Here is a 108,527-nt window from a genome sequence, read left to right as displayed (position 1 = left end):
CTGGTTCGAGACCGGTATCGCCCACCACTTTTCTAAAGTGTTCTTTCCGCTCAAACTTTCCCATTATTTAAACGCTTTTCTTATGTGGGCGATTAGCTCAGTTGGGAGAGCACCTCCCTTACAAGGAGGGGGTCACTGGTTCGAGACCGGTATCGCCCACCACTTTTCTTAAAGTCTTTTTTTAAATCAGTCAAATTAGCATTAGTTCTGTTTTATCTCATAAATAAAAACGGCCACAAAACGTTTCGTTTTATGACCGCACTTTCATGAAATTTTTAGATTAAACCGGCTCTAAACCTAACACTTTACGTCCGTTGATACTCGCAATATCAACCATTGCATCAAGATGTGGGAAACGGCAGCCCGCAGCCAGCAAGCTTAGTTCTTGCCATAAATCCCCTTCACAAAGTGGCACCATGTAATCACAGATATTATCGGTACCTAACGCGACTGTAATCCCTTCTGGAATCATTTCATCTGCCGGGGTCAACGCATTGTGGAAAGGCATCAAATCTTCTTTTCGATTACTATCAATCCATGCCATTGGACAAGCAATCATCATCATTTTTGCCTGACGCATTTTTTCATAAAGTTTATAACGATATTCTCTGCTATGTGCACCAATGGAAATACCATGGATAGCCACCACTCGACCTTCCATACCATGTTCAATGGTTTTATCGCAAAGCTGTTCGGTTTCTTTTTCTTTTGGAGAGTTGAATTGGTCCACATGCACATGACACATAATACCGCGAGATTTAGCCGCATCAAGTAAAATATCCATTGCTTCAAGGCCTCGGCCATAGTCAAGCTCATCGCGATAAGGCAAACCACCAATCATATCCACCATATCAGAGCCAATATCAAACCATTTGCGTGCTTCTGGCTCAATCACCCCTTTTAAGGTTTGATTCGCAAATTTTAAAATAATGTCATGCTTATAGACTTCGCGCGCTTTATGCGCAGCAATAATGGCTCGGTCTTCACAAATCGGGTCGATATCCACAAAAGTCCCAAATGCCGTCACCCCTTGGGAAATCATCAGCTCAATCGACTGACAGAAACGGGCGTAATAATCATCAACACTTGATGTACGTTTAACTTCGTCCACTAAATCCCATTTTTGTTGAAGATTACTATTGTGATAAATGCCAATTTTTTCAGGTGTCATTGTAAAAGCACGATCTGCGTGAGCGTGAGCATTGACCCAGCCACCTTTTTTAATGATTTCGTCTCGAATAAACGTTTTAAAGCTACGAACGTGATTTCTCATAATAACTCCGCCAAAAAAGAAAAGAAAAGAGAGACGAGAAGTGTATTAATTGAAAAGCAAGCCCAATAAGGATCTGCTCTATTGTGAATTGTTTGCAATGTTATGAAAAATTCGCAGATTTTAATTAATAACATCTTTTCAGTCTTTCAACTGAGTGCAAAGTATAAGATTTTAAGCACAAAAAAGCTATCTATTTATTGACAAAAGAACGCTCTTGTTTAAAGACATCTAAGAACAAGCCGAGCGGTGGACGGCTTGAAGATTGCTCAGTATAAGTGCGGTCAAATTTCTTATAGTTTCCTTTGCGATCAATATGATACTGTGTGCCATCCGGCTGAATAATGACATTCCAACGGAAATTCGACGCCAACACCCAAGGATCGCCATTAAGCTCAAATAAATTACGGCCTTGTGCATAATCCGAAACTGGATTTTTCACTTTAAAGATCGATGACATCAATGCTGGCAATAAATCGGTATGGCTTGTTAATTTTGTCACTTCTTGTACCGGCAAATCCTTCCAGTAAACAATAAATGGCACTTGGATTTCATCACGACCGAAATAGTTTTCTCGTGCTTTTTCATCCAGCTTATTAAACGTTGTACCATGCTCTGCCGTAATAATAACAATCGTATTATCTAAAGAGACTGATGCTAAAGTGTCATCAATTTGTTGATCAATCTCCGCAAGCGATTTGATGTAATTTTCTTCCGCTTGATCCGCAATATCTAAATCCACATAAGCAAACCAAGGTTTATCCTCTTTTAAGAGAGATAAAACACCATTTATCGCTTCTTTTGGCGAAGAATCTTTCACTTTAGGTAATTTCACATTACGGAACAAGGCTTGTTTAAATAAGCTATCTTTAAATGCCGTAGATGAATAAGCGACAAATTGATATTTCTCGTCTTGTAACTTTTTGATTAACACTGACGGCGTATGATTACTCAAAATACTGTCCGTATAATTTGCATTCAGCCCATAGAATAAGCCTACTAAGCCGGCATTATTCGTATTGCCGCTGCTGTAATGATTCGTAAATTGAGTAGAACTTGTGGCAAACTCAAACAATTTAGGCATTTTCTCGCTTGTTAGTGCATCATAACGTAAGCCTGAAACGGTAATCACAAGAATATTTGGTTTGTTTTCAACTTGCTCAAACTGAAGATCTTTTTTCGGATAATCAATTTTTAATGCATCCAAACGCCCTTCTTGCTCTAAACGCTGTGAGTATGTTTCCGCATTAATAAACCCTTGTTTTTCCAAAAAGGTTCTTGCGGTCATTGGATAAGAAAGTGGGAAGTTTGAACGCTGCATAGTAATCGGACGATATAAAAATGCATCCGCCCAAGCGTAAATTAAGTGTGTCGCGACAAACGTGGAAGTCAGCACTAATCCCACTTTCTTCAGCCATTTCTGACGTTCTAAGCTACGTAATTTTTCCCAACTCCAACGGGAGAAAAGCATTTGGATTAGCAAAATAATCGGCATTGGCGCAAAGAAAATTTGCCAATCCCGTGAGAGATCGCCCTTTTCAGGGTTCACTAACAAATTCCAAACAATAGAAGAAAGGTGGATATTAAAGCGGTTAAAAACTTCTGTATCAAACAGCAGTAAAGTGGTGCAAATCGTGGCAATAATTACCGTTAGTCCACGGAAAGTGCGGTGATTTTTGATGATGAAACTCAGCGGAAATATAACCAGCAAATACAAGGCAAAAACACAAAAACTGAAATGCCCTAATAAGCTGATAAAGAAATAAATTTTGCCGAGTAAGGTGTCTGGCCAGTCAATGAGAAAGGCATAACGACTACCAATAAGAATTGCGATAATAATGTTAAAAAAAGCAAACCAGTGTCCCCACGAAATTTTTCGTGAGGTTTCTTCACGGTATTCACGTCCGTTAAATTTGCTCTTTTTAAACCAAAACATTTTATTTTATTTTTACCGAATTCATTAGAGAGTTGGCAAAGGCTTGTGCTAATGCTTCACGCTGTGCGGCTGGCACGCTAGTGGTCAATAAATTACTGGCCATATTGCCTAAAGCGATAAGAGAAAGATCAACGGGTGCTTTGTGAGTTTCAAGTACGCTAATCATGTCGTTAATGATGGCATTAACTTGCCCATCGGAATACTTTGAATGTTGAGCCATTTGGAATGTTTAAGCCTGTTCTAAATACAAAAAAACTTCTCATATCATACCCGATAATTTGTCCAATCTGAATAATTTCTTTTTTCTTGCTTAAAAAGTGCGGTTATAATTTAAGGTAAATTTTACGAAGGAAAAAATTATGAGCATTACGGTTAATCAAATCGTGCTACATCAATTAGTTAAGCACGCTGAAAATGAAACGACTACCATGGAAAGCGTGTTGCGTGATGAACTTCTCACCATTACGCCGGAAGTCGAACAAATGATGTTGCAATTACATCAAGGTTACCAAAATAAAGGCAAAGCATTTGGTGTCTTCCAAGAGAATTCCATTTTTGCACAAGATCTAAATCGTTTATTAGAAAATGAAATCAACTTTTTAAATTTCAGCCAACAATCCACAAAATTATTAGCGCAAGAGCTAGGTAAATATAATTTTGCAGACAGCGGTACGCTTATCCTATGCCAATATAACTTTTTAGCGACGGATTACCTATTCATCGCACTATTAGATAGTCGTATCAGCATGTTAGTTGACGAAAATCTTGAAATTCGTCGTACGGAATATCTAGATATCACACAATTTGATATTGCTGCGCGAATTAACTTAACGGATTTACAAGTAAACGCAAACTCAAACCGTTATCTCACCTTCATTAAAGGTCGTGTTGGCCGTAAAATTAGTGACTTCTTTATGGATTTCTTAGGTGCAGAAGAAGGTTTAAATCCGCAAGTTCAAAACCAATACCTATTACAAGCAGTCAGTGACTACTGTGAACAAGGTGAATTGAACAAAGAACAAACTCAAGCAGTGAAAAAACAGGTATTTGAATACTGTAAAGGTCAATTAGCAAACGGCGATGAAATTGCCTTAACTGAACTTTCAGCGAATTTGCCGACTCTAAACGAACGCCCTTTTGTCACCTTTACAGAAGAGCAAGATTACGGCTTGGAGGAAACCATTCCACCAGTACGTTCAGCCTTAAAAACATTAACGAAATTTTCGGGTTCTGGTAAAGGTGTGACATTAAGTTTTGATGCGGATTTATTGAATAACCGTATTGAATGGGATCCACTCACAGATACTTTAACAATCAAAGGGATACCACCAAATCTGAAAGATCAACTTCAAAAAGCATTAAAGTGCGATAATTAATTTGGCAAGATCATAAAGTTTCGGTATCATTCGACATAACTTTGCAGTAAAAGGTAAAAAATATGCAATTAAGAACATTTTTAGGTGCAGTTGTTTTAGCATTAAGTTTAACTTCTTGTTCAACAGTGCAAAAAGTCGTTTATCGTATTGATGTTCCACAAGGTAACTATTTAGAAGCAGCGACTGTGGCGCAAGTTAAACCAGGCATGACCACACAACAAGTACAATATCTGCTTGGCACACCAGTTTTAATCGATCCTTATAGTAACCTAACTTGGTATTACGTGTTCTTACAACAACACTCTTACCAAAAACCTGAACAGCACACATTTACAGTGAAATTCGATCAAAACGGTTTAGTGAGCAGTGCAGAATTAGATAAGCCATTACCTGAAGTGGCAAAACAAGACGAAAATAATACTATTATCAGCACACCTGAAAATGCAGGTAAGAAAAGCTGGTGGAAATTCTGGTAATCATTAAAAAATAACACCTGCTTGTCATATCAAGCAGGTTCTTTGTATTACAAGGGAATGAAAATGTCAAAAATTCTATTAGTTGATGATGATATTGAACTAACAGATTTACTTGCGGAAGTTTTACGACTGACTGGTTTTGAAGTTGAAGTTGCCAATAATGGTCAAGAAGCGTTAGATAAACTGAATGCAAGCCACCAGTTAGTTTTATTAGATATTATGATGCCTGTATTAAACGGCATTGAAACACTCAAGAAAATTCGCCAAACATCAAATGTCCCTGTGATGATGCTTACCGCACGTGGTGAAGAGATCGATCGTGTTCTTGGATTAGAACTCGGCGCCGATGACTATTTACCAAAACCATTTAACGATCGTGAACTGGTTGCTCGTATTAAAGCCATTTTACGTCGTGCTACACCAGCAGAAAAAGAAAATACACAAAATTCGACCGCACTTTCATCAGAAGAAAATACATTAGAATTCTGTGGTTTAGTGCTTCATTCTGGTCTTCAACAAGCTTCTTATAACGGTCAAGATCTTGGTCTAACCGGCTCTGAATTTGCTCTACTTCATAAACTGGTACTTCGCCCTGGACAAATTGTCTCTCGCGAAGAATTAAGCATGAATGTACTTGGCAAACACCTTTCTCCTTTTGATCGCTCGATTGATATGCATATGTCAAACTTGCGCAAAAAACTCCCAGAAAGAGACAATGGCTTACCATGGCTGAAAACGCTACGTGGTCGTGGTTACTTGTTGGTTTGTGAATAATGCTTATCAAAAAATTTAGCTTAAATCAGCTCACGATACGCACATTTACTGTTTTTTGGTTGGCATTCTTTGCCATGACCGCACTTTTGGTCGCACTCCCTTATTTTGATAGCCGCTTATATTCTGACTTGAATCAAAATGAAATATCGAGCTACCAAAAGAAACTCGTTGAATCCATTCGTAATAATAGAATCACCGGTATTCTCGCTGGCGTACCTGTTCTTCCAACCGATAAATTTGACTCGGCTCGCCCTGTCATCATGACGCCGGAAAAAGAGATTTTTGGTGCTTTAGGCGAAGAAAGAATGCATATTGCTCAGTTTGCCCAAGAGTCCAGTAACTTTGCCCAACCACAACGTAAAACCTTTAAAGATATTCAAATTGCAGGCCCTTTTAAAGTCTATATTGGGGATGCTGAACAATCCTCCGAATTATTCTTTGTGTCTCGAGCAAATGGCCAACAAGAAATTTTACGGTATATGCTTGACCACCCTTGGGTCTTATTGCTCTTGACCTTAATTATTACAACGCCTTTACTTTGGTGGTTTACGCATACCATCGTCAAACCTATTACCAATTTACAAAAGGCGGCTAATAGCGTGGCGTTAGGAAACTTTAAGGTTGATAATGAATTAGCAAATCATGGTCCAGAAGAATTACGAGAAGTAGGACAAAGCTTTAACAAGATGTCGATTGCGATTGATAATCTGATTTCAAACCAACACAATCTGCTTTCATCTATTTCTCATGAATTAAAAACACCGTTGACGCGTTTGCAACTTTCCACTGCCCTGGTTCGTCATCAAACAGGGGATATTGAACCAGTTAAACGCATTGAGAAAGAAATACAACGAATGGATAAAATGATCAGCGAGTTGTTACTCATTTCTCGCCAACAAATGCATTCTCAAATGGAGCATAATTTATTTCCTATTAATCAGCTTTGGGATGATGTGATCAAAGATGCCTTATTTGAAGCTGAGCAGCGCAAGATCGCCTGCGATGTCAATATTTCTATTTTACATCCTGAAAAACATATGATTTACGGCAACCTAAGCTTGCTTACCAGTGCGATTGAAAACATTATTCGAAATGCACTGAAATATACGAAAGATCGTATTTTCTTAACCATTGATTTACATAAAAATGAGCAGGATGATAATTGCCTACAAATTCGAGTAGATGATAATGGCTTAGGCCTACCACCAGAAGAGTTTGATAAAATCTTTAAGCCATTCTATCGAGTCGATGAAACTAGAACTCGAGCCACTGGCGGAACGGGATTAGGTTTAACGATTGTCTATAATGTTGTAAATGAACACAATGGAAAAGTATGGGCTGAATCCAGCAATTTAGGTGGGCTTGCCGTCACGATTCAACTCCCATTGTGGAAACAACATTAATCTAAAATAAAAGGCGATATATTCATATCGCCTTTTTTCTTATTTAATTTTCACTCGTTTTAATCGCAATGCATTGGATAGCACCGAAAGTGAACTCATCGCCATGGCTGCCCCCGCCAAAACAGGGCTTAAGTAGCCTAATGCTGCAAGTGGAATACCTAACACATTATAAATCAAAGCAAAGAATAAATTTTGTTTGATATTCTTTAATGTTGCTCGGGAAATCATTAATCCATCAACTAACTGATCAACCGAATGTTGCATAAGCGTCGCCGATGCAGTTTGTTCTGCAACATCAGAACCCGATTTCATCGCAAAACTTACGTTAGCCATCGCTAATGCAGGTGCATCATTCACACCATCACCAACCATTGCCACCACTTTACCTTGCTGACGTAATGTTTCAATATAGGCAGCTTTATCACGTGGACTACAATTACCTCGTGCGGTTTTCACACCGACTTGTTGAGCAACATAATCAACAACAGATTGCTGATCGCCACTCATTATCACCACATCAATATTATGTTGGTGTAAGCGTTGAATCGCTTGCAAACTATCCTCTTTTAGACTGTCTGCTAGCGCAAATGCACCGATTGGACTGTTATCTACAGATACCGCAACAACACTCGCGATTTGCCAAATTTGAGGCATATTATCTGGTAAGGTTAATTCACAATAAGTCAGTTTACCGACTTTAACCAAACCAACTCCTTCAATGTGAGCAGATATACCCTGCCCCACTTCTGAATGAACCGAAAGTGCGGTCGGAATTTCAAGTGATTTTTCCTGTGCAGCCAGGACTATCGCTTTAGCTAAAGGATGATTGGCATTTTGCTCAACGGAAGCCGCAATGCGATATAAATCTTCCTCAGAATAGACCGCACTTTGTGGTTGCCAAACAGCGGCAATTTTGAGTTCTCCTTGAGTTATCGTTCCTGTTTTATCTAATACCACCGTATCCACATGCGCTGCCTCTTCCATGGATGCTGCATCTTTAAACCAAATCCCTGCATTGACTGCTTTCCCCATTCCCACCATTATGGCAGCAGGTGTAGCAAGTCCTAACGCACAAGGACAAGCGATAACTAACACGGCAACCGCATGAATTAAAGCGGTAACCCAATCACCTTTTATCCACCAGGTTAATCCAAATGTCATTACGGAAATCAATAACACGGTAGGCACAAATACAGCTGAAACTTTGTCAGCAAAACGAGCAATCGGTGCTTTTGTACCTTGCGCCTCTGAGAGCGCTTTCATCATATCGCCCAATAGCGTTTGCTGTCCGAGTTGATTAGCTCGATAAATAAGACTACCTTGTGTCACCATTGCCCCTGCAAGCACAGGGCTTTGAGACATTTTTTCTAATGGGTGAGATTCACCGGTTAAATGACTCTCATCGCACCAACCACTCCCCTGTTCAACTACGCCATCAGCTGCAATACGTTCACCTTGATTAGCTCGTAAAATATCGCCTATTTTTACTTGATCGAGAGGAATCGTTTCCCAACGATTTTCACGTTGAACACTGACTTGTTTTGGGGTGAGTTGTAATAATAGCCCTAAACTGTTTAAGCTTTGTTTCTTCGTTCTTTCCTCAAGAAATTTCCCAAGGCTGACGAAACCGATGACCATCACCGATACTTCAAAATAGACATGAGATGCGCCATCATGCCCGATTGACTGATAATAAAACAGCATAAAGACCGAATAGAGATAAATCACCAACGTACCAGTACTTACCAGTACATCCATATTGGCCAAACCACCTCGAATACTACCAATCGCACCTTTATAAAAAGGAATGGCTAACCAAAGTTGCACAATGCTCGCAAGAACAAATTGCCACATTGGTGGCATCATCCAAGAATGATGATTAAACATCATCCCGATCATTCCGATTAAAAAAGGAATGTTAATGAACAAAAGCAACCATAAACGCGGACTAATCTTCGTTTCATTAGGTGCGCTAGGCAGCACATTTTGCTTTAGAATGCCATTAAATCCCGCTTTTTGAATAATTGTCAAAATATCTTGTTCTGAAGCCTGAGATGAATCAAATACTACGTGCGCTTCCTCTGCCGCAAAATTCACGCCCGCGTCAGAGACAAAATCATTTCGATTCAACACCTTTTCAATCCGGTTAGCACAGGATTGACAGGTCATTCCCTCGATTTGAATGGCTATTTTTTTATTCTGTTGCATCAAAACCTGCTTCTTCAATTGTTTCAATTAATTGTGGAATACTAACCGCACTTTCATCAAAGGTAACCACTGCTTTACCATCATCAAGTGTTACTACGGCTTTTTCTACGCCATTAAGTTCTTCTAACACTCTTGTGACGCTTTTCACACAACCACCACAAGTCATTCCTGTTACATGTAATGTAATTGATTTCATATTTACTCCTTAATTATTGATATAGATTGAAATTGAGTTTACTATAAACCTTAACATAAGGTTAAGGTCAAGGATTTTTTATGAACATCAGTGAAGTGGCAAAATTAGTCGGTTTATCAAGTAAACAAATTCGGGATTATGAAAAGTCCGGCTTATTAAAACCAGCACAGCGAAGCCTTTCCGGTTATCGCCATTATGAAGAAAAGGATTTAGAACGACTACGTTTTATTCGTCACTCTCGAGATGTTGGGTTTCCACTCCAACAAATTCACCAACTTTTGCAATTACAGGATAATCCCAATCGTAGTAGCCGAGAAGTTAAAGCACTTACGACGCAGCATATTAAAACATTGAATGAGCAAATTCATCACTTGCAAAAAATGGTAGAGGAATTGGAACGATGGCATAACGCTTGTCAGGGCAATGATTACCCTGAATGCAGTATTTTGGAAGGATTAAAAGGATAAAATTAATATTCCCAGCTTTCAGGATCGATGCCTAAATCACGCATGATCTCTTTGGCATTTTCAGGAATCTCATCATGGCGTTCCTTCATTAAATCTGCATCAGTCGGTAATGGCTGCCCCGTAAAAGCATGCAAAAATGCCTCACAAAGCAATTCACTATTTGTTGCATGGCGCAAACTTTTCAGCTGACGACGCGTGCGCTCATTCGTCAAAATTTCCAATACTTTAATTGGAATAGACACTGTAATTTTTTTGACTTGCTCGCTCTTTTTGCCATGCTCTGCATAAGGGCTAATATATTTGCCATCCCAGTTTGCCATAATGCACCTTAAATAACCTGATAATTTATCCGTATTTTAATGAAAAATAAGCAAAATGACAATCTAGACGGCTAAAAGTATAGCATGCTATTTCCCTTACATTCACTTACAAACATTTACAATAATTTGCAGAACTAAAAACCATTACCTTTGACTAAATGCCTGTTGCATTCGCAATACATTATTGTTATTTGAAGATAACGACATGTTTAATATTGAGGTCTATTATGTCAAAAAAACTTTTTGCTGAATTCTTCGGCACATTTTGGTTAGTGTTTGGTGGTTGTGGTAGTGCAATCTTTGCCGCTTCCGTCAACCTAGGTATCGGTTATGTAGGCGTTGCATTTGCGTTTGGTTTAACCGTATTAACCATGGCTTATGCTGTAGGTCACATTTCTGGTGGTCACTTTAACCCAGCTGTAACACTTGGTTTAGTGGCAGGCGGTCGTTTCTCTGCGAAAGATGCTCTTCCATACATCGTTTCTCAAGTAGTTGGTGGTTTAGTAGCGGGTGCTGCACTTTATCTTATCGCATCAGGTAAAGCGAGCTTTGATGTGACTGCAGGTTTTGCATCTAATGGCTACGGCGAACACTCTCCTGAAGGTTATTCTTTAGAAGCGGTATTCGTAGCAGAAGTATTATTGACTGCATTCTTCTTATTAATCATCATGGGTTCAACTCATAAAAATGCAGCTGCAGGTTTTGCGCCAATCGCAATTGGTTTAGGTTTAACGTTAATCCACTTAATCAGCATTCCTGTATCAAATACCTCAGTAAACCCGGCGCGTAGTACTGCAGTTGCGGTATTCCAAGGTTCTTGGGCAATCGACCAATTATGGTTATTCTGGGTTGCGCCAATTATCGGTGGTATTTTAGGTGGTATTATCTACCGCACTTTATTAGCGAAAAATAACTAAGATTTCGTTTCATAGAAAAAGAAGAAGGCATCACCACAATGCCTTCTTTTTCATCTTTTATATTGTGTAATCCAAATATATAAATAAAAACCACCTTTCGGTGGTTTCAGTCAATTATAAGGTTTTTGCAAGATCTTTTAGGAAAGCTTTAAACTCTTTCCCTAATTTATCATGACGAAGACCATATTCTACAAAAGCTTCCATATAGCCAATCTTGTCACCACAGTCAAAGCTTCTGCCTGTCATATGGAACGCTTCAACGGTCTCTTTCTCAATAAGCATATCGATCGCATCCGTTAATTGGATTTCATCACCCACGCCAACAGGTGTTTTTTCTAATAAATCCCAAATCGCAGCAGAGAACACATAACGACCTACAACGGCAAGATTTGATGGAGCCTCTTCCACAGATGGTTTTTCAACAATGCTGTTAATTTTAACGCTATCGCCACCTTTCAATTCTATGCCACCACAATCCGCAATACCATAACTACTCACTTCATCAGCAGCAACAGGCGCTACCATAATTTGGCTTGCTTGTGTTTCTTTAAAACGTTTGATCATCGCGGAAAGATTTTCTTTCTTTTGATTTGCCGTAAAATCCGCTAAAAGCACATCAGGCAACACCACTGCAAACGGCTCGTTTCCAACGACAGGACGACCACATAACACCGCATGCCCCAAGCCTTTCGCATTCCCTTGACGAACATGCATGATCGTTACATCTTTAGGACAAATAGAACGAACCTCTTCCAAAAGTTGACGTTTAACACGTTTCTCAAGCATTGTTTCCAACTCAAAAGACGTATCAAAGTGGTTTTCAATCGCATTTTTAGAAGAATGTGTAACTAACACGATTTCTTTAATTCCTGCTGCAACACACTCATTCACAACATATTGAATAAGTGGTTTATCCACAAGCGTTAACATTTCTTTTGGAATCGCTTTTGTTGCTGGCAACATACGGGTGCCTAGACCAGCTACGGGAATAATTGCTTTCATTGATTTTCCTTTTTGTTTAAATATCCAATGACCACACTTCTGTAACACAAAAGTGCGGTCATTATTTATTAAATTTTGATAGATTTAAGTTGGAAAAGTTCCTTCTCTACCTTTATAACTCAAATTCCGTTATTTTTAAAATCTTGCAAACCAATGGGTTTAATTTTTTGAAAAACGTTAATTAAATTATAAATAGAATGTAAAACATTCATAAAACTCGTTGGTCTAAGATGCCCCATCTATATGTTCATCTTTTGACTGCAGAATTCGTTGGTAAATTTCCTCTCGGTGAACGGATACTTCTTTAGGCGCTTGCACACCGAGTTTGACTTGGTTTCCACGTACACTCAAAACCGTGATAGAAATATCGTCTCCAATGAGAACACTTTCGCCAACTTTTCGAGTTAAGATTAACATCTTTTATCTCCTTAGTTTGCATTTATTAGATATCCCTATCAATCAAGTAAAGATCGGCATCCCACCGACCTGCTTGTACTACAGATTATTGCTTAACCAGTTTTGTGCGACAGTTAATGCTAGATTCACATTTTCTGGTTGGGAGCCTCCTGCCATTGCCATATCAGGGCGACCACCGCCTTTCCCACCAACTTGCTGAGCCATTAAATTCACTAGCTCACCAGCCTTCACTTTAGTAGTTAAATCGCTTGTTACGCCAACGACGAGGTTGACTTTATCATCTAAAATAGATGCAAATACAATTACGCCTGAACCAAGTTGATTTTTTAAATCATCAACCATCACACGTAACGATTTAGTTTCAATTCCGTCTAGTTGATGTACGATTACAGAAACATTATTAATTTTAACCGCACTTTTCACTAAATCGGACCCTGCTTGCATTGCGGCTTTTTCTTTTAATCCTTGTAATTCTTTTTCCGCTTTCTTCGCTTTATCTTGAAGTTGCTGAATTTTCTCAACAAGGGTATTAACGTCAGATTTAAATAAATCTGCACTTTGAGTAAGAATACGTTGTTGGTTATGTAACCAATTAATTGCATTTTCACCCGTTACCGCTTCAATACGACGAATACCTGCTGCAACTGCAGTTTCCGCCACAATTTTAAATAAACCGATATCACCGGTACGTTTAGCATGAATGCCACCACAAAGTTCAACAGAGAAATCTCCCATTGTTAAAACACGTACCACATCAGCATATTTTTCACCGAATAACGCCATTGCACCTTTCGCTTTTGCCGCTTCGATATCCATTACGTCCGTTTGAACTACAAAATTCTCACGCACTTTTTGGTTTACCAACGTTTCAATTTCATTAAGCTGTGCTTTGGTAATCGCTTCCGGATGAGCAAAGTCAAAACGTAATGCAGTATCAGACACTAACGATCCTTTTTGCACTACATGGTGACCTAAAACTTGACGCAATGCGGCGTGTAATAAGTGTGTTGCAGAATGGTTAAGTGACGTTTGATGACGTCTTGCTGCATCCACAACCGCATTGACTGTTTGTCCGACTTTTAAACTGCCTTGTTCTAACTCACCAATATGACCGAATACTTGACCATATTTTTGAGTATCTTTTACATTAAACTGAATACCTGGAGAGGTTAAATAACCACTGTCACCAATTTGGCCACCCGATTCCGCATAGAATGGCGTGTTTTCTAAAATGACGACAGCACTCTGGCCTACAGTAATACTGTCTACTGATTTCCCATCATGGAAAAGTGCGGTCACTTTGGATAAAGATTCTGATTCAGTATAACCTTCAAATTTCGTTTCACCTTCTACACGAATAACATTGTTGTAATCCATGCCGAATTGGCTTGCAGATTGTGCGCGTAAACGTTGTGCTTCCATTTCACGCTCAAAACCTGCTTCATCAATTGCGATATCACGCTCACGACATACGTCTGCAGTTAAATCAAGTGGGAAGCCATAAGTATCATAAAGTTTAAAGGCAACTTCACCTGATAACACACCATCTTTCACTTGAGCAAGCGCATCGTCTAATAAGCTTAATCCGCGCTCTAATGTGCGAGCAAATTGTTCTTCTTCTAAACGAAGTAATTTTTCAACATTGGCTTGTTTTTCTTTAACTTCTTTGCCTGCTTCCGCCATAACTTCAATTAAAGTCGGCACAAGTTTATAGAAGAAGGCTTCTTTTGCCCCTAACAAGTGGCCATGACGTACTGCACGACGAATAATACGACGCAATACATAACCGCGACCTTCATTTGATGGAATCACGCCATCTGCAATTAAATATGCACAAGAACGAATGTGGTCTGCAATTACGCGTAATGATTTATTGGTTAAATCTGTTGTTCCTACGATTTCTGCTGTTTTTGCAATTAATTTTTGGAAAATATCGATCTCATAGTTAGAGTTTACATGCTGTAATACAGCAGAAATACGCTCTAAACCCATCCCCGTATCAACCGATGGACGTGGTAATTTTTCCATTGTGCCGTCTGCTTGACGGTTAAATTGCATGAACACCACGTTCCAAATTTCGATATAGCGATCGCCATCTTCTTCTGGAGAGCCTGGAGGACCTCCCCAAATGTGATCACCGTGATCGTAGAAAATTTCAGTACATGGGCCACAAGGACCGGTATCACCCATTGCCCAGAAGTTATCTGATGCATAAGGCGCACCTTTGTTATCACCGATACGAATAATACGCTCTGCTGGCACACCAACTTCTTTATGCCAAATATCATAAGCTTCATTATCGGTTTCATATACGGTTACCCATAATTTTTCTTTTGGTAAACCGAGCCATTGTGGAGAGGTTAAGAACTCCCACGCAAAATTAATCGCATCATGTTTGAAATAGTCACCAAAGCTGAAGTTACCGAGCATTTCAAAGAAAGTATGGTGACGCGCCGTATAACCGACATTTTCTAAGTCATTATGCTTACCACCTGCGCGCACACAACGTTGTGCAGTTGTCGCACGTGAGTAAGGACGTTTGTCCATACCAAGGAACACGTCTTTAAATTGGTTCATACCGGCATTGGTAAAAAGCAATGTCGGATCATTTTCAGGTACAAGTGAACTACTTGCGACAACCTGATGCCCCTTGCTATGGAAAAAATCAAGGAATGACTGTCTAATTTCTGCTGTTGTTTTCATTGATAAAACCTTGTGTCTCTATCTCGATCACGATTTGTAAAATAAGCTCACTATTCTTGCATATTTTGACCTAGAGAAAAAGGCTTTTTCACTGATCTTAAAAAAGAAAACCGCACTCTACTGCATTGATTGAGAAGTGCGGTTAAAATTTACGTTATTTTAATAGGACTAAAATAATTTTTGCTCACTATTCGTCGCGAAGTGGCACAACCAACATATCAATTTTAATGGTATTCATCACTTGACGTGTTGAAGACATTAATTTACTCCAAAAATCTTGGTGATGACCTGTCACTAGTAGATCTACATCATACTGATCAATAGCATCTGTCAAAACTTGACCTAAATCACCGCTACCGCTCAATTTTTCTTTTATTGGATAACCCGCATGTTCCGCTAAATTAATTAGCGCTTTTTGGGTTTCGCTCGAGATTCTATCTTGCATTGATGACATATTGACATCAATTAAACCAGTATAGAGATCCGAGAAGTTTACATCTACATGAATAATGGAAAGTTGCGCATCATTACGTTTTGCAATTCCCACGGCTTTTTTGAGTAGAAATTCACTTTCGTCAGAAAGATCTACCGCAACTAAAACGTGTTTGTACATAATCGACTCCTTACTGATTTGATCGGTCTTTTTTATCTAACAGTATATTAGCACCTTAACTGCACAAAAAACTTGCACTAGATCACAATTTTGAGAATTCTTCTCAATTTTTCATTAAATTTTCAATGTCATCGATTTCTTTTGGAGCCGCCGCTGTCAGATCTTTGTTGCCATATTCAGTCATCAACAAGTTATCTTCAATACGCACACCAATGCCTTTATATTGAGCTGGCACATCCGCCTCTTCTGAAATATAAATACCTGGCTCAACAGTAATGATCATTCCCACTTCAAGCGTGCGACTACGATCATCGTCATAGCGACCAACATCGTGCACATCTAAACCAAGCCAATGACCTAAACCATGCATATAAAATTGGCGATAAGCTTTTTCTTCGATCAACTTATCCACATCCCCTTTCAGAATGCCTAAATCCACCAAGCCTTGAGTTTTAATACGAATTACTTCGTCATTTGCCAGTTTAATTGAATTACCAGGCACTAATAGCTCAATCGCACGTTTTTGCGCTTTTAAGACTAATTCATAAATCTCACGTTGTGGCTGGGTAAATTTACCATTTACAGGGAACGTACGCGTGATATCGCCTGCATACATAGCAAACTCACAGCCTGCATCAATTAATACAAGATCGCCATCTTTTAATGGTTGATCATTTTCGGTGTAATGCAAAATACAGGCATTATCGCCCCCGGCAATAATGGAATTGTAAGACGGGAATCTTGCTCCGTGACGATTAAATTCATGCAGAATTTCGCTTTCAATTTCATATTCAAAACGATTTGGACGAGTCACTTGCATCGCTTTAATATGCCCGAACGCAGTAATCTGTCCCGCTTGCTGCATTAAGCGAATTTCATTCGGTGATTTGATTAAGCGCATTTCACTTAACATCGGCTGCCAATCAAAAACAGCGTAAAATTTCACTGCACTTTCGGCTAATAATTTATCCCCCCAAGGATGGCGATCTGCCACATGATAAAGTGCGGTCAATTTTTCCGTTAATTTTGGAAATTTGGCTTTAAAATCATCGATAGAATAGGCTTCATCGACATTGAGTTTTTGCGGTGCGCGTTCAACACCTAATCGGCGACCATTCCACGTTTCAAGCAAAGGATCTCGCGGACGAAGAAATACAACCGCCTTTTCTGCATCTTCCGTTTTAATCAATAACAATGCAGCATTTGGCTCATTAAAACCTGTTAAATACCAGAAGTAACTGTCTTGACGGAAAGGAAAATCGCAGTCGTTATTACGACGTTTTTCAATTTCGGAAAATAGCAACAAGGCAGAATTTGGCTGCATTTGTGCGAACACTTTTTGACGACGTTCAGTAAATTCCTCTTGCGGTAATGCCGCCATATATGCGAGATCCATGTTTCGCTCCTTTTAATGTAATATCGGTTTTATTTCTTGCGCATCATCGTTGAAATGGGTGTAAAACAGCATTGCAATGGTGCGAACATATTCAATGATTTCTTCTAGGGCTTCAGCAAGTTCTTCTTCGTCATCATTTTCCTCATAACCAAGCTGACAAATATCTTGTAAATCATCTACCGCTTCGCCAATTTCACCTTTTTCTTTATCCAACTCTGCTTGAACAAGACCTAAGCCCAGTAAAAATTGGTTTGCCCAGTCAGATAAACTGTCTGCACGGGCAAACACGCTCTCATCTTCTGTTAAGCCCAATTCAAAATCAAACCCTTCTACGTCCCCTAAGGTTTTACCTATCTGTTCATAGATTTCGGTAATTGGCTGAATTAATGCGGTTGGATAGGCGTGGTTATCGTTACTGAATTGATATAAAAGTGGTAACCAGCTTTGATCTTTCAGTCCACCACAAATTAAGCCACTCAAAAAACCATGTAATTCAGTTGCATTAATACCGATACCGGCAGATTTGAGTTGTTGATTAAGTTCAGTTTGGGAAATTGTCATTGTTATACCTATAAAATCATCGAAAACCATTAAAGTGTAGCACCACACAAATAAAAATGCGATCGCATTTCTATAAAGAAAAACGATCGCACTTTCTTTCGCAAAGGGGAATTACATCATTCCACCCATGCCTCCCATACCGCCCATTCCTGCAGCACCTAAATCGGCTTTATCATCTTTTGGAAGATCGGTCACCATACATTCTGTGGTAATCATTAAGCCCGCTACAGAAGCGGCGAATTGTAACGCAGAACGAGTGACTTTAGTTGGATCTAAAATACCCATTTCGATCATATCACCGTACTGTTCGGTTCCTGCGTTATAACCGAAGTTACCTTCTCCATTTTTAACCGCACTTGCTACAACAGATGCTTCTTCACCTGCGTTAGTGACGATTTGACGAAGTGGCGCTTCCATTGCACGTAATGCAAGTTTGATACCGACATCTTGTTCTTCGTTATCACCTTTTAAGGTTGCCGCTACTTTGGTTGCAGCACGAACTAATGCAACACCACCACCCGCAACGATACCTTCTTCAACCGCAGCACGTGTTGCGTGTAATGCATCATCCACACGATCTTTTTTCTCTTTCATTTCAACTTCAGTTGCTGCACCGACTTTGATTACAGCCACACCACCGGCAAGTTTAGCTACGCGCTCTTGAAGTTTTTCTTTGTCATAATCAGAAGTTGATTCTTCGATTTGCTGACGAATTTGAGCCACACGACCTTTAATTTGTGCATCATCCCCCACACCATCGATAATCGTGGTATTGTCTTTGTTGATGACAACACGTTTCGCTTGGCCTAAATCTTCTAATGTCGCTTTTTCAAGTTCCATACCGATTTCTTCAGAAATCACAGTACCAGCAGTTAAGATCGCAATATCTTGTAACATTGCTTTACGGCGATCACCAAAGCCTGGCGCTTTCACTGCTGCCACTTTTACGATACCGCGCATGGTGTTCACAACTAAAGTTGCAAGCGCTTCACCTTCAATATCTTCAGCGATAATTAATAATGGTTTACCCGCTTTTGCGACACCTTCTAATACTGGAAGTAATTCGCGAATGTTTGATACTTTTTTATCTACTAAAAGAATGTATGGGTTATCTAATTCAACAGTTGCCGTTTCTGGTTTGTTGATGAAATAAGGTGATAAGTAACCACGATCGAACTGCATCCCTTCTACAACCGCTAATTCATCGTCAAGACCTGTACCGTCTTCTACGGTGATCACGCCTTCTTTACCTACTTTTTCCATTGCTTGAGCAATTAATTGACCTACAATGCTGTCAGAGTTAGCAGAAATTGTACCAACTTGTTCAATCTCTTTAGAGGTTTCACAAGGTTTAGATAAATTTTTAAGCTCAGAAACAACCGCACTTACCGCTTTATCGATACCGCGTTTTAAATCCATTGGGTTCATGCCCGCAGCTACCGCTTTTAAGCCTTCATTTACGATAGCTTGAGCTAGAACTGTCGCAGTCGTTGTACCGTCACCTGCTGCATCATTGGCTTTAGAGGCAACCTCTTTCACCATTTGCGCACCCATATTTTCAAATTTATCTTCTAATTCAATTTCACGTGCGACAGATACACCATCTTTAGTGATGGTTGGTGCACCAAATGATTTATCTAAAATGACATTACGACCTTTAGGGCCAAGGGTCACCTTTACTGCATCTGCTAATACATTCACGCCTTTTAGCATTTTTACGCGTGCATCATTACCAAATTTTACGTCTTTTGCTGCCATTTTCTTTTTTCCTTAATTTAAATTATTCCACAATCGCCAAAATATCGTTTTCAGAAATGATTAACACTTCTTCACCATCGATTTTTTCACTTTTCACGCCATAACCATCATTGAAAATGACTGTATCGCCAACTTTTACATCTAAAGGCTGAACGGTACCATTTTCCAAAATACGACCTTTACCCACTGCCAATACTTTCGCACGGGTTGATTTAGTCGCCGCTGAACCGGTTAATACGATACCGCCAGCTGAACGAGTTTCTACTTCTTCACGTTTAATGATTACACGATCGTGTAAAGGACGAATATTCATGATTAATTTCCTTCTTATTAAAATAAAGTGTTTTAAATGTGGGGATAACTTTTTCGGTTTCAAGGGGATAAATAAAAAAATTTCACCCTAAAAAAATTTATGCGAGAAATGAAAATATCTCTTATACGTCTTATTTGAAATGTGATCCATGTCAAATTTATTTTCTATGTAAATTCCTATAATTACCTCAAATTAATTAACAACCAAAAAAGGTGATTAAAATGACTCAATACAGAAAAGAAGTGGATTTATTAGGTGAACGTGATGTGCCAGCTGATGCATACTGGGGTATCCATACCTTAAGAGCGGTTGAAAACTTCAATATTTCTAATGTAACCATTTCTGATGTACCGGAATTTGTTCGCGGCATGGTAATGGTTAAAAAAGCGACTGCCCTAGCGAATGGTGAATTAGGTGCTATTCCAAGTGATATTGCAAAAGCGATTGTAGCTGCTTGTGATGAAATTCTTACCACGGGGAAATGCTTAGATCAATTCCCATCTGATGTATATCAAGGTGGTGCGGGTACTTCTGTCAATATGAATACCAACGAAGTAGTTGCTAACCTCGCGCTTGAAAAAATTGGTCATAAAAAAGGTGAATATGATGTTATTAACCCAATGGACCACGTGAACGCTAGCCAATCTACCAACGATGCATATCCTACCGGTTTCCGTATTGCGGTATATAACAGCATTTTAAAACTTATCGACAAAATCCAATACTTACATGATGGTTTCGATAATAAAGCAAAAGAATTTGCTAAAATTTTAAAAATGGGTCGTACTCAATTACAAGATGCTGTACCTATGACGGTTGGTCAAGAGTTTAAAGCCTTTGCTGTATTACTTGAAGAAGAAGTACGTAACTTAAAACGCACCGCTGAGTTACTCCTTGAAGTCAACCTTGGTGCAACAGCAATCGGTACTGGTTTAAATACACCAAAAGGTTATACAGAATTAGTAGTAAAACACCTTGCTGAGGTAACTGGATTACCTTGCGTTCCTGCTGAAAACTTAATTGAAGCAACATCTGACTGTGGTGCTTATGTCATGGTTCATGGTGCATTAAAACGTACCGCAGTAAAACTATCTAAAGTATGTAACGACTTACGTTTACTCTCTTCTGGTCCACGTGCAGGTATTAAAGAAATTAACTTACCTGAATTACAAGCAGGTTCTTCTATCATGCCTGCAAAAGTAAACCCAGTTATTCCAGAAGTGGTGAACCAAGTATGCTTTAAAGTAATTGGTAACGATACTACCGTTACTTTCGCATCTGAAGCGGGTCAATTACAATTAAACGTAATGGAACCAGTGATTGGTCAAGCGATGTTTGAATCTATCGACATCTTAACCAATGCTTGCGTGAACTTACGCGATAAATGTGTAGACGGTATTACGGTAAACAAAGAAATTTGTGAAAACTATGTATTTAACTCAATCGGTATCGTGACTTACTTGAATCCATTTATCGGTCACCATAATGGCGACTTAGTGGGTAAAATCTGTGCTCAAACCGGTAAAGGCGTACGTGAAGTGGTATTAGAAAAAGGTTTATTAACAGCAGAACAATTGGATGACATTCTTTCTGTAGAAAACTTAATGAACCCAACTTACAAAGCAAAATTAAATAAATAATCTCGCTGAGGTATAAAAAGAGCGGTCAATTTTGACCGCTCTTTTGTTTAATCTAAAACTAAATCTATTATTTATATCCATAGATTCGAGCAAAATTATCTACACTAGGATCTTTTTGCCAATGATATTCGGTGTGGTTAGCGATGTCTTGAGCCAAGTCATTGCCGTAATAATCAGCAATAAACCCAAGCGCCATATCCATACCAGCAGAAACGCCTGATGAAGTGTAAAACTTGCCCTCTTTCACCCATCTTGCAACAGGTTCCCATTTTACAGCTTGACAACATTGTTTTACCCATTCAAAAGATTTTTTATTAGAAGTCGCTTTTAAACTATCTAATCTCCCCGTACAAGCCAATAATACTGAACCTGTACAAACACTGAGACAAACCTCTGACTCATCAATCCATTTACCAAGCTGATTAATAAATTGTTCATCGTTTACTAACTGACGAGTTCCCTGTCCTCCAACAACCAATAACACACTATGAGGTAATAAATGTTCTAGCTTTTCTGTTTCAATATAAAATCCTTGCTTACTACGAATTAATCCACCAACTTGGGATACATAGTGAAGCTTACCATTAGGGACTCTTGCTAAAAACTCAACAGGTCCCATTAAATCTAACGTTTCATAATCATCAAAGATAAGGCAATAAATATCCATTTTATATTATTCAATCTTAAAAATCTTTCAAGGTCACTACTCTTCTATGCCTAGCGCCTTCTTCACAGGTGAAAAACTTCGACGATACTCCGGTAAAGGCCCCAGTTCCGCTAACTTTTCTAAGTGTAATTTGGTCGGATATCCTTTATGTTGAGCAAAAGCATAGTCAGGATGTTTTTTATCTAACGCTTCCATTTCCTGATCGCGCGCGACTTTTGCCAAAATAGAGGCGGCGCTAATTTCAGCCACTAGTGAATCCCCTTTCACTACCGCTTGAGCAGGTAAATTAAGGTTAGGCGGAACACGATTGCCATCAACCAACACAAAGTGCGGTTGAATTTTTAAGGCTTTTACTGCTCGTTCCATAGCTAACATAGAGGCATGAAGAATATTTAGTTCATCGATCTCAGCTGGCTCTGCTCGTCCCATTGCCCAAGCTAAGGCTTTCTCTTTAATTTCTGCAGCCAGTGCAAGACGTTTTTTCTCGCTGAGCTTTTTAGAATCTGCCAGTCCAGTAATCGGATTATTCGGATCTAAGATCACTGCAGCCGTTACAACTGCTCCTACTAAAGGGCCACGTCCAACCTCATCCACCCCTGCAAATAATTGATAACCTTCAGGATAAACAAAATCAGTCATGTTTTTGCTCCAATAAATCAACCACAGCTTGTGCTGCTTGGCTATCCGCATCACATTGAATTAATTTATGCAGCTCTGTAAAACGTTGAATTAAAATACTGCGAGATTTGACCGCGCTTTCATCATCACCCAAATACTGAGCAAGTTGTTCTGCTAATTTTTGCGGTACGCAATCTTCCTGAATCATTTCTGGTACAAGCATTTCATTCGCTAATAAATTAGGTAATGAAATATATTTTGTTTTGACTAATCGTTTTGCCAAGAAATACGTGAACGGTTTCATTCGATAGCCCACCACCATTGGCGATTTACACAACATCGCCTCAAGTGCTGCGGTACCTGAAGCAAGTAAAGTTGCTTCGGCAGCAATCATCACTTGGCGAGCTTTACCATCAATTAAATGTATATCAAGATCAGGAGCAATCTGAGCCTTTATTTCCTCAAATTGCTGGCGACGTTTTTCATTCACCAAAGGAACTAAAAACTGCAAGTCTGGATATTTTTCTTTTAATAACAAAGCGGTCTTTAGAAATGGCTCTGTCAGAAACCCAACTTCACTACCTCGACTCCCCACTAAAATGGCAAGATAACGTCCTTTTTCATCAATACCTAAGGTCTGACAAGCTTCCGTTCTATTTGGTTTTAATGGAATCGCATCTGCCATAGTATGACCAATAAAACGGCAAGGCACATTGAAACGATCATAAAAGGCTTTTTCAAAAGGAAGAAAAGCTAATACTTGATGGGTTGCTTTAGCAATTTTATAAATACGATTTTGACGCCAAGCCCATACAGATGGGCTCACGTAATGAATGGTTTTAATCCCTTTTTCTTTTAATTTCAGTTCAACGGTAAGATTAAAATCCGGTGCATCAATACCGATAAATACATCCGGTTTAATAGTAGAAAGTTGCTCGATAATACTGCGACGAATTTTTAGCAATCGAGGCAAATGCTTGAGAACTTCTACTAGCCCCATGACAGAGAGCTCTTCCATATCAAAAAAGCTTTCAAAGCCTTGAGCAATCATTCGCTCTCCACCAATCCCGACAAATTTAGCTTGCGGATAGTGGCGTTTAAGCGCCTGAATGAGACCTGCGCCAAGAATATCACCAGAGACTTCGCCGGCAATGATCGCAATAGTCGGATTTTCTTTAATCATTAAATTTATCCTAAAAAACGACCGCACTTTGAACAAATCATAGTGCGGTCTCTTTGTTATTCATCATTTTCTCTTAACGAGAAAAAACGTTAATTAACGAATAATGCCACGAGTAGAACGTTTGAAGAACTCCACAAAGAAACTAATTGCAGATTCAGTTTGTGCAATTTGTTCAATTTCAGGCAATACTTCTTCAAGGGTTTTACCACTGCGGTAAATCATTTTATATACGTTACGAATCGCGTGCATGGTTGGTTTATCAAAACCACGACGTTTTAATCCTTCAAGGTTAACACCAAAAGGTTGTGCATGGTTACCTTGAGCCATTACATAAGGCGGCACATCTTGGCTAACCATAGAACCACCACCTAGCATAACGTGTGCTCCTACAATCACAAATTGGTGAATCGCAGACATCCCACCAACAATCACAAAATCATCTAATTCAACATGACCAGCAAGTGTTGCGTTATTTGCTAAGATACAGTTATTCTTGATTTGGCAATCATGCGCAACATGTACGTTTACCATGAGTAAATTGTTATTACCAATACGGGTGACACCACCACCTTGGATAGTGCCACGATGAATTGTCACATGCTCACGAATACGGTTTCCATTACCAATAATGGTTTTTGTTGCTTCGCCCTTATATTTTAAATCTTGGTTGACTTCACCAATGCTAGCGAATTGATAAATCTGGTTATCTTCACCAATCACGGTGTCACCTTTCACAACAATGTGAGAATTTAAAACAGTACGTGCTTTAATCTCAACACTTCCTTCAATAATACAAAAAGGACCGATAACAACGTCTTCGCCAATAACTGCGCCATCAGCAACAAGCGCGGTCGGGTGAATTTTTGCACTTGGGTGGATCATACTTACCCCTTAATTTTCTTTAATTATCGACGAGCACACATTAATTTGGCTTCACAAGCTACTTCACCGTTTACGGTTGCAATACCCGTGAATGCTGTAATACCACGACGTTCTTTAATCACTTGAACGTTCAATTCCATTTGATCTCCAGGTAATACTGGGCGTTTGAAACGCGCTTCATCAATACCGGCGAAATAGAATAATTCGCCACCTTTTAATTTATGGGTTTTAAATGCAAGTAATCCCATTGCTTGTGCCAAAGCTTCAAGAATTAACACACCAGGTAAAATCGGCTCACTCGGGAAATGACCAGTAAAGCAAGGTTCGTTTACACTGATATTTTTAATTGCTTTTAACCACTCACCTTCTTTGTAGTCCAACACGCGATCCACTAATAAAAATGGATAACGATGTGGCAATAAGGTCATAATTTCTTTTGCTTCAATTACTTTACTTACTTGATTCTCTGACACGTCTAATACCTTTAAAATAAATAATAATAAAACATTGGAATTATACGATATTTCTGTATAAAAATAAAACGCACCCTAGGGTACGTTTTAAAAATCTTAGCCAAGTTTTTTCTCAAGGGCTTTCAGTCGTTTATTCATACCATCAATCCCCAGGGTAAGTGTGGCTGTTTTTCGCCACTCTTTATTGGTTTGTAATGGGATACCCGATGAGTAAACGCCTGGTTCAGTAATTGGGCGCATTACCATCCCCATGCCTGTTACTGTGACTTTATCGCAGATTTCCATGTGGCCATTGATCACACTTGCTCCGCCAATTAAACAATAACGCCCCACTTTTAGGCTACCGGCCATAATGACACCGCCAGCTACTGCTGTACCTGTGCCGATATGAACGTTATGCGCAATTTGACAAAGGTTATCAATGATGACGTTATCTTCAATGACTGTCGCGTCTAAGGCGCCACGGTCAATACAAGTGCAAGCACCAATTTCGACATTATTACCAATGATCACTTGACCAACTTGTGGAATTTTCACCCAGCGACCACGATCATTTGCATAACCAAAACCATCACTACCAATCACAGCACCTGATTGAATTAAGCAATTTTGTCCAATTTCTACTTCATGATAAACGCTTACATTTGCCCAAAGCTGTGTACCTGCACCAATTTTGGTGAATTTACCTACAAAACAACCGGCGCCAATAATCACGTTATCGCCTAATACAACACCTTCTTCAATAACGGCATTTGCACCAATTGATACATTTTCACCAATTGAAGCTTTTTCAGAAATAACCGCACTTGGGTGGATATTTTGAGCCGCTTTCGGGGTAGTATCCATATATTGAGCTAATACTGCATAAGCAACATAAGGATCTTTAACGATAAGTAAATTACTTTCAGGTGAGCAAAATTCCACATCCGCTTCAGACACCACAAGAATACCTGCTTTAGATTCTGCTAATAAAGGGCGAAATTTTGCATTAGAAATGAACGTAAGCTGATTTGCTTCAGCTTTTGAAAGAGCAGCAATACCATTAACGACAACGTCGGCGTTACCGCGAAGGGTGCCGCCGACTTTTGTTGCTAATTCCTGTAAAGAATAGGATTTTTGCATTATGAGAACCTATTATTTTTTCTCTTCAGTTTTTGCTGGAGCGGCTTTCTCAGTTGCAGGAATAGATTTCAATACTTCTTCAGTAATATCTTTACCATCTACCGCAAATACGACAGAGTTTGCATCTAAAACATAAGTATAACCTTTAGCTTTAGCTAAATTATTAGTTGCAACTTGAATGCTTTCCAATAATTTTCCACGCTCTTCAGTTTGACGTTTTTCATTTAACTCTTGGAACTCAGCAACTTTTTTATCTTGCTCTTCCATTAATTTATTTAATGCTGCTTCTTCATCTGAACCAAATTTAGTGATTTCGTCTTGGCGTTTTTGAATTTCAGCTTGACGTAAACGAGGTGCATCTTTTTGTAAAGCGGCAATTTTTGCTTCTACTTTTTTACGAGATGCTACGATTTTATCATCAATTTCTTTTTTGCTTGCAGCAAGTTTATCTGCCATTGGTTTGAATTCTGCATCTAACTTATCTGCTACAGCTTGACGATCCGGGTGGTTTTGGAATAAGTAACCCGCGTTGATGAATGCGATATTTTCATCTGCAGCAGCAAAACCTGATGCAAGTGCAAGACCTAAAGAAAGTGCGGTAACTTTTACTACGTTTTTCATATTTGAATTTCCTTAAATTAGTTTAGTAAATTTATCTGTGTCAGCTAACTCACTGACACAGAACGAAGATTTTGACTTAAATAGAACGTAAAAGTTCAATTTATTAGAAAGAACCACCAATACTAAATTGGAATTGTTCTACATCATCATTTTCATATTTTTTGATTGGTTTCGCGTAAGAGAATACCAATGGTCCAATTGGTGATTGCCATTGGAAAGCAACACCAGTTGAAGCACGGACTCGACCTGCTTTGCTGTAATCAGGTAATGTTGCATAAATCGGAGATGATTTTAAGCCTTCTTTATCTGATTTCCATTTTGTATTCCAAACACTCGCAGCATCAACAAAAAGTGAGGTTCTTACGCTATTTTGGCTTTTATCTCCAACAAATGGGGTTGGAACAATAAGTTCCACGCTTGCTGTAGCCATCGCGTTACCACCAACGACATCTGTACTTTGATACCATTGGCCATATTTGTCTTGATAAATCGCATTAGGGCCTACCGCACCATAAGCAAAACCACGTAATGAACCGATACCACCAGCCGTATAAAGTTGATAGAACGGTACACGTTTACCGCCTAAACCATTTGCATAAGAAGCGGTTGCTTTTCCAGATAATACCCAACGATGATCACGATCTAATGGGTAGAAGCCTTGAAGCTCAGCACTTAATTTATAATATTTATTGTCGGATCCAGGAATGGTGACACGACCACCTAAACTTGCTTTTACCCCTTTAGTTGGGAAATAGCCACGGTTTAGGCTGTTGTAGTTCCAACCAAATGAGAAATCAAAATCATTAGTTTTGATTGAGTTTCCAGTTAAATTCATTGACTTCATATATAAATCACGGTTGTATTCATACGCGAAGTTACTGATTTTATTATAAGTATAACCTAATCCCACATAATATGAGTTGTTCTCATTAACAGGGAATCCTAATGTGACATTACCACCGTAAGTTGTACGTTTATAGGTTGATGAAGTATCACTTTTCGAGTTATCGTAAGTTTCATAGAATACGTTTCCACCTAAACTTACCCCATCTTTAGTAAAGTATGGTTCTGTATAACCCAAGTTTACACTTGTACCATAGTCATTACGTGTACCGGCTAAACTTACCGCTGCACCTGTTCCCAAGAAGTTGTCTTGTTTCACGCTTGCTTGATAGCTGATACCACTCTCTGTACCATAACCGATACCAAAGTTAATACTACCAGTATTACGTTCTCTTACTTTATATACGACATCGACTTCATCATTAGAACCTTGAATTGGTTCAACACGATTTTCTACACTCTCAAAGAAACCCGTTCTATCTAAACGTACTTTACCTAACTCAACTAATTGTGAGTTATACCAAGTCCCTTCTTGCTGACGCATTTCTTGACGTAATGTACTATCTGCAGAAACCGTATTACCTTCAAAGCGAACTTGACGAACAGATAAACGACGTCCCGCATCAACCACAAAGGTTAATGCTAATGTTTTATTCGCGTCATCAAAAGTTGGTACAGTATTCACTGTTGCACTACCGTAACCACGTTCACCTAATTTATCTTTAATTAAGCTTTCAACATTTTGCACATCCGCACGACTGAATGTATCATTTAAGTGAAGTTCACCTAATAATGGTTGTAATTCATCAGCCATACCACCTAAGTTACCGACGATACGAGCAGAACTTAAATTGTATTTTTCACCTTCACTTACATCAATAGTGACATCTGCTTTTGTATGCTCTTCATTTAACTGAACATCTGTTTTTGTCACTCTGGCTTTGGCATAACCATTATTTTGGTAGTAGTCTTGGATAGCTTGAATATCTTTGTCAAACTGAGAACCATCAAACTTATTACCCCAAAGTTTCCACCAAGAATCTGGTTGAAGCTCCATTTGTTCTTGTAACTTACTGCTAGAAATCGCTTCATTTCCATTAAAAGTAACAGAACGAAGTTTTGCCGTATCATCTTCATCAATTTGAAGTGTAATTTCTGCGCGGTTATTTGGTAAAGTTGTCACGATCGGATCAACTTTTGCATTATAACGACCTATACTCTTATAATGTTCTCTTAAGGTTTTCGCAAACTCTTCTAATTTCGCACGATTTAAGACATCACCACTTTTGAAACCATTTGCATCAAGGTTTTGTTTTAATGCTTCTGTTGGAATAACTGAGTTACCTTTAATATTCACTTCAGAAATGATTGGTTTCGCAATAACGCTCACAACTAATGCGTCGCCATCTTGGAAAGCTTTAACATCATCAAACTGTCCACTTACGAATAATGAACGTACAATATTGGCTACATCTTTATCCGTTACACGCTGACCACTACGAACAGGAAGGCTTGCTAGAATTTGCTGTTCTAAGTCTCCTTGAGCACCGTCAACACGAATGTCTTTTGCTACAAATGGTGCCGCAAATACACTCGTTGTAGTACCGAATAATAAACTTGCGATTAGAAGTTTTTTCATCGACTTTATCCTATAAAAAACAATAGTTATAAACGTAAGAAATCATTAAAAAGCACAAAAATTGTTTGAATTAACAAGATTGTGAGCCCTATACGATAACTTAAATTTTGTACCCGTTCTGAAACAGGTTTTCCTTTGATAGCTTCCGCCGCCAAAAATACGAGATGTCCACCATCTAAAACTGGCAACGGAAATAAATTCATTATGCCTAAATTAACACTGATTAACGCGAGAAAACTTAAGAAATAAATCACGCCAGCGTTAGAAGATGCGCCTGCACCTTGAGCAATTGAAATTGGCCCAGCCAAACTGGAAAATGAAAGCTCTCCACTAAACAATTTTCCGATTGCCTTCACAATAAACCACGAAATTTGGCCTGTCTTTTCCACACCTTTTTGTAGGGCATCAAGAATACCATATTTTAATTCAGTTCGATACTGTTCGCCAACTTTTAAGAACGTCGGACTTAACCCAACAAACCATTTACCATCTCGATTTTTCTCAGGTTGCAAGGTTTTGTCAAAAATTTCTTGATTACGTTCGACCTTGATAGTAAAAGGTTGACCTTGTTGTACCAGTGCAACAAAAGCTTTCCAGTCAAGTGCAGTCGAATTTTCTGCTAAAATTTTATCGCCGATCAACAAGCCAGCTTTTTCTGCTGGTGAGTTTTCCACTACTTTTGATAATGTCATCTCCACTTTACTTGAAACGGGATTGATCCCTAATGTTTCAAATGATGTTTCTTTATCTGGTTCAAATGTCCAATTTTGCAGATTAATGGTTCGTTGATAAGGTTGGTCTTCACCAAAAGGTGTTAATGTGAGTTCAACCGAATCAGAACCTAACTTATCAGTGAGCAATAAATTAATGGTTTCCCAATCGGGTGCATTCTTTCCATCAATTGCTAAAATCTGGCTATTCGGTTCAATTTGAGCCATCGCAGCGGGAGAATTTGGCGTGACATTTTCAATGACCGGTTTAACACTCGGAATCCCAACAGAATAAATCACCCAATATGCCAAAATCGCAAAAATAAAATTAGCAAGGGGACCTGCAGCAATAACAAAAGCACGTTGAGCTACCGATTTGCTTTCAAATGCCTGCGATTTTAATTCTGCGGGAACGTCTTCATTTCGTCCATCAAGCATTTTGACATAGCCACCAAGCGGAATGGCTGAAATAGCAAATTCGGTGCCTAATTTATCTGTGCGTCGCCAAATCACTTTACCAAAACCAATCGAAAAACGATGAACTTTAATACCGCACTTTCTTGCTGCCCAAAAGTGACCGTATTCGTGTACGGCAACCAGTACGGCAATTGCAACAATAAATGAGCCAAGCGACCACAAAAATGACATGTTCTTTCCCTATAACACAAAGAAATAGAAGTATGTGAAGAATGGTACTGCCGCCGTTAAGCTATCAATACGATCTAAAATACCGCCATGGCCTGGAATTAATTGACTACTGTCTTTAATGCCTGATTCACGTTTAAACATACTTTCTGCTAAATCACCTAATACAGAAATAACTACAGTTGCCACTGAAAGCACAACAAAACCGCTCATTGCACGGCTACCTAATAAGGTTTCACCTGAGAAGTGAATAAACACAAATGCCAATACCGCTGCGGTGATCATGCCACCAAATACGCCTTGCCATGTTTTCCCCGGTGATACTTTCGGTGCAAGTTTGTGCTTACCAAAAGCTCGTCCTGCAAAATAAGCACCTGAGTCAGCAGCCCATACTAATACAAATACATAGAGCAATAAGAACAAACCATGATGTGGATCAGCAGTATAATTATCTAAACGTAAACGTAAGACAGCGGCAACAAAAGGAATCAACGTAGAAAACGCAAATAGGAGTTGTAAAGGAATATTTTTACCCCAAAACTTCGCTGAGCTTGGATAAGTCACTACTAACACTAATGCAAGTACCCACCAACCGACAGAGTTTAGCAATAATAATGGTAAGTAGTTCTCAAACACTCGACCCGCATCTAAATAATTACCTTCGTTATAAAGCCAAAGGAAAATAAATGCGCCTAAAAACGCCGCAATACAAAGGCGTGCTAAAGGATTTTTAAAACGAGCAAATTGAGCCCACTCCCAAATACCAAGCGTCGCCACAAAGCCTAAGGCTAGGGCAAAATAAAATGGGGTAAATAAGAACAAGGCACATAATACCAAAGCAATCAGCACAATGGCTGATAATACACGTTCTTTAAGCATAAGTTCTCCGCTTATTCTGTCCCGCCAAAACGGCGATGACGTTGTTGATAGCAGGCAATTGCCTGATTAAAATCTTTTTCACTAAAATCTGGCCAAAGCACATCTAAAAAACACAATTCCGCATATGCAATTTGCCAAAGCAAGAAATTACTAATGCGTTGCTCACCGCTTGTGCGAATTAGTAAATCGACAGGCGGTTCATCTTGTGTCACTAAATGTTGCTGGAAAAGTGATTCATTAATATCACTCACCGAAATCTCATTATTTTTTACTTTTTCAGCGAGTTGTTGAGTCGCTTGAACAATATCCCAACAACCACCGTAATTCGCCGCAATATTTAAAGTCAGTGCGGTATTATTTTCTGTTAAATTTTCTGCTTTTGCGATCTTCTCTTGCAAATTATCACTAAAACGAGAAACATCACCGATAATCTTTAGACGAATATTATTTTTGTGTAATTTTTTAACTTCTCGATCAAGTGCTTGTATAAAAAGCGTCATTAATGCGCTTACTTCTTGCTCGGGACGATTCCAGTTTTCACTGCTAAACGCATATAACGTCAAAAATTTAATACCTGTTTGTCGTGCATAACTCACCGCACGACGCACAGCTGCCACACCGTTTGTATGGCCAAAAATACGCAGCTTATTTTGTTGTTTCGCCCAACGTCCATTGCCATCCATAATAATAGCAACATGTTCGGGAATGTTATTGTTATCAAGTTCTTTCATTCTAAAATATTCGGATTTTATGACCGCACTTTTGCGTATTCTACATCAACTTTTTAATCAGCGAATCGGCTAATTCACGAGCTTGCTTATCTACCGCTAATACATCATCAATGCTTGAAATGGTTGAAGATGGTATTTGTTCAACCGATGCTTGGTTAATTTTCGCAATATCCGTAAATTTAATATAGCCATCTAAAAAGGCTTGTACGGCAATTTCATTTGCCGCATTCATTGCAGTTGTCGCATACTGCCCTTCTGCAAAAGCATCGATCGCTAATTTTAAATTTGGATAACGATTAAAATCAGGTTCGATAAATGTCAATTCTTTGATTTTAAAGAAGTCTAATGGTTCCACACCACTGACTGTACGATTTGGATAAGCCATGGTTTCCGCAATGGGCGTGCGCATATCCGGGTTACCCATTTGAGCAATGACCGAGCCATCGACATAACGCACCATAGAATGAATAATAGATTGAGGATGAATAATCACTTCCATTTCATCTGCTGATGCATTAAATAACCAGCGCGCCTCAATGTACTCTAAACCTTTATTCATCATTGTGGCAGAATCCACAGAGATTTTTTTACCCATTGACCAGTTTGGATGAGCAACAGCTTGTGCGGGAGTTATATGTTCAAACTCGTTTAATGGTGTATAACGGAAAGGTCCACCAGAACCGGTTAAGACAATTTTACTGACCCCTAATTCTTTCAAAGGACAAAATCCAACCTTTTCTTGTGCCTCAGGCGGTAAGGATTGAAAAATCGCGTTATGTTCGCTATCGACTGGCAATAATTTTGCTTTTGACTGCTTCACTGCATCAATAAAGATCTGGCCACAAGTTACTAACGATTCTTTATTTGCAAGCAAGACTTTCTTACTTGCTTTTACTGCTGAAAGAGTCGGTAGTAATCCCGCCGCACCAACAATGGCTGCCATAACTTGATCTGCATCTGGATGTGCTGCCAACTCACAAATGCCTTTCTGCCCAGCTAAAACTTCCGTTTTAATGTGGTGTGAGGCTAGTTTTTCTCGCAATACCTTTGCTGCATTTTCATCATCTAATGCAGCAAAGTGCGGTTGAAATTTCACGCATTGTTCAAATATCGTCTCAACATTTTTACCCCCTACTAACGCAAAGGCATGGTATTTGTCAGGATTATGTTCGATAACAGAAAGGGTGCTATGACCAATAGAACCGGTTGATCCTAAAATAACAAGATTTTGTTTTTGCATAAAATTTCGACCGCACTTTGTGCTTTTATTTTTTTATCAGAATAGAACAAGGGCAGACACTTGGTCTGCCCCAAAACATGGTTCGACAATTAGAAATCCATTAATTCTTTTTCTTTATCTGCTAAGATCTCATCCACTTTTTTGATATAGCTATCAGTGACTTTTTGAATGATTTCTTCCGCTTTATGTTGATCGTTTTCGCTGATTTCTTTGTCTTTTAATAATGCTTTGATTTTATCATTTGCATCACGACGTACGTTACGAATCGCGACTTTACCTTGCTCACCTTCGCTTTTTACGATTTTGATTAAATCACGACGGCGTTCTTCAGTTAATGGAGGAAGAGGCACGCGAATTGTTGTACCTGCTGAAGATGGGTTTAAACCTAAATCAGAAGTTAAAATTGCTTTTTCTACTGCACTGATTAAAGAACGGTCAAATACTGTTACCGCTAAAGTACGTGCATCTTCTGCAACAACGTTAGCTAATTGACGAAGTGGTGTCGCTGCACCATAGTATTCTACTTGGATTGCGTCTAATAAGCTTGGTTGTGCACGGCCTGTACGGATTTTTGCAATATGCCCACGCAACGCTTCTAGGCTTTTTTCCATGCGAGCTTCAGCATCTTGTTTGATTTCATTAATCATTCATCTGTCCTTTTTAATAAATAAAGATAAAACACAGTGATTTTACTGGATTTTTAGGGAGTTTTGAATAAATTTATTCATAAAAAAGGCGAGATTGTCTCTCGCCATTTTATTCTTGAAAAAATTAACTAATCGTTGTGCCTTCTTCTGTACCGAGTACCACTTTGCGTAACGCACCTGGTTTACACATATTAAATACACGAATTGGCATACCGTGGTCACGAGCGAGTGTGAACGCAGCTAAATCCATTACTTGTAATTCTTTATCAATCACTTCTGCATAAGATAATTTATGGTATAGCTTCGCATTAGGATTTTTTGCTGGGTCGCAATCATATACACCATCAACTTTGGTCGCTTTTAACACGATATCCGCTTCAATTTCGATACCTCGTAAGCATGCCGCAGAATCTGTAGTAAAGAACGGGCTACCCGTACCTGCTGAGAAAATGACTACACGTTTTTCACGCAACATTTTGATGGCTTCAGACCAGTTATAGGTATCGCAAATCCCATTTAATTGGAAAGCAGACATTAATTTTGCATTCACATCTGCACGGTGAAGCGCATCACGCATTGCCAAGCCATTCATCACGGTTGCAAGCATCCCCATATGATCGCCCACCACGCGATTCATGCCGGCTTTAGCTAATTTTGCGCCACGGAATAAGTTACCACCGCCGAGCACAACACCAACTTCCACGCCCATTTCAATTAATTCTTTAATCTCTAACGCCATACGATCAAGGATTGAAGGATCGATACCGAAGCCCTCGTCTCCTTGTAATGCTTCACCACTTAATTTCAATAAAATACGTTTGTAAATTGGTTGGCTCATTTGTCTTTTCCTTTGTCGGTTACAAAATTTGGCTTATTCTAGCAAAAGAGCGAAAAAGTTAAAAATGGAAATTGGTCAGAAAAGTGCGATAAAATATCGCTGTTTTGATTTTATAGGTAAACTTTATGAAGATTTCAAAAACCTCACAAATTTTAACCGCACTTTTTTCTTTGGCTTGTGCCATTGCTGCCGGTTATTTGATTTTACGAGGTTCAGGGATGTTTCCTGAGCCATCTATTAGTCTGATTTTACTCACGGCTATTTTCATTATTTTATTAAGTAGTAGCCGAAAATCTTTCTATTTTATTTTATTACCCTTAGTTTGCTTACACGCAATTTATACGCCAACAGGCTTAAATTTTGGTGCACCAAGCTACCAATATATTGCATCGGTTCTCGCGACAGATATGTTAGAGACCAAAGAGTTTCTCATGCAAATCCCTGTGAGCAGCTATTTAGCAGCATTAGCTATTCCAGTTTTAGTCTTTTTACATTACAAAAGTGCGGTCAAATTTGGGGTGAAATTTTATCGCAATAAAACATTCATTGCCCTCGCTACCTTGTTGATTGGCTACAACTTACCGATTGCTGCCCCATTAAAAGAAACGATAGATTCCAGCGTACAGATCGTTAATGAATGGCAAAAATTGAAAAAAATGTCACAGGAAAGCAGCTGGGGACAATCCACATTAGAAAATTCTAAATACCAAGATTATGTGATGATTTTGGGTGAAAGTGCGAGAAAAGATTACTTGCATGCGTATGGATACCCCGTCAATGACACACCATTTATGTCATCTGCAAATGGTACACTGATTGATGGCATGACATCCGCCGGAACCAACACTGTCGCCTCATTGCGCTTAATGTTAACGTTACCTGATAAAGAAAAATGGGAACCAAACTATGATTTAAGCTTAGTGGATCTCATTAAGTCTGCTGGTCTGAAAACCTACTGGCTGTCTAATCAAGGTTTCTTAGGTGAATACGACACGCCGGTCGCGTCTCTAGCTTCAAAATCTGATGAAACCATTTTCTTGAAAAAAGGCGGGAGCTTTAATTCTACAAACTACAGCGATTTTGATTTAATCCCTAAATTTGCCCAAGTTTTAGAAGATCCAACGCAAGGTAAACGCTTTATTGTATTACACATTTATGGCTCACATCCGCTTGCTTGCGATCGCGTTGAAGATTACCCGAAAATTTTCAATGACAATGATATTGAGAAAAAGAACGAATACTTAAATTGCTATATTACATCCATTAAGAAAACCGATGATTTTATTAAGAAAGTGTATGAAACGCTCAAAGAAAACGAGCAAAAAACACACCGCACTTTCTCCATGATTTATTTTTCAGATCATGGTTTATGTCATCAGGAAGATGATAAACATGGCGTCACCTTGTTTAACCAAAACTGTCACAGCCAATTGCATCATAATATTCCGCTCTTTAAGATTTCATCTGATGATACGGCACGTAAAGAATACAAAGCCTTTAAATCTGGTTTGAATTTCTTAGAAGGTATTGCTAATTGGATAGGCATTAAAAATCCGAAGCTGACATTAGAAGAAGATTTATTCTCTGAACAAGCTGACAAAGATGATTATGGTCTGAAAAAACTGATTGAAGAAAAATATCGTAAAGATGCAGATCCTGCCATCGATATTCGTCCAAAGAAATAGAAAATCTCAAATTTCAGACAACAAAAAAGCCGATATTCAATATCGGCTTTTTTATATCTCAATGGAGAAAATTAAGCGTTACCGCCAGTGATTTTTGCAACTTCAGCTGCGAAATCTTCTTCTTTTTTCTCGATACCTTCACCCACTTCTAAACGGATGAAGTTAGACACTGAAGTGTTTACTGATTTTAAGAAGTCACCTACAGATACAGAAGGATCCATGACGAATGGTTGACCTGTTAATGAAACTTCACCAGTGAATTTCTTCATACGGCCTTCAACCATTTTCTCTGCGATTTCTTTTGGTTTACCAGAGTTGATTGCGATGTCGATTTGGATTTGACGTTCGTGTTCAACCACTTCAGCAGATACATCTTCTGGGTTCACGAATTCAGGTTTAGATGCCGCAACGTGCATTGCCACTTTTTTAAGTTCATCAACAGAACCTTCACCTGCAACTAATACACCGATTTTTGCACCGTGTAAGTATTGAGCAATAACTTGACCTTCTAAGTAAGCAACACGACGGATGTTCATGTTCTCACCAATTTTAGCCACTAATGCAGCACGTTTTTCTTCAAATTGTGCTTGTAATGCTTCGATAGTGGTGCCTTTGTGTGCTGCTGCGAAATCAGCCACTTCGTTTGCTAAACCTAAGAAGCCTGCATCTTTTGCTACGAAGTCAGTTTCACAGTTCATTTCAACTAATACACCGAAACCATTTTGTACACGAGCAAGGATAACACCTTCAGCTGCAACACGGCCTGCTTTTTTAGCAGCTTTAGCTTGACCAGATTTACGCATATTGTCGATTGCTAACTCGATATCACCGTTTGCTTCAACTAATGCTTTTTTACATTCCATCATACCGGCACCGGTACGTTCACGAAGTTCTTTTACTAATGATGCTGTGATTTCAGCCATTTTAAAAATCCTCTGTCGAAAGTACGATTCATTTTGACCGCACTTTTAGATAAAAATATAGGGGCTAAATTTTAGCCCCTATGCCAATTAATCGTTTGATTATTAAGGGCTTCGCCTTATTGCAAAACTTAAATTATTCTGCGTCAGCTGCTAATTCTTCAGCAACTTGAGCTTCGTTACCACGACCTTCTTTAACCGCTGCTGCAGCTGCAGAAACGTAAAGTTGGATAGCACGAGTCGCATCATCGTTACCAGGGATAACGAAATCTACGCCAGCTGGAGTTGAGTTAGTATCAACGATAGCAAACACAGGAATACCTAGGTTGTTTGCTTCTTTAACAGCGATATGTTCGTGGTCTGCACCGATAACGAATAACGCATCTGGTAAGCCACCCATATCTTTGATACCACCAAGGCTTAATTCAAGTTTTTCCATCTCACGGGTACGCATTAACGCTTCTTTTTTGGTTAATTTGTCAAAAGTACCGTCTTGAGATTGAGTTTCTAAATCTTTTAAACGTTTAATTGATTGACGAACGGTTTTCCAGTTAGTCAACATACCACCTAACCAACGGTGGTTTACATAATATTGTTGACAGTCTAATGCTGCAGCTTGTACTGCTTCTTGAGCCGCGCGTTTAGTACCAACGAATAATACTTTACCGTTGTTGCTAGCAATACGGGTTAATTCCGCTAAAGCTTCGTTGAATAAAGGTAAAGTTTTTTCTAAGTTGATGATATGAACACCGTTACGAGCACCAAAAATGAAAGGTTTCATTTGTGGATTCCAGTAACGAGTTTGGTGTCCGAAGTGTACGCCCGCGTTGATCATGTCGCGCATTGAAACTTGTGCCATAATATTTTCCTTTTGTTGGGGTTGAGCCTCCACATATCAGCTAATCGACCGTTTGGCACCCCGATTAAGCCTTAATGATATGTGTGTGTTGTTAATAATTAAAAACGCTGCTTTTGAAACCCAAAAACAGCGGTGCGATTTATACCATAAAGTGCGGTCAAAAACCAGCTTATTTTGTTAAATTCATCACTTTTCTTGCTTTAATAAACAATAAAGGGGGACGATGCCGCAAATCTTTAAATTCATCATGCCATTGTGGCTGCTCGGCTAACATGGGTTCAGCCATTTGTTCAATTTGAAAACCTGCAGCAATTAAATCATTAATAATCGTTGCCGTCGTGCGGTGATAGGTTTTAAAAGGTTGTTGAAACCAATTCCGCTCTCTCAATCCTTCATCACGGTAATGATTTAAACGATAAGCGACTTGCTGTTTTTTCTCATTTTTTTCCCAGCGCTCCCCTTCTTTATGGCAAGTTGTAATCGGATGCTCTTGGGAAAAAACCAGTGTGCCGTTAGGCTTAAGTTTGTTGGCAATGGAAGCTAATAAAGCTGGAAAATCTTCAATATAATGAAAAGCAAAAGAGCTAGTAATGACATCAAAATCACGTTCTGGCAATTCTGACAATTTTTCCATCGGTAGCTGATATAACGAAAAACGACCTGAAAACTGACCGCACTTTTGCAGATCTTTTTCAGCTTGTTCGAGCATTTTTTCGGAAAGATCGGTTCCAATCACTTTATCCGCACCTCGTTCTAGATAAAGTTGTAAATGCCCGCCAGTGCCACAACCTAGATCGAGCAATTTCTTCCCTTGCAAATCAGGTAACAGGAAAAGCATCGTTGGCTTTTCCACTATTTCATTGAGACTGATGGGATTAGATCGAAGTTTTTGATAAAGCTCAAAGAAGTTTTCTTTATCGTAAACACTCGTTTTGTTATTCATTTTGTTTCCTATGCAAAATTAAAAAGGGCGTATTTGATACGCCCCTGCTATATTAACGTGAAAACTTATCCTGCGAAACTTGCAAACCATCCTAAGTTTGCGCCTACTTGTGCCACAATATTTAACACACCGAATAAGATCACAAAGCCAATCATAAAATTACCGCCATACACTTTATAAGTTGCATTTGGGAATTTTTGACGACTGGCTTTAGCAAGTAGTGCTGGCACGATTGCTGCCCAAATGGTTGCGGCTAATCCGGCATAACCAATAGCGATCACAAAGCCATAAGGGAATTGTAAACTTAACAATAGTGGCGGTAAGAATGTCACCAATGTGGTTTTTGTTCTGCCTAATAAGCTGTCATCAAATTTAAATAAGTCGGCAATATAATCAAATAAACCTAACGTTACCCCTAAGAATGAGGTTGCAATAGCCATATAAGCAAAGAAATTCAACACAACGGCAATGTATTCCACTTCAATGTATTTATGTAACGCTTCCAATAATGCTGATACATCGCCACCTTTTGCAATCACCGGAGCAAACTCGGTACGCGGTAAATTACCTTGCACCGCAAGCTGCCATAAAATGTAAATCACTAAGGCTAAACCTGTACCAATAAAGATCGATTTCATCACGCGACGACCATCACGATCGTAATATTTGACGAGACTCGGTACATTTCCGTGGAAACCAAAAGACACTAAGCAAACTGGAAGTGCGGTCAATAAATAAGGCAAATAGCTTTGTTCACCCTCCGCAATCGTATTAAATAACACCTCTGTTTTTACGGAACTCAATAAGCCTGCGGTAGAAAGGAAGAACGCCACCACCATTCCAACGATCAAAATGGTTGTGAAACGGTCCACAGCTTTAGTAGAAAGCCAGACGAAAGCTGCAAGAATAAAACAGAAAATCAAGGAACCAGAAGTACGTCCAATATCGACCGCACTTTCAGCGGAACCCAAGGCTTGATTGAGCAAGTTTTGTGTAATACCGCCGCCAGAGGTGATATAGGCATAGGTTAAAATATACAACACGAAAGCAACGGAAAGACCATTGATAATATTCCAACCTTTTCCTAACAAATCTTTCACGATGGTGTCAAAGCTTGAGCCGGTAGGATAATGTAAGTTGGCTTCTAAGATCATCAAACCTGATGTGGTCATACAAAACCAGGTGTAAACCAAAGCCAGAATAGAGCCGATAAACCATACGCCTGCCGTCGAAGTTGGATTAGCGAGCATGCCTGCACCAATCGCGGTACCCGCAATAATCATGGCGCCACCTAATAAAGAAGGAGATTTTTTTATTGTCATCGTTAAGTCCTAAAATAAAAATTTGCACTATTATAGTAGTACAAATTTAAAAGACAATCTTTTTGTATCGACAAAATGCAATAAATTCATATAATCAGCCATCTCAACAAAAGGATAATTTATGAAAAAACAACTCAAAAGTTTTGCTTTTGCTGTATTAGCAGGGACGGTTATCACGTCTTGTGCGGATTCTGCCTCAATCAATCAAGAAGCAGCAAGCAGCTATACACAAGAAATGGGGAAAATTCGCTCACAAGGTGCGATTGATACCACATCAAATACCGCAAGACGTATTCATCATGTCTTTAATAAAATGGTGCCTTATGCAAACCAAGAGAATGAAACCGGCTTAAAGTTTAATTGGCAAATCAATGTTATTAAATCTAAAGAGCTCAATGCTTGGGCTATGCCGGGCGGGAAAATGGCTTTCTACACAGGATTAGTGGATACCTTACAACTAAGCGATAATGAAATCGCCGTTGTAATGGGCCATGAAATGGCGCATGCTCTAAAAGAACACGGTAAAGCCAAAGCTAACTTCGGCACAATAAGTGCTATTGCTGGTGCAGTTGGTGGAACAGCATTATCTGCCGTAGTAGGTGCGGATATGACTGATTTAGTTGCACTGACCAAAGATTTTGCTTTAGATAAACCGTACTCTCGTAGTGCAGAAACTGAAGCGGATGAAGTTGGATTAATGCTAATGGCTCGCTCAGGTTACAATCCTCAAGTCGCACCAGGTTTATGGCAAAAAATGGCTAAAGCCTCAGGTGGTTCTAAAGGGGCACTTGATGTGTTAGCTTCTACTCACCCAAGTGATGAATCCCGCCAAGAAAACTTACAACGCTTATTACCTGAAGCGATGGAACTTTATAAAGCGGCAAAAAATAAAAATGGTTAAATAAAAACGGTTAAAAATTTGACCGCACTTTCATAAATAAAAAGCGAACATCATGTTCGCTTTTTTAATCTCTAAAAGAAAACCGCACTTGAAAAATCAACGTGCGGTTTGTTTTTATAGTATTTTCAATTAATGTTGTTCGTTAATGTGACCTCCAATTGGTTTTACATTTTCATCAAACACTGGTAACGGTTTGTGTTCGCTTGCAATGTAAGAATAAATCACTGGCAACACGAACAAGGTAAACAATGTACCGATTGCCAAACCTGCCACGATAACGATACCAATACTGAAACGAGATACCGCACCTGCACCTGTTGCATAAAGCAACGGTACAAGACCTGCAACCATCGCTGCGGTTGTCATCAGAATTGGACGTAAACGTACTTTAGCCGCTTCGGTAATCGCTTCAACACGCGTTTTACCATGATTTAACTGCTCTTCTTTCGCTACTTCACACATTAAAATACCGTGTTTTGTGATAAGACCAACTAGAGTAATCAAACCAACCTCTGAGTAGATATTTAGCGTTGTCCCTGCAATACCAATAAATCCGAAAGCATTTAAGGCTAACAATGCGCCACTCACGGCTAACGGTACGGAAATCATAATCACGATTGGATCGCGAATTGATTCAAACTGAATCGCCAAGACTAAGAAAATAATCACTACCGCAAGTAAGAACGTTACAGCAAGTGCATTACCTTCTTGTACTAACTGACGCGCTTCACCTTTAAAGTCATAGTTGTAACCCTGTGGCAAGGTATTTTTTGCATTGTCTTGTAACCATTGGACTGCATCACCAATTGAAGTCCCTGGCATTGGTACTGCACTGATTACCGCTGAGTTTAACTGGCTAAAACGAGGTAATGAGCTTGGTTGCGGCTCTAATGTGGCAGTCACTAAGCTGCTTAACGGTACAGAGGTACCATCTGCTGCTGTCACATAATACTTATTAAAACTTTCCGGTGATAAACGATTGTCACGTTTTACTTGGGAAATAATTTTATAAGCACGGCCGTCAATATCTACACGTTCAATGGTTGCGGCAGATAAGAAACTACCTAAAGTACGGCTGATTTGTTGCATCGTAATGCCGTAAGTCCCCGCTTTTTCACGGTCAATCTTAATCCGCATTTGAGCGGTATCAAATTTAAGATCGAGATTAGTATAAACGAACTTACTGGATTTCTGCATATCCTCTAAGAATTTACCTGCCACATTCGCTAAATCGCCATAGTCTTGTGAAGTACTAATCACAAAACCGATTGGAGGACCTTGCTCCCCGGTATCAATTTCTGGGAACGCGAAGCCTTGCACTGACACTTCAGGAATCGCTTTCGCCTTTGCATTTAATTCATTCATGATAGCCGTTTGGCTTTTTGAGCGTTCTTTCCAATCTTTTAAAGTCACAACGTTTAAAGATTGGTTAGAACTTGGAGCCCCTGCAATCGTCATCGCAAACTGTACTTCTGGCGTATTGGTTAAAATCTCTTGATAAGGTGCCATCGCATTTTGCACATAATCCACGTTCACGTTAGACGGTGCTGAACCAATCGCCAAAAATGCCCCTTTATCTTCTGGGGGGGTTAATTCACTTGAAAGTGATTTAAACAATACCGGTAAGGTCGCAAAGATAATCGCCGCAAACATCAACATACATTTACGGTTTACCATCACCAAATCAAGTACATACGCATAAGCTGCATTCACTTTACTAAGGGTATGCTCTACTCGTTGTTCCAATTTACTTGGAGCCTCATTGGATTTTAGCAATTTACTGGTCATCATTGGTGAAAGCGTTAATGCTACGATACCGGAAATAAATACTGCTCCAGCAAGGGTTAAAGCAAACTCTTTAAACAACGTACCCGTAATACCGCCCATTAACGCCATTGGAGAATATACCGCAATCAAGGCAATGGTCATGGAAATAACCGGAACGGCAATTTCACGCGTACCGATAATCGCCGCACGGAATGGCGTTTCACCTAACTTAATGTGGCGGTCTACGTTTTCCAATACCACAATCGCATCATCCACCACCAAACCGATGGCTAGAATCAATGCTAGCAAAGTCATCAAGTTAATGGAGAAATCAAATGATTGAAGCAACATGATTACCCCAATTAATGAAATCGGAATAGTGATAACCGGGATTAAAATCGCGCGGAATGAACCAATAAACATGGTAATCACCACCAACACGATTATCGTTGCCTCAACAATCGTTTTGATTACTTCATTAATTGAGTTATTAATCGCAATTGTACGGTCATATAAGATGTCAGATTCAATAGCATCCGGTAGATTATTTTTAATACTGTCATATAGCGGACGTACTTTCGCCGCTACCGTTAATGGGTTTGCTGACGAGGTTGGGTTAATCGCTAATACAACAGAATCTGCGCCATTGGCTACCGCACGTGAGTTATCGCTTGATTTATTTAACTCAATATCAGCGATATCGCGTAAACGTACTAACTTATCACCGTTAGACGTCACAATTAAGTTACCTAATTCTTCAACTGATTTTGTCGTGGTTTCTACTTTGTTTTTATAGGTCACAAAATAGCCGTTATCATTACCCGCCGCTGTTTGAACGTTATTCGCTGATAATGCGGACATCACTTGTGTAGCAGAAAGGTTTTGAGCCGCCATTTTTTCTGGGTCTAACCAAACACGAAGTGCGTACTCCGAAGCACCAAAGATCTGTACGCTTGCTACACCTTCTACGGTAAAGAATTGTGGTTTCACCACGCGTTGAATGTAGTCAGTTACTTGGCTTGCATCAAGTTTGTTAGAACGGAAACTAATATACATAATCCCCGAACCACCCGTTGATGAAGAAATCGTTGGATCTTCAATACCACTTGGCAATTCAGAACGAACCGAATTAACTTTGGCTAACACGTCTGCCAAGGCCGCATTCGGATCCGTATTTAATTTCATTTTTACGGTGACAGTTGACGTACTTGGGCTAGAGCTTGAAGACATATAGTCCACATTGTCTGCTTGTGCTACCGCTTCTTCAATTTTCGAGGTCACAAATGCCTGAATTAAGTTTGCATCTGCACCTGGATATGCGGTGGTCACCGTAATTACCGTTGTGGTCATTTTCGGATATTCGCGCACAGCCAATTTCGAGATCGCTTGTAAACCTAAAATAATGATTAACAAGCTAATCGAAACCGCCAAAACAGGGCGACGAATAAATATATCGGTAAATCTCATTCGCTTTTCCTAACTAAAGATTCGTTTTATTCGCAGGTTGTTCAGTACCCACGCCCGCTTTATCTGCAACAGAGACTAATGCACCGTTACTTAAGTTTTGCTGACCGCCGGTCACAATTTTATCGCCAACTTTGACTTCATCGCCTTTTAATTGTGCATAAATGCCTTGACGATCTTTTGTAAACACGGTGATTGATTTTGCACGGTACATATTCGCCGCTTTCTCTGCGCCGCCTAATTTCTCAATATCTTCATCAGAAAGTGCGGTCAAAATATAAAGCGATTCGCCATACATGTTGTAACTCACCGCCACTTGTGGCACCACAATTTGATTATGTTCTGTTGGCAAAGCCACATGTAAGCGAGTAAACATACCGGACAATAATTTTGCCCCATCTTCTGGTTCAAATGTTGCTTGAACATCCACTAAACCGGTTGAAGAATTAATTGCCGGCTCAATGGCAGTAACTTTTGCTGCAAAGGTTTCACCTTTACGCGCATCTGCCGTAGCCGTTACTTTTTGACCAATATGCAATTTATCTAATAGGTTTTGCGCAATCGCAAAATCCACTTTCATAGAAGAACGATCTTCAACACGCACAATTTCAGTACCGTTTGAAACGTATTGACCAACATTCACTTTCACGATACCGGCTTTACCATCAAATGGCGCGACGATTTGGCGACGCTCAATGGTTGCTTTTAATGACTCAATATTTGCCGCTTGTGCTTCATAAGCTGATTTTGCGTTATCTAATTCTTGACGAGAAACGGCACCGCTGCCAGCAAGGTTTGCATAACGTTGATAAGTTTGACGTAATGACACCACTTGAGCTTGAGCCGCTTGTAAGCTTGCACGCTCAACGGAACTATCTAACTCAACTAACAAATCACCCTTTTTCACGCTTTGGCCATTTTGCACGAGCACTTTAGACACGGTTCCAGCGCTTTGTGCACTTAACATCGCCCCTTGATTTGGACGAACAAGACCTGTTGTTTCAATGATCGGCGTCCATTCTGAAGCCTTAACTGTCATTGCGGTAACAGGAGAAGCTGTTTCAGGTTTATTTGCTAAGAAATCAGCAATACCTTTTGCTTTCATATGATTAAGAAAAATCATTGCAGCAAAAATTAACACAAATACGCCTAACGCTAATTTCAAAAAGAAAACGTGTGAGCGCTTTGGTCTATTAGTTTGAGTTATACTCATTTGGAAAACTCCATTAAGACAATAAAATGACTACTTCTGAATTGCACGCCAAGAGCGTTCAATGACAGATTCTAACATCGCATCGGTTACTACCGTACCGAGATATTTAATATCTGAGGCTAAAACCATTGCGGTTTTAAGACTCAGCAAAAATAACAGATGAGGATCTAAATCAGCTAACACATTTGCTGCTTGTCCCTTTATACAAAACTGATCCCAACACGAATGCTCCATTTCTTTGCAGGTTTCAATAAACTCTGGCAAAGATCGATATTGGTTCATGTTTAACAGAATCGTTGGATTTTCTTGAAGAAAATGCCAAATATTCCACCACATTTTTCTGTATTGCTCGAAAAAAGATTGGCTTTCATCAAAACCTTCTTCAATCGCCACAGCAAACTTATTGAACACTCGACGAGCAAATTGTGCTAATAACTCGTCTTTACTCTTAAAATAAAGATAAATCGTACCCGCTGCGATGCCAGCTTCCTTGGCTAACTTATGCATAGAAAGATAATGTAATCCTTCTTTTGCCATAAGACGATCTGTTGCATCAAAGATCTGCTCGCTGACATCAAGCTTCGTTTTAGAGGCTTTTACTTGTCGCATAATAAAAAATTAAATTCTTAGAGTTATATATGAGAAAGGTCATTTAAGATGAATATCAAAAATGAATGAACGTTCATTTTATTGATTTTTCATTTTTTGGCAAGTGAAAATATAAAAAAAGTGCGGTTATTTTTAACCGCACTTTTAAATTCTGAATTACATTCCAATCACAACGCAACTCGCCACTGATTTTGCTTTATCTTGTGCTGCTGTTGCTGCATCTCGGCTACCAAATGGTCCTACACGTACGCGGTTCCATTCTTCACTTGTCGCAATTTGTGCATTTACGCCAGCCATCGCTAGACGACCTTGTAAGCTTTCTGCTTGTGCACGATTTTTAAATGCACCACATTGTAAACCAAATTTTTTGCCGCCAGCCTGTACTTGTTGTTCAGCTGGTTTCGGTTCTGCTTTTTTCGGTTGCTCAGCTTTAGCAGGCTCCGTTTTAGCTGGTTCCGCCTTCACTACTTCTACTTTTTTCGGAGGTTCAGGCTTTTTAACTGGCTCTGTTTTTTTAACTAGCTCAGGCTTTTTCGCTTCTGGTTTTACTGTTTGCTGAGCAGGCTGAGTTTGAGCTGTCTGTGCTGATTGAGCTTGTTGTGCTTGAGCCGCGGCTTTTTCTGCATTCGCCGCTTCTTGCTCTTTACGCTGAGCTTCTAATTTTTTCGCTTCTTCTGCCGCCTTTTGCTCTTTTTCCATTTGGATAAGCACTTGACGTTGTTCTTCCGTCAAACGCATATTTTTTTCAACAGAAGAAGGATTATTATCCACCGGCACCGTACGGGTTTCTAATTCTTTAATATAGTGCCATACTTCTTCTGGACGATTCGGCAACACACTTTTTGGTTGCGGTTTTTCTGGTTGAACCGTTGTTGTCACGACAGGTTCAGGTGTTTTACTTTTTAAGAAGTAAAGCCCTAAACCAAAACCTAATACTGCTACCAACGCAAGACCAATTAAAGTATTACGATTAAAACGTTTCTTTGCTTTCTTTTTATTATTTTTTGAGCCGCTTCGACCGGCAAAATCTCGATGAGCCACGATAAAATCCTAAAATATTCGATAAATTAAACTTAGAGTATAAAAAACGCTTAATTCTACTGAAAAACTGTGCATTTTTCTAGGGAATTTTTGCTAACTCAAATCCAAAGGATCCACGTCTAAAATCAACCGCACTTGAGAAGACTTTATCAACTCTGGGGAATATCGACTCAATGCAGCCTGTAATTGTTTTCGAGAGGCGTGTTGTAATAGTAACTGCCAACGATACTGTCCCGCTTTTTTGCTGAACGGTGCAGGAATTGGTCCCAACACTTGCAAGCCTTCAATTTTTTGCTCATAGAAGAAAGACGCCAATTGCGACAATGCATTTTCCGCCTCTTCAGAATGACGACATTGAGTTTTAAACAAGGCTTGGAAACTAAATGGAGGCAAGCCCATATTATGACGTAGCTTCAAGGTTTCTTCTGCAAAGGCTTGATAGCCCTTTTCAAGCAAGGTGGTTAATAACGGATGATCCGGATAATGTGTCTGCAAAACCACTTCGCCCTGTTTTTCGGCTCTGCCTGAGCGCCCCGCAACTTGCACATAAAGCTGCGCCAAACGTTCTTCGGCTCTGAAATCAAGGGAAAACAAGGCATTATCCACATTCACTAAAGCAACCAAAGTGACATTCGGGAAATGGTGTCCTTTGGCTAACATTTGTGTGCCAATTAAAATCTGACTTTTACCTTGCTGAATATCCTCTAAATAACCTTCAAGCTTACCTTTTCGCGCAGTGCTATCACGATCGATACGAGCAATATTATATTGAGGAAAACGTGCTTTTAAGGTTTCTTCTAGCTGCTCTGTACCTAATCCCGTGGTCACTAAATGCGTTGAACCGCAATGGCCACACTGCATCGGCACTGTTTTTTGAGCACCACAATGATGGCAGCGTAAAACGCGCTGATGTTGGTGATAAGTATAAGGTTTTTCGCAATGATGACATTCATCAATCCAACCACATTCATGGCATAACAACACGGGAGCGAATCCACGTCGATTAAGGAACAAAAATACTTGGTTGCCTTTTTCTAAGTGTTCTTGCATACGTTGCAATAGCGGTTCGGATAATCCGTTTTGAATTCGTTGATGTTTTAAATCAATCACAAACTGGCGAAGTGCGGTCGAATTTCCGGCTCTTTTTGATAAGACCAAATGATGATATTTACCATTTTGTACGTTATTCACACTTTCCAAACTTGGTGTGGCAGAACCTAATAAGATAGGGATATTGAGCTTTTGCGCTAAAACAATGCCTAAATCTCTTGCATGATAACGCCAACCATCTTGCTGTTTAAACGAGCCGTCATGCTCTTCATCTAAAATGATTAAGCCGAGATCTGAAAACTGGGTGAAGAGCGCTGATCTCGTACCAATCACGATTGCACTTTGTCCTGTTCTTGCTCGCTCCCAAACATTTAAGCGCTGTGTATCATTCAAGTTGGAATGCAATACATCAATTTCCACATTAAAGCGAGCTTGGAACCGTCTCACGGTCTGAGGGGTAAGTCCAATTTCAGGAACAAGCACTAAAACCTGTTTGTCTTTCTTTAAGACTTCTTCAATGTATTGCAGGTAAATTTCAGTTTTACCTGAACCAGTCACGCCCTCTAACAACCACACATTAAAGCCTTCTTGGAAAAGCAACTGGCTAAATGCAAGGGCTTGTTGCTTGTTTAAGGTCAATCGGTTATCAAGATTAACTAAAGGATTATCCCCTAGAGCTTGCTGCCAACTTTTTTGTTCAGTAGGCACAATAATCTCTTCCACATAATCTTTGCCTTTAAGGGCTGACCAAATTGCCGAACCAATTTCATTGTTACCTTTTTCTAGATCTTGCGTTAGCAACAAATTTAAGGCTTCAATTTGTTTTTTGGCGCGTTTTAACTCGCCTGATTCAAACGCTTGTTTCCCTAGTTCCGTAATACGCCAAAAAGTGCGATCATTTTTAACCGCACTTTCTCCATTACGAAGTTTGACTGGCAACGCTTGAAACAACACATCGCCTAAGGCTGCGCGATAATAATTAGCGGACCAAGCTAACCAATCCCAAGTTATGGAATTAAAAAGTGATTCAGCATCAAGTACATCAATAATCGGTTTTAACTTCTCTTTTGCTACATCCGAAGAAGCGGGCAAATCCACCACGATCCCGACTCGTTTTTGCGAACCAAAAGGCACCAACACTCGTCCACCAACGATTGGCGTCAAGTCGGGCGAATAGAGATAATCAAAAAATCGGGGGAGCGGTACGGCTAATGCAACTCGGACAATATTCATAACAAAAAACAATTAAAAATTTTCGCTATTATACGGGAATTAGGTGGAAAAATCCCACAACCTTGCCTTTTAGTGTATAATCGCCGCCAATTTTAATTAAGCGAATAAAAACCATGACAGAAGAGCAAAAAACCTTTGCTGATCAAAAACGTAAAACCGTTGAAACGGCTGAATTTACAGAAGATGGTCGTTATAAACGTAAAGTTCGTAGCTTTGTGTTGCGGACAGGTCGCTTAAGTGATTTTCAAAAAAATATGATGAATGATCACTGGGCTGATCTTGGATTAGATTATCAAAACACCCCTTTTGATTTTGCTGCGATTTATGGCAATACGAATCCCGTTATATTAGAAATTGGCTTCGGGATGGGTAAATCTTTAGTTGATATGGCTGAAGCGAATCCTGATAAAAATTATCTCGGTATTGAAGTGCACACACCAGGTGTAGGTGCGTGCATTGCTTATGCGGTAGAAAAAGGCGTAAAAAACCTTCGCGTGATTTGCCATGATGCCACTGAAATTTTACGTGATTGTGTAAAAGACGGCGAATTGGGCGGCTTACAACTTTTCTTCCCTGACCCTTGGCATAAAGCGAAACATCATAAACGCCGCATTGTTCAACCACACTTTGTAGAGCAAGTCGTCCAAAAATTACAACCAAATGGTTTTATTCATATGGCAACGGATTGGGAAAACTATGCAGAACAAATGCTCGAAGTCCTTTCAGCCAATGAAAACTTAATCAATACTGCCGAACAAGATTATATTCCACGTCCTGATTTCCGTCCTCTCACAAAATTTGAGGCGCGCGGTCATCGCTTAGGCCACGGCGTGTGGGATTTATACTTTAAGAAAAAATAATCATCGAGATGATGACGATACCCATTACCTTAACATAGGAGAACATTGAAATGACAACTCGTAATCAACGTCAACGTAAAAAACTTCACTTAGCAGAATTCCAAGAATTAGGCTTTTTAGTGAATTGGCAATTTGCTGAAGGTACCAGCATCGAAACTATCGATGAAACCGTTGATCGTTTTATTGCTGAAGTGATTCAACCAAACGGCTTAGCTTATGAAGGTAGCGGCTATTTACATTGGGAAGGCTTAGTTTGCTTAGAGAAAATCGGTAAATGTGATGAAAGCCATCGCCAATTAGTGAAAAAATGGTTAGAAGAAAATAAATTACAACAAATTGAAATCAGTGAATTATTCGATATTTGGTGGGATTACCCAACCCAAAACGCATAATATTTTAAACTCACTTCAGGGCGGATCTTCCGCCCTATTTAATAATCATTTTCACTTATATTTTAACAATTTATTTACACTAATAACATTTCTTCAAAATATCATTGATCTATCTCAACAAAAGTGTATATTTCTTAAAAACTACTCCTTTTAGGTAGTTACTATTTTTTTATTAGCACTAGATAATGCATCCCTTGAAAATACCGAACTTTAAAGAAAAATATGGCGATTGAAAATCCTTCTCGCAGACAATTATTACGTGGGCAATTTTTACAATCGTTACATTCTGAAAACGCGAAAATTCAAGGTATTAATGCTATCCGCCCACCTTGGTCGATAAACGAGAGCAACTTTACAGATAAATGTACGCGGTGCGGTGATTGCATACTGGTATGTGAAACCCAAATTATCGTAAAAGGCGATGGCGGTTTTCCTGAAATACAATTTGACAAGGGCGAATGCACGTTCTGCCAAAAATGTGTTTTAGTCTGTGAACAACCGATTTTTCGTTCATTAGAAGAAGAGCCTTGGGCACATAAAGTTGAAATTACAACGCAATGTCTCACAGAAAATCGAGTGGAATGTCGAAGTTGCCAAGATAGCTGTCCGATGAATGCCATCCGTTTTCGATTACAACTAGGTGGCGTAGCAAAACCCATATTGGATTTAGAAAGCTGTAATGGTTGTGGTGCTTGCCTAAGTGTTTGCCCAACAAAAGCAATAAAAATTTTTAATATTGAAACAAATATCGATGAGTCAATTTAGCGAAAATGAGAACTGGTATGTATGCAGTATTGTTGTGCAAACCAGACCAGAAAAACTTAACCAAGTCAAAGAAGCCATTTTAGCGATTCCAACCGCTGAGATTCATGGCGAAAAATCTGATGAAGGCAAATTGGTGGTCACCCTTGAAAGTAACCGTCAATTAGCATTAGCGGATCTTATGGATGAAATTAAAGATATCCCAGGAGTAATTGTCGTTTCTTTAATTTCGAATTACTTAGATGAAAAATAAATAATTTAGGAATACATACTCTTTTGTATATTCTAAAACATTCAACAACGAGTGGGGAAAACTATGGAACTTAATCGTAGAGATTTTATGAAAGCCAATGCTGCACTTGCAGCAGCAGCGGCTGCCGGTATGACCATCCCTGTTAAACAGGTTAATGCGACCGAAGATATGGGCATCAAATGGGATAAAGCCCCATGCCGTTTCTGTGGTACAGGATGTAGCGTATTGGTAGGAACCAAAGATGGTCGAGTTGTCGCAACTCAAGGTGACCCGGATGCAGAAGTAAACCGCGGTTTAAACTGTATCAAAGGTTACTTCCTTTCTAAAATCATGTACGGTGCAGACCGTGTACAAACTCCGTTATTACGTATGAAAGATGGTAAATTCCATAAAGAAGGTGACTTTACACCAGTTTCTTGGGATCAAGCTTTCACTATCATGGCGGAAAAAATCAAAGATATCTTGAAGAAAAAAGAACCAAATGCTGTTGGGATGTTCTCTTCCGGTCAAACAACCATCTATGAAGGCTATGCAAAAGTAAAACTTTGGAAAGCTGGTCTTCGTTCAAATACTATCGATCCTAATGCTCGTCACTGTATGGCATCTGCAGCGGTTGCGTTTATGCGTACATTCGGTATGGATGAACCAATGGGTTGCTATAACGATATCGAGAAAACCGATGCATTTGTGCTTTGGGGTTCAAACATGGCGGAAATGCACCCAATTTTATGGTCTCGTATTTCTGACCGTCGTCTTTCTTCTGATAACGTGAAAGTTGTAGTTATGTCAACATTCGAACACCGTTCGTTTGAATTAGCTGATGTGCCTATCGTATTTAATCCACATGCAGACCTTGCAATCCTTAACTACATTGCAAACTATATTATCCAAAACGATAAAGTAAACTGGGACTTCGTTAATAAACATACTAAATTCAAACGTGGTGAAACTGATATCGGTTATGGTCTACGTCCAGAACACCCACTTGAAGTTGCAGCGAAAAACCGTAAAACTGCAGGTAAAATGTATGACTCTGACTTCGAAGAATTCAAGAAAATCGTTGCACCTTATACATTAGACGAAGCACACCGTATTTCTGGTGTACCAAAAGATCAGCTTGAAACCCTCGCGAAAATGTACGCGGATCCAGAACAGAACTTAGTTTCTTACTGGACAATGGGCTTTAACCAACACACTCGTGGTGTATGGGTTAACCACATGATCTATAACGTACACTTATTAACCGGTAAAATTTCTAAACCAGGTTGTGGTCCGTTCTCATTAACTGGTCAACCTTCAGCTTGTGGTACAGCGCGTGAAGTGGGTACTTTCGTTCACCGTTTACCAGCGGACATGGTAGTAACCAATCCTAAACACGTTGAAATCGCTGAGAAAAAATGGAAATTACCAAAAGGTACCATTCCAACTGTACCTGGATACGCAGCTGTACAACAAAGCCGTGCATTAAAAGATGGTAAATTAAACTTCTTATGGCAACTTTGTACCAACAACATGCAAGGTGGTCCAAACATTAACGACGAAATTTTCCCTGGTTGGCGTAACCCTGAAAACTTCATCGTTGTTTCAGACCCTTACCCATCCGTTTCTGCAGTTGCAGCAGACCTAATTCTCCCTACTTGTATGTGGGTAGAAAAAGAAGGGGGCTATGGTAACGCAGAACGTCGTACCCAATTATGGCGTCAACAAGTGAAAGGTCCTGGTGAGTCTCGTTCTGACTTATGGCAAATTGTGGAATTCTCTAAATACTTCAAAACAGATGAAGTATGGGGCGAAGAATTATTAGCTCAAATGCCAGAATATCGTGGTAAGACTTTATATGAAGTACTTTACGAGAATGGTGAAGTAAACAAATATAAAGTACCAACGGATGTTCCAGGATACATCAATGATGAAGCAGATCACTTTGGTTACTACCTACAAAAAGGCTTATTCGAAGAATACGCAAGCTTTGGTCGTGGTCATGGCCATGACTTAGCACCATTTGATACTTACCACCAAGTACGTGGTTTACGTTGGCCGGTTGTTGACGGTAAAGAAACCTTATGGCGTTACCGTGAAGGCTTTGACCCGTACGTTAAAGCAGGCGAAGATGTTGCGTTCTACGGTTATCCGGATAAAAAAGCAATTATCTTAGGTGTGCCTTATGAAGACCCTGCAGAATCACCGGATGAAGAATATCCATTATGGTTATGTACTGGTCGTGTACTTGAACACTGGCATACCGGTACCATGACTCGTCGTGTACCTGAATTACACCGTGCGTTCCCGAATAACTTAGTTTGGATGCACCCAGCGGATGCGAAAAAATATGGCTTACGTCATGGGGATAAAGTGAAATTAATTACACGTCGTGGTGAAATGGTTTCTTACTTAGATACCCGTGGTCGTAACAAATGTCCTCAGGGCTTAATTTACACCACCTTCTTTGATGCGGGTCAGCTTGCTAACAAATTAACATTGGATGCAACCGATCCAATTTCAGGTGAAACCGACTTCAAAAAATGTGCGGTAAAAGTGGAAAAAGCGTAGGATTTTCCTTTTGTTTCTAGTCGCTCCTCTCTTTAAAGAGAAGGGAATTTAAAATAAGAGCGGTCAAATTTTGCAATATTTTTACAAAATCAGGCCGCTTATAAAAGGAAACGCAGATGAGACTTGATCCTAACCGTCGTCAGTTTTTAAAAAATGTGACAAGAACGGCTGCCGGAGTATGTGGGGTTGGTATTATTCTTGGCTTACAGCAACAACAAGCTAAAGCTAAAGAAGGGATCGCCTTGCGTCCACCTGGTGCTTTACCGGAAAAGGATTTCTTGGCAGCTTGTACCCGTTGCGGACAATGCGTCCAAGCCTGTCCATATGATATGTTGCATTTAGCTTCGCTGATTTCACCAATGGAGGCTGGCACACCTTATTTTATCGCTCGGGATAAACCTTGCGAAATGTGTCCGGATATTCCATGCATGAATGCCTGTCCAAGTGGTGCATTAAGTAAAGAACTCAAAGATATCAATGATGCGAGAATGGGGTTAGCAGTATTGCTAGACCATGAAACTTGTCTTAACTGGCAGGGGTTGCGTTGTGATGTGTGTTACCGCGTTTGTCCATTAGTAGATAAAGCGATTACACTTGAACGTATCCACAATGATCGTACGGGAATTCATGCAAAGCTTATTCCAACTGTTCACTCTGATGCTTGCACCGGATGCGGTAAATGCGAACAAGCTTGTGTATTAGAAGAAGCGGCAATTAAAGTCTTGCCGATGGATATCGCCAAAGGACTACTCGGTCGCCACTATCGCTTAGGCTGGAAAGAAAAACAAAACGCCGGAAAATCCTTAATTGAGGAGCAACATCCAGATGGCTTACGTCCAGCAATGGATGCTCGTATGCCGGAAGGCTCACATGAGCCGGTTTATCAGCCAATGCAAGTTCAACCGAACCAAAAAGTTGCAACACCAAACCGTGCAACAATGGATTATGTACCAAATCCAACAACAGTTCCGGAAGCAGAGCAATTCCCAAATCTGGACTTAAACATTAAGGGGGTTAAATAATGGCTGAAAAATATACCCCGAATAAGCCTAAAGATGCAGGCTTAGAAGCTCGCCAAAAACTCGGTTGGTGGCATGCTTATCGCTTTTTAATTCTACGTCGAATCAGTCAATTAAGTATTATTTTAATGTTCTTAAGCGGTCCGATTTGGCAAGTTTGGATTCTAAAAGGCAATTACAGCTCAAGCATGCTTTTGGATACTGTGCCATTGACAGATCCATTGATTACCGCTGAAAGTTTAGCGACAGGTTATTTACCTGAAATTACAACGATTATTGGCGCCTTGGTTATTGTTATATTCTACGCTATCGTTGCGAGTAAAGCCTTTTGTAGTTGGGTTTGTCCAATGAACATTGTGACTGATGCAGCTGCTTGGTTACGTAGAAAATTAGGTATTCGACAATCATTAAAAATTTCACGTCAACTTCGCTATGTGATTTTAGCCGTGATTTTAGTTGGTAGTGCAATAACGGGGACGCTTTTATGGGAGTGGATAAACCCTGTTGCGGCACTTGGACGTATCTTTGTCTTTGGTACAGGTGCAACCCTTTGGTTGGTCTCAGTCATCTTTTTATTTGACTTACTTGTTGCCGAGCATGGCTGGTGTGGTCACCTTTGTCCAATTGGTGCGATATATGGCGTCATTGGTGCTAAAAGCCTGATTAAAATTAATGTAGTCGATCGCGATCGCTGTGACCGTTGTATGGACTGTTATAATGTTTGCCCAGAACCGCAAGTATTAAGACTTCCTTTACACGGTGGACCGGAAGATAGCCAAATTATATTGGCAAAAGATTGTATTACTTGTGGACGCTGTATTGATGTCTGCGCAGAAAATGTATTTACATTTGGCTCTCGCTTTGAGAAACAAATAAAAATTAAAAATATTTAATTATTTAATGGAGTGGATTTCATGAAAAAATCATTTATTTTCATGCTAGCTTTATGTAGTGGATTGGCATTTGCCGATGCGCCGCAAGTTGCAAACAGCATTGATAAAACAGCAGAAAGTGTTGCACCAGCATTTACGAATCCTTATAAAGATGTTGGTAATATTCCTGTAACTTTCCCTAACCAACCACCACTTGTTCCACACAGCATTCGTGGGTTACAAGTGACGAAAAATGTTAACCAATGTTTAGGCTGTCACTCTCCGGAGGTTGCCCCAACAACGGGTGCACCTCGCGTACCTGAAAGCCATTTTTTAACACGTGACGGACAAAAAACAGAAGGCACTTCGCCTCGTCGTTATTTCTGTTTACAATGCCACGTTCAACAAACTGACGTGAATCCAATTATTCAAAATAAATTTGAAACCATTCGTCAAATGCAAGGTAAATAAGGAGCTAAACCATGATTAAATCAAGCATTCAGAAAGTTTGCCGTTGGTTACGCTCTCCGAGCAAAATGGCAATTGGTGGGGTTATTTTATTAACTATCATTGGTACTATCGTTGGCACTAACCTGTTTAATGCTGGAATGGCGACAACTAATACAGAGCAATTCTGTTCAGACTGTCACACTAATGACGTTGTACCTGAGTACCAAGATTCAGTTCACTTTAGCAACCGTTCAGGTGTGAAAGCGATTTGTTCTGACTGTCACGTTCCACATGAATTCATTCCAAAAATGGTTCGTAAAATGCAAGCATCTCAAGAAGTTTATGCATACTTTACGGGTAAAGTAGATACTAAAGAAAAATTCGAAAAACATCGTTTAGAAATGGCAGAACGCGAATGGGCGCGTATGAAAGCGAATAACTCACAAGAGTGCCGTAACTGCCATAACTTCAATGATATGGACTTTACTCAACAAAAAACTGTGGCACAACAAATGCACGCACTTGCACAGGAACAAAACAAAACCTGTATCGATTGTCACAAAGGTATTGCGCATAACCTTCCACACATGGAAAAAGTACAACAAAGCTTTATTCCAGCGGATATGTTAAAAGCAAATGAAAAACCTGCTGATAACAAAGATGCTAAATAATTTTGTAGCGAAATAATAAATCGGCACTCATTTTGAGTGCCGATTTTATTTTTATTTCTTAAGGAAATCTTTATCAGATAATACCCTTAACGGTTGCATATCGCTATTTCCCATAATGACCAAACTCGGGTCTGAACGTAAACAGCTACCACCATAATGCCCACCAACAGTGAAAGTACAGACCTGAACATATTGGTCTTCCACTTTTGGTAAACACCAAAGCTGTTGATAAATACTTTCCTGCTTATCAAAACGACCATCTGTGCTATCGAGTACAGATTTACACTCGCCAATGAGTTTCACATTATCACCTCGACGACCCGCAATTGGTTTTTGCGCATAACCATTTTTAACCAACTCTGGTGTCAATTCAAATCCTGCTTCAAGTAAATAACGATGATTTGGGAATAATGACCATAAGACAGGTAAGATCGCTTTATTACTTGGGATGGCAGTCCAAAGTGGCTCATAAACTAAGACTTCTGGACGAAGTAACACGTCAATTAACCGCACTTTATCTTCAGGATACCCCGTACGAATTGGTGGAGCCACTTCCATGCCTGTCGCATCCTCACGAAGTTGCTCTAACATGGTTTCCCAAGCCCATGTTTTCCACACCGTTTTTATCTGGTTATCTTCATCATCAATCAAACGACCACGACTATCCCAATGTAGCCCCTCTGTACCATGAATAATTTTGGCTTGAAATCCTGCTTGAACCAGTGCATTACGCATAAACAATGAGTGGTAATCTTCTTCATCATCATGATCTTGCATAATATGAACAAGCGGCGTCGCTTCACTGTGTTTCCAACAATCCGCTAATGCATTACGTAAACCATCAGCAGGATTTTCACCAATATTCAATCCGCCTTGAATCGCCCATCGATTCATAAACTCACCGGCTTCCGCATGGCAAGAGGCTGAATCTGCGTTGTATTCATACACTTTCAATCCACGACTATCCATACAGAAATCTAAACGCCCCGTAATGGTTTGATAACGGCGATTTTGCCAAGATAAACGTAAGCGAGGCCATAATAATTTTGGAATATTAAAATATTCTAATAACTTATCGTCTTTTAAAACTTTATCTGTGGCATGCAAATACATTAAATGTAATTCATTAGTTGCACGAATTAACTCATGCTGTGCTGTTTCAGACATCGTAAAGTAACGATATTGGTCAGAATGGCTAACTTTATGCCCTCCCATGGCTTTCACATAGGCAGCTTCAAATTCATTGTTCTCATTCAGCCATTGATGTTCAAACTGACCGTTGTTTTCAATATGTTCTGCATGAATTTCAAGTTTCTCTTTTTCTGGCGTTGGCTGTGGCAGACTGTATTCGGTGTCTTCCGTTTGGATCATCCAACCTAAAATTTCGGTATCATCAAAGGTATCATGCAGAAAATAACCACTTTCAGAAACCGTCATCGGTAATTCACGCGTCCATTGCTGCCCGCTTGGTAAGCGAGAGTGAATCACGTTTTGTTCAGCAATGCGGATTTTATCCTCTAAGACTTCGGTAATAATCGCCACATGCCCCGTATGTTTAAATTCGCCCCCCTCTTGCCAAATTAAAAGGGCGCCTGCTTCAGGCTTACGTTTGCAACCATTTGCAAAGGCTTGTAAGGGTAATAAGGCATCATTCACCACTTGACGTAAAAATCGTAGAGAAAAGATCTCGTAAGCCATTCCTACATCAGTAAACACCATGCCATGATTGAGATATAAATAACGGCGCGCAAATTCTACACACTGCCATTTGTAGCCCATGTACTCTCTTCCTAAATAACTGCGAAAGGCAGCATCATCCGGATACTCTTTCTCATCGGCTGTATGATAATCTGATGAATAAATCGCAATCCCACCCGGTGCATAACCTAATAAACTTCCGAAAGGATCATGTGTACTAATATTGGCTGAACGTTCAGGCATAAAAACTCCCTGTTAAATAACTACTCGGAATAGTATAGATCTTTTGTCTAACTTCCCCAAAAAACTTTATGAAAGAAAGATGAAAAATTGAGTGATACACATTTTAAAAAAGAAAAAAGGCTGACATCTGCCAGCCTTGAAAATAAGTGTAAAAATAACCGCACTTGAGGTTATTTTACATACCAATGCGCTAATAAAATTCCTGTATTTACCGCAATATTTAATCCGGTTTTTAATGGATTACTTAAAGAAAGACGCACATTCACATCTTCTTTCTCACGAATATCATCTGTGCTGCCTTCACTCAATACTAATGCAACTTTGGCTGCAAATTTGAGTTGTTCCAACGCAATACCCTGTTTATTGGTTGATACATGAATAATCTGATAACCCGCCTTACGTAAAGCCTCTAACGCAATTTCTGTACTTTCTGTTTCTAAAATACGAATATGCTCCATTCCGCCTTCAGCCACACGCATCGCAGCCGGTGCATAAAGCTGTTCAACTTGATTTGTTACCACATTTTTAATGCCATAGAAGGCGCAAGTACGCACAACGCCACCTAGGTTTTGCGCATTATTGACTTGATCAAGCAATATCAAGCAGTCTTCTTGACGCGGGACATCTAAATAACCTTGCAAAGAGAAAGTACGTTGCTTCTTCACTAGCATACAAATGCCACCATGATGCTCAGTGCCACTTACTAAGCTTAGCTCATCGCTGTCCACCACGTGATACACTTTTTTATTCGCGGCTAAATAACTGAAAATCTCGCCAATTCGATGTGCCATTTGCACCGTTGCCCATACGCGAACAATGCTCTCTGGACGCTCAGCAAACAATTCTAAGCACGCATTTTCACCATACACTTTCATTTCTTCAGCACGGTTCTTTTTAATTTTCTCCGGTGCTCGTGGTGATAATGCGCCTGTTTTCTTTTCTTTCGGTTTATAACTCACGCCAGTACTTTTCACCATTACTTTTACCGAGCCACTTTCACCATTGGCTTTATTTAATGAAAGTTCAGCAATTTTTGGTTCTCTCACTTCTTGCTGTTGGAAGCCACGAGAAGGTTTACGATCATCCTTTTTTTTATCAAAGTGCGGTCGATTTCCCTCACGTTTTTCATTATTGCGACGATCATCAAAGCGACGTTCTTTTTCATTAAATGCACGTTTTGGGCTACGCTCTTGAAAAGATTTGGTGGAATTTGTTTGGAATGATGGTTTGCGTGAATTGCTCATAATTTACTTCTCGAAGGAAAAATTGGATAATAATTCGCCAAAAAATGCGAAAATTTGTGAGCATTATAACGAAAAAAAACCTTTTTTCTATCAATCCACAAAGGAAATATTGTAAACTAGAGCATTAATTTTTAGTGTAGAGATCGATTATGTTAATCAATAAAGCTAAACGAGCAGAACAAAATTTAAAAAATTTGCCTTTTCTTCCTTTACAGGCTGAACAGGTTGAGTTTCTGTTTAGTCCGCTTGAATTCAAAGCACAAATTATAGAATTAATTCGCCAAGCTAAAAAACGTATTTACGTGACCGCACTTTATTGGCAAAAAGATGAAGCGGGACAAGAAATACTCAATGAAATTTATCGCGTAAAACAAGATCATCCTGAATTGGATGTGAAAATTTTAGTGGATTGGCATCGCGGACAACGCAATTTACTCGGTGCAGAAAAATCTGCTACTAACGCTGATTGGTATTGTGAACAACGCCAAACCTATCAACTTCCCGATGAACCGAATATGTTCTTCGGTGTGCCCATTAATACCCGCGAAGTCTTCGGTGTATTACATATTAAAGGCTTTGTCTTTGATGATACCGTGCTTTATAGCGGCGCAAGTATTAATAACGTGTATTTACAACAACAAGATAAATACCGTTACGACCGCTATCAAAAAATCCATAATGCTGCACTGGCAGATTCTATGGTTAATTTCATCAATGATTATTTATTGGATTTCAGCGCGGTACATCCATTAGATGTGGCTAACCGCCCTCGCACCAAAGAAATTCGTAGTGCAATAAAAGCTTATCGTAAAAACTTATCTGCTCATGCTGAATATCAGCTAGAAAGTGCGGTTGGTTTTTCCGATGTTTTAAGCATTTCACCACTTTTTGGTTTAGGTGCATCAGGCAATGAATTAAATCAAGTTATCGAAGATTTATTCTTACAAGTGCAGGAAAAATTGGTGATTTGCACCCCTTATTTCAACTTCCCTCGCACACTAAGAAGTAAACTTGCCCGCTTATTAGAGCAAGGAAAGTGTGTCGAAATAATCGTGGGTGATAAAGTCGCGAACGATTTCTATATTCCACCAGAGCAGCCGTTTAAAATGGCAGGTGCATTGCCTTATTTATATGAAAGCAATCTTCGTCGCTTCTGCGAGAAATTTGATGCTTACATTAAAAATGGCCATCTAACTGTGCGTTTATGGAAAGATGGCGATAACACTTATCACCTCAAAGGTGTTTGGGTAGACAACCAGTATATTCTTTTAACAGGGAACAACTTAAACCCGCGCGCATGGCGTTTAGATGCGGAAAATGGATTATTAATCCACGATCCAAAACAAGAACTTCTGCCTCAAGTGGAACAAGAATTGTCGCACATCCGCCAACATACCAAAGTATTGCAAGATTATTCTGAATTAGAAGAATTGACGCAATATCCTGAACCGGTGCAAAAACTGTTGAAAAAATTTGCTCGGATTCAAGCAGACAAATTAGTCAAAATGATTTTATAAACATAAAAATAAGCCGGCAAATGTCGGCTTATTGCTTTGATCTTACGCAAAAATATCAACTAACATTGCGCAAGTGAAATAAGTTGTTATAATCGCCCAACTTTTTAATCTTATCGGAGAAATCAATGAACCCAATTTCTTATTGGCAACGCCTAAAAGTTGCATTTCAATATGTGATGCCACAAATCTATATGACACAAGCAGCAGGTTGGTTAGCTAAACAAAAATGGGGCGCAGTGACACATTTTGTGATTAAAGCGTTTGCAAAAAAATACAACATTGATATGAGCATTGCTGAAAAAGAAAAATTCAGTGATTACGCCAGTTTTAATGAATTCTTTATCCGTCCATTAAAAGAAAATGCACGACCAATTAACCAAAATCCAACCGCACTTTGTTGCCCTGCGGATGGCCGTGTAAGTGAATGTGGACACATTGATGATGATCGCCTATTACAAGCAAAAGGTCACTTCTTCAGCTTAAACGATTTATTAGCAGAAGATAAAGATTTAACTGAGACCTTTAAAAATGGGGAATTCGTCACCACTTATTTATCACCACGTGATTATCACCGTGTGCATATGCCATGTGATGGTACACTTCGCAAAATGATTTACGTGCCGGGTGATCTATTCTCCGTCAATCCGTTTTTAGCGAAACATGTGCCGAACCTCTTTGCACGTAATGAACGTGTGATTTGTGTCTTCGATACTGAATTCGGTACCATGATACAAATCTTAGTAGGTGCAACAATTACTGCAAGTATCGGCACTGTTTGGGCTGGAGTCATCAACCCACCACGTCATAACGAGGTGAAAGTCTGGACTTATGAAGGTGAAAGTGCGGTTAAATTAAGCAAGGGTCAAGAAATGGGTTGGTTCCAACTTGGTTCTACCGTAATTAATTTATTCCAAGCCGGTCAAGTGCAAATTGCCGATCATTTAAGCGTTGATGAACCTGTTCGCATGGGTGAAATCTTGGCATTGAAAAAATAGTTTTACAACAAAGGAAAAAACATGACAGCTCAAATTTTTGAACAAGTAAAATTAGAAAGTATTTCTGAAAAAGGCAGCTACGGTATCGGTTTACAAATCGGTCAACAATTAGCAGATAGCCAAATGGATATTTCTGTTGAAGCAGTAGCAAAAGGCATTTTTGATGCGTTAAATCGTAATCAACCAGCATTAGAAATTAATGATTTAATGCATTCTGTTCAAGCGCTTCAACAACAAGCAGCTGAAGCACAACAAGCGCAATTTAAAGCGATTGAAGAAGAAGGTAAAAAATTCTTAGAAGAAAACGCGAAAAAAGCGGGCGTAAATGTGACTGACAGCGGTTTACAATACGAAATTTTAAGCGAAGGTAACGGTAACAAACCATCTGCAACTGACAAAGTACGTGTTCACTACACAGGTACATTACCAGATGGTACCGTATTCGACAGCTCTGTTGCTCGTGGTGCACCAGCTGAATTCCCAGTAAATGGCGTAATTCGTGGTTGGGTTGAAGCATTACAAATGATGCCTGTTGGTTCTAAATGGAAACTCACTATTCCACACGAACTGGCTTACGGTGAACGTGGTGCTGGCGCATCTATCCCACCATTCTCACCCCTAGTGTTTGAAGTTGAATTACTCGATATTCTTTAAAAAGAAAAAGTGCGGTTAAAATTAACCGCACTTTTTTATTCTTCTTCGTCTTCGCTATAACGATCATCATCGTCATAATCATAGGTTAAGAGAGCATCCTCATCATAACCCTCTATATCAATCTGAACGCCATTTGAGCCAGCATCAAAACCATTAAACCATGCAGTTCTCAGCTCTTCAGGTACACGTCGGCCACAATAATTAATTCGTTTATTCAATTGAGATTGGCTTTGCGCTTGGAAATCTTTCCCTACTCGATAACCATCTAAATACCAGTCATCTTTATCGTGACAAGCCGTCGTATTTAAACGTTTTACGTGTTTGCTCACTGAAATTGGGCTACGATGTTTTACATAATAGCCCTGCGTACAAGCACTTAATAGCCCAACAGCTAAAACGGTCGCAATTAATCTCATGTTGTCTCCTTTTACTACTTAATATCGGGCTATCGCCCTTTTTATGGTTTTATAGACCAACAAAATAAAAGGAAGGTTCAGAAAATATGAGAGATCCGATTTCTATTGTACGTTAAAGCACAATCATGTCATCACGATGTAACGCAACTGCACCATATTCATAACCAAGAATTTGTTCAATTTCTTGGGATTTTTTCCCTTTGATTAATTCCAACGCATCGCTGTTATAACGCGGCATACCAAGTGCAATCACTTTACCTGAGGTATTCTTAATTTTGACGACTTCACCACGTGAGAAACGCCCTTCCACAGCCGTAATCCCTGCAGGCAACAACGATTTATTCTGTACTAACATAGCATTTTCAGCACCTTCATCAATCGTCAGCATGCCCGCTGATGGTGCGGCAAATAACCACTGTTTACGGCTTTCGAGACGATCTGAGTGATGAGCAATAAATTTAGTGCCAATTGGTTTATCGTAAGCCAAATCCACAATAACATCAGGTCGGCTACCTGGCGCAATAATCGTTTCTATACCCGAACGCGTTGCCACATCTGCCGCAATTATTTTTGTACTCATCCCGCCAGTACCAAGATTTGTACCGCTACCGCCTGCAATCGAACGAATATGATCGGTAATTTGCTCAACCACAGGAATTAATTTCGCATCTGGATTTTTACGAGGATCGCTTTCGTATAAACCTTGTTGATCTGTTAATAAATAAAGTTGTTCCGCTTGCACTAAAATCGCGACTAGCGCCGATAAATTATCGTTATCCCCTACTTTAATCTCAGCCGTTGCCACCGCATCATTCTCGTTAATCACTGGAATAATGTGATTGTCCAACAGCGCATGTAATGTATCGCGCGCATTTAAAAAACGTTCACGATCTTCAATATCGGCACGAGTTAATAAAATTTGTCCAATATGAATATCATAAATTGCAAATAATTTTTCCCAGGCTTGAATCAGTTGACTCTGCCCTACTGCAGCTAAAAGCTGCTTTGACGCAATGGTTGGAGGAAGTTGAGGATGATTTAAATAATGTCGTCCAGCAGCAATCGCCCCTGATGTCACAATCACGACACGAAAACCCGCTTGATGAAGTTGTGCAATCTGGCGAACAATATCGACCATGTGAGGAGCATTCAATTTTGGGGAACCATGTGTTAATGTGCTAGTACCAAATTTTACGACGATTGTTTTGCGATTTGCCGACATAGTTTATCCTCAGTGAAAAAATAGAAAAGTGCGGTTAAATTAGCACTAAAATTAATAAAAATCACGAAAAATCCAACCTCATATACAGATTTTGTGAATAGCTATGATATAGTGCAAAAAAATAAAAATAGGATAGAAAATATGACATTAAGTTTGATCGTTGCGACAACAAAAAATAACGTCATCGGAAAAGATAATCAAATGCCTTGGCACTTACCTGCCGATTTAGCCTGGTTTCGTAAAAATACCACGGGCAAACCGGTAATTATGGGACGTAAAACCTTTGAAAGCATTGGTCGCCCACTGCCGAAACGTACCAATATTGTCCTTTCACGTACCCCTTACGAACATGAAGGTGTCATCTGGAAAGAGAATTTTGAAAGTGCGGTCGATTTTGTCAAAAAATTTGATGAAATTATGTTAATTGGCGGCGGCGAGTTATTTAAACAATATTTACCTAAAGCAGATAAACTATACCTCACGCAAATTCAAGCTGACATTGATGGCGATACGTTCTTTCCTGAAATTAATTGGGCAGAATGGAACATCGAGTTTGAAGAATATCGTCAAGCAGATGCAGATAATTCCTATGATTGTCGTTTTTTAATTTTACAGCGTAAAGCATAAAACATATCAAAACCATTCTAAAAAAAAGTGCGGTCAAAACCCTAAAATGTTGACCGCACTTTTTTCCATCATCAAATCAACGATTCATCAAGCCATTTTTTCCTATAAATTCCCTATTTTTTGATCTGAGTCCCCTTTTGAAAACTGGCTTTGTAATATACTGGAATGATTTATTATCATTAGAGGAGAAATATTATGGGTATCTTCAGTGTACCACCGGATCTACCGGTTACTAAAAGCAAAGAGGAGATCGACAAAACTTATCGTTACTGGCGATTACATTTGATGATTACCAGTTATATCGGCTACGCCGTTTTCTATTTTACTCGTAAAAGTTTTAACTTCGTTATGCCAGCCATGCTAACGGACTTAGGGCTACAAAAAGCCGATATCGGTATCATGGGTACGGCGTTTTATCTCACCTATGGTGTATCTAAGTTCTTATCAGGTGTACTTGGTGACCGTTCTAACCCTCGTTACTTTATGGGGATTGGTTTAATGATGACAGGTATCGTCAACATTCTATTTGGCATGAGTTCATCTGTCTTTATGTTTATCACCCTTTGGATGATCAACGCCTTTTTCCAAGGTTGGGGCTGGCCTCCATGCTCAAAAATCCTAAATACTTGGTACTCACGTAACGAGCGCGGATTATGGTGGGCGATCTGGAATACCTCACATAACTTAGGTGGTGCACTTATTCCAATTTTATCTGGTGCCGTTGCCCTTTATTGGGGATGGCGTTATGGCATGATCGTGCCAGGGATTATTGCCTGTGTCATCGGTTTTGCTCTTTGTTTCTTATTACGCGATCGCCCAACATCTATGGGACTTCCAACCGTAGGTGAATGGCGTAATGATATTGCTGAAAAAGAACATGAAAGTGAAGGTTTAGGTTTATCTAACTGGGAAATTCTTAAAATTTATGTGTTTAAAAACAGCATTATCTGGGCATTAGCATTTTCTTGGTGTTTTATTTATATCATCCGTACCGGTATCAATGACTGGGGTAACTTATATTTAACAGAAACCCATGGTTATGACTTACTTAAAGCGAACTCCGCGGTTTCTTTCTTTGAAATCGGTGGATTCTTAGGCGCACTTTTTGCGGGCTGGGGCTCTGATAAGTTCTTCAACGGAAACCGTACCCAAATGAACATCATTTATGTGTTAGGTATTATTTCAACATCCTTAGCATTATGGTTCATCCCAAGCGATAACTATTTTGTGATGTGTGGATTATTCTTCCTGATGGGATTCTTTATCTTTGGTCCGCAATTTCTTATCGCAATGGCTGCGGCTGAAAACTCTCATAAACATGCTTCAGGTTCTTCTACCGGTTTCGTTAGTCTCTTCGCCTATATTGGTGCGGCAGCGGCGGGAGCACCATTAGCGTGGATTATTCAATCTCTCCACTGGAATGGATTCTTTGGTAGCTTGTTTATTGTGTCTCTTGCTTGTGCATTATTACTCGTTTTCGTGTACTTCTTGCAACGTAAGAAAAATAAACTAAAAGCCTAATCTAGGTATATAAAAATCGGGCTAAAACAATCATTGTTTTAGCCCGATTTCTTTTATATTAAATAACCTTTAAAAGATTATTCTAAGCGTTTAGCCATTTCTAACCAATCTGCTTTAAATTCACGACGCATATTGTTGATTGCATCAATAATATCATGGTGAACTAATTTTTCATTTTGAATACCCACACAGTAGCCACCTTTACCTTGTAGCAATATATCTACCGCATATACGCCCATACGTGAAGCTAAAATACGGTCGAAGGCACAAGGTGAACCACCACGTTGAATATGGCCTAATACGGTTGCACGGGTTTCATGGCCTACGCGCGCTTCAATCTCACGAGCAAGAGAATGTACGTCTGTGATTAATTCAGTAATCGCAATAATGGCATGGCGTTTTCCACGAATAATACTGCGTTCAATTTGGCGAATTAATTCTTCACGATTAAATTCCATTTCAGATGCCACAATGTATTCACAACCACCAGCAATACCTGCAGAAATGGTTAAATCACTACAGTGACGACCCATGATTTCCACGATAGAAATACGTTGGTGAGAACTTGAAGTGTCACGTAAACGGTCAATCGCATCCACCGCTGTTTGTAGTGCAGTTTCATAACCGATTGTGTAATCTGTTCCAGCCACATCGTTATCAATTGTGCCAGGGATACCTACGCAAGGGAAACCATGTTCTTCAGTAAGCAATTTTGCCCCCATGTAAGAACCGTCACCACCGATAACAACTAAAGCATCAATACCGTGAGAACGTAAAATTTCTGCACATTTTTCACGTACCGCAGGATCTTTAAATTCTGGGAAACGCGCAGAACCTAAGAATGTACCGCCACGGTTAATAATATCGGATACATTATAACGATTTAACTGTTGGATTTTATTATTATATAAGCCTTGATAACCGTCATAAATCCCAAATACTTCAAGCCCTTCTGCAAGAGCTGCACGAACAACGCCACGGATGGCAGCATTCATACCTGGTGCATCACCACCACTGGTTAATACAGCAATTTTTTTAATCATATTTACCTACTTTGAACTCTAAAAATAATTGGCGTCAAGATTACACCATCCATTATTTCTGCTCTAGAAAAATTTTTAAAATTTACGTGGAATTTGATCTAGTATAAGTTTTAGTGATGGAAAGAACTTTCACATTTCCAAGAAAGATCGGCTTTTTGTAATGTTTTGCTTTCCTTCGCCACCAAATACTTTTGTAAGTTTTTCACAATCTTTACTGTGTTTAAACGCTGAAATTTCTTACCTTGTTCCACTTTTTGGGAATATTGATATTGCACAAAACCACAACGTGGCACATTTTTACCCTTAGCTATGTCCACTTGCCAAGATGGATTTTGTTCTGTCGGAGCATAAATGACATAAGCATTTAACTCAGTGGCAGGCTTTTTCGGATTCGTTGAATTCGCAAGGATTTTGAAATCTTTCACACCTAAATTACGGTATACCTTCTCACGTAATGCTACGCGTTGCTCAATAGAACGGGATAAATCACGATCAAGCAACACTTCAATTTGAGATTGCCAATTTTCCAAGGTATCCGGCTCGGCAAGATAAACATAACGCGCAATCGTATCCAAATCTTGGCTTGCAGTAAGTTTATAAGTTTTGCCGTTGTACTCTATTTTTTCAGGAGTTTGAAGTTGACTCACTTTTGCCGCACAACCTGAGAGTAAAAGTGCGGTCAATATAACCAGGATTTTATTCATTGATATCTCGCTTAAATACAAATTCTTTTTCAGTTGAGGATGTCGCATCAAACCAATAACCACCTAGGTCAAACTCTTTCAGTTGTTCAACACGTTCCAAACGATTTTGAATGATAAAACGACACATTAAACCACGGGCTTTTTTTGCATAAAAGCTGACCACTTTGTATTTACCATTCTTATTATCTAAGAAAACAGGCTTAATAATCTGTGCATCTAATTGGCTTTCTTTTACTGATTTATAGTATTCATCGGAAGCTAAATTGATCAACAGACGATCGCCTTGCTCATCAAGTGCTTGTTGTACGGATTGAGTGATAATGTTCCCCCAAAAAGCATAAAGATCTTTCCCTTTTGGATTCGCTAACTTCGTGCCCATTTCCAAGCGATAAGGTTGCATTAAATCAAGGGGTTTAAGTAAGCCATATAAGCCAGAAAGCATACGTAAATGGCGTTGTGCGAATTGCACATCTTCATCAGATAAGCTATCCGCATCCAAACCGGTGTAAACATCACCTTTGAATGCCCAAATAGCTGCACGTGAATTTTTTTCGTTGTGAGATTTTGTCCATTCAGCAAAACGAGCGGCATTTAATCCTGCAAGCTTGTCACTGATAGACATTAAGGAAGAAAGATCTTGGGGAGATAATTGACGACAGATTTCAATCAGTTGCTCACTATAATCCGTCAAGTGCGGTTGAGAAACAGGAAGATTTCTGACCGCACTTTCAAAATCTAAGGTTTTTGCCGGGGAAATAATGGCTAACATAGGTTCTCCTTTCTAAACACTGAGCCGTATCTTAGCACAGGATAGCCTCCTTACTCTACCCCGTTTACGCTATCCGCTTATAGAGTCCATTCTCATTGACGATTAAATCTTGTAACTCCAAATCTAACAACTGCACTAAAAGCAAATCCACCGGCAAATTCAATGTAACCGATAAATCATCAAGGCTTATTGGTGTATAACTGATATGTTGATAAAGTTCAGGATGACTTGGTTCCACGGCTAGTGTTTTTGCTGTGAGTGGTTGAGCTATCGGCTTATTAATTTGCGTATTATGTACTGGAGGCTGAAAAACAACGCTGTGATTGAGGCTATCTAAAATATCTTTGACATTTTCCACCAACATCGCCCCTTGCTTAATCAGTTTATGGCAGCCTTGACTGTATTCACTTTGAATATTCCCTGGTAAGGCAAAAATATCGCGATTTTGTTCTAAAGCATAACGCGCTGTAATCAATGAACCGCTTTTCTCTGTGGCTTCAATGACTAATGTTCCTAATGAAAGCCCGCTAATAATGCGATTACGACGAGGAAAATTTTCAGCAATCGGTGCTTGCGTAGGGATAAATTCAGAAACTAATGCCCCGTTATTTTCGATAATTTGCTCGGCTAATCGGCGATGTTTAGCGGGGTAAATGTGATCTAATCCGCAGCCCAATACGGCAATGGTCTGCCCTTGAATATCCACCACCGCCTGATGGCTAAATCCATCGATACCTACAGCCAACCCACTCGTCACCGTTAATCCTACGAGAGAAAGCTCTGTCGCAAAATATTTTGCCCAATATTCCCCATAAGCGGAACAATAACGGCTTCCAACCATGGCGATTTGCTGAGCAGAAAGTGCGGTCAAATTGCCTTTCACAAATAACAAGGGCGGAAAACCACTAATTTGTTTGAGTAAAAAAGGATACTCATCTGAAAAACAGTGGATTAAATGATGGCCTTCTTTTTCTGCCCAGTTCAAAGCGGGTTCAATAAATTTCATTTCTGGCTGAAACCAACGACGAATCTGCAACGCATCCCAGCCCATTTGTTGAAATGCCACTTCATCATAATTTAACAAGTCTTCTATATTCACATGGACCAAAATTTGTTGAATCCGCACACTGCCCAATTTGGGCACTTGAGCTAATCGCAACAAAATCGACGTAAAATCGCTCATAATTCTCTCCTTTAAAAAGAAAATTATGGCGAGATTTGTCTCAAAAAATGAAAAGTTTGTCTTAATTCTGCGATTCAGATCGCAAAAAGAGAAAAAATTTTAGAAAAAATCGGCATACCAGAAACGAGGAATAAAACAGGACAAAAACAGCTTCTTAAAAGCTATTTTTAGAGATTAATTCTGATAAAAAACTTATATCAAGAGAAATAAACTTTTAAGATTGTGTAGAGATATTCATTTTAGATATAAATCACTGATAAATGATTTGACAGCAACATTTTTATCCGTAATATGGAAAGCGTTTTACAGAATTTTTTACAGGATTATCTTTTTATGTACCAAGCTGTTTCTTTATCTCTCAACCTCCTGCTCTCACATTCTTTGTGCGGCTAAGTTGTGGATAAAAAACACCTTTATGTAAAAAATCTATTATCAACCCGCACTTTTAAGATTGCGGGTTTTTTCGTTTTAAAATCACGGTAAAAATGACCGCACTTTGAGTGATAAAAGAAGGAAAATACTATGACAGATCGCGTTATTATTTTTGATACCACCTTGCGTGATGGCGAACAAGCGTTAAAAGCTAGCTTAACCGTTAAAGAGAAATTACAAATTGCTTTAGCACTTGAACGTTTAGGCGTAGATGTAATGGAAGTCGGTTTTCCGGTTTCTTCTCAAGGCGATTTTGAATCTGTTCAAACCATTGCACGCCATATCAAAAATAGTCGTGTTGCGGCACTTTCCCGTGCAGTAATTAAAGATATTGATGCTGCAGCTGAAGCCTTAAAAGTAGCAGAAGCGTTTCGTATCCATACATTTATTGCAGTTTCAGCATTACACGTTGAAGCCAAATTAAAACGTACCTTTGATGATGTGGTTGAAATGGCGGTAGCCGCAGTAAAACATGCACGTAATTATACTGACGATGTAGAATTTTCTTGCGAAGATGCAGGCCGTACAGGTATCGACAATATTTGTCGTATTGTTGAAGCGGCAATTAATGCAGGTGCAACAACTGTAAATATTCCTGACACTGTTGGTTTCTGCTTACCTAATCAATTCGGCAATATTATTGCTGAAGTACGTAACCGCGTACCAAATATCGATAAAGCTGTGATTTCCGTACATTGCCACAATGACTTGGGTATGGCAACGGCTAACTCCTTAACCGCTGTACAAAATGGTGCACGTCAAATTGAATGTACTATCAACGGCATTGGTGAACGCGCAGGCAATACCTCACTTGAAGAAGTGGTGATGGCAATGAAAGTTCGTCAAGAATTTATGGGCGTGGATACACGTATCAACACACAAGAAATTCATCGTGTCAGCCAAATGGTGAGCCAACTTTGTAATATGCCAATCCAACCGAATAAAGCGATTGTAGGTTCAAACGCTTTCGCACATTCATCCGGTATTCACCAAGATGGTATGTTAAAAAACCAAAATACCTACGAAATCATGTCACCAGAAACTATCGGCTTGAAGAAAGAGAAATTGAACTTAACCGCTCGTTCAGGTCGCGCAGCAGTAAAAGGCCATATGGCAGATATGGGCTACACCGAACAAGATTACGATTTAGACAAATTGTATGAAGCATTCTTAAAATTGGCAGACAAAAAAGGCCAAGTATTCGATTATGACTTAGAAGCTTTAGCCTTTATCGATATGCAACAAGGGGATGAGGATCGTTTAGTGTTAGATAAACTTTCTGCACATTCCACTAAAGAATATCCAGCAACTGCGTTTGTTCAAGTGGAATTGGATGGTAAAAAATTAAGCACCTCTTCTATCGGTGGTAATGGTCCGGTTGATGCAGTTTACAATGCGATCTTGAATTTAACCGGCTTAGATATCAAAATGTCCCACTATAACTTAACTGCAAAAGGCGAAGGTGCTGAAGCCTTAGGTCAGGTAGATATCGTGGTTGAACACGAAGGCCGAAAATTCCATGGCGTTGGTTTAGCGACAGACATCGTTGAATCTTCCGCACTTGCTTTAGTTCATGCAATTAATGCCATTTATCGTGCACATAAAGTCGCCGATATTAAAAGCCATAAACATCATTAATTAATTGAGTCCCCCTCTTTACAAAAGAGGGGAGAAAATTAACCGCACTTTAGTGTGACTGAAATAGGAAAAACAATATGCAATCATACAACATCGCTGTTCTACCAGGAGACGGTATTGGTCCAGAAGTGATGGCTGAAGCCATTAAAGTATTAAACAAAGTCCAAGAAAAATTCGGTTTCAAACTTAACTTCAATGAATTTTATGTAGGTGGTGCCGCAATTGATCATTGTGGTTGCCCATTACCAGCTGAAACCTTAAAAGGCTGTGATGATGCTGATGCGATTTTGTTTGGCTCTGTAGGTGGCCCTAAATGGACAAATTTACCTCCGGATCAACAACCAGAACGCGGTGCATTATTACCATTGCGTAAACATTTCAAATTATTCTGCAATCTTCGTCCTGCTACCCTTTATAAAGGTTTAGAAAAATTCTGTCCATTACGTGCAGATATTGCAGCGAAAGGATTTGATATGGTGGTTGTGCGTGAATTAACGGGCGGGATTTATTTTGGTCAGCCTAAAGGTCGTGAAGGTGAAGGTGCTCAAACCAAAGCATTCGATACTGAAGTTTATTACAAATATGAAATCGAGCGTATTGCACGTGCTGCTTTTGATGCGGCAATGAAACGTCGTAAACATGTGACTTCTGTGGATAAGGCGAACGTATTACAAGCTTCAATCTTATGGCGTGAAACCGTGACAGAAGTAGCGAAAGACTACCCTGAAGTCACCTTAGATCATATTTATATTGACAATGCGACCATGCAGTTAATCAAAGCGCCTGAATCTTTCGATGTACTCCTCTGCTCTAACATTTTCGGTGATATTATTTCTGATGAAGCGGCAATGATCACAGGTTCTATGGGGATGTTGCCATCTGCTAGCTTAAATGAAGAAGGTTTCGGTTTATATGAACCGGCTGGCGGTTCTGCACCGGATATCGCTGGTAAAGGCATTGCCAACCCAATCGCACAAATTCTTTCTGCCGCGATGATGTTGCGTTATAGCTTCAACTTAAATGATGCGGCTGATGCGATTGAAAATGCCGTGCAAAAAGTCTTAGCAAATGGTCACCGTACCGGTGATTTAGCTGATGATTCAGCCCCTGTTTCAACTGCGGAAATGGGTACATTAATCGCTAACGCAATCTAATAAAAAACAATTAAAGTGCGGTTTAAAAACACTGACAAAAAGCAACGCTTTTTGAACGTTGGCTCTGCCAACGGCTCCGAAGGAGCGAGTAAATCTTCAGGATTTACGAGTAATAATTTGACCGCACTTACTACTCTAACGAATTGAGAAAAATTATGGCAAAAACTCTTTACGAAAAATTATTCGATGCCCATGTGGTGTACGAAGCTGAAGGCGAAACGCCGATTTTGTATATTAACCGTCATTTAATCCATGAAGTGACCAGCCCACAAGCCTTTGATGGTTTACGTGTGGCAGGCCGCCAAGTACGTCAAGTCAGTAAAACTTTCGGTACCATGGATCACAGTATTTCTACCCAAGTACGTGATGTAAATAAACTTGAAGGCCAAGCGAAAATTCAAGTATTGGAACTTGAAAAAAATACGAAAGCGACCGGTATTCAATTATTCGACATGACCACAAAAGAACAAGGTATTGTGCATGTCATGGGGCCTGAACAAGGTTTAACCTTACCAGGTATGACTATCGTGTGTGGCGACTCCCATACTGCCACCCACGGGGCGTTCGGTGCTTTGGCATTTGGTATTGGTACATCTGAAGTAGAACACGTATTAGCCACACAAACCTTAAAACAAGCTCGTGCGAAAAATATGAAAATTGAAGTGCGTGGCAAAGTGGCGCCAGGCATTACCGCAAAAGACATTATTCTTGCCATTATCGGCAAAACCACCATGGCAGGTGGCACAGGCCATGTGGTGGAATTCTGCGGGGAAGCCATTCGTGACCTTTCTATGGAAGGCCGTATGACCGTTTGTAATATGGCGATTGAAATGGGCGCGAAAGCGGGTTTAATCGCGCCAGATGAAACGACTTTCGAATACTTAAAAGGTCGTCCGCATGCACCAAAAGGTAAAGATTGGGATGATGCCGTTGCTTATTGGAAAACCTTAAAATCCGATGATGATGCGAAATTTGACACGGTCATCACGTTAGAAGCCAAAGATATTGCACCACAGGTGACTTGGGGAACAAACCCAGGCCAAGTAATTGGTATCGATCAGCCAGTGCCAAATCCAGCAGAAATGACCGATCCCGTGACTCGTGCTTCAGCAGAAAAAGCGTTGAATTATATCGGTTTAGAACCGAATACCGATTTAAAAGACATTCCAGTAGATCAAGTGTTTATTGGCTCTTGCACCAATGCTCGTATCGAAGATTTACGTGCGGCAGCTGCCGTGATGAAAGGTCGTAAAAAAGCTGATAATGTAAAACGTATTTTAGTGGTGCCAGGTTCAGGCTTAGTGAAAGAACAAGCAGAAAAAGAAGGCTTGGATAAAATCTTTATCGAAGCAGGTGCTGAATGGCGTAATCCTGGCTGTTCTATGTGCTTAGGGATGAACGATGACCGTTTAGGTGAATGGGAACGCTGTGCTTCCACGTCAAACCGTAACTTTGAGGGTCGTCAAGGCCGTAATGGTCGTACTCACTTGGTGAGTCCTGCGATGGCAGCGGCAGCGGGAATGTTTGGTAAATTCGTTGATATTCGTGACGTCACATTAAACTAAGGAGCAGAAAATGGCAGGATTTAAACAACTTTCAGGCTTAGTAGTGCCATTGGATGCAGCAAACGTGGACACGGATGCGATTATTCCAAAACAATTTTTACAAGCGATTACGCGCGTAGGTTTCGGCAAACACTTATTCCACGAATGGCGTTATTTGGATGTAGAAGGTACCAAGCCAAATCCAGATTTCGTATTGAATTATCCACAATATCAAGGCGCGACCATTTTATTAGCGCGTAAAAATCTTGGTTGTGGTTCCTCGCGTGAACACGCACCTTGGGCATTAGCCGATTACGGTTTCAAAGTGATGATCGCACCAAGTTTTGCGGATATTTTCTATAACAACAGTTTAAACAACCACATGTTACCGATTCGTTTAAGCGAAGAAGAGGTGGAAGAAATCTTCCAATGGGTGTGGGCAAATGAAGGCAAACAAATCCATGTGGATTTGGAAGCGATGACTGTCACTGTGGGTGATAAAGTCTATCACTTTGAACTGGATGAATTCCGCCGTCATTGTTTGTTAAACGGCTTGGATAACATCGGTTTGACGTTACAACACGAAGATGCCATCAGCGAATATGAAAAAAATATTCCAGCATTTTTACGTTAATCTGTTTTTTTACTCGGACAGCAAATATTGCTAACCATTCGGCGGACAATTTGTCCGCCTTTCTTTTTGAAAACATTCCATTTTTTTACCGCACTTTCTCCCCTTTTATTTGACAGTACCCATGCTTATCCCTATTATTCCGACCAATATTGATTGATTTTAAAAAGAGCTGTCTATGTCACATAATCAAACCGAATTACTGAAAAAATCCCTCGCTGAACGCATTCTCATTTTAGATGGTGCGATGGGGACGATGATCCAAAAATACAAACTCACCGAGGCTGATTTTAGAGGCGAGCGTTTTAAAGAAAGTGCGGTTGATTTGCGTGGGAATAATGATTTGCTCACCTTAACCCAGCCGTTGTTGATTTCTGCGATTCATGAGAAATACTTACAAGCAGGCGCAGATATTATTGAAACCAACACCTTCAGTTCTACCACTATTGCGCAAGCGGATTATGATTTACAGTCTATTGCCTACGAACTGAATTTTGCAGGGGCAAAACTAGCGCGTTTAGCCGCAGATAAATACAGCACACCAGAAAAACCTCGCTTTGTTGCGGGCGTGTTAGGGCCAACCAACCGTACAGCCTCTATTTCTCCTGATGTAAACGACCCAGGTTTCCGTAATATTACCTTTATGGAACTGGTGGATGCCTATGCCCAAGCGACCAACGGCTTAATTGAAGGTGGTGCAGATTTAATCATGATCGAAACTATTTTCGATACGTTAAACGCAAAAGCCGCTATTTTCGCCATTGAAACCGTATTTGAAGAATTAGGTGTGGAATTGCCGATTATGATTTCCGGCACCATTACTGATGCTTCTGGCCGTACCCTTTCAGGGCAAACCACCGAAGCATTCTACAACTCGCTTCGTCACGCTAAACCACTGACTTTTGGTTTGAACTGTGCGCTCGGCCCGAAAGAACTTCGCCAATATGTTGAACAACTGTCTAAAATCAGCGAAACCTATGTGTCTGTTCACCCGAATGCGGGCTTGCCGAATGCTTTTGGTGGCTATGATTTAGGTGCAGAAGAGATGGCCGCACACCTTAAAGAATGGGCTGAAAGTGGCTTTGTGAACATTGTCGGTGGTTGTTGTGGTACGACGCCAGAACACATCAAAGCCTTTGCGGATGCCATGCAAGGTATTGCGCCGCGTAAATTACCTGAAATTAAAACCGCCATGCGTTTATCAGGCTTAGAACCACTCAATATTGATGATGAAAGCCTATTCGTAAACGTGGGCGAACGTAATAACGTGACAGGTTCGGCCAAATTCAAACGTTTAATTAAAGAAGACAAATTTGCTGAAGCCATTGAAATTGCTATCGACCAAGTGGAAAACGGCGCGCAAGTGATCGACGTCAATATGGACGAAGCCTTGCTCGACGGCAAAAAATGCATGACCCGTTTCCTCAATATTATGGCGACCGAGCCAGATGCTGCCAAAGTGCCAGTCATGATCGACTCGTCTAAATGGGAAGTGATTGAGGCTGGTTTACAGTCGGTACAAGGTAAACCGATTGTAAACTCCATCTCGTTAAAAGAAGGCGAAGAAATCTTTATCGAACACGCTAAATTAGTACGTAAATATGGTGCAGCGGTGGTCGTCATGGCGTTTGACGAAGTGGGTCAAGCCGATACTGAAGATCGCAAAGTAGAAATCTGTACCCGTGCCTATAACATTTTAGTCAATCAACTTGGCTTCCCACCAGAAGATATTATTTTCGACCCGAACATTTTCGCCATTGGTACGGGGATTGAAGAACACAACAACTACGGCGTGGATTTCATCAACGCCACTGGTCGCATTAAACGCGCGCTACCGCACGCAAAAATCTCGGGCGGGGTGTCGAATGTGTCTTTCTCATTCCGTGGTAACAACGTGATGCGTGAAGCCATTCACGCCGTCTTCCTCTATCACGCCATCAAACAAGGCATGGATATGGGGATTGTGAATGCAGGGCAACTTGCCATTTATGATGATCTCGATCCTGAATTGCGTGAAATTGTGGAAGATGCGGTATTAAACCGAAGCCCAGATGCGACTGAAAAACTACTCGATATTGCAGAAAAATATCGTAACCAAGGCAACGATGAAAGTGCGGTCGATTCTGTGGCAGAATGGCGTACTTGGCCAGTGGAAGAACGTTTAAAACACGCGCTGGTGAAAGGGATTACCACTTACATTGTGGAAGATACGGAAGAAGCCCGCCAAACATTGCCAAGTCCATTAGATGTGATTGAAGGCCCATTGATGGCAGGCATGGACGTAGTCGGCGATTTATTCGGTGACGGTAAAATGTTCCTCCCACAAGTGGTGAAATCTGCACGCGTGATGAAACAATCTGTGGCGTATTTAGAGCCGTTTATCAATGCAACTAAACAAAAAGGTTCAAGCAACGGTAAAGTGGTGATTGCGACCGTAAAAGGCGATGTGCACGATATCGGTAAAAACATCGTAAGCGTGGTAATGCAATGTAATAACTTTGAAGTGATTGACTTAGGCGTGATGGTGCCTGCGGACAAAATCATTCAAACCGCCATTGATGAAAAAGCGGACATCATCGCGTTAAGTGGTTTAATTACCCCTTCTTTAGATGAGATGGAATACTTCTTGGGTGAAATGACTCGCTTAGGCTTAAACCTGCCTGTGATGATTGGCGGTGCAACCACCTCTAAAGAACATACAGCAATTAAACTTTATCCAAAATATAAAGAACACGGCGTATTTTATACTTCTAACGCCTCCCGTGCGGTTACGGTGTGTGCGACCTTGATGAACCCTGAAAGCCGTGCGGCATTATGGGAACAGTTCAAGAAAGATTACGAGAAAATTCAGCAATCGTTCTCTAACCGTAAACCACTGCGTAAACAACTGAGCATTGAAGAAGCACGTGCAAACCGCTTTGATGGCTTTAGTGGCGAATGGGCAGATTACGTGCCGCCAAAACCAAACCAAACCGGTATTGTGGAATTTAAAAACGTACCGATTGCCACATTACGTAAATTTATCGACTGGTCGCCATTCTTCCGCATTTGGGGCTTGATGGGCGGCTATCCTGATGCCTTTGATTATCCGGAAGGTGGCGAAGAAGCACGCAAAGTGTGGAATGATGCACAAGTGGTTTTAGATGAATTAGAGCAAAACCATAAGCTCAACCCAAGCGGTATTTTAGGCATTTTCCCTGCGGAACGTGTGGGCGATGATGTGGTGTTATTTTCTGATGAAGAACGCACACAAACCATTGGCACCGCTTATGGCTTACGCCAACAAACCGAACGGGGCAAAAACAGCAAAAGCCCGTTTAACTTTGCTTTAAGTGACTTTATTGCTGATCGCGAAAGCGGTAAAAAAGACTGGTTCGGCATGTTCGCCGTCTGTGCGGGCATTGAAGAAATGGAATTAGTGGAAGGCTATAAAGCGGCAGGCGATGACTACAATGCAATCTTACTACAAGCTGTGGGCGACCGCTTAGCGGAAGCCATGGCAGAATACCTGCACTTTGAGCTTCGCACCCGCATTTGGGGCTACACGCAAGAAGAATTCGATAATCAAGGTTTAATCAATGAAAACTATGTTGGCATCCGCCCTGCACCGGGTTATCCAAGCTGCCCTGAGCATACCGAAAAAGCCTTGATTTGGGATTTATTAGAAGTAGAACAACGCATCGGCATGAAACTCACCGAAAGCTACGCCATGTGGCCTGCTGCTTCTGTCTGCGGTTGGTACTTCACCCACCCTGCTAGCAACTATTTCACCTTAGGTCGCATTGATGAAGACCAAGCTCAAGATTATGCCAAACGTAAAGGTTGGGATGAGAGAGAGATGATGAAGTGGTTGGGTGTGGCGATGAAGTAGAGTGCCCACATATTTTATAACTAATTATTTAAGTATTAAATTAACTAAATTTAAGAGTATCAAATGAATATAGGTTACTTAAACAAGCTCATGTATACATTTAAAATGGATATCATTAATCACTTACCTATTACTCGCTGGGATTTTGATGGGATTTTTGAATATATAAAAAAAAATCACGAACGTGAATATTATGAACTTGTGTCTGATTCTCAAAAAGCTAATAAGCTATCTGCTAAAGAATTTTGTCAGAATATACTTTGGATGAGTTCAGAGCCCAAAGAGAAATTTATTTTATTTTATGAGAAAGCTTTAAGCGACTTAAATAAAATAGATAAAAATTTAAATCTTATTGAAGAAGGAATTAATAATCTAAAAAGCATAAAGAATCAATATAAAATGTTGAACATCAATCAAAGATATGAATTAAAAAAACTTGAATATTTTAAAGAAAAAAATAATAAGGCGAAAGAAGAAGTTATTAATTTTATCTCATCCACAATAAAATACTACTCCTATGAAAAATGTATTAATTCTCCTATGGGAAATAGTATAACAAAATTGATTGAAGGAGATATGCCTTATTCATTTTCAAAAGGAACAATATTGGAGCACAAAGATTTTTATAATCCAAATTCATTAACCGATCTATCAAATAAATTTTTAGATTTTTATTTAGATGAACATATACAACTAGAAGAACTTTATAAAAGACCAGAGTATAAAGATCAGTTTTTAGACATTTCAAAAAGATACTTATATGGCAAACTCCCAAGATTCCCTGAACCAAACAAATTACAAAAATTAAAAAACATTATTGAAAATAATCATATTATAAATAGAAGAAAAGATATCTTATATAAAATCATAGAAGCATTTGAGAACAAAGAATTCCTATTGGTTATTAATATATTACCTCTTCAAATAGAAGGTATTTTTCATGATATTTGCCAAGCTTATGGTATTGAAGAACATTTACTAAGTATATCTTCTATAAACAATAAGCTAGAACTACTAAGAAAAAAATCAATTAATTTCTATCTATTTGAATATTATTCTTTTAAATTCCCCATAACTAGAAATCAAGTAGCTCATGGAGAACTAGTATCAGGTGAATTAGAATTAAAAGCAACTATGCTAATTCTAGATCTCATACCAGTAGCCGAAATGTCTCTTGATGAAATGATCCCCATAAACAAAAAACTAAAACTTATAAAAAATATACTTGATAGTAACGACCTCAATTCACTACTAGATATATTTAAATATAATTTATTAGATATAAAAATACCAGAATTCTACAATATAGACGATAATTACTTATCATTATGTGATAGCAATGATTTTTTTGAAAAAATTAGAACTAAAATTAAATCAGAAAAATTATACTTACCAAACAATAAAGACAAACTGAAAAAATTTATGAAAATAGTATCACAATTAGAAAATCACAATATTGCTACTCATAGAGTTGAATCATTTAGAAAGGAATTAAACAGCTTGCTAAAAAAATATAATGAAGAAGATAATGCTGGGAAAAATCTTAAAATATTGGATTTATAATATTCAGTATTTTATTTTCTATTCTCTTAAATAATCCAATAATTTGAAAAAACAGTAGCCCCTTATATGCAGTATATCCTTGCACAATCCGCAATTTCCGCTATCATACTCCCTTTCTCATTCACTCTACTCTCGGAACTTTATCGATGAATAAATTTAAATTAGCATTACTGACGGCGGCATTCGTAGGTTTGTTTGCTTGTACAACAACACAACAACCAAAGAAAACCGTTAAAACACGATACCTTAAAAATAACATTAGCCAAGCGGAATTAAACAATCCAAAAGACTACAAGCGTTATTATTATTCTTGCCACAATTCAGAAACGGGTTCAAGTTCGTATTTAACCACTTACTTCCCGCTTTCAAGAGAAAGCCGCATGAAAGATAACTTTGGTATTTATTTCCAATTAGACGGTGGGAAAGCGGTACCGTTTGATCATGTGGAAAATCGTACATTGAATGCACGTGGAAATCGCTTTGAAGTGATTTATCGCTCTTATGAGCCGATTGATGGCAGTTATGTTGATTTAATCGCTCGTGAAAATAATTCTGTGTACTATAAGAATAATCAAGGCATGAGAAGCACTTGGTTAAACTGTCGAGAAGGCTAACTCTCACTGAAAGTGCGGTCATTTTTAGACGCATTTTTCCAAACAAAAAAGCACGAGCTTAAACTCGTGCTTTTTCTTTTTTATTTCGATTAGGCTTTTGCTTGTGCACGTTTCACGAAAACGACTGAAAGCGTGAATGCTACCACAAATGAAATCACCATACCGATGCAGTACATCGCAAGGCTATCCGGTTTGATAGATGGAATACCTAAGAATCCTGCTGCGCCTAATGCAATGGCTTTTACATTGAAGAATGCGATAAAGGCACTTGCAAGACCTGAACCAATCATCGCCGCAAAGAAAGCTTGACGATAACGTAGGTTCACCCCGAACATCGCCGGTTCAGTAATCCCTAATAATGCAGAGATACCTGATGGTACCGCTAAACCACGTACTTTAGGATCTTTTAATGCCACTGCCACACCTAAACAGGCTGCACCTTGTGCGATATTTGACATTGCGGCGATTGGGAAAATAAAGGTACCGCCTGTATTTGCCATTTCAGCCAATAATTGTGTTTCAACCGCAATAAAGGTTTGATGCATACCCGTGATAACGATTGGTGCATAGAATGCCCCGAAGATCGCCCCACCAACGAAACCTAAAGTGTCATATAACCAAGTTAAACCTGATGCAATTAATGACCCTGCTTCACGACCAATTGGACCGATTACGGTAAATGCTAAGAAGCCCGCAATAAAGAGCGAGAATAATGGGGTAATAAGGTTATCTAAGTAAGAAGGCACAAACTTACGGAAGGTTTTTTCTAAGGTTGCTAATACCCAAGCAGAAACTAATGTTGGGATAACGGTACCTTGATAGCCGACTTTTTCAATTTCAAGACCGAATACATTCCAGTATTGGATTTTACCTTGCGCAAGGGTTAACGCGTAGTTCCAACCATCTGCTAATGCTGGGTGAACCAATAACATCCCAAGCGCCGCCCCTAAGAATGGGTTACCACCGAATTTACGGGTGGCTGAGAAACCAAGTAATACCGGTAAGAATACAAATGGTGCATTCGCGATGGTGTTAATAAAATCCACCAAATCCGCAAGACCTGGGTGCATATCAATCACGCTTAATTCATCAACGAAGAAACCTTTCGCTGTAAGCATGGAGTGAATACCCATTAACAAACCGCCTGCTACGATTGCCGGAATGATTGGCACGAAAATATCTGCCAAGCCTTTCACCAAACGTTGTAATAAGTTTTGATTGCCTGATGCTGCTTCAGCCACTTCAGCTTTACTCACATCACCGATACCAAGTAATTTAGTAAGTTCAGCATGGACTTTATTCACCGTACCTGAACCGAAGATAATTTGATATTGACCAGCGACAGCAAACTGCCCTTTCACGCCTTCAATGTTATCAATACCTTCTTTGTCCACTTTGCTTTCATCGTTTAACACAATACGTAAACGCGTTGCGCAATGTGCTGCTGTGGCGATGTTTTCTTTGCCACCAAGCTTATCAATCACTTGCTGGGCGATTTGAGGGAAGTTCATAGTGCTCTCCTAATGAGTTTCTAAAAAAAAAAGAAATTGACCGATTGTAACTAAAACAGGGGATAATAACTAGCGGTCTAAACAAATTTTAGGCGAAAAAAAACCGACTTGATTAAGTCGGTTTATAGTTGGTGCTCTGGGCGAGACTTGAACTCGCACGGCCTGCGGCCACTACCCCCTCAAGATAGCGTGTCTACCAATTCCACCACCAGAGCGTTTATTCTGTTTTTATTCCTTATTGCGGAATGTCATTATTTTTGTTTTCAACTGCTGGAGCAACTTGTTGTTGCTGTTGTTGAACTTGTTCAGCAGTTTGAGATAAATCGTCAAACGAACCTTTTTGTACGTTGCCACGGTGAGAGTTAATGTTACCTAACACTAAAGCAATCACAAAAAAGCCAGTTGCTAAGATTGCACTGGTACGAGTTAAAAAGTTACCTGCACCAGCAGAACCAAACATAGTACCTGATGCACCGCCGCCAAATGACGCACCTGCGTTCGCGCCTTTACCTTGTTGAATAAGGATAAAGCCGATTAAGGCGATACAAATTAATACATAAACAAATAATAAAATATTGTACATTATTCTTTCTTCTCTAAATTGCGATTTCGCAAGAAAACTGGGAGCAAATGTTATATAAAATTCACGCTTTTCGCAAGCGCTTTCCCATTTTTTTTACTTAATTGTATTAAGTTTAATCAATTTTCAGCGTTTAAATCTTCCGATTTTTTGACCGCTCTTTTTCGTTTCGTTGCTGGTATGCTTAAACCTTTTGAAATCTGACTTAAACGACGTAATGCAGTGAAATCAACAAAACGCACTAAATCCGGCAACATTTGATTAAGCGTAAACATAAATTGCTGATAACTCGCCTGTTTTTGACTGATATCCGTTAATTGTGCTTCCCAATGTGCCGTCATATCAGGTTGTGTAGCAATATCAGGTAAAGCAGAAATCAGGATCCGCCCCGTTTCTGTGCTGTGAATATTGCGTCCTTTTTTGGTCAAAAAGCCTCGTTTAAATAGCAATTCAATAATGCCTGCGCGTGTTGCCTCTGTGCCAAGTCCATCCGTTTCACGCAGAATTTTTTTCAATTCTTTATCTTGCACAAAACGCGCAATACCCGTCATGGCGGAAAGCAACGTCGCATCAGTAAAAGGTTTTGGCGGTTGCGTTTTTTTGCTCACCACTTCACCTCGTTCGCAATACAGGATCTGTCCTTTCTTCACGATCGGCAACAGCGGCTCTTGATTTTCATCTTCGTCTTCTTTGCCAAGCAACTCTTTCCACCCTGCAGTTTGCAAGTTACGCGCTTGTGCCACAAAAGTACCGCCCGCAATACTTAAGGTAATTTTGCTTTTACGATATTCCGCATCTGGACAGAATTGCAATAAATACTGGCGTGCAATCAATTCATAAATACGCTGTTCATCAATACTTAAATTAATCGAGCGTGTGTTAGCCGTTGGAATGATCGCATGGTGTGCTTCCACCTTTTTGTCATTCCAACAACGATTACGTTGCTCGCTATCCACCACCGACGGCAAGGTTTGATAAGTCTGACAATGCTGTGAAATCGCATTCATCACTTTATGTCGTTCAGCAAAATGCTCTTCCGGCAAATAACGACAATCAGAACGCGGATAGGTAATCAAACGATGGGTTTCATATAAACGCTGACAGGTATCCAACACACTTTGTGCTGACATGCCAAAACGTTTTGCCGCATCAATCTGCAATGCTGACAAGGAATAAGGCAAAGGCGCTGTTTCTTTTTCTCGCTTATCCACATATTCAGTCACTTCGGCAGGTTGATCGGTAATGCGTTTCACCACATTTTCGGCTAAGCCTAAAGACAGTACGCGACCATCTTCATCTTGGTAGTCTTCGCAAGCTTTACTCGGTTGCCAAAGTGCAGAAAAAAGTGCGGTCGGATTTTCAGACGTTTTTTCGTCTTTCACCCATGCCAATACTTCATAGAAATCTTTTGGTTGGAAATGTTCAATTTCCAAATCTCTACGCACAATCAAGCCTAACACAGGTGTTTGCACTCGCCCAACGGAAAGCACGCCATCATAACCCGCTTGGCGACCGCGAATGGTATAAGCGCGGGTCATATTAATGCCGTACAGCCAGTCCGCACGAGCGCGTGCCAGCGCAGAGGTTGCCAATGGAATAAAATGACGATTCGGTTGGAGCTTTTGTACCGCTTTTTCCACCGCACTTGGGTTAAGATCGCTAATCAAACAACGCAAAATGCCATCACGTTTTTCCGCTGATAAATTGGCATAACTAAATACTTCATCCACCAGCAACTGCCCTTCTCTATCCGGGTCACCTGCGTTAACTAAAACATCAGCTTGATGAATGAGTTTTTCCACTACAGAAAGTTGTTTTTTGACTTCTTTTCGCGGTAACAGAATCCATTTTTCAGGAATGATGGGTAAATGTTCTAAACGCCATTGTTTGAATTTCGGATCGTAGGCATCCGGTTCAGCCTGTTCGAGCAAATGCCCCACGCACCAAGTCACGACATCATCATTGCCGCATTTAATAAAACCATCCCCCCGTTGATGAGGTTTTGGCAATACATCGGCAATCGCTCGCCCAAGACTGGGTTTCTCGGCAATAAACAGGCGCATAAGATTAGTCGATCTGACGACGACCTAAGAAAGAATGGGTTAAGGTGGTGCCGTCCACGGTTTCTAATTCACCACCGACAGGGATCCCATGGGCAATACGGCTTACTTTAATATTATGTTGATGGCAAATTTCAGCAATATAATTGGCTGTGGCATCGCCTTCCACCGTTGGATTGGTCGCTAAAATCACTTCGTGGAAAGATTCTTCGACCAGACGTTTTTGCAATAAATCTAAACCAATTTCTTTCGGACCAATACCATCTAAAGGCGATAAGTGTCCCATTAAGACGAAATAACGTCCAGAAAACTGGCCGGTTTGCTCAATAGCCTGAATATCCGCCGGCATTTCCACCACGCAAAGCAAACCTGAATTTTGACGGCGAGGATTGTTACAAATATTGCACGTTTCCTCTTCGGTAAAATCACGACACTGTGAACAATGCCCAATTTTAGACATTGCTTCCGTTAATGCACGTGCTAAATTCATCCCACCGCTACGATTGCGCTGTAAGAGATGATAAGCCATGCGCTGCGCTGATTTCGGGCCAACACCCGGCAAGCAACGAAGGTTTTCAATAAGATGTTCTAAAAGTGGACTGCTTTGCATAATATTTATGATGGGAGAAAATGAATGGTGTGTGAACGTGTAAATTCACACACCCGATGAATTAAAATGGAAGTTTCATTCCTGGAGGTAATGGCATGCCTGCGGTTACAGACGCCATTTTTTCTTTTTGTAATTCTTCTGCACGACGGACTGCATCGTTGAATGCGGCAGCAATTAAATCTTCCAACATTTCTTTATCGTCTTCCATTAAAGAAGGATCGATCTCAATACGACGGCAGTTGTGCGCACCATTAATCGTGATTTTTACTAAACCTGCACCACTTTCGCCTGTTACTTCTAATTGGGCAATTTCTTCCTGCATTTTTTGCATTTTTTCTTGCATTTGTTGGGCTTGTTTCATCAAGCCGCCTAAACCGCCTTTTCCAAACATTGGATTTTCCTTCTTAAATTAACTAAAACGAGCCGCATTTTAGCGAAAAAATTTGCCTTTGGGAACAGAGAAATTTATTATTCCATACTTCAAAACTTGGTCAAAAACGACCGCACTTTTATTTAGGAATTGCAGATGGAAACTCGTTATTACTTTATATTTACGGCAGCTATTATTTTGTTACAACTGCTGATTTATATTTTTAATAAAACACTGATTTGGTGGCTTAACAAACCTTTCTCCCCAAAGACAAGACGAGCAATTACCTTTGTCAGCTTTTTGCTTCCTAATGTCTTGGTTATTTGCCATTTTTTAAAGCTTTTTACGGTGTTTCGACTTATAGCTTTAATGCTCGCGCTACTCCTTTTTTCAGCCTTTGCAAGTATTGCTGTAGGATGTGTTCATTTTCTTTTCCGAAAATCAAAATCCATCACAAAAATCGACCGCACTTTACGCATTGCTTACCCGATTTTATTTATTGGTATCACTGCCTTAAGTGTGTATAACGCCTATGTCACACGTGTTATTCATTATGAAATTACGCTAGATAAACCGATAAAACCATTGCGAATTGGCATGGCAAGCGATCTCCATTTAGGTAAATTATTTGGCGGGAAAGAATTGGATAAACTGGCTGAGATTATGCAGCAAGAAAAGGTGGATATCATTTTATTGCCTGGCGATATTATGGATGATAACGTCAACGCTTATTTAGCCGAAAAAATGCAACCCCATTTAGCGAAACTCAAGGCCCCAATGGGCGTTTATGCCACACTAGGCAATCATGACTTATTCGGTGACCAAGATCGAATTGATCGAGAAATTCGCAAAGCTGGTATTACGGTATTAAGAGATGAAACATTAACATTAAATAATGAATTGGTACTGATTGGACGAAATGACAATCTTGCTCACGATAGACCAAGTACCGAGACGTTATTAAAACAAGTGAATACTGATTTGCCGATTATTCTCTTGGATCACCGACCAACAGATATCGAAAAACATGCGTCACTCCCGCTTGATATCCAAGTTTCAGGGCATGCACATAAAGGGCAAGTATTCCCGGCCAGTTTAATCACAAAAATGATATATCGTTTGGATTATGGTCATGAAAAAATTGGCAATCCACATGTTTTTGTCACTTCTGGTTACGGCTTTTGGGGCATCCCAATGCGCTTAGGATCTCAATCAGAAGTAGTAATTATTGATGTGAAAGGAAGATAAAAAAGAGCGGTCAAAAATGACCGCTCTTTTATTATCAATGACATCTTAAGAACACACCACTTTCACCGCTAAACCACCTTTCGATGTTTCGCGATATTTAGCATTCATGTCTTTACCTGTTTCATACATGGTTTCAATCACTTTATCCAAGGTTACGCGAGGATTAGTGGTTCGGCGTAATGCCATACGGCTAGCGTTAATCGCTTTCACCGAAGCAATCGCGTTACGTTCAATACAAGGTACTTGCACTTGGCCACCAACCGGGTCGCAAGTTAAGCCCAAGTTATGTTCCATCGCAATTTCAGCTGCGATACACACTTGTACTGGTGTACCACCTAAGATCTCAGTTAAACCTGCGGCAGCCATTGAACATGCAACCCCCACTTCACCTTGGCAACCGACCTCTGCCCCCGAAATAGATGCATTCATCTTATAAAGGGAACCAATCATACCGGCAGCCAATAAGTAGCGCTCAATGACTTCTGGTGTTAAAGGTGCGACAAATTTTTCATAATAAGAAAGCACTGCTGGCACAATACCGCATGCGCCATTAGTTGGTGCAGTCACAACTCGACCACCTGCCGCATTCTCTTCATTTACTGCAAGGGCAAACATATTCACCCAGTCGATCACATACATTGGGTCATGGGCTAAACGGCCGCTATTTGCCTCCAAGAGACGATAAAGTGATGGCGCACGACGGGCGACTTTTAATGGCCCTGGTAACACCCCTTCTGTTTTAATACCATGTTCAATACAATCTTTCATGGTTTTCCAAACATTCTGTAAATGTGCTTCAACCTCTTTTTTATCACGCAATGCTAATTCATTTTTCATCATCACCGTAGAGAGCATTAAGCCACTCTCCTGACAATGTTTCAAAATATCTTCAGCATGTTGATAAGGATATGGCACAGTCACCGGATTTTCTTCCTCTTGACCAAAATGCGCTTCATCTACAATAAATCCACCACCGATAGAGTAATAGGTTTGACGGTAAAGCACGTTACGATCAGCATCTAATGCAGTAATGGTCATACCGTTTTCATGCAATGATAAAAAGGAATTATGGAATACCATATTGGCATCCCAATCGAAATTAACCGTTTTTTTGCCCTGTGCAATCGACAGTTTTTTAGTTTGTTTAACCTGTTCGATAAATGTTGGGATTAAATCAATATCCACATCATGCGGTAGATAACCGGCTAATCCCATGATGATCGCAATATCTGTATTATGACCATGTCCCGTCATGGAGAGAGAGCCATATACATCAACGTGCAAGGTTGCAACGGCATCAAATTTACCTTGCTCGATTAAATCGTCAATAAACTGCTTGCCTGCTTTCATCGGGCCGACAGTATGGGAGCTAGATGGCCCAACTCCCACTTTAAACATATCAAATACACTAATCATATTATTTTAAATCCTAAGCTAAACTAAAAAGCCGCTTATAATAATCCATATACGACCGCGGAGATAGCAATTAATCCCATAACTGTAACAAATACATTGCTAAAACGACCTTGATAGCGTTTCATTGCTGGAACATTGCGAATCGCATACATAGGCATAATGAAAAGGATCATCGCAATAATTGGGCCGCCAAGGGATTCAATCAAACCTAAAATACTTGGATTAATGATTGCCACACCCCATAAAGTCAATAAGAAGAAAACTGCAGTACCGTAATTTAATTTTTTACGATTCACGCTTTCACCTTTCATTTTGAGGTATAAGCCTTCTAAACCTTCACGTGCGCCTAAATAATGGCCAAAGAATGAGCTTGTAATCGCGAAGAAAGCCACTAATGGTGCAAAATAAGAAATGTATGGGTTATCAAATTTGTTAGCAAGATAAGACAAGATACTAATATTTTGTGCTTTTGCTTCTAATAACTCTGCTGGTGTTAAAGTTAATACACAGCTAAATACAAAGAACATCACGAAGAACAGTAATACAGTTGAAGTTCCTTTTTCTGTGCGACCGATGTGATATTCCGTTGTATTAAAATCTTTATATTCACGTTGTTGAGAAAGCGTGAAAGAGGAAATTGCCGGAGAATGGTTAAAAGAGAAAACCAATACTGGGATGGTTAACCACAATGTCGTGATGAAGCCACCAGCAGTAGGAAGCTCATAAAGCATTGAAGCATTCCATTGCGGAATGAGATAAATTGATAAAGCCAAGAGAATCAACACCAATGGATAAACGAGTAATTCGGTGATTTTCAACATCACTTTTTCACTGAACAACATGACTGAAATCAATATCGCAATTAATACAAAAGAAAGAATCACACGGTTTGGTGAAGCCATGCCTAATTGGTTGACGATAAAAGAATCAACCGTATTGGTGATCCCGTTTCCATAAATCAACAAAATTGGGAAAATCGCAAAGAAATATAATAAGGTAATTAATTTCCCTGCGGTCGGGCCGAAATGTTCTTCAACTACTTCGGTAATATCACTGCCTGGCTTAGAAGAAGACAAGACGAAATAAGCCAAGCCACGATGTGCAAAATATGTCATCGGTCCGACTAAAATCGCCATCACAACCAAAGGCCAAAAACCGCCCATCCCTGCATTGATTGGTAAAAATAATACCCCTGCGCCCACCGCAGTTCCAAATAAGTTTAATACCCAAGCTGTATCAAATTTATTCCATTTTTTATTAGTTGTAGTGTCCATACATTACCCTCTAAAGTTTAATTATAAAATCTTTATCCAATGAATATTCATTCATTAAATTAATGGTGGCATTATGATAAGGTTATAGGCTGATTGCAAAGTGAAAAATAATAAAGTGTGATCTTGCTAACAATTTTATGTGACTTTTTTACATAAATATTTATCTAGATCAAAAAAGTGCGGTGAGAAATTTGAGCAAATTTTAAAGAGAGGAAAACAACAGAATAATGCTGAATTCAAAAAAGCAAAAGCCGCTAAATTGCTTTAGCGGCTTCTTAGAATTTGGCTCCTCCTGCGGGACTCGAACCTGCGACATATGGATTAACAGTCCACCGTTCTACCGACTGAACTAAGGAGGAAATGGTGCCTCGAGGCGGAATCGAACCACCGACACGGGGATTTTCAATCCCCTGCTCTACCGACTGAGCTATCGAGGCGTTATCGTTATTGGCTACTGCCTGACAACGGAGCGTATTAAACTATTTTTTCGGGTATCGGTCAACAATTAAATTCAAAAAAAGTAAAAAAGTTGGTGTGTTTGAGTGGTTAATAACCAAAACGACTATAAAAAGAACGTATTTTGTAAAACTCAATCAAAAATAACCGCACTTTCTCAAAAAATAATGCCCGAAAATTCTTTCGGGCATTGTATTTCATCGTAGAAATTATCGTCTTACGCGGAATTTCTTCTGTGCTGCATCCACTTTCAACAAGTAGTTTCTTGCTTGTGAGGATGGGTGTGCAGTCGTTAAGATACGATACACTTGTTCTGGATACATCTGGTTGATCTTATAGATCGCCTCATCTTTATCCTCATCGAACACGCGTAATACTGCACCAGCACCACTATTATAAGCAGAAATCATTGCAAAACGTTTAGAGGTAGGGTTCGTGATACCATCTAAATATTGATTTTGCAGAATCCATAAGTAAGAGACACCCGCATCAATGTTATTTGCAGGATCATAAAGGTAACGTGCAGATGGTTGTCCACCTTTACCTTTCATCGCAAACACATCGCGACCTGCTGTGCTTGGTACCACTTGCATTAAGCCGATTGCATTCGCATAACTGATCGCATACGGGTTGAAGCTGGATTCTGTTTGCATAATACCTAAAATCAAGCTTTCATCAATACCATAGCGTTCTGCGGCTTTACGGACTAATGGAATATATTTTTGTGCACGCACTTCAACGTGGTTTGCAATCATTGAGATCACCACAAATTGCACGGTGTTACCATTTTGTAAGCGACGAGTTTGTAATTTATTTTGGATTAAATAAGTCGCAAAGTTACTTGCAATCACTTGGTTAGCAATTTGCTGACCATTGTTATCCACGACCTGTCCTAATAAGAAAGGACGCGTACTAATCGGTACATCGCCAGAAGCAAATAAGTCGATCCCTTTCGCATCGGAACCCATCAATAAAGTATGGACAATCGCATTGTGTAAGCGATTAAGATCTTGTTGAGTTTCAACAATAATTGTACCTTCGTCAAAGCTTACGTGGCTACGCGTATAGAAAGAGTCCGTGTATTTCACGTAGTCTTTACGACTCGCCACTAAAAGCTCATTTACCCCCCAAATACGATCGATATTATGGGAGAATTGACCAGTTAAAATATCTAAACCTTGCGTGTCTTTTGAAAACACTTCGTCATAATTAATGCCACGTCGATGGGTTGGCGAGTCGCTACAAGCATATAAAAGTGGAAGTAGCGCCAATAATAAATACTTTTTCATAATCTTTTGTTATTTAGATGGGGGAACGTAACCTTCAATATGCACATCTTTGCCTTCAAATAAGAAATTCACCATTTCTTCTTCTAATAATTTACGATGTTCGGCATTCATCATATTGAGTTTTTTCTCGTTCACTAACATGGTTTGCTTTTTGATCCATTCACCCCATGCTTGTTTACTAATTGAATTAAAAATACGTTTACCTAATTCACCGGGATACAGTTGAAAATCCAATCCTTCCGCATCTTGTTTCAAATATTCGCAAAAAACAGTTCTAGCCATAATAATTCCTTACAAATTGCGTTAATAAATTTTTCACAGGCTGAGCTAACCCGATCTGTTCTGGTGACGTTGGATCATACCAATATTTGACCGCACTTAATAGACCAGATCGAGATTCTTTTCCTTTTTCTGACAATTTTTTCCAATCTGAACGATCGTCCTCTTCAGATTTTCGATCAACTTCAACATAAATAGGATGAATGTCTAAGTGAAAATGGCTAAACGTATGACGGAAAGTTACCCATTCTTGATACTCGGTAATCCCTTGCTCTTTCAGATAATTCAATAATGTTTGTTTATCATCAAACTGAGGGAAACAATACAATCCGCCCCATAACCCTTTGCTCTCACGCTGTTCCAACCAGACTTTTCCTTGATAAGATAAAATCAAAAAATAGCTCCGCTTTTCTGGCAACGATTTTTGGGGTTTCTTTCCAGGGAATTCAGTCCACTTTTCGAGTTTATTAGCTAAACAATCGTTACTTAAAGGACACAAATCGCATTTAGGTTTTGTACGAGTACAAATCGCCGAACCGATGTCCATCATCGCTTGATTAAATTCAGCGACTCTCGTGGTTGGTGTAACCTGTTCACTCAACTGCCATAATTGATTTTCGACTTTCTTTTCGCCAGGCCAACCCTCAACAGCAAAATAACGAGAAAGAACGCGTTTTACATTACCATCTAAAATTGGATAAGGTTGATTTTGTACGGAAGATAAAATTGCGCCAGCCGTCGATCGCCCCACGCCTGTTAATGCCCAAACTTGCTCAAATTGCGTTGGAAATTCGCCTTGATATTCATCTCTGATGGTTTGAGCGGCTTTATGCAAATTTCTCGCACGGGCGTAATAACCTAGTCCCGTCCATAAATGCAATACTTCATCTTGCGACGCATTAGCAAGTGCGGTCACATTAGGAAAGGTTTTAATAAATCGCTCAAAATAAGGGATGACTGTGGAAACTTGAGTTTGTTGTAACATCACTTCGGAAAGCCAAACACCATAAAGGGTTTTATTTTGTTGCCAAGGCAAATTTTTACGCCCAAACTTTTCATACCATTGTAAAACAGAATGGGCAAAAGGGGCATTCACAGAGGATTGGGCTAACATAACTTTCCTAAAGTGCGGTCAAAATAAGCAAAAATTTTGTGATGATTCTATCACTAAAGCACACCTCTTGATCAATTTGATTTTTTCAGTATAATTCGCAGTCTATTTGGTGCCGGATTGTCGGCGATTATTAACTCACGCGGTGTAAGTGGAAAGCATTTATAGCGGCGTGGCTTCAATTTGAGGTTTTCTATGAAACAAGGTATTCATCCAGAATATAAAGAGATCACTGCAACTTGTTCTTGCGGTAACGTGATCAAAACTCGTTCAACTTTAGGCAAAGACATCAACCTTGATGTGTGCGGTAGCTGCCACCCATTCTACACTGGTAAACAACGTGTTGTTGATACTGGTGGTCGTGTTGAACGCTTTAACAGCCGTTTCAAAATCCCAGGTACAAAATAATTTGAATCTGTGTGAAGAACCCTGCCTATGCAGGGTTTTTTATTATCTGAAATTCACCATTTTCAAAATTCAATCAATAAAAAAGTGCGGTCAAAATCGACCGCACTTTTTCTATCATTTCTAAATACTCAATTAAAATGAATATTTAACTGTTGCATAATAAGCACGACCAGGTTCGTTATAAGTATGGGCATTGTAATTTGTACTGCTTGATGAGCGATAAATGCGTTTATCAAATAAATTACTTACGCCGACACGAATGCTGATTGTATCTTTCCAATTATAACCCGCACTTAATCCCCAAACTGCATAGCCACCAATATCTTCTGAGCCAGCAAGTTGATTAACGTACGTGTTGTTACCATTTTCCATACGGTTTTCCGGATTTTTACGGGATTTTTGTTTACCGTATTGCGTATAAGTCAACATTGCATCCAAACTATCGGTAATTTTATAACTTAAGCTTGAGTTCAAGGTATATTTCGGCACGATAGAAAGCGGGTTACCTGTATCTTTATTTTTGGTTTTATGCATATAAGTGAAGTTATTCACCCAGTTTAATTTATCTTGGATTAATGGTAATGTCAGATTACCTTCAAAACCTTCAATCACTGCGCGGTTTGCATTACCCCATTTATACACATAGTTACCTAAGTTAGTTAAACCGATAAATTCACCATCAGACACGATTTTGTTACGATAGTCATTACGGAAGTAAGCCACAGAAGCAAGAAGCCCGTCTTTATCATATTCAATTCCGATTTCTTTATTCCAACTGGTTTCTGGTTTAATGTCGCTATTACCTTGGAAATAACAAGTTTTATTATTTGGTACATTCGTTGGACAACCTTGACCTAAGGTAAACAACAAGTAATTCGGGTTAGTTTGATAAAGATTCGGTGCTTTATAAGCTCTTGCTATCCCACCTTTGATTCTCCAATCATCGTTGAGGCTTTGTAAGAAGTTTAATCCACCACTTACGTTAGAACCTGAATAAGTGTTGTAATCATAACGCAAAGATGGCGTTAGGATGGTAGATTGGGTTGCTGAAATATTATCTTCTACAAACACAGCCCATTCAGTTTGGCTGCTATGTCCACCACGAATATTTGTAATACCAGTTGGCATGGTTTCTTTCAAATCATAAACTACCTTACGTGTTTTTTTGTCTCGTCGTCCGCCAAGCGGCTGTGCCATAGAAGAATCATCATCTAAACTGCTATGCACACCTTCAAAACCGATTGTCAGCATATGATCTACCCCAAAAGTAAATGGGATATAGAATTCTGAACTAAAACGCGTATTTTTAAGAATGGAATCGGTAAAAGCTGATGTGCTCGAATAACTACCCTCTGGACCACCCGCTAAATTTTCTGGTAAACGGCTGTTTTTAGTTTTATCAAAAGTAATATAGGTTTTATTGTCAAAATGATCGAATTTACCTTCATAGGTTAAAGCATAGTTCTGACGATATAAACGAGCGGTTTCCGCTTTGCTTGCAGCTAAAGTTTTAGTTTCAGGATAATCTTTACTATTATAAAGCATTGCTGAGCTATTTTGTGTATCACCGTTATAAATATTACCTTGACGGCTGAAACCAGAATCCAAGGTTAATTTATTTTTCTCATTGATATTCCACACTAAACGGCCATTAATATCTTTATTACGTACACCTTCACGACCGGCAATCGCAGGATCGCCATTAATACCGACTTCATCCGCTTGTGTTTTGTTCCAGTTACCATATAAACGGAATTGCAATACATCTTTAATTAACGCACCGCTTAGATTAAAACCGACACGGTTAGTTGCGCCTTCATCACTGTCTTCAGGTTGGTTGGTGTAATAGCTTAAGCTACCGTGTAAATCATTGGTAACAGGTTTAGTGATGATATTCACCACCCCACCCATTGCACCTGAACCATAACGTGCTGCTGAAGGACCACGTAATACTTCAATTTTTTCAATCGCTTCAACCGGCACCCAGTTACTGTCACCACGAGAATTACGTTCACCACGCACACCATAACGTTCTGCATTACGAGATGTGACTGGTTTACCATCCACTAAAATCAATGTATTTTCTGGTCCCATACCACGAATATCAATTTGACGTTTATTACCACGTTGTCCAGTGGATGAGTTACCCGTCAAATTCACACCTGGCATAGTACGTAATACTTCAGAAATATCATTTGTCGCAGGGCGTTTTTCTAAATCTTTTGCTGTCACAAGAGAAGAACCAAGCGATTGCTTTACCTGATCTTCCGCAGTAACTTTAATTTCCTCAAGTTTCTCTTCTGCATGAGAATAGTTTGAAAAAAGTGCGATTGTTAACGCACTAAATGCGAAGAATGATGTTGTTTTTAAATGATTGGATTTATACATTGAAATGCTCTCCTGGCATATGTGGAATAAATAATGCCCGAGAATTCTAGTACAATATAATTTTAGTGTAAATAACAATTCTTATCATTTTTATTGAATTTAAATAAAATACCTAAATTTTTGACCGCACTTTCTTGCAATCCCAATAAATTCTAGTATTATTCACGGCTCGCCAATTTGGCGGATTTATTTCTCATGTCGGGTTCCCTACCCCCGATTAACCAACTAAAAAGGTCTTAAAATGAAAATTAATACTCCGATCTTCAATGATCAACAAAAACGTTTTGCTTTAATTTTATTAAGCTTATTTCACATCTTCATCATCACAGCCAGTAACTATTTCGTTCAAATTCCATTTGAAATCAATTTAAAATTGACCGCACTTGGTTTTGCTGATGATTTCTCCTTCCACAGCACATGGGGCACACTCACTTTCCCATTCATCTTCTTAGCCACCGATTTAACGGTACGTGTATTTGGGGCGAAAGAAGCACGTTGGATCATCTTTATCGTGATGATTCCAGCGCTTATCGTGAGTTATATTGTTTCAGTTGTTTTCTCTAATGGACAATATCAAGGTTTAGGTGCATTAAGTGAATTCAATATGTTTGTTTTCCGTATTGCATTCGCCAGCTTCTGTGCTTATGTTTTCGGACAATTATTAGATGTGTTAGTATTCAACCGCCTACGCCAACTAAAAACTTGGTGGATTGCCCCGAGCAGCTCCATGACATTTGGCTCTCTTGCCGACACTTTCATGTTCTTTGGCGTAGCATTCTATCAAAGTAGCGATCCATTCATGGCTGAACATTGGTTTAGTCTTGGATTCGTCGATTACTTATTTAAATTATTTGTCGGCATCGTCTTGTTTGTTCCCGCTTATGGCGTGGTACTCAGCATGATTTTGCGTAAACTTCAATCTCTCGCAAGCTCTCGCCAGTTTGCTTAACTTAAGGAAATAAAATGACTGAAACCCTTTCTCTTAGAGCTAAAATAGAACAAAGCCCAATGGGGGCTTATCAATGGATGATTGTGGTGATGGCTGCTATCATGAATTTACTTGATGGCTTTGATGTATTAGCCCTAGCCTTCACTGCAACAGCTATTCGTGGCGAATTTGGTCTCACGGGGATTGAGTTGGGTTATTTATTAAGTGCCGGCTTGTTTGGTATGACTGCCGGCTCACTTTTCCTTGCACCACTTGCGGATAAAATTGGTCGCCGCCCATTGTTATTAATGGCAGTATCGCTATCAGCTATCGGTATGTTAGGCTCGGCGTTTATCTCACAATATCAATGGCTCGGTTTCTGGCGCGTTATCACCGGGCTTGGTGTCGGCGGTATTTTAGTGGGCACAAACGTGATCACAAGTGAATATTCTTCTCGTAAATGGCGTAGCTTTGCGATTAGTGTCTATGCAGCAGGATTTGGTATCGGTGCGGTATTAGGCGGGATGTTCGCCGTGATGTTGCAAGGTGAATATGGCTGGCGTTCTGTGTTTCTCGCGGGTGCTATCTTAACCGGTTTACTTTTAGTTGTGCTATTTATTTGGTTACCGGAATCCATTGATTTCCTCACCTCTAAACAACCTAAAAATGCAGAAATGCGGTTAAATTTAATCGCCCAAAAAATTGGTTTAGCCGGTGATTGGAAACTTCCTGCAAAAGTAGAAAAAGTTAAAACTAAATTACCTATTAGCCAATTATTCAGCGAAAAATACTTACATTCTACCCTTTTAATTTGGACGGCGTTCTTTGCGATCATGTTTAGCTTCTATTTTATCAGCTCATGGACACCAGCCTTATTAAAAGAAGCGGGCATGACGACAGAACAAAGTGTGAGTGTAGGGATGATGATTTCATTAGGGGGCACTTGCGGCGCCTTAATCTATGGTTTACTGGCTAGCCGTTGGACGGCACGTGGCGTGTTAATTTTATTCACCATCTTATCTTCTGCTGCAATCATTACCTTTATCTTATCCTCGTCCGTTTTATGGATTGCGATGGTATTCGGTATTTTAGTTGGTGCACTCATGAATGGCTGTATCAGCGGTCTTTATACCTTAAACCCACTGACTTATGATGCCGATATTCGTAGCACCGGTGTGGGCTGGTCGATTGGTATCGGTCGTATTGGTGCAATTCTTGCTCCAACGATTGCCGGCCAATTATTAGATATGGGCTGGGACAAACAGAGTTTATATGTTGGCGTTGGCTTTGTGATGTTGATCTCAACCGTTGTACTCTTTTTCTTAAAAAGCCGCTCAGAAATTAAAGCGTAATCTAAAAAATATAGCAAAAGGCGTGATAAACACGCCTTTTTTATTGACTGAATAAAGTGCTCATCCCGAACCTTCAGATCAGAAAGATTCTCAGGTTATTTTATGTAACATTTTCTTCTAAAAATCCTTTGCTATCCATCTTGAATTTCAACGCATTATGGTGTTAAATCGGCACATATTATAAGGGTATAAAATTATAAAAATAAGTGTAGGAATTTATGTGTCAATTACTCGGAATGAACTGTAATACACCGACGGATATTGTCTTTTCTTTTGAAGGTTTCCGTCGTCGTGCTGGTCTTACCGACTGCCATTCAGATGGCTTCGGTATCGCTTTTTTTGAAGGTCGTGGTGTACGTATTTTTCGCGATAACCATGCAGCCTCTCAATCTCCTATTGCGGATTGTGTAAAACAATACAAAATTAAATCGCTCAATGTGATTGCTCACATTCGTAAGGCAACGCAAGGTGGTGTCACCATTGAAAACACTCATCCCTTTATTCGTGAAATTTGGGGACAAAACTGGGTGTTTGCTCACAACGGTAATTTAAAAGATGTGCCAGATATGTCCGAGAGTTTCTGCCAACCCATTGGCTCAACGGATTCAGAAGCAGCCTTTTGTTATATGGCGGAATATTTGAAAAATCGTTTCCGTCGTAAACCGTCTGAAATGGAAATTTTTGAAGCTATCCAAGACATTACCAAAGATCTCTCACAAAAAGGCACCTTTAACTTCATTCTTTCAAACGGAGAATGGATGATTGCCCACTGCTCAACCAATTTGCATTACTTAACACGTAAAGCTCCTTTTGGTAAAGCACACCGTATTGATGATGATGGTGTCATCGATTTTAATGATTACGCAAAAGATGGCGACAAAGTCACCATTATTACGACGTTCCCTCTCACCAAAGATGAACCTTGGGTTAAAATGGAACATGGCGGTTTCGTATTCTTCAAAGAAGGAGACAAAATTGCTGAGGTCGTCGGTGTGGCTAAAGAAATGGAAGATGATGGTACATTAGGCAATCGTGCAGCAGCCTAATAACAAATCACAATAAAAAGTGCGGTCAAAAATATCAGAGATTTTGACCGCACTTTCTTTATCTGCAATTAACGCATTGTGACAAATTCTTCAGAACCTGTTGGGTGAATTGCCACCGTATTATCAAAGTCTGCTTTAGTTGCTCCCATTTTGATTGCCACCGCAAAACCTTGAATCATTTCATCCACACCAAAACCAATGCCGTGTAAGCCTACGATTTTTTCTTCTTTGCCGACACACACTAATTTCATTCGGCAAGGTTGACGATGTTCAGTAACCGCGGTGTACATTGCGGTGAAAGAGGATTTATACACTTTCACATTTTCTTCGCCATATTGCTCAATCGCTTGCGGTTCAGTTAAACCCACCGTACCAATTGGTGGATGGCTAAACACAACCGTTGGCACAAGGTTGTAATCCAAATGTTCATTCGGTTTGTTATTGAATAAACGCTCAGACAAACGACGACCTGCTGCCACAGCAACTGGTGTTAATTCAATACCACCTTCGATAATATCACCCACAGCATAAATGCCAGGTACGTTTGTATTTTGGTATTTATCGACAATAATTTGTCCGCGTGAATTCATTTTCACGCCTGTTACTTCAAGATTAATCACATCCGTTGCCGGTTCACGACCAATCGCCCAAATTAAGGTATCCACTGTAGTTTCACGGCCATCTTGTAATTTCAAGGTAAGCGAACCATCAGCATTTTTCACGACTTCTTCAGGCAATGCTTTAGTATGTAATTGGATACCATCTTGTGCTAACACTTCAACTAAGGTTTCGACAATCAATGGATCTTGATTACGCAATGGGGCATGCTGACGCACAAATAAATGGGTTTCGCTGCCTAAGCTATTTAAAACACCCGCTAATTCAACTGCAATATAACCTGCACCTACTACTGCGACACGTTTTGGTAACTCATTTAAAGCAAATACACCATTTGAATCAATCCCGTATTCTGCGCCTTTTACCGCAGGAATACTCGGACGCCCTCCCGTCGCAATTAAGATATGATCGGCAGTCACTAATTCTGTTGAACCATCTGTATAGCTCACTTCAATCGTTTTTGCATCTTTAAAACGCGCAAAACCATTTAGAACATCCACATTATTTTTCGCTAATACATTATTGTAAGACGTATGAATACGACTGATGTAAGCTTGACGACTTTCAACTAATTTCGCGTAATCAAACTTTTTCACTTCTACATCAAAACCATAAGCAGGTGCATAACTGTTAATGGCTTCTGCAATTTGTGCACCATAGAACATCACTTTTTTCGGTACACAACCTACGTTCACACAAGTGCCACCGAGATGTTTTGCTTCAATAATTGCACATTTTTTACCATAGCTTGCCGCACGGTTAATTGAAGCAATCCCGCCTGAACCGCCACCGATCGCAATATAATCATAATGTTTAGTCATTTTCATTATCCTTTTTTACTCATTGGAATTTTGCTCTATTGTGCCTAAAACTGAACGAGAAAGCTATAAATTGATGTGATTGGAATTGTCTATATGCGAGGAAAAAGTGCGGTCATTTTTCGCATAATTTTCAGCAAGCAAAATGTATTTTCGCTATAATGCCCTACCATAAAAAATAAATTTACAACTTCACAAGTATTTCCCGAAACGTATAAAAATGACGCAAAGAACTGATAAAAAAACAATCTGTTTAAATATGATTGTTAAAAATGAATCCGCTATCATCCGAGATACATTAGAGAACATTATTTCTCATGTTCCATTAGATTATTATGTCATTAGTGATACAGGATCCAATGACAATACCGCAGACATTATCAAACAATTCTTTGATGAAAAAGGCATTCAAGGCGAAATTCACCACGATGAATGGGTTAACTTTGCCCATAACCGTAACTGTGCATTACAACATGCACAAGGAAAAACAGATTATGTATTAATCTTTGATGCCGATGATCGTTTTGAAGGGGAATTTGTGTTGCCTGAAGAACTGACTTGCGATCGTTATTATCTGCGCATGGCAAATAGCATTACAGGTTCAAATGTTTACTTCCGAGTACTCATGTTTCGTAATGATGGTTCATTCTATTGGCGTGGCGTATTACATGAATTCATTGAACAACGTAAAACGACTATCACTGAGCAAAAAATATTCGGCGATTACTATGTCATTAGTGGTCGTTTTGGGGCACGTAGCAACAACCCACAAAAATATTTCCAAGATGCTCAAGTGTTAGAAAAAGCCTTCAATTCACCTGAAGATGAAGATCTTAAAGATCGCTATGCGTTTTATACCGCACAATCTTATCGTGATGCAGATATGTATGAAAAAGCCATTGAATGGTATGCAATTCGAGCGAATCTCGGTGGATGGTCTGAAGAAGTCTATTATTCATTCCTTCAAATCGCTTTATTAAAAATCGAATTAAATGCTTCACTCAATGAGATACAAAATTTATTGCTATCCACTTATGAATATCGCCCACAACGTGCGGAAAGTCTTTATCATTTAGCGCGCCTACTACGCCACAACAATAAAGCCAGACTGGCTTATATTTATGCAACTGTAGCGGCAAACATTCCTCTAAGTAAAGATATTCTTTTTGTGGATCACGCTGTTTATGAATGGAAAGCGAAAGAGGAACTAGCGATGAGTGCCAATTCGGTGGGCAATTATCAACTTTGCCATGATCTTTGCGTCGAATTATTATTTAATCCAGCCGTACCAGAACAAAACAGAAAACTATTACTAGACAATTTGAAGTTAGCAAAAGAGCATCTTTAAAAATATTAGGCGTTCAATATAAGATAAATAAGAGATGAGTAAAAAACGAGTTGGCTTAAGCATGGTGCGTAATGAAAGTGATGTTATTGAAACTTTTATTCGACACAATTTAACCTTATTAGATGAACTTCATATTGTTGACCACAATAGCAGTGACAATACGCGTGAAATTCTCACTCTTCTTAAGCAAGAGGGACTACCAATTCATATCTATCATTACAATGAACTTGAATTTGCTCCTGAACGCGTATTAAATCATATGATGCAGCATATTCTCAATAATGATGCTAACATTGATTATATTTTTCCACTTGATGCTGATGAATTTATTTATTGCCCTTCCCGTGAGAAATTGAATGCTTTTCTTACTCTTATTCCTCAAAATCGTGTAGGCATGTACACCTGGCGAGGCTATCTACCGCACTCCACCGAATATGACCCTGATTTTATTTTTCATTTTACCGACCAACGGAAAGAAGAAATTCTCACCCCCAAAGTCATTATTCCACGAGCGATTGCAGAAACCTGTACATTGACTATAGGTAGCCATTCCGTACGAGATAAAGAGGGCAAAGAAGTTCAAAGTATCGTATTTATTGGTTCAAATAACCAACAATTCTATTATTGGTTCATTAATCGATTCAATGCAGAATTCATTGAAACGGATGATTTATGGTTGGGACACTACCCTATTCGCTCAACAGTTCAGCAGATTAAAAAAGTCTTGGAAAAATCTATCACGATGGTGATGGAGAAAAAGGGATATCGTGATTCCGCTTGGGAAAATCAGTTACGTGATTTACTCGCCCATAATCTGGACATCTCCCTTGATGAGCTCCGCCTAATTGCCTATAACTATCGCGCATCTGATGAGAAACAAATACAGGTTGCTCGTCAACAACCTCTACGCTCCACAAAGTTTGCATTGAAATATCAACATCTAATAAATAATGATCCACTGCCTATACTCGCAAAACTCATTCTCGACCTTGCTGAGAAATTGCGCTAGTGATTAAGAATTAAGATCACACTATAAAATTTTATTTGATCGCGTTAGTAAGATAAGACCAATCTAAATGGCGGAAAAACCAATATTTTTCACGCTCAAATAATGTTGGGTTATGATTATCCCACGGCTTATGTTTTGCTGCATAATGGATAATAAGAGGTGGAACATTGAGATTAACTTGAGTAATACCATGCTCCCGTTTAATTTTTTCAATATATTGCACCTGAGCATTTTCAGTAAAACTATAATATTTTGCTTTTTCTCGTAAAACAATATTTAAAATACACTGATCCCCATATAATACTTGGTCGCCATATTCTTCAACAGTTTGTAATAAGGTATCGACTAAACCTTCATTGCGCCATGTAACACAATCAATCAGTAGAACGCCGCTATTGAAATATTTTTTGGAAACGGATGCATCTAAATAAGGAAATGGAAAGTTTTCACCCATTCCATAATCTTTCACAACGCCTACGGGAGCACCATTAAGATCACTATAATAAAAATCAGATAATGAGCCATTCACTATAATATCTGCATCTAAATACAAGACACGTGCTTGATTAATCAATTTTGGGATCAAAAGACGATAATAGCTACTCGACGAAGAAATATGTTCCAACGTTTTATAATCTTTAAAAATATCGTCAGAAATATGAATAGAAAATAAATTATTTCCCATTTTCTCTAATTTGCATTGAATCCCTTCAAACCATTCTTGTGGAATATCATTATGCAAGACATAAAAATTGACGTTCTTATTATAGTAACAAATTGACTTTATCAACGTTTCTAAATGCGGGGTATATTTTGCATCAATCGCAAATGCAATATTGATTTGTTCTGAAGTCGTCATTTAGGTTACATATCCTTAAGCTTGTCTAATTAATCACAAAATTATTTTTGAGAAATGTTATTGAGTGCTCATTCTATCCCATTTCATCCTTAATTTGGTACAAATAAAAAACCCAGCCGAAGCTGGGTTTTTATCTATCTTAATGGAAAGTTAAATTACCATTGGTAACCTACACCCACAGAGCCACCTACGTCTCCTTGGGTATTCGCGTTACCTTGAAGTTTGAAGATAACTTTACCATTGTCACTTGAGCGTGAGTAACCTACTGCTACAGCGCTTTCACCTTTGAAAGTACCTGCAGAAGCGGCAACCATTGATTTACCTGGGATGTAAACTTGTGGTAAACCTGCTGCTGCGTTAGCACCTGCGATACCGCCGCGAGCTTCTTTGCCCACTTTATTGATACGTTTATGTACATCACCAATTGATTGTTTCAATTGAGATACGTTAACCGCATCAGTATCTTTAGTACCCGCTTTCACGTTGTGAATTTGGTTACCACCCATATCAATGTTACCACCTTTGTTAACAGTTAAGTCATTTGTGGTTACGCTGTTATGGTCTACATCATTTGTTGTTGAAACAAGGATTTCACCACCATTTTGCTCAATTGCGATGTTTTTACCTGCAGTATAAGTAATTGTTTTACCGCTAGTAATTTTCGCTGTTGAGCTACCGCCTTTCTTAGCCACTTTGTTACCGCCATCTTTAGTTGCAACATTAAAGTTGGTTGCACCATTAGCGACTAATTGGCCTTTATTATTCACAGTGATGGTATCGTTATCAACGTTAACATCAAGGTTCACAACAGATGTTTTACCATCTGAGTTCGCTTTAACTGTCACAGTACCTTTATCACTTGCAAAGTTCACGTTGTTGCCGTGTGTTACAGCATCAACCGGTTTACCATTTGCTTGTAAGTTCCAGCCTGAGTTCAATACATCACGAACTGTTGCAGCTTCTTTTTTCTTCTCATCAGTGATATTTAACACTTTGTCATCCACAACAGTTGTTGGGTTATCAATATGATGTGTTAAGTTAGTCACTACACCATTGTTAATTGTGGTGTCACCAGCTTTGAATGTTGGTGCTGAGATTGTACCTTTAGCAGTTACATTGTTTTTAACATCTACATTATCAACGTTCAAGTCTTTCGCTAATCCAACTGTAATAGTCTTCGTAGCAGTATCAACTTTAGTCATAATGTTTTGACCAGCATCAAACTTGTTCCAATCAGTATTAGCATCTGCACCTTTAACATTCACTTGTGTACCAAGTGCTGCTTTGTGTGCTTCTCCAGTGTTACCACCGAAGATTAAGCCATCATCCATGGTTGCAACTTCACGTTTGATTGTTTTACCGTTCTCATCTTTGAGAGGGTTACCATCTTTGTCTGTTGGTACGTAAATGATACGTTGGGTAGTTTCACCTGGTTTACCATCAGCACCAACTTCACGGTTTACAAGTGTTTGTTTACCGTTGTCTGTTGTGATGTTGATAGATGCACCGTCTTTACCGTCTTTACCTTTCGGTCCGGTTAAGCCGATTTGACCTACGCCGTCTTTACCAGAGATAGAAACTGCATCTTTGCCGTCTTTACCACTGATTCCAACTTTGCCGTCTGAACCATCTTTACCATCTTTAGCTTCAACAGGTGCTGTAATGGTTACACCATCTTTACCGTCTACACCATCTTTACCATTAACAACAACTTTATCTAAGTTGGTTACAGTGCTGTTTAAGGCAAATTCAACTTTCGCACCATCACTGTTGTTAGTTTGGTTAACAGTTAAGTTTTTACCTGCGGCCATATCAACGGTGTTAGTATGCTTAATAGTTTTCGCTGTATCTGCTGAGCCTTCAGTTGTGTTACCTGTAGATTTAATATCCCAAGTCATCACACCATCTTTACCGTTTTTACCATCTTTAACGATAGTCGTTGTGGT

Annotated in this window: 96 protein-coding genes and 4 tRNA genes; 38 read left to right on the top strand and 62 right to left on the bottom strand. The window is 39.5% G+C overall.

Going from position 1 to position 108,527, the window contains the following annotated elements; genetic code table 11:
* The first annotated feature begins 86 nt into the window (after positions 1 to 86).
* Positions 87 to 162 (top strand) — tRNA-Val (locus HMPREF3279_RS07280).
* A gap of 118 nt (positions 163 to 280) precedes the next feature.
* Here the strand turns inward: HMPREF3279_RS07280 and HMPREF3279_RS07275 are convergent.
* From HMPREF3279_RS07275 to HMPREF3279_RS07265, 3 genes are all read right to left on the bottom strand, one after another.
* Positions 281 to 1,273 (bottom strand): amidohydrolase family protein, encoded by a 993-nt coding sequence (locus HMPREF3279_RS07275; RefSeq protein ID WP_005696743.1) that lies wholly within the window; start codon positions 1,271 to 1,273, stop codon positions 281 to 283.
* A gap of 190 nt (positions 1,274 to 1,463) precedes the next feature.
* Positions 1,464 to 3,206 carry a DUF3413 domain-containing protein gene (locus HMPREF3279_RS07270; protein WP_070868742.1) on the bottom strand — a complete coding sequence of 581 codons (1,743 nt, stop codon included), beginning with the start codon at positions 3,204 to 3,206 and terminating at the stop codon, positions 1,464 to 1,466.
* Between the two features lies 1 nt (position 3,207).
* On the bottom strand, positions 3,208 to 3,426 hold the full coding sequence (locus tag HMPREF3279_RS07265; protein WP_005698664.1) for a YejL family protein: 219 nt from the start codon (positions 3,424 to 3,426) through the stop codon (positions 3,208 to 3,210).
* A gap of 139 nt (positions 3,427 to 3,565) precedes the next feature.
* Here HMPREF3279_RS07265 and yejK point away from each other — a divergent pair, with 139 nt between their 5' ends.
* The 4 genes from yejK (at position 3,566) to cpxA (ending at position 7,235) form a co-directional block, all read left to right on the top strand.
* Positions 3,566 to 4,582: a nucleoid-associated protein YejK gene (gene yejK / locus HMPREF3279_RS07260; RefSeq protein ID WP_070868741.1), complete on the top strand. Its 1,017-nt coding sequence runs from the start codon at positions 3,566 to 3,568 to the stop codon at positions 4,580 to 4,582.
* Between the two features lie 62 nt (positions 4,583 to 4,644).
* A complete protein-coding gene (gene bamE / locus HMPREF3279_RS07255; protein ID WP_070868740.1) occupies positions 4,645 to 5,058 on the top strand; it encodes an outer membrane protein assembly factor BamE in 414 nt (137 codons plus the stop codon).
* Positions 5,059 to 5,121: 63 nt separating this feature from the next.
* Positions 5,122 to 5,832 (top strand): response regulator, encoded by a 711-nt coding sequence (locus tag HMPREF3279_RS07250; RefSeq protein WP_049365682.1) that lies wholly within the window; start codon positions 5,122 to 5,124, stop codon positions 5,830 to 5,832.
* Complete coding sequence (cpxA, locus tag HMPREF3279_RS07245) at positions 5,832 to 7,235, top strand: envelope stress sensor histidine kinase CpxA (protein WP_070868739.1); 1,404 nt, start codon at positions 5,832 to 5,834, stop codon at positions 7,233 to 7,235. Before HMPREF3279_RS07250 ends, cpxA begins: the two co-directional genes overlap by 1 nt.
* Before the next feature lie 39 nt (positions 7,236 to 7,274).
* Here the strand turns inward: cpxA and HMPREF3279_RS07240 are convergent, their stop codons facing one another.
* Both HMPREF3279_RS07240 and HMPREF3279_RS07235 read right to left on the bottom strand, forming a co-directional pair.
* Positions 7,275 to 9,443 carry a heavy metal translocating P-type ATPase gene (locus HMPREF3279_RS07240; RefSeq protein ID WP_070868738.1) on the bottom strand — a complete coding sequence of 723 codons (2,169 nt, stop codon included), beginning with the start codon at positions 9,441 to 9,443 and terminating at the stop codon, positions 7,275 to 7,277.
* Complete coding sequence (locus tag HMPREF3279_RS07235) at positions 9,430 to 9,639, bottom strand: heavy-metal-associated domain-containing protein (RefSeq protein ID WP_070868737.1); 210 nt, start codon at positions 9,637 to 9,639, stop codon at positions 9,430 to 9,432. The genes HMPREF3279_RS07240 and HMPREF3279_RS07235 overlap by 14 nt, the downstream gene beginning before the upstream one ends.
* Before the next feature lie 80 nt (positions 9,640 to 9,719).
* On the opposite strand from HMPREF3279_RS07235, the gene cueR reads away from it, so the two are divergent.
* Positions 9,720 to 10,106: a Cu(I)-responsive transcriptional regulator gene (gene cueR, locus HMPREF3279_RS07230; protein WP_070868736.1), complete on the top strand. Its 387-nt coding sequence runs from the start codon at positions 9,720 to 9,722 to the stop codon at positions 10,104 to 10,106.
* A gap of 2 nt (positions 10,107 to 10,108) precedes the next feature.
* Here cueR and metJ read toward each other — a convergent pair whose 3' ends face one another.
* The gene (gene metJ / locus HMPREF3279_RS07225; RefSeq protein WP_005696757.1) at positions 10,109 to 10,426 is read right to left on the bottom strand and encodes a met regulon transcriptional regulator MetJ; all 318 of its coding nucleotides are present in this window, start codon (positions 10,424 to 10,426) and stop codon (positions 10,109 to 10,111) included.
* A gap of 227 nt (positions 10,427 to 10,653) precedes the next feature.
* Here metJ and aqpZ point away from each other — a divergent pair, with 227 nt between their 5' ends.
* Complete coding sequence (gene aqpZ, locus HMPREF3279_RS07220; protein ID WP_070868735.1) at positions 10,654 to 11,343, top strand: aquaporin Z; 690 nt, start codon at positions 10,654 to 10,656, stop codon at positions 11,341 to 11,343.
* A gap of 114 nt (positions 11,344 to 11,457) precedes the next feature.
* Here aqpZ and galU read toward each other — a convergent pair whose 3' ends face one another.
* From galU to HMPREF3279_RS07180, 8 genes are all read right to left on the bottom strand, one after another.
* Positions 11,458 to 12,345: a UTP--glucose-1-phosphate uridylyltransferase GalU gene (gene galU, locus HMPREF3279_RS07215; protein WP_070868734.1), complete on the bottom strand. Its 888-nt coding sequence runs from the start codon at positions 12,343 to 12,345 to the stop codon at positions 11,458 to 11,460.
* Between the two features lie 225 nt (positions 12,346 to 12,570).
* Positions 12,571 to 12,762 carry a carbon storage regulator CsrA gene (gene csrA, locus HMPREF3279_RS07210; RefSeq protein ID WP_049363188.1) on the bottom strand — a complete coding sequence of 64 codons (192 nt, stop codon included), beginning with the start codon at positions 12,760 to 12,762 and terminating at the stop codon, positions 12,571 to 12,573.
* A 78-nt stretch (positions 12,763 to 12,840) separates the two neighbouring features.
* Positions 12,841 to 15,465 carry an alanine--tRNA ligase gene (alaS, locus tag HMPREF3279_RS07205; RefSeq protein WP_070868733.1) on the bottom strand — a complete coding sequence of 875 codons (2,625 nt, stop codon included), beginning with the start codon at positions 15,463 to 15,465 and terminating at the stop codon, positions 12,841 to 12,843.
* A 187-nt stretch (positions 15,466 to 15,652) separates the two neighbouring features.
* The gene (gene uspA / locus HMPREF3279_RS07200; protein WP_005698692.1) at positions 15,653 to 16,078 is read right to left on the bottom strand and encodes a universal stress protein UspA; all 426 of its coding nucleotides are present in this window, start codon (positions 16,076 to 16,078) and stop codon (positions 15,653 to 15,655) included.
* Positions 16,079 to 16,181: 103 nt separating this feature from the next.
* On the bottom strand, positions 16,182 to 17,474 hold the full coding sequence (pepP, locus tag HMPREF3279_RS07195) for a Xaa-Pro aminopeptidase (RefSeq protein ID WP_070868732.1): 1,293 nt from the start codon (positions 17,472 to 17,474) through the stop codon (positions 16,182 to 16,184).
* Positions 17,475 to 17,486: 12 nt separating this feature from the next.
* On the bottom strand, positions 17,487 to 18,035 hold the full coding sequence (locus HMPREF3279_RS07190; RefSeq protein WP_070868727.1) for a YecA/YgfB family protein: 549 nt from the start codon (positions 18,033 to 18,035) through the stop codon (positions 17,487 to 17,489).
* 111 nt (positions 18,036 to 18,146) lie between these two features.
* Complete coding sequence (groL, locus tag HMPREF3279_RS07185; RefSeq protein WP_049373182.1) at positions 18,147 to 19,793, bottom strand: chaperonin GroEL; 1,647 nt, start codon at positions 19,791 to 19,793, stop codon at positions 18,147 to 18,149.
* A gap of 22 nt (positions 19,794 to 19,815) precedes the next feature.
* On the bottom strand, positions 19,816 to 20,106 hold the full coding sequence (locus HMPREF3279_RS07180) for a co-chaperone GroES (protein ID WP_005629492.1): 291 nt from the start codon (positions 20,104 to 20,106) through the stop codon (positions 19,816 to 19,818).
* 221 nt (positions 20,107 to 20,327) lie between these two features.
* Here HMPREF3279_RS07180 and aspA point away from each other — a divergent pair, with 221 nt between their 5' ends.
* Entirely contained in the window at positions 20,328 to 21,746 is a 1,419-nt protein-coding gene (gene aspA, locus HMPREF3279_RS07175) for an aspartate ammonia-lyase (RefSeq protein ID WP_005696766.1), read from the top strand.
* Between the two features lie 67 nt (positions 21,747 to 21,813).
* Here the strand turns inward: aspA and HMPREF3279_RS07170 are convergent, their stop codons facing one another.
* From HMPREF3279_RS07170 to pyrH, 14 genes are all read right to left on the bottom strand, one after another.
* Positions 21,814 to 22,413 carry a DJ-1/PfpI family protein gene (locus HMPREF3279_RS07170; protein WP_049373181.1) on the bottom strand — a complete coding sequence of 200 codons (600 nt, stop codon included), beginning with the start codon at positions 22,411 to 22,413 and terminating at the stop codon, positions 21,814 to 21,816.
* Between the two features lie 36 nt (positions 22,414 to 22,449).
* Positions 22,450 to 23,052, bottom strand: coding sequence for a ribonuclease HII (rnhB, locus tag HMPREF3279_RS07165; RefSeq protein ID WP_070868718.1), 603 nt, complete (start codon positions 23,050 to 23,052; stop codon positions 22,450 to 22,452).
* Complete coding sequence (lpxB, locus tag HMPREF3279_RS07160) at positions 23,045 to 24,214, bottom strand: lipid-A-disaccharide synthase (RefSeq protein WP_070868712.1); 1,170 nt, start codon at positions 24,212 to 24,214, stop codon at positions 23,045 to 23,047. Before lpxB ends, rnhB begins: the two co-directional genes overlap by 8 nt.
* A 93-nt stretch (positions 24,215 to 24,307) precedes the next feature.
* Positions 24,308 to 25,096, bottom strand: coding sequence for an acyl-ACP--UDP-N-acetylglucosamine O-acyltransferase (gene lpxA, locus HMPREF3279_RS07155; protein ID WP_049363211.1), 789 nt, complete (start codon positions 25,094 to 25,096; stop codon positions 24,308 to 24,310).
* Between the two features lie 23 nt (positions 25,097 to 25,119).
* Positions 25,120 to 25,569: a 3-hydroxyacyl-ACP dehydratase FabZ gene (gene fabZ / locus HMPREF3279_RS07150; protein WP_083327179.1), complete on the bottom strand. Its 450-nt coding sequence runs from the start codon at positions 25,567 to 25,569 to the stop codon at positions 25,120 to 25,122.
* A gap of 96 nt (positions 25,570 to 25,665) precedes the next feature.
* Positions 25,666 to 26,691, bottom strand: a complete 1,026-nt coding sequence (gene lpxD, locus HMPREF3279_RS07145; RefSeq protein WP_070868709.1) for a UDP-3-O-(3-hydroxymyristoyl)glucosamine N-acyltransferase — start codon at positions 26,689 to 26,691, stop codon at positions 25,666 to 25,668.
* A 12-nt stretch (positions 26,692 to 26,703) separates the two neighbouring features.
* The gene (locus tag HMPREF3279_RS07140; RefSeq protein ID WP_070868707.1) at positions 26,704 to 27,312 is read right to left on the bottom strand and encodes an OmpH/Skp family outer membrane protein; all 609 of its coding nucleotides are present in this window, start codon (positions 27,310 to 27,312) and stop codon (positions 26,704 to 26,706) included.
* 103 nt (positions 27,313 to 27,415) lie between these two features.
* The gene (gene bamA / locus HMPREF3279_RS07135; RefSeq protein ID WP_070868706.1) at positions 27,416 to 29,794 is read right to left on the bottom strand and encodes an outer membrane protein assembly factor BamA; all 2,379 of its coding nucleotides are present in this window, start codon (positions 29,792 to 29,794) and stop codon (positions 27,416 to 27,418) included.
* Positions 29,795 to 29,820: 26 nt separating this feature from the next.
* Positions 29,821 to 31,152 (bottom strand): sigma E protease regulator RseP, encoded by a 1,332-nt coding sequence (gene rseP / locus HMPREF3279_RS07130; protein WP_070868704.1) that lies wholly within the window; start codon positions 31,150 to 31,152, stop codon positions 29,821 to 29,823.
* Between the two features lie 9 nt (positions 31,153 to 31,161).
* Positions 31,162 to 32,028 (bottom strand): CDP-archaeol synthase, encoded by an 867-nt coding sequence (locus HMPREF3279_RS07125; protein ID WP_070868702.1) that lies wholly within the window; start codon positions 32,026 to 32,028, stop codon positions 31,162 to 31,164.
* A gap of 11 nt (positions 32,029 to 32,039) precedes the next feature.
* A complete protein-coding gene (uppS, locus tag HMPREF3279_RS07120; RefSeq protein WP_049370883.1) occupies positions 32,040 to 32,759 on the bottom strand; it encodes a polyprenyl diphosphate synthase in 720 nt (239 codons plus the stop codon).
* Between the two features lie 40 nt (positions 32,760 to 32,799).
* Positions 32,800 to 33,999, bottom strand: coding sequence for a 1-deoxy-D-xylulose-5-phosphate reductoisomerase (ispC, locus tag HMPREF3279_RS07115; protein WP_070868701.1), 1,200 nt, complete (start codon positions 33,997 to 33,999; stop codon positions 32,800 to 32,802).
* A gap of 89 nt (positions 34,000 to 34,088) precedes the next feature.
* The gene (gene frr, locus HMPREF3279_RS07110; protein ID WP_005696784.1) at positions 34,089 to 34,646 is read right to left on the bottom strand and encodes a ribosome recycling factor; all 558 of its coding nucleotides are present in this window, start codon (positions 34,644 to 34,646) and stop codon (positions 34,089 to 34,091) included.
* Between the two features lie 124 nt (positions 34,647 to 34,770).
* Complete coding sequence (gene pyrH / locus HMPREF3279_RS07105) at positions 34,771 to 35,484, bottom strand: UMP kinase (RefSeq protein WP_005698626.1); 714 nt, start codon at positions 35,482 to 35,484, stop codon at positions 34,771 to 34,773.
* A gap of 125 nt (positions 35,485 to 35,609) precedes the next feature.
* Here pyrH and HMPREF3279_RS07100 point away from each other — a divergent pair, with 125 nt between their 5' ends.
* Positions 35,610 to 37,169, top strand: a complete 1,560-nt coding sequence (locus HMPREF3279_RS07100) for a phosphoethanolamine transferase (protein ID WP_070868699.1) — start codon at positions 35,610 to 35,612, stop codon at positions 37,167 to 37,169.
* A gap of 71 nt (positions 37,170 to 37,240) precedes the next feature.
* On the opposite strand, the gene tsf is transcribed toward HMPREF3279_RS07100, so the two are convergent.
* The 4 genes from tsf to mtr all read right to left on the bottom strand — a co-directional run bounded on the left by tsf (position 37,241) and on the right by mtr (position 41,213).
* Positions 37,241 to 38,092: a translation elongation factor Ts gene (tsf, locus tag HMPREF3279_RS07095; protein ID WP_070868697.1), complete on the bottom strand. Its 852-nt coding sequence runs from the start codon at positions 38,090 to 38,092 to the stop codon at positions 37,241 to 37,243.
* A 133-nt stretch (positions 38,093 to 38,225) separates the two neighbouring features.
* A complete protein-coding gene (rpsB, locus tag HMPREF3279_RS07090) occupies positions 38,226 to 38,948 on the bottom strand; it encodes a 30S ribosomal protein S2 (RefSeq protein WP_005698638.1) in 723 nt (240 codons plus the stop codon).
* Positions 38,949 to 39,117: 169 nt separating this feature from the next.
* A complete protein-coding gene (locus HMPREF3279_RS07085) occupies positions 39,118 to 39,891 on the bottom strand; it encodes a class I SAM-dependent methyltransferase (RefSeq protein WP_070775652.1) in 774 nt (257 codons plus the stop codon).
* 65 nt (positions 39,892 to 39,956) lie between these two features.
* Positions 39,957 to 41,213: a tryptophan permease gene (gene mtr, locus HMPREF3279_RS07080; protein WP_070868695.1), complete on the bottom strand. Its 1,257-nt coding sequence runs from the start codon at positions 41,211 to 41,213 to the stop codon at positions 39,957 to 39,959.
* A gap of 121 nt (positions 41,214 to 41,334) precedes the next feature.
* Between mtr and HMPREF3279_RS07075 the strand changes: the two genes are divergently transcribed.
* A complete protein-coding gene (locus HMPREF3279_RS07075) occupies positions 41,335 to 42,114 on the top strand; it encodes a M48 family metallopeptidase (protein ID WP_070868693.1) in 780 nt (259 codons plus the stop codon).
* Between the two features lie 129 nt (positions 42,115 to 42,243).
* Here HMPREF3279_RS07075 and HMPREF3279_RS07070 read toward each other — a convergent pair whose 3' ends face one another.
* The 5 genes from HMPREF3279_RS07070 to priA all read right to left on the bottom strand — a co-directional run bounded on the left by HMPREF3279_RS07070 (position 42,244) and on the right by priA (position 50,491).
* Entirely contained in the window at positions 42,244 to 45,348 is a 3,105-nt protein-coding gene (locus HMPREF3279_RS07070) for a multidrug efflux RND transporter permease subunit AcrB (protein WP_070868691.1), read from the bottom strand.
* Positions 45,349 to 45,361: 13 nt separating this feature from the next.
* Positions 45,362 to 46,558, bottom strand: coding sequence for a multidrug efflux RND transporter periplasmic adaptor subunit AcrA (locus tag HMPREF3279_RS07065; RefSeq protein ID WP_049383209.1), 1,197 nt, complete (start codon positions 46,556 to 46,558; stop codon positions 45,362 to 45,364).
* Between the two features lie 30 nt (positions 46,559 to 46,588).
* Positions 46,589 to 47,167: a TetR/AcrR family transcriptional regulator gene (locus HMPREF3279_RS07060; protein WP_070868689.1), complete on the bottom strand. Its 579-nt coding sequence runs from the start codon at positions 47,165 to 47,167 to the stop codon at positions 46,589 to 46,591.
* Between the two features lie 156 nt (positions 47,168 to 47,323).
* Positions 47,324 to 48,208, bottom strand: a complete 885-nt coding sequence (gene ftsN, locus HMPREF3279_RS07055; protein ID WP_070868688.1) for a cell division protein FtsN — start codon at positions 48,206 to 48,208, stop codon at positions 47,324 to 47,326.
* A gap of 93 nt (positions 48,209 to 48,301) precedes the next feature.
* Entirely contained in the window at positions 48,302 to 50,491 is a 2,190-nt protein-coding gene (gene priA / locus HMPREF3279_RS07050; RefSeq protein WP_070868686.1) for a primosomal protein N', read from the bottom strand.
* A gap of 113 nt (positions 50,492 to 50,604) precedes the next feature.
* Between priA and trmB the strand changes: the two genes are divergently transcribed.
* The 9 genes from trmB (at position 50,605) to HMPREF3279_RS07005 (ending at position 58,320) form a co-directional block, all read left to right on the top strand.
* Entirely contained in the window at positions 50,605 to 51,351 is a 747-nt protein-coding gene (gene trmB, locus HMPREF3279_RS07045; RefSeq protein ID WP_070868685.1) for a tRNA (guanosine(46)-N7)-methyltransferase TrmB, read from the top strand.
* A 50-nt stretch (positions 51,352 to 51,401) separates the two neighbouring features.
* Positions 51,402 to 51,743, top strand: a complete 342-nt coding sequence (locus HMPREF3279_RS07040; RefSeq protein WP_049368907.1) for a YggL family protein — start codon at positions 51,402 to 51,404, stop codon at positions 51,741 to 51,743.
* 222 nt (positions 51,744 to 51,965) lie between these two features.
* Positions 51,966 to 52,508 (top strand): ferredoxin-type protein NapF, encoded by a 543-nt coding sequence (napF, locus tag HMPREF3279_RS07035; protein ID WP_049365644.1) that lies wholly within the window; start codon positions 51,966 to 51,968, stop codon positions 52,506 to 52,508.
* Positions 52,495 to 52,758 carry a chaperone NapD gene (locus HMPREF3279_RS07030; RefSeq protein ID WP_070868683.1) on the top strand — a complete coding sequence of 88 codons (264 nt, stop codon included), beginning with the start codon at positions 52,495 to 52,497 and terminating at the stop codon, positions 52,756 to 52,758. Before napF ends, HMPREF3279_RS07030 begins: the two co-directional genes overlap by 14 nt.
* 63 nt (positions 52,759 to 52,821) lie before the next feature.
* Entirely contained in the window at positions 52,822 to 55,308 is a 2,487-nt protein-coding gene (gene napA, locus HMPREF3279_RS07025; protein WP_070868682.1) for a nitrate reductase catalytic subunit NapA, read from the top strand.
* 116 nt (positions 55,309 to 55,424) lie between these two features.
* Positions 55,425 to 56,330, top strand: coding sequence for a ferredoxin-type protein NapG (napG, locus tag HMPREF3279_RS07020; protein ID WP_049384758.1), 906 nt, complete (start codon positions 55,425 to 55,427; stop codon positions 56,328 to 56,330).
* Positions 56,330 to 57,220, top strand: coding sequence for a quinol dehydrogenase ferredoxin subunit NapH (napH, locus tag HMPREF3279_RS07015; RefSeq protein WP_049367908.1), 891 nt, complete (start codon positions 56,330 to 56,332; stop codon positions 57,218 to 57,220). The genes napG and napH overlap by 1 nt, the downstream gene beginning before the upstream one ends.
* Before the next feature lie 21 nt (positions 57,221 to 57,241).
* Positions 57,242 to 57,670 (top strand): nitrate reductase cytochrome c-type subunit, encoded by a 429-nt coding sequence (locus HMPREF3279_RS07010; protein ID WP_049367909.1) that lies wholly within the window; start codon positions 57,242 to 57,244, stop codon positions 57,668 to 57,670.
* Between the two features lie 11 nt (positions 57,671 to 57,681).
* A complete protein-coding gene (locus tag HMPREF3279_RS07005; protein WP_049367910.1) occupies positions 57,682 to 58,320 on the top strand; it encodes a NapC/NirT family cytochrome c in 639 nt (212 codons plus the stop codon).
* Between the two features lie 51 nt (positions 58,321 to 58,371).
* Here HMPREF3279_RS07005 and gss read toward each other — a convergent pair whose 3' ends face one another.
* Complete coding sequence (gss, locus tag HMPREF3279_RS07000) at positions 58,372 to 60,261, bottom strand: bifunctional glutathionylspermidine amidase/synthase (RefSeq protein ID WP_070868680.1); 1,890 nt, start codon at positions 60,259 to 60,261, stop codon at positions 58,372 to 58,374.
* Between the two features lie 170 nt (positions 60,262 to 60,431).
* Positions 60,432 to 61,505, bottom strand: a complete 1,074-nt coding sequence (locus tag HMPREF3279_RS06995) for a tRNA/rRNA methyltransferase (protein ID WP_070868678.1) — start codon at positions 61,503 to 61,505, stop codon at positions 60,432 to 60,434.
* A 149-nt stretch (positions 61,506 to 61,654) separates the two neighbouring features.
* On the opposite strand from HMPREF3279_RS06995, the gene pssA reads away from it, so the two are divergent.
* From pssA to HMPREF3279_RS06980, 3 genes are all read left to right on the top strand, one after another.
* A complete protein-coding gene (pssA, locus tag HMPREF3279_RS06990; protein ID WP_070868676.1) occupies positions 61,655 to 63,022 on the top strand; it encodes a CDP-diacylglycerol--serine O-phosphatidyltransferase in 1,368 nt (455 codons plus the stop codon).
* A gap of 125 nt (positions 63,023 to 63,147) precedes the next feature.
* Positions 63,148 to 64,017 carry an archaetidylserine decarboxylase gene (gene asd / locus HMPREF3279_RS06985; protein ID WP_070868673.1) on the top strand — a complete coding sequence of 290 codons (870 nt, stop codon included), beginning with the start codon at positions 63,148 to 63,150 and terminating at the stop codon, positions 64,015 to 64,017.
* A 21-nt stretch (positions 64,018 to 64,038) separates the two neighbouring features.
* Positions 64,039 to 64,671: a BamJ family beta-barrel-assembly machinery protein gene (locus HMPREF3279_RS06980; protein WP_070868671.1), complete on the top strand. Its 633-nt coding sequence runs from the start codon at positions 64,039 to 64,041 to the stop codon at positions 64,669 to 64,671.
* A gap of 35 nt (positions 64,672 to 64,706) precedes the next feature.
* On the opposite strand, the gene HMPREF3279_RS06975 is transcribed toward HMPREF3279_RS06980, so the two are convergent.
* Both HMPREF3279_RS06975 and proB read right to left on the bottom strand, forming a co-directional pair.
* On the bottom strand, positions 64,707 to 65,087 hold the full coding sequence (locus HMPREF3279_RS06975; RefSeq protein WP_070591690.1) for a hypothetical protein: 381 nt from the start codon (positions 65,085 to 65,087) through the stop codon (positions 64,707 to 64,709).
* Between the two features lie 112 nt (positions 65,088 to 65,199).
* Complete coding sequence (gene proB / locus HMPREF3279_RS06970) at positions 65,200 to 66,309, bottom strand: glutamate 5-kinase (protein WP_049368896.1); 1,110 nt, start codon at positions 66,307 to 66,309, stop codon at positions 65,200 to 65,202.
* 141 nt (positions 66,310 to 66,450) lie between these two features.
* On the opposite strand from proB, the gene folA reads away from it, so the two are divergent.
* Entirely contained in the window at positions 66,451 to 66,936 is a 486-nt protein-coding gene (folA, locus tag HMPREF3279_RS06965) for a type 3 dihydrofolate reductase (protein ID WP_070868670.1), read from the top strand.
* Between the two features lie 195 nt (positions 66,937 to 67,131).
* A complete protein-coding gene (gene uhpC / locus HMPREF3279_RS06960) occupies positions 67,132 to 68,457 on the top strand; it encodes an MFS transporter family glucose-6-phosphate receptor UhpC (protein WP_070775635.1) in 1,326 nt (441 codons plus the stop codon).
* Positions 68,458 to 68,534: 77 nt separating this feature from the next.
* Here uhpC and pfkA read toward each other — a convergent pair whose 3' ends face one another.
* The 4 genes from pfkA to dprA all read right to left on the bottom strand — a co-directional run bounded on the left by pfkA (position 68,535) and on the right by dprA (position 72,156).
* Positions 68,535 to 69,500 carry a 6-phosphofructokinase gene (gene pfkA, locus HMPREF3279_RS06955; RefSeq protein WP_070868668.1) on the bottom strand — a complete coding sequence of 322 codons (966 nt, stop codon included), beginning with the start codon at positions 69,498 to 69,500 and terminating at the stop codon, positions 68,535 to 68,537.
* Positions 69,501 to 69,610: 110 nt separating this feature from the next.
* Positions 69,611 to 70,204 carry a hypothetical protein gene (locus HMPREF3279_RS06950; protein WP_070868666.1) on the bottom strand — a complete coding sequence of 198 codons (594 nt, stop codon included), beginning with the start codon at positions 70,202 to 70,204 and terminating at the stop codon, positions 69,611 to 69,613.
* Complete coding sequence (gene yaaA / locus HMPREF3279_RS06945) at positions 70,197 to 70,973, bottom strand: peroxide stress protein YaaA (RefSeq protein ID WP_070868664.1); 777 nt, start codon at positions 70,971 to 70,973, stop codon at positions 70,197 to 70,199. The genes HMPREF3279_RS06950 and yaaA overlap by 8 nt, the downstream gene beginning before the upstream one ends.
* Before the next feature lie 64 nt (positions 70,974 to 71,037).
* Positions 71,038 to 72,156 carry a DNA-processing protein DprA gene (gene dprA, locus HMPREF3279_RS06940; RefSeq protein ID WP_070868662.1) on the bottom strand — a complete coding sequence of 373 codons (1,119 nt, stop codon included), beginning with the start codon at positions 72,154 to 72,156 and terminating at the stop codon, positions 71,038 to 71,040.
* Positions 72,157 to 72,678: 522 nt separating this feature from the next.
* Between dprA and leuA the strand changes: the two genes are divergently transcribed.
* The 7 genes from leuA to HMPREF3279_RS06905 all read left to right on the top strand — a co-directional run bounded on the left by leuA (position 72,679) and on the right by HMPREF3279_RS06905 (position 83,603).
* Positions 72,679 to 74,226, top strand: a complete 1,548-nt coding sequence (leuA, locus tag HMPREF3279_RS06935) for a 2-isopropylmalate synthase (RefSeq protein ID WP_005696823.1) — start codon at positions 72,679 to 72,681, stop codon at positions 74,224 to 74,226.
* Between the two features lie 77 nt (positions 74,227 to 74,303).
* Positions 74,304 to 75,380, top strand: a complete 1,077-nt coding sequence (gene leuB / locus HMPREF3279_RS06930; RefSeq protein WP_070868660.1) for a 3-isopropylmalate dehydrogenase — start codon at positions 74,304 to 74,306, stop codon at positions 75,378 to 75,380.
* Positions 75,381 to 75,535: 155 nt separating this feature from the next.
* The gene (gene leuC / locus HMPREF3279_RS06925; protein WP_049365624.1) at positions 75,536 to 76,945 is read left to right on the top strand and encodes a 3-isopropylmalate dehydratase large subunit; all 1,410 of its coding nucleotides are present in this window, start codon (positions 75,536 to 75,538) and stop codon (positions 76,943 to 76,945) included.
* Positions 76,946 to 76,955: 10 nt separating this feature from the next.
* Positions 76,956 to 77,558, top strand: coding sequence for a 3-isopropylmalate dehydratase small subunit (gene leuD / locus HMPREF3279_RS06920; protein ID WP_005696826.1), 603 nt, complete (start codon positions 76,956 to 76,958; stop codon positions 77,556 to 77,558).
* Positions 77,559 to 77,733: 175 nt separating this feature from the next.
* Complete coding sequence (gene metH, locus HMPREF3279_RS06915; protein ID WP_070868658.1) at positions 77,734 to 81,426, top strand: methionine synthase; 3,693 nt, start codon at positions 77,734 to 77,736, stop codon at positions 81,424 to 81,426.
* 63 nt (positions 81,427 to 81,489) lie between these two features.
* Positions 81,490 to 82,989 (top strand): hypothetical protein, encoded by a 1,500-nt coding sequence (locus HMPREF3279_RS06910; protein WP_070868656.1) that lies wholly within the window; start codon positions 81,490 to 81,492, stop codon positions 82,987 to 82,989.
* Positions 82,990 to 83,135: 146 nt separating this feature from the next.
* Positions 83,136 to 83,603 carry a hypothetical protein gene (locus HMPREF3279_RS06905; protein WP_070868654.1) on the top strand — a complete coding sequence of 156 codons (468 nt, stop codon included), beginning with the start codon at positions 83,136 to 83,138 and terminating at the stop codon, positions 83,601 to 83,603.
* 89 nt (positions 83,604 to 83,692) lie between these two features.
* Here HMPREF3279_RS06905 and HMPREF3279_RS06900 read toward each other — a convergent pair whose 3' ends face one another.
* From HMPREF3279_RS06900 to HMPREF3279_RS06875, 6 genes are all read right to left on the bottom strand, one after another.
* Positions 83,693 to 85,114, bottom strand: coding sequence for a sucrose-specific PTS transporter subunit IIBC (locus HMPREF3279_RS06900; RefSeq protein ID WP_070868652.1), 1,422 nt, complete (start codon positions 85,112 to 85,114; stop codon positions 83,693 to 83,695).
* 129 nt (positions 85,115 to 85,243) lie between these two features.
* Positions 85,244 to 85,329: transfer RNA gene (locus HMPREF3279_RS06895), tRNA-Leu, on the bottom strand.
* Between the two features lie 20 nt (positions 85,330 to 85,349).
* Positions 85,350 to 85,697: a preprotein translocase subunit SecG gene (gene secG, locus HMPREF3279_RS06890; protein WP_049367934.1), complete on the bottom strand. Its 348-nt coding sequence runs from the start codon at positions 85,695 to 85,697 to the stop codon at positions 85,350 to 85,352.
* A 116-nt stretch (positions 85,698 to 85,813) separates the two neighbouring features.
* Positions 85,814 to 87,757 (bottom strand): DNA topoisomerase III, encoded by a 1,944-nt coding sequence (locus HMPREF3279_RS06885; protein WP_070868650.1) that lies wholly within the window; start codon positions 87,755 to 87,757, stop codon positions 85,814 to 85,816.
* A 4-nt stretch (positions 87,758 to 87,761) separates the two neighbouring features.
* Positions 87,762 to 88,364 carry a recombination mediator RecR gene (recR, locus tag HMPREF3279_RS06880; protein WP_005696838.1) on the bottom strand — a complete coding sequence of 201 codons (603 nt, stop codon included), beginning with the start codon at positions 88,362 to 88,364 and terminating at the stop codon, positions 87,762 to 87,764.
* Between the two features lie 61 nt (positions 88,365 to 88,425).
* Complete coding sequence (locus HMPREF3279_RS06875; protein ID WP_005696839.1) at positions 88,426 to 88,755, bottom strand: YbaB/EbfC family nucleoid-associated protein; 330 nt, start codon at positions 88,753 to 88,755, stop codon at positions 88,426 to 88,428.
* Positions 88,756 to 88,890: 135 nt separating this feature from the next.
* On the opposite strand from HMPREF3279_RS06875, the gene HMPREF3279_RS06870 reads away from it, so the two are divergent.
* Positions 88,891 to 89,982, top strand: a complete 1,092-nt coding sequence (locus tag HMPREF3279_RS06870) for a metallophosphoesterase (protein ID WP_070868648.1) — start codon at positions 88,891 to 88,893, stop codon at positions 89,980 to 89,982.
* A gap of 45 nt (positions 89,983 to 90,027) precedes the next feature.
* Here HMPREF3279_RS06870 and HMPREF3279_RS06865 read toward each other — a convergent pair whose 3' ends face one another.
* The 7 genes from HMPREF3279_RS06865 to mutY form a co-directional block, all read right to left on the bottom strand.
* The gene (locus tag HMPREF3279_RS06865) at positions 90,028 to 91,398 is read right to left on the bottom strand and encodes an L-serine ammonia-lyase (RefSeq protein WP_049373211.1); all 1,371 of its coding nucleotides are present in this window, start codon (positions 91,396 to 91,398) and stop codon (positions 90,028 to 90,030) included.
* A gap of 35 nt (positions 91,399 to 91,433) precedes the next feature.
* Positions 91,434 to 92,672 (bottom strand): HAAAP family serine/threonine permease, encoded by a 1,239-nt coding sequence (locus tag HMPREF3279_RS06860; RefSeq protein WP_070868646.1) that lies wholly within the window; start codon positions 92,670 to 92,672, stop codon positions 91,434 to 91,436.
* Between the two features lie 283 nt (positions 92,673 to 92,955).
* Positions 92,956 to 93,031: transfer RNA gene (locus HMPREF3279_RS06855), tRNA-Asn, on the bottom strand.
* Between the two features lie 2 nt (positions 93,032 to 93,033).
* Positions 93,034 to 93,109 (bottom strand) — tRNA-Phe (locus HMPREF3279_RS06850).
* A 228-nt stretch (positions 93,110 to 93,337) separates the two neighbouring features.
* Entirely contained in the window at positions 93,338 to 94,417 is a 1,080-nt protein-coding gene (gene mltC, locus HMPREF3279_RS06845) for a membrane-bound lytic murein transglycosylase MltC (RefSeq protein WP_005696844.1), read from the bottom strand.
* A gap of 9 nt (positions 94,418 to 94,426) precedes the next feature.
* Positions 94,427 to 94,699 carry an oxidative damage protection protein gene (locus tag HMPREF3279_RS06840; RefSeq protein ID WP_049365232.1) on the bottom strand — a complete coding sequence of 91 codons (273 nt, stop codon included), beginning with the start codon at positions 94,697 to 94,699 and terminating at the stop codon, positions 94,427 to 94,429.
* Complete coding sequence (gene mutY, locus HMPREF3279_RS06835; protein WP_070868644.1) at positions 94,692 to 95,810, bottom strand: A/G-specific adenine glycosylase; 1,119 nt, start codon at positions 95,808 to 95,810, stop codon at positions 94,692 to 94,694. The genes HMPREF3279_RS06840 and mutY overlap by 8 nt, the downstream gene beginning before the upstream one ends.
* 192 nt (positions 95,811 to 96,002) lie before the next feature.
* Here mutY and rpmE point away from each other — a divergent pair, with 192 nt between their 5' ends.
* Positions 96,003 to 96,215: a 50S ribosomal protein L31 gene (gene rpmE, locus HMPREF3279_RS06830; RefSeq protein ID WP_005696847.1), complete on the top strand. Its 213-nt coding sequence runs from the start codon at positions 96,003 to 96,005 to the stop codon at positions 96,213 to 96,215.
* A 132-nt stretch (positions 96,216 to 96,347) separates the two neighbouring features.
* On the opposite strand, the gene HMPREF3279_RS06825 is transcribed toward rpmE, so the two are convergent.
* Entirely contained in the window at positions 96,348 to 98,603 is a 2,256-nt protein-coding gene (locus HMPREF3279_RS06825) for a FepA family TonB-dependent siderophore receptor (protein WP_070868642.1), read from the bottom strand.
* Positions 98,604 to 98,844: 241 nt separating this feature from the next.
* On the opposite strand from HMPREF3279_RS06825, the gene HMPREF3279_RS06820 reads away from it, so the two are divergent.
* From HMPREF3279_RS06820 to HMPREF3279_RS06810, 3 genes are all read left to right on the top strand, one after another.
* On the top strand, positions 98,845 to 99,552 hold the full coding sequence (locus HMPREF3279_RS06820; protein WP_049368827.1) for a 7-cyano-7-deazaguanine/7-aminomethyl-7-deazaguanine transporter: 708 nt from the start codon (positions 98,845 to 98,847) through the stop codon (positions 99,550 to 99,552).
* A 14-nt stretch (positions 99,553 to 99,566) separates the two neighbouring features.
* Positions 99,567 to 100,883, top strand: a complete 1,317-nt coding sequence (locus HMPREF3279_RS06815; RefSeq protein ID WP_070868640.1) for an MFS transporter — start codon at positions 99,567 to 99,569, stop codon at positions 100,881 to 100,883.
* 218 nt (positions 100,884 to 101,101) lie between these two features.
* The gene (locus tag HMPREF3279_RS06810; RefSeq protein WP_070868638.1) at positions 101,102 to 101,929 is read left to right on the top strand and encodes a class II glutamine amidotransferase; all 828 of its coding nucleotides are present in this window, start codon (positions 101,102 to 101,104) and stop codon (positions 101,927 to 101,929) included.
* Positions 101,930 to 101,997: 68 nt separating this feature from the next.
* Here HMPREF3279_RS06810 and gorA read toward each other — a convergent pair whose 3' ends face one another.
* Complete coding sequence (gorA, locus tag HMPREF3279_RS06805) at positions 101,998 to 103,368, bottom strand: glutathione-disulfide reductase (RefSeq protein WP_070868636.1); 1,371 nt, start codon at positions 103,366 to 103,368, stop codon at positions 101,998 to 102,000.
* A gap of 217 nt (positions 103,369 to 103,585) precedes the next feature.
* On the opposite strand from gorA, the gene HMPREF3279_RS06800 reads away from it, so the two are divergent.
* Positions 103,586 to 104,713: a glycosyltransferase gene (locus tag HMPREF3279_RS06800; protein ID WP_070868634.1), complete on the top strand. Its 1,128-nt coding sequence runs from the start codon at positions 103,586 to 103,588 to the stop codon at positions 104,711 to 104,713.
* Between the two features lie 34 nt (positions 104,714 to 104,747).
* Complete coding sequence (locus HMPREF3279_RS06795) at positions 104,748 to 105,722, top strand: glycosyltransferase family 2 protein (protein WP_070868632.1); 975 nt, start codon at positions 104,748 to 104,750, stop codon at positions 105,720 to 105,722.
* 31 nt (positions 105,723 to 105,753) lie between these two features.
* Here the strand turns inward: HMPREF3279_RS06795 and HMPREF3279_RS06790 are convergent, their stop codons facing one another.
* A complete protein-coding gene (locus HMPREF3279_RS06790) occupies positions 105,754 to 106,581 on the bottom strand; it encodes a glycosyltransferase family 8 protein (RefSeq protein ID WP_070868630.1) in 828 nt (275 codons plus the stop codon).
* 155 nt (positions 106,582 to 106,736) lie between these two features.
* The coding region (locus HMPREF3279_RS06785) for a YadA family autotransporter adhesin (protein WP_180365033.1) at positions 106,737 to 108,527 on the bottom strand (1,791 nt) is incomplete at its 5' end.

This window comes from Haemophilus sp. HMSC71H05, assembly GCF_001838635.1.
Lineage (GTDB): Bacteria > Pseudomonadota > Gammaproteobacteria > Enterobacterales > Pasteurellaceae > Haemophilus_D > Haemophilus_D parainfluenzae_R.
Note: the sequence above shows the minus strand (reverse complement) of the source record. Positions and strands in the feature narration are given on the sequence as shown.

Bases quoted from the DNA above. Each gene is read 5' to 3' on its own strand.
- tsf (WP_070868697.1), bottom strand. From the start codon at position 38,092: ATGGCTGAAATCACAGCATCATTAGTAAAAGAACTTCGTGAACGTACC.
- HMPREF3279_RS07060 (WP_070868689.1), bottom strand. From the start codon at position 47,167: ATGCGACAAGTAAAAGCCTCTAAAACGAAGCTTGATGTCAGCGAGCAG.
- dprA (WP_070868662.1), bottom strand. From the start codon at position 72,156: ATGAGCGATTTTACGTCGATTTTGTTGCGATTAGCTCAAGTGCCCAAA.
- HMPREF3279_RS06860 (WP_070868646.1), bottom strand. From the start codon at position 92,672: ATGGACACTACAACTAATAAAAAATGGAATAAATTTGATACAGCTTGG.
- HMPREF3279_RS07030 (WP_070868683.1), top strand. From the start codon at position 52,495: ATGAGTCAATTTAGCGAAAATGAGAACTGGTATGTATGCAGTATTGTT.
- lpxD (WP_070868709.1), bottom strand. From the start codon at position 26,691: ATGCAAAAATCCTATTCTTTACAGGAATTAGCAACAAAAGTCGGCGGC.
- HMPREF3279_RS07100 (WP_070868699.1), top strand. From the start codon at position 35,610: ATGAAGATTTCAAAAACCTCACAAATTTTAACCGCACTTTTTTCTTTG.
- HMPREF3279_RS06800 (WP_070868634.1), top strand. From the start codon at position 103,586: ATGACGCAAAGAACTGATAAAAAAACAATCTGTTTAAATATGATTGTT.
- secG (WP_049367934.1), bottom strand. From the start codon at position 85,697: ATGTACAATATTTTATTATTTGTTTATGTATTAATTTGTATCGCCTTA.
- gss (WP_070868680.1), bottom strand. From the start codon at position 60,261: ATGCCTGAACGTTCAGCCAATATTAGTACACATGATCCTTTCGGAAGT.
- HMPREF3279_RS07240 (WP_070868738.1), bottom strand. From the start codon at position 9,443: ATGCAACAGAATAAAAAAATAGCCATTCAAATCGAGGGAATGACCTGT.
- napF (WP_049365644.1), top strand. From the start codon at position 51,966: ATGGCGATTGAAAATCCTTCTCGCAGACAATTATTACGTGGGCAATTT.
- alaS (WP_070868733.1), bottom strand. From the start codon at position 15,465: ATGAAAACAACAGCAGAAATTAGACAGTCATTCCTTGATTTTTTCCAT.
- HMPREF3279_RS07065 (WP_049383209.1), bottom strand. From the start codon at position 46,558: ATGAGTATAACTCAAACTAATAGACCAAAGCGCTCACACGTTTTCTTT.
- bamA (WP_070868706.1), bottom strand. From the start codon at position 29,794: ATGAAAAAACTTCTAATCGCAAGTTTATTATTCGGTACTACAACGAGT.
- pssA (WP_070868676.1), top strand. From the start codon at position 61,655: ATGTTAATCAATAAAGCTAAACGAGCAGAACAAAATTTAAAAAATTTG.
- lpxB (WP_070868712.1), bottom strand. From the start codon at position 24,214: ATGATTAAAGAAAATCCGACTATTGCGATCATTGCCGGCGAAGTCTCT.
- ispC (WP_070868701.1), bottom strand. From the start codon at position 33,999: ATGCAAAAACAAAATCTTGTTATTTTAGGATCAACCGGTTCTATTGGT.
- yejK (WP_070868741.1), top strand. From the start codon at position 3,566: ATGAGCATTACGGTTAATCAAATCGTGCTACATCAATTAGTTAAGCAC.
- rseP (WP_070868704.1), bottom strand. From the start codon at position 31,152: ATGTCATTTTTGTGGTCGCTTGGCTCATTTATTGTTGCAATTGCCGTA.
- HMPREF3279_RS06900 (WP_070868652.1), bottom strand. From the start codon at position 85,114: ATGAACTTCCCTCAAATCGCCCAGCAAGTGATTGATAAGCTTGGTGGC.
- cueR (WP_070868736.1), top strand. From the start codon at position 9,720: ATGAACATCAGTGAAGTGGCAAAATTAGTCGGTTTATCAAGTAAACAA.
- uspA (WP_005698692.1), bottom strand. From the start codon at position 16,078: ATGTACAAACACGTTTTAGTTGCGGTAGATCTTTCTGACGAAAGTGAA.
- uhpC (WP_070775635.1), top strand. From the start codon at position 67,132: ATGGGTATCTTCAGTGTACCACCGGATCTACCGGTTACTAAAAGCAAA.
- priA (WP_070868686.1), bottom strand. From the start codon at position 50,491: ATGAATATTGTCCGAGTTGCATTAGCCGTACCGCTCCCCCGATTTTTT.
- HMPREF3279_RS07275 (WP_005696743.1), bottom strand. From the start codon at position 1,273: ATGAGAAATCACGTTCGTAGCTTTAAAACGTTTATTCGAGACGAAATC.
- HMPREF3279_RS07140 (WP_070868707.1), bottom strand. From the start codon at position 27,312: ATGAAAAACGTAGTAAAAGTTACCGCACTTTCTTTAGGTCTTGCACTT.
- pfkA (WP_070868668.1), bottom strand. From the start codon at position 69,500: ATGATTAAAAAAATTGCTGTATTAACCAGTGGTGGTGATGCACCAGGT.
- aspA (WP_005696766.1), top strand. From the start codon at position 20,328: ATGACTCAATACAGAAAAGAAGTGGATTTATTAGGTGAACGTGATGTG.
- rnhB (WP_070868718.1), bottom strand. From the start codon at position 23,052: ATGACTGATTTTGTTTATCCTGAAGGTTATCAATTATTTGCAGGGGTG.
- rpsB (WP_005698638.1), bottom strand. From the start codon at position 38,948: ATGGCACAAGTTTCAATGCGCGACATGATCAACGCGGGCGTACACTTC.
- yaaA (WP_070868664.1), bottom strand. From the start codon at position 70,973: ATGTTAGCCATTATTTCCCCGGCAAAAACCTTAGATTTTGAAAGTGCG.
- galU (WP_070868734.1), bottom strand. From the start codon at position 12,345: ATGAAAGCAATTATTCCCGTAGCTGGTCTAGGCACCCGTATGTTGCCA.
- uppS (WP_049370883.1), bottom strand. From the start codon at position 32,759: ATGAAAGAACTTGATAACAATAACATTCCCGAACATGTTGCTATTATT.
- pyrH (WP_005698626.1), bottom strand. From the start codon at position 35,484: ATGAGCCAACCAATTTACAAACGTATTTTATTGAAATTAAGTGGTGAA.
- HMPREF3279_RS07085 (WP_070775652.1), bottom strand. From the start codon at position 39,891: ATGAATAACAAAACGAGTGTTTACGATAAAGAAAACTTCTTTGAGCTT.
- HMPREF3279_RS07010 (WP_049367909.1), top strand. From the start codon at position 57,242: ATGAAAAAATCATTTATTTTCATGCTAGCTTTATGTAGTGGATTGGCA.
- HMPREF3279_RS06815 (WP_070868640.1), top strand. From the start codon at position 99,567: ATGACTGAAACCCTTTCTCTTAGAGCTAAAATAGAACAAAGCCCAATG.
- lpxA (WP_049363211.1), bottom strand. From the start codon at position 25,096: ATGATCCACCCAAGTGCAAAAATTCACCCGACCGCGCTTGTTGCTGAT.
- recR (WP_005696838.1), bottom strand. From the start codon at position 88,364: ATGCAAAGCAGTCCACTTTTAGAACATCTTATTGAAAACCTTCGTTGC.
- HMPREF3279_RS07070 (WP_070868691.1), bottom strand. From the start codon at position 45,348: ATGAGATTTACCGATATATTTATTCGTCGCCCTGTTTTGGCGGTTTCG.
- HMPREF3279_RS06810 (WP_070868638.1), top strand. From the start codon at position 101,102: ATGTGTCAATTACTCGGAATGAACTGTAATACACCGACGGATATTGTC.
- gorA (WP_070868636.1), bottom strand. From the start codon at position 103,368: ATGACTAAACATTATGATTATATTGCGATCGGTGGCGGTTCAGGCGGG.
- HMPREF3279_RS07270 (WP_070868742.1), bottom strand. From the start codon at position 3,206: ATGTTTTGGTTTAAAAAGAGCAAATTTAACGGACGTGAATACCGTGAA.
- HMPREF3279_RS07250 (WP_049365682.1), top strand. From the start codon at position 5,122: ATGTCAAAAATTCTATTAGTTGATGATGATATTGAACTAACAGATTTA.
- metJ (WP_005696757.1), bottom strand. From the start codon at position 10,426: ATGGCAAACTGGGATGGCAAATATATTAGCCCTTATGCAGAGCATGGC.
- asd (WP_070868673.1), top strand. From the start codon at position 63,148: ATGAACCCAATTTCTTATTGGCAACGCCTAAAAGTTGCATTTCAATAT.
- HMPREF3279_RS07170 (WP_049373181.1), bottom strand. From the start codon at position 22,413: ATGGATATTTATTGCCTTATCTTTGATGATTATGAAACGTTAGATTTA.
- csrA (WP_049363188.1), bottom strand. From the start codon at position 12,762: ATGTTAATCTTAACTCGAAAAGTTGGCGAAAGTGTTCTCATTGGAGAC.
- mutY (WP_070868644.1), bottom strand. From the start codon at position 95,810: ATGTTAGCCCAATCCTCTGTGAATGCCCCTTTTGCCCATTCTGTTTTA.
- HMPREF3279_RS06795 (WP_070868632.1), top strand. From the start codon at position 104,748: ATGAGTAAAAAACGAGTTGGCTTAAGCATGGTGCGTAATGAAAGTGAT.
- HMPREF3279_RS06840 (WP_049365232.1), bottom strand. From the start codon at position 94,699: ATGGCTAGAACTGTTTTTTGCGAATATTTGAAACAAGATGCGGAAGGA.
- HMPREF3279_RS06865 (WP_049373211.1), bottom strand. From the start codon at position 91,398: ATGATTAGTGTATTTGATATGTTTAAAGTGGGAGTTGGGCCATCTAGC.
- folA (WP_070868670.1), top strand. From the start codon at position 66,451: ATGACATTAAGTTTGATCGTTGCGACAACAAAAAATAACGTCATCGGA.
- HMPREF3279_RS06950 (WP_070868666.1), bottom strand. From the start codon at position 70,204: ATGAATAAAATCCTGGTTATATTGACCGCACTTTTACTCTCAGGTTGT.
- HMPREF3279_RS07040 (WP_049368907.1), top strand. From the start codon at position 51,402: ATGACAACTCGTAATCAACGTCAACGTAAAAAACTTCACTTAGCAGAA.
- rpmE (WP_005696847.1), top strand. From the start codon at position 96,003: ATGAAACAAGGTATTCATCCAGAATATAAAGAGATCACTGCAACTTGT.
- HMPREF3279_RS07265 (WP_005698664.1), bottom strand. From the start codon at position 3,426: ATGGCTCAACATTCAAAGTATTCCGATGGGCAAGTTAATGCCATCATT.
- bamE (WP_070868740.1), top strand. From the start codon at position 4,645: ATGCAATTAAGAACATTTTTAGGTGCAGTTGTTTTAGCATTAAGTTTA.
- HMPREF3279_RS07190 (WP_070868727.1), bottom strand. From the start codon at position 18,035: ATGACAATTTCCCAAACTGAACTTAATCAACAACTCAAATCTGCCGGT.
- aqpZ (WP_070868735.1), top strand. From the start codon at position 10,654: ATGTCAAAAAAACTTTTTGCTGAATTCTTCGGCACATTTTGGTTAGTG.
- HMPREF3279_RS07075 (WP_070868693.1), top strand. From the start codon at position 41,335: ATGAAAAAACAACTCAAAAGTTTTGCTTTTGCTGTATTAGCAGGGACG.
- groL (WP_049373182.1), bottom strand. From the start codon at position 19,793: ATGGCAGCAAAAGACGTAAAATTTGGTAATGATGCACGCGTAAAAATG.
- napG (WP_049384758.1), top strand. From the start codon at position 55,425: ATGAGACTTGATCCTAACCGTCGTCAGTTTTTAAAAAATGTGACAAGA.
- HMPREF3279_RS06790 (WP_070868630.1), bottom strand. From the start codon at position 106,581: ATGACGACTTCAGAACAAATCAATATTGCATTTGCGATTGATGCAAAA.
- HMPREF3279_RS06910 (WP_070868656.1), top strand. From the start codon at position 81,490: ATGAATATAGGTTACTTAAACAAGCTCATGTATACATTTAAAATGGAT.
- HMPREF3279_RS06875 (WP_005696839.1), bottom strand. From the start codon at position 88,755: ATGTTTGGAAAAGGCGGTTTAGGCGGCTTGATGAAACAAGCCCAACAA.
- HMPREF3279_RS06870 (WP_070868648.1), top strand. From the start codon at position 88,891: ATGGAAACTCGTTATTACTTTATATTTACGGCAGCTATTATTTTGTTA.
- pepP (WP_070868732.1), bottom strand. From the start codon at position 17,474: ATGGATCTCGCATATATGGCGGCATTACCGCAAGAGGAATTTACTGAA.
- proB (WP_049368896.1), bottom strand. From the start codon at position 66,309: ATGTCGGCAAATCGCAAAACAATCGTCGTAAAATTTGGTACTAGCACA.
- leuB (WP_070868660.1), top strand. From the start codon at position 74,304: ATGCAATCATACAACATCGCTGTTCTACCAGGAGACGGTATTGGTCCA.
- napH (WP_049367908.1), top strand. From the start codon at position 56,330: ATGGCTGAAAAATATACCCCGAATAAGCCTAAAGATGCAGGCTTAGAA.
- trmB (WP_070868685.1), top strand. From the start codon at position 50,605: ATGACAGAAGAGCAAAAAACCTTTGCTGATCAAAAACGTAAAACCGTT.
- HMPREF3279_RS07005 (WP_049367910.1), top strand. From the start codon at position 57,682: ATGATTAAATCAAGCATTCAGAAAGTTTGCCGTTGGTTACGCTCTCCG.
- HMPREF3279_RS07180 (WP_005629492.1), bottom strand. From the start codon at position 20,106: ATGAATATTCGTCCTTTACACGATCGTGTAATCATTAAACGTGAAGAA.
- mtr (WP_070868695.1), bottom strand. From the start codon at position 41,213: ATGACAATAAAAAAATCTCCTTCTTTATTAGGTGGCGCCATGATTATT.
- leuD (WP_005696826.1), top strand. From the start codon at position 76,956: ATGGCAGGATTTAAACAACTTTCAGGCTTAGTAGTGCCATTGGATGCA.
- HMPREF3279_RS06995 (WP_070868678.1), bottom strand. From the start codon at position 61,505: ATGAGCAATTCACGCAAACCATCATTCCAAACAAATTCCACCAAATCT.
- HMPREF3279_RS06905 (WP_070868654.1), top strand. From the start codon at position 83,136: ATGAATAAATTTAAATTAGCATTACTGACGGCGGCATTCGTAGGTTTG.
- napA (WP_070868682.1), top strand. From the start codon at position 52,822: ATGGAACTTAATCGTAGAGATTTTATGAAAGCCAATGCTGCACTTGCA.
- leuC (WP_049365624.1), top strand. From the start codon at position 75,536: ATGGCAAAAACTCTTTACGAAAAATTATTCGATGCCCATGTGGTGTAC.
- HMPREF3279_RS07235 (WP_070868737.1), bottom strand. From the start codon at position 9,639: ATGAAATCAATTACATTACATGTAACAGGAATGACTTGTGGTGGTTGT.
- HMPREF3279_RS07125 (WP_070868702.1), bottom strand. From the start codon at position 32,028: ATGCTTAAAGAACGTGTATTATCAGCCATTGTGCTGATTGCTTTGGTA.
- leuA (WP_005696823.1), top strand. From the start codon at position 72,679: ATGACAGATCGCGTTATTATTTTTGATACCACCTTGCGTGATGGCGAA.
- metH (WP_070868658.1), top strand. From the start codon at position 77,734: ATGTCACATAATCAAACCGAATTACTGAAAAAATCCCTCGCTGAACGC.
- HMPREF3279_RS06885 (WP_070868650.1), bottom strand. From the start codon at position 87,757: ATGCGCCTGTTTATTGCCGAGAAACCCAGTCTTGGGCGAGCGATTGCC.
- HMPREF3279_RS06825 (WP_070868642.1), bottom strand. From the start codon at position 98,603: ATGTATAAATCCAATCATTTAAAAACAACATCATTCTTCGCATTTAGT.
- HMPREF3279_RS06820 (WP_049368827.1), top strand. From the start codon at position 98,845: ATGAAAATTAATACTCCGATCTTCAATGATCAACAAAAACGTTTTGCT.
- HMPREF3279_RS06980 (WP_070868671.1), top strand. From the start codon at position 64,039: ATGACAGCTCAAATTTTTGAACAAGTAAAATTAGAAAGTATTTCTGAA.
- cpxA (WP_070868739.1), top strand. From the start codon at position 5,832: ATGCTTATCAAAAAATTTAGCTTAAATCAGCTCACGATACGCACATTT.
- frr (WP_005696784.1), bottom strand. From the start codon at position 34,646: ATGATTAATGAAATCAAACAAGATGCTGAAGCTCGCATGGAAAAAAGC.
- mltC (WP_005696844.1), bottom strand. From the start codon at position 94,417: ATGAAAAAGTATTTATTATTGGCGCTACTTCCACTTTTATATGCTTGT.
- HMPREF3279_RS06975 (WP_070591690.1), bottom strand. From the start codon at position 65,087: ATGAGATTAATTGCGACCGTTTTAGCTGTTGGGCTATTAAGTGCTTGT.